The sequence below is a fragment of the Paenibacillus phytorum genome, assembly GCF_013141715.1.
Classification (GTDB): domain Bacteria; phylum Bacillota; class Bacilli; order Paenibacillales; family NBRC-103111; genus Paenibacillus_E; species Paenibacillus_E phytorum.
Genome location: NZ_WHOA01000247.1, coordinates 1 through 102,646, shown reverse-complemented (window position 1 = coordinate 102,646; position 102,646 = coordinate 1). Strand labels below are relative to the sequence as shown.

91 protein-coding genes are annotated in these 102,646 nt (G+C 44.8%); 76 read left to right on the top strand and 15 right to left on the bottom strand.

Features of this window, described 5'->3' with window-relative positions:
- Positions 1-7: 7 nt before the first annotated feature.
- Positions 8-154 (bottom strand): lmo0937 family membrane protein, encoded by a 147-nt coding sequence (locus GC098_RS37180; protein WP_171649344.1) that lies wholly within the window; start codon positions 152-154, stop codon positions 8-10.
- 200 nt (positions 155-354) lie between these two features.
- Here GC098_RS37180 and leuC point away from each other — a divergent pair, with 200 nt between their 5' ends.
- From leuC to gyrA, 15 genes are all read left to right on the top strand, one after another.
- A complete protein-coding gene (leuC, locus tag GC098_RS37175) occupies positions 355-1,776 on the top strand; it encodes a 3-isopropylmalate dehydratase large subunit (RefSeq protein ID WP_171649343.1) in 1,422 nt (473 codons plus the stop codon).
- A 69-nt stretch (positions 1,777-1,845) separates the two neighbouring features.
- Complete coding sequence (leuD, locus tag GC098_RS37170; protein ID WP_171649342.1) at positions 1,846-2,451, top strand: 3-isopropylmalate dehydratase small subunit; 606 nt, start codon at positions 1,846-1,848, stop codon at positions 2,449-2,451.
- A gap of 319 nt (positions 2,452-2,770) precedes the next feature.
- Positions 2,771-4,183, top strand: coding sequence for an N-acetylmuramoyl-L-alanine amidase family protein (locus GC098_RS37165; RefSeq protein WP_216625564.1), 1,413 nt, complete (start codon positions 2,771-2,773; stop codon positions 4,181-4,183).
- Positions 4,184-4,252: 69 nt separating this feature from the next.
- Positions 4,253-4,837: a GerMN domain-containing protein gene (locus tag GC098_RS37160; protein WP_171649340.1), complete on the top strand. Its 585-nt coding sequence runs from the start codon at positions 4,253-4,255 to the stop codon at positions 4,835-4,837.
- Between the two features lie 29 nt (positions 4,838-4,866).
- Positions 4,867-7,581: an S-layer homology domain-containing protein gene (locus GC098_RS37155; RefSeq protein WP_171649339.1), complete on the top strand. Its 2,715-nt coding sequence runs from the start codon at positions 4,867-4,869 to the stop codon at positions 7,579-7,581.
- Between the two features lie 193 nt (positions 7,582-7,774).
- Entirely contained in the window at positions 7,775-8,446 is a 672-nt protein-coding gene (gene nth / locus GC098_RS37150) for an endonuclease III (protein WP_057301741.1), read from the top strand.
- A gap of 26 nt (positions 8,447-8,472) precedes the next feature.
- Positions 8,473-8,748, top strand: coding sequence for an NAD/NADP transhydrogenase alpha subunit (locus tag GC098_RS37145; protein WP_171649338.1), 276 nt, complete (start codon positions 8,473-8,475; stop codon positions 8,746-8,748).
- Positions 8,749-8,879: 131 nt separating this feature from the next.
- Positions 8,880-12,620: a dynamin family protein gene (locus tag GC098_RS37140; RefSeq protein ID WP_246359182.1), complete on the top strand. Its 3,741-nt coding sequence runs from the start codon at positions 8,880-8,882 to the stop codon at positions 12,618-12,620.
- Positions 12,621-12,890: 270 nt separating this feature from the next.
- Positions 12,891-14,720 (top strand): ABC transporter ATP-binding protein, encoded by a 1,830-nt coding sequence (locus GC098_RS37135; RefSeq protein WP_171649337.1) that lies wholly within the window; start codon positions 12,891-12,893, stop codon positions 14,718-14,720.
- Entirely contained in the window at positions 14,717-16,564 is a 1,848-nt protein-coding gene (locus GC098_RS37130) for an ABC transporter ATP-binding protein (RefSeq protein WP_246321182.1), read from the top strand. The genes GC098_RS37135 and GC098_RS37130 overlap by 4 nt, the downstream gene beginning before the upstream one ends.
- A gap of 556 nt (positions 16,565-17,120) precedes the next feature.
- Positions 17,121-17,936, top strand: coding sequence for a GDSL-type esterase/lipase family protein (locus tag GC098_RS37125; protein WP_171649336.1), 816 nt, complete (start codon positions 17,121-17,123; stop codon positions 17,934-17,936).
- 14 nt (positions 17,937-17,950) lie between these two features.
- The gene (locus GC098_RS37120) at positions 17,951-18,913 is read left to right on the top strand and encodes an ABC transporter ATP-binding protein (RefSeq protein ID WP_171649335.1); all 963 of its coding nucleotides are present in this window, start codon (positions 17,951-17,953) and stop codon (positions 18,911-18,913) included.
- Between the two features lie 15 nt (positions 18,914-18,928).
- A complete protein-coding gene (locus GC098_RS37115) occupies positions 18,929-19,921 on the top strand; it encodes a DUF2705 family protein (protein ID WP_029193094.1) in 993 nt (330 codons plus the stop codon).
- Positions 19,922-19,949: 28 nt separating this feature from the next.
- Positions 19,950-21,917, top strand: coding sequence for a DNA topoisomerase IV subunit B (gene parE / locus GC098_RS37110; RefSeq protein ID WP_171649334.1), 1,968 nt, complete (start codon positions 19,950-19,952; stop codon positions 21,915-21,917).
- Positions 21,918-21,941: 24 nt separating this feature from the next.
- Entirely contained in the window at positions 21,942-24,383 is a 2,442-nt protein-coding gene (gene gyrA, locus GC098_RS37105; protein WP_171649333.1) for a DNA gyrase subunit A, read from the top strand.
- On the opposite strand, the gene GC098_RS37100 is transcribed toward gyrA, so the two are convergent.
- Positions 24,374-24,541 carry a hypothetical protein gene (locus tag GC098_RS37100; protein WP_154669521.1) on the bottom strand — a complete coding sequence of 56 codons (168 nt, stop codon included), beginning with the start codon at positions 24,539-24,541 and terminating at the stop codon, positions 24,374-24,376. The genes gyrA and GC098_RS37100 overlap by 10 nt on opposite strands.
- A 271-nt stretch (positions 24,542-24,812) precedes the next feature.
- On the opposite strand from GC098_RS37100, the gene GC098_RS37095 reads away from it, so the two are divergent.
- The gene (locus GC098_RS37095) at positions 24,813-25,217 is read left to right on the top strand and encodes a MarR family winged helix-turn-helix transcriptional regulator (RefSeq protein WP_057301854.1); all 405 of its coding nucleotides are present in this window, start codon (positions 24,813-24,815) and stop codon (positions 25,215-25,217) included.
- 25 nt (positions 25,218-25,242) lie between these two features.
- On the opposite strand, the gene GC098_RS37090 is transcribed toward GC098_RS37095, so the two are convergent.
- Genes GC098_RS37090 through GC098_RS37080 form a run of 3 tightly spaced genes read right to left on the bottom strand, consistent with a single transcriptional unit; the run spans position 25,243 to position 28,010 of the window.
- On the bottom strand, positions 25,243-25,956 hold the full coding sequence (locus GC098_RS37090) for an RluA family pseudouridine synthase (RefSeq protein ID WP_312880582.1): 714 nt from the start codon (positions 25,954-25,956) through the stop codon (positions 25,243-25,245).
- A 2-nt stretch (positions 25,957-25,958) separates the two neighbouring features.
- Positions 25,959-26,825 carry a class I SAM-dependent methyltransferase gene (locus GC098_RS37085; RefSeq protein WP_171649332.1) on the bottom strand — a complete coding sequence of 289 codons (867 nt, stop codon included), beginning with the start codon at positions 26,823-26,825 and terminating at the stop codon, positions 25,959-25,961.
- Between the two features lie 54 nt (positions 26,826-26,879).
- Positions 26,880-28,010 carry a peptidylprolyl isomerase gene (locus GC098_RS37080; RefSeq protein WP_171649331.1) on the bottom strand — a complete coding sequence of 377 codons (1,131 nt, stop codon included), beginning with the start codon at positions 28,008-28,010 and terminating at the stop codon, positions 26,880-26,882.
- A 182-nt stretch (positions 28,011-28,192) separates the two neighbouring features.
- Between GC098_RS37080 and glgB the strand changes: the two genes are divergently transcribed.
- The 5 genes from glgB (at position 28,193) to cls (ending at position 35,529) form a co-directional block, all read left to right on the top strand.
- Positions 28,193-30,199: a 1,4-alpha-glucan branching protein GlgB gene (glgB, locus tag GC098_RS37075; protein WP_171649330.1), complete on the top strand. Its 2,007-nt coding sequence runs from the start codon at positions 28,193-28,195 to the stop codon at positions 30,197-30,199.
- Positions 30,142-31,290, top strand: coding sequence for a glucose-1-phosphate adenylyltransferase (locus tag GC098_RS37070; protein WP_171649329.1), 1,149 nt, complete (start codon positions 30,142-30,144; stop codon positions 31,288-31,290). The genes glgB and GC098_RS37070 overlap by 58 nt, the downstream gene beginning before the upstream one ends.
- Before the next feature lie 6 nt (positions 31,291-31,296).
- A complete protein-coding gene (gene glgD / locus GC098_RS37065; protein WP_171649328.1) occupies positions 31,297-32,406 on the top strand; it encodes a glucose-1-phosphate adenylyltransferase subunit GlgD in 1,110 nt (369 codons plus the stop codon).
- Between the two features lie 22 nt (positions 32,407-32,428).
- Positions 32,429-33,868: a glycogen synthase GlgA gene (glgA, locus tag GC098_RS37060; RefSeq protein WP_171649327.1), complete on the top strand. Its 1,440-nt coding sequence runs from the start codon at positions 32,429-32,431 to the stop codon at positions 33,866-33,868.
- 203 nt (positions 33,869-34,071) lie between these two features.
- Positions 34,072-35,529: a cardiolipin synthase gene (gene cls, locus GC098_RS37055; RefSeq protein WP_171649326.1), complete on the top strand. Its 1,458-nt coding sequence runs from the start codon at positions 34,072-34,074 to the stop codon at positions 35,527-35,529.
- Between the two features lie 90 nt (positions 35,530-35,619).
- Here cls and GC098_RS37050 read toward each other — a convergent pair whose 3' ends face one another.
- Positions 35,620-36,048 carry a VOC family protein gene (locus GC098_RS37050; protein ID WP_171649325.1) on the bottom strand — a complete coding sequence of 143 codons (429 nt, stop codon included), beginning with the start codon at positions 36,046-36,048 and terminating at the stop codon, positions 35,620-35,622.
- A gap of 276 nt (positions 36,049-36,324) precedes the next feature.
- On the opposite strand from GC098_RS37050, the gene GC098_RS37045 reads away from it, so the two are divergent.
- The 11 genes from GC098_RS37045 to GC098_RS36995 all read left to right on the top strand — a co-directional run bounded on the left by GC098_RS37045 (position 36,325) and on the right by GC098_RS36995 (position 45,911).
- Positions 36,325-36,822, top strand: a complete 498-nt coding sequence (locus tag GC098_RS37045) for a DinB family protein (protein ID WP_171649353.1) — start codon at positions 36,325-36,327, stop codon at positions 36,820-36,822.
- Positions 36,823-37,158: 336 nt separating this feature from the next.
- Positions 37,159-37,638 (top strand): DUF6530 family protein, encoded by a 480-nt coding sequence (locus GC098_RS37040; RefSeq protein ID WP_171649324.1) that lies wholly within the window; start codon positions 37,159-37,161, stop codon positions 37,636-37,638.
- A 24-nt stretch (positions 37,639-37,662) separates the two neighbouring features.
- On the top strand, positions 37,663-38,655 hold the full coding sequence (locus GC098_RS37035; RefSeq protein ID WP_171649323.1) for an AAA family ATPase: 993 nt from the start codon (positions 37,663-37,665) through the stop codon (positions 38,653-38,655).
- Positions 38,656-38,789: 134 nt separating this feature from the next.
- Complete coding sequence (locus GC098_RS37030) at positions 38,790-39,749, top strand: vWA domain-containing protein (RefSeq protein ID WP_171649322.1); 960 nt, start codon at positions 38,790-38,792, stop codon at positions 39,747-39,749.
- Positions 39,750-39,789: 40 nt separating this feature from the next.
- Positions 39,790-40,149 carry a GIY-YIG nuclease family protein gene (locus tag GC098_RS37025; protein WP_171649321.1) on the top strand — a complete coding sequence of 120 codons (360 nt, stop codon included), beginning with the start codon at positions 39,790-39,792 and terminating at the stop codon, positions 40,147-40,149.
- 157 nt (positions 40,150-40,306) lie between these two features.
- Positions 40,307-42,070, top strand: a complete 1,764-nt coding sequence (locus tag GC098_RS37020; protein WP_171649320.1) for a 5'-nucleotidase C-terminal domain-containing protein — start codon at positions 40,307-40,309, stop codon at positions 42,068-42,070.
- 170 nt (positions 42,071-42,240) lie between these two features.
- Positions 42,241-42,894, top strand: a complete 654-nt coding sequence (locus GC098_RS37015; RefSeq protein WP_171649319.1) for a TetR/AcrR family transcriptional regulator — start codon at positions 42,241-42,243, stop codon at positions 42,892-42,894.
- 20 nt (positions 42,895-42,914) lie between these two features.
- Positions 42,915-43,280 carry a DUF4180 domain-containing protein gene (locus GC098_RS37010; RefSeq protein ID WP_171649318.1) on the top strand — a complete coding sequence of 122 codons (366 nt, stop codon included), beginning with the start codon at positions 42,915-42,917 and terminating at the stop codon, positions 43,278-43,280.
- A gap of 63 nt (positions 43,281-43,343) precedes the next feature.
- Positions 43,344-43,988, top strand: coding sequence for a formylglycine-generating enzyme family protein (locus GC098_RS37005; RefSeq protein WP_171649352.1), 645 nt, complete (start codon positions 43,344-43,346; stop codon positions 43,986-43,988).
- Positions 43,989-44,301: 313 nt separating this feature from the next.
- Entirely contained in the window at positions 44,302-44,937 is a 636-nt protein-coding gene (locus tag GC098_RS37000; RefSeq protein ID WP_246359181.1) for a TetR/AcrR family transcriptional regulator, read from the top strand.
- Complete coding sequence (locus GC098_RS36995; RefSeq protein ID WP_171649316.1) at positions 44,934-45,911, top strand: alpha/beta hydrolase; 978 nt, start codon at positions 44,934-44,936, stop codon at positions 45,909-45,911. The genes GC098_RS37000 and GC098_RS36995 overlap by 4 nt, the downstream gene beginning before the upstream one ends.
- Before the next feature lie 150 nt (positions 45,912-46,061).
- Here the strand turns inward: GC098_RS36995 and GC098_RS36990 are convergent, their stop codons facing one another.
- Positions 46,062-46,607 (bottom strand): helix-turn-helix domain-containing protein, encoded by a 546-nt coding sequence (locus GC098_RS36990; RefSeq protein ID WP_171649351.1) that lies wholly within the window; start codon positions 46,605-46,607, stop codon positions 46,062-46,064.
- 191 nt (positions 46,608-46,798) lie between these two features.
- Here GC098_RS36990 and GC098_RS36985 point away from each other — a divergent pair, with 191 nt between their 5' ends.
- The 4 genes from GC098_RS36985 (at position 46,799) to GC098_RS36970 (ending at position 50,985) form a co-directional block, all read left to right on the top strand.
- On the top strand, positions 46,799-47,038 hold the full coding sequence (locus tag GC098_RS36985; protein ID WP_171649315.1) for a PLD nuclease N-terminal domain-containing protein: 240 nt from the start codon (positions 46,799-46,801) through the stop codon (positions 47,036-47,038).
- Positions 47,035-47,940 (top strand): ABC transporter ATP-binding protein, encoded by a 906-nt coding sequence (locus GC098_RS36980; protein ID WP_171649314.1) that lies wholly within the window; start codon positions 47,035-47,037, stop codon positions 47,938-47,940. Before GC098_RS36985 ends, GC098_RS36980 begins: the two co-directional genes overlap by 4 nt.
- Positions 47,937-48,725, top strand: a complete 789-nt coding sequence (locus tag GC098_RS36975; protein ID WP_171649313.1) for an ABC transporter permease — start codon at positions 47,937-47,939, stop codon at positions 48,723-48,725. Before GC098_RS36980 ends, GC098_RS36975 begins: the two co-directional genes overlap by 4 nt.
- 181 nt (positions 48,726-48,906) lie before the next feature.
- Positions 48,907-50,985, top strand: a complete 2,079-nt coding sequence (locus GC098_RS36970; protein WP_171649312.1) for a thioredoxin domain-containing protein — start codon at positions 48,907-48,909, stop codon at positions 50,983-50,985.
- Between the two features lie 199 nt (positions 50,986-51,184).
- On the opposite strand, the gene GC098_RS36965 is transcribed toward GC098_RS36970, so the two are convergent.
- Positions 51,185-51,343, bottom strand: a complete 159-nt coding sequence (locus GC098_RS36965; RefSeq protein ID WP_084159967.1) for a DUF1540 domain-containing protein — start codon at positions 51,341-51,343, stop codon at positions 51,185-51,187.
- 178 nt (positions 51,344-51,521) lie between these two features.
- On the opposite strand from GC098_RS36965, the gene GC098_RS36960 reads away from it, so the two are divergent.
- On the top strand, positions 51,522-51,737 hold the full coding sequence (locus tag GC098_RS36960; protein ID WP_029193210.1) for a hypothetical protein: 216 nt from the start codon (positions 51,522-51,524) through the stop codon (positions 51,735-51,737).
- 94 nt (positions 51,738-51,831) lie between these two features.
- Here the strand turns inward: GC098_RS36960 and GC098_RS40600 are convergent, their stop codons facing one another.
- A complete protein-coding gene (locus tag GC098_RS40600) occupies positions 51,832-52,923 on the bottom strand; it encodes a glycosyl hydrolase family 18 protein (protein WP_246359180.1) in 1,092 nt (363 codons plus the stop codon).
- Positions 52,875-53,753: a pterin-binding domain-containing protein gene (locus tag GC098_RS40595; RefSeq protein ID WP_246359179.1), complete on the bottom strand. Its 879-nt coding sequence runs from the start codon at positions 53,751-53,753 to the stop codon at positions 52,875-52,877. The genes GC098_RS40600 and GC098_RS40595 overlap by 49 nt, the downstream gene beginning before the upstream one ends.
- Before the next feature lie 180 nt (positions 53,754-53,933).
- On the opposite strand from GC098_RS40595, the gene GC098_RS36950 reads away from it, so the two are divergent.
- From GC098_RS36950 to GC098_RS36915, 8 genes are all read left to right on the top strand, one after another.
- A complete protein-coding gene (locus GC098_RS36950; RefSeq protein ID WP_171649311.1) occupies positions 53,934-54,467 on the top strand; it encodes a DUF309 domain-containing protein in 534 nt (177 codons plus the stop codon).
- Positions 54,464-55,192, top strand: a complete 729-nt coding sequence (locus GC098_RS36945; protein WP_171649310.1) for a response regulator transcription factor — start codon at positions 54,464-54,466, stop codon at positions 55,190-55,192. The genes GC098_RS36950 and GC098_RS36945 overlap by 4 nt, the downstream gene beginning before the upstream one ends.
- Positions 55,185-56,639, top strand: a complete 1,455-nt coding sequence (locus GC098_RS36940) for a sensor histidine kinase (protein WP_171649309.1) — start codon at positions 55,185-55,187, stop codon at positions 56,637-56,639. The genes GC098_RS36945 and GC098_RS36940 overlap by 8 nt, the downstream gene beginning before the upstream one ends.
- Before the next feature lie 101 nt (positions 56,640-56,740).
- Positions 56,741-57,349 (top strand): hypothetical protein, encoded by a 609-nt coding sequence (locus GC098_RS36935; RefSeq protein ID WP_171649308.1) that lies wholly within the window; start codon positions 56,741-56,743, stop codon positions 57,347-57,349.
- Between the two features lie 126 nt (positions 57,350-57,475).
- Entirely contained in the window at positions 57,476-59,224 is a 1,749-nt protein-coding gene (locus GC098_RS36930; protein ID WP_171649307.1) for an efflux RND transporter periplasmic adaptor subunit, read from the top strand.
- A 27-nt stretch (positions 59,225-59,251) separates the two neighbouring features.
- Positions 59,252-59,968 (top strand): ABC transporter ATP-binding protein, encoded by a 717-nt coding sequence (locus GC098_RS36925; RefSeq protein WP_216625563.1) that lies wholly within the window; start codon positions 59,252-59,254, stop codon positions 59,966-59,968.
- The gene (locus GC098_RS36920; RefSeq protein WP_171649306.1) at positions 59,965-61,143 is read left to right on the top strand and encodes an ABC transporter permease; all 1,179 of its coding nucleotides are present in this window, start codon (positions 59,965-59,967) and stop codon (positions 61,141-61,143) included. Before GC098_RS36925 ends, GC098_RS36920 begins: the two co-directional genes overlap by 4 nt.
- Before the next feature lie 94 nt (positions 61,144-61,237).
- Complete coding sequence (locus GC098_RS36915) at positions 61,238-63,355, top strand: hypothetical protein (RefSeq protein WP_171649305.1); 2,118 nt, start codon at positions 61,238-61,240, stop codon at positions 63,353-63,355.
- 417 nt (positions 63,356-63,772) lie between these two features.
- Here GC098_RS36915 and GC098_RS36910 read toward each other — a convergent pair whose 3' ends face one another.
- Both GC098_RS36910 and GC098_RS36905 read right to left on the bottom strand, forming a co-directional pair.
- The gene (locus GC098_RS36910) at positions 63,773-64,351 is read right to left on the bottom strand and encodes a beta-class carbonic anhydrase (protein ID WP_171649304.1); all 579 of its coding nucleotides are present in this window, start codon (positions 64,349-64,351) and stop codon (positions 63,773-63,775) included.
- Positions 64,352-64,402: 51 nt separating this feature from the next.
- Positions 64,403-64,729, bottom strand: coding sequence for an iron-sulfur cluster biosynthesis family protein (locus GC098_RS36905; protein ID WP_171649303.1), 327 nt, complete (start codon positions 64,727-64,729; stop codon positions 64,403-64,405).
- A gap of 142 nt (positions 64,730-64,871) precedes the next feature.
- Between GC098_RS36905 and GC098_RS36900 the strand changes: the two genes are divergently transcribed.
- The 17 genes from GC098_RS36900 to GC098_RS36820 all read left to right on the top strand — a co-directional run bounded on the left by GC098_RS36900 (position 64,872) and on the right by GC098_RS36820 (position 86,306).
- Entirely contained in the window at positions 64,872-66,392 is a 1,521-nt protein-coding gene (locus tag GC098_RS36900) for a carboxypeptidase M32 (protein ID WP_171649302.1), read from the top strand.
- A gap of 208 nt (positions 66,393-66,600) precedes the next feature.
- On the top strand, positions 66,601-67,614 hold the full coding sequence (locus GC098_RS36895) for an ABC transporter substrate-binding protein (RefSeq protein ID WP_171649301.1): 1,014 nt from the start codon (positions 66,601-66,603) through the stop codon (positions 67,612-67,614).
- Positions 67,615-67,663: 49 nt separating this feature from the next.
- The gene (locus GC098_RS36890) at positions 67,664-68,437 is read left to right on the top strand and encodes an ABC transporter ATP-binding protein (protein WP_171649300.1); all 774 of its coding nucleotides are present in this window, start codon (positions 67,664-67,666) and stop codon (positions 68,435-68,437) included.
- Positions 68,430-69,272 (top strand): ABC transporter permease, encoded by an 843-nt coding sequence (locus GC098_RS36885; protein ID WP_171649299.1) that lies wholly within the window; start codon positions 68,430-68,432, stop codon positions 69,270-69,272. Before GC098_RS36890 ends, GC098_RS36885 begins: the two co-directional genes overlap by 8 nt.
- 70 nt (positions 69,273-69,342) lie before the next feature.
- Positions 69,343-70,302, top strand: coding sequence for an aromatic acid exporter family protein (locus GC098_RS36880; protein ID WP_171649298.1), 960 nt, complete (start codon positions 69,343-69,345; stop codon positions 70,300-70,302).
- A gap of 114 nt (positions 70,303-70,416) precedes the next feature.
- Complete coding sequence (cotE, locus tag GC098_RS36875; protein WP_171649297.1) at positions 70,417-70,983, top strand: outer spore coat protein CotE; 567 nt, start codon at positions 70,417-70,419, stop codon at positions 70,981-70,983.
- A gap of 145 nt (positions 70,984-71,128) precedes the next feature.
- Positions 71,129-72,595, top strand: a complete 1,467-nt coding sequence (locus tag GC098_RS36870) for a putative amidoligase domain-containing protein (RefSeq protein ID WP_171649296.1) — start codon at positions 71,129-71,131, stop codon at positions 72,593-72,595.
- A 482-nt stretch (positions 72,596-73,077) separates the two neighbouring features.
- Positions 73,078-75,705: a DNA mismatch repair protein MutS gene (mutS, locus tag GC098_RS36865; protein ID WP_171649295.1), complete on the top strand. Its 2,628-nt coding sequence runs from the start codon at positions 73,078-73,080 to the stop codon at positions 75,703-75,705.
- 38 nt (positions 75,706-75,743) lie between these two features.
- The gene (locus GC098_RS36860; protein ID WP_171649294.1) at positions 75,744-77,177 is read left to right on the top strand and encodes a S41 family peptidase; all 1,434 of its coding nucleotides are present in this window, start codon (positions 75,744-75,746) and stop codon (positions 77,175-77,177) included.
- Between the two features lie 5 nt (positions 77,178-77,182).
- Complete coding sequence (gene mutL, locus GC098_RS36855; RefSeq protein WP_171649293.1) at positions 77,183-79,228, top strand: DNA mismatch repair endonuclease MutL; 2,046 nt, start codon at positions 77,183-77,185, stop codon at positions 79,226-79,228.
- A gap of 10 nt (positions 79,229-79,238) precedes the next feature.
- On the top strand, positions 79,239-80,009 hold the full coding sequence (locus GC098_RS36850) for a class I SAM-dependent methyltransferase (RefSeq protein WP_312880579.1): 771 nt from the start codon (positions 79,239-79,241) through the stop codon (positions 80,007-80,009).
- On the top strand, positions 80,003-80,971 hold the full coding sequence (gene miaA, locus GC098_RS36845) for a tRNA (adenosine(37)-N6)-dimethylallyltransferase MiaA (RefSeq protein WP_171649291.1): 969 nt from the start codon (positions 80,003-80,005) through the stop codon (positions 80,969-80,971). The genes GC098_RS36850 and miaA overlap by 7 nt, the downstream gene beginning before the upstream one ends.
- 64 nt (positions 80,972-81,035) lie before the next feature.
- Positions 81,036-81,275 carry an RNA chaperone Hfq gene (hfq, locus tag GC098_RS36840; protein ID WP_029193229.1) on the top strand — a complete coding sequence of 80 codons (240 nt, stop codon included), beginning with the start codon at positions 81,036-81,038 and terminating at the stop codon, positions 81,273-81,275.
- A gap of 144 nt (positions 81,276-81,419) precedes the next feature.
- Positions 81,420-83,969 carry a transglycosylase domain-containing protein gene (locus tag GC098_RS36835; protein WP_171649290.1) on the top strand — a complete coding sequence of 850 codons (2,550 nt, stop codon included), beginning with the start codon at positions 81,420-81,422 and terminating at the stop codon, positions 83,967-83,969.
- Positions 83,970-84,171: 202 nt separating this feature from the next.
- On the top strand, positions 84,172-84,900 hold the full coding sequence (locus GC098_RS36830) for a peptidylprolyl isomerase (protein ID WP_246359178.1): 729 nt from the start codon (positions 84,172-84,174) through the stop codon (positions 84,898-84,900).
- A 45-nt stretch (positions 84,901-84,945) separates the two neighbouring features.
- Positions 84,946-85,605, top strand: a complete 660-nt coding sequence (locus tag GC098_RS36825) for an alpha/beta hydrolase (RefSeq protein ID WP_171649289.1) — start codon at positions 84,946-84,948, stop codon at positions 85,603-85,605.
- A 5-nt stretch (positions 85,606-85,610) separates the two neighbouring features.
- Positions 85,611-86,306 carry a YdcF family protein gene (locus GC098_RS36820; RefSeq protein WP_246359177.1) on the top strand — a complete coding sequence of 232 codons (696 nt, stop codon included), beginning with the start codon at positions 85,611-85,613 and terminating at the stop codon, positions 86,304-86,306.
- 186 nt (positions 86,307-86,492) lie between these two features.
- On the opposite strand, the gene GC098_RS36815 is transcribed toward GC098_RS36820, so the two are convergent.
- The 3 genes from GC098_RS36815 to GC098_RS36805 form a co-directional block, all read right to left on the bottom strand.
- Positions 86,493-87,362, bottom strand: a complete 870-nt coding sequence (locus tag GC098_RS36815; protein WP_171649288.1) for an SDR family oxidoreductase — start codon at positions 87,360-87,362, stop codon at positions 86,493-86,495.
- 36 nt (positions 87,363-87,398) lie between these two features.
- A complete protein-coding gene (locus tag GC098_RS36810) occupies positions 87,399-88,196 on the bottom strand; it encodes a GNAT family N-acetyltransferase (protein ID WP_171649287.1) in 798 nt (265 codons plus the stop codon).
- Between the two features lie 180 nt (positions 88,197-88,376).
- Positions 88,377-88,520: a hypothetical protein gene (locus GC098_RS36805; protein WP_171649286.1), complete on the bottom strand. Its 144-nt coding sequence runs from the start codon at positions 88,518-88,520 to the stop codon at positions 88,377-88,379.
- Between the two features lie 176 nt (positions 88,521-88,696).
- Here GC098_RS36805 and GC098_RS36800 point away from each other — a divergent pair, with 176 nt between their 5' ends.
- From GC098_RS36800 to GC098_RS36735, 14 genes are all read left to right on the top strand, one after another.
- Positions 88,697-88,972, top strand: a complete 276-nt coding sequence (locus tag GC098_RS36800; protein WP_171649285.1) for a GNAT family N-acetyltransferase — start codon at positions 88,697-88,699, stop codon at positions 88,970-88,972.
- Positions 88,973-88,977: 5 nt separating this feature from the next.
- On the top strand, positions 88,978-89,169 hold the full coding sequence (locus GC098_RS41895) for a GNAT family N-acetyltransferase (RefSeq protein WP_171649347.1): 192 nt from the start codon (positions 88,978-88,980) through the stop codon (positions 89,167-89,169).
- A 22-nt stretch (positions 89,170-89,191) separates the two neighbouring features.
- Complete coding sequence (gene lplA / locus GC098_RS36790; protein WP_171649284.1) at positions 89,192-90,193, top strand: lipoate--protein ligase; 1,002 nt, start codon at positions 89,192-89,194, stop codon at positions 90,191-90,193.
- Between the two features lie 25 nt (positions 90,194-90,218).
- Positions 90,219-90,845 carry a histidine phosphatase family protein gene (locus tag GC098_RS36785; RefSeq protein ID WP_246359176.1) on the top strand — a complete coding sequence of 209 codons (627 nt, stop codon included), beginning with the start codon at positions 90,219-90,221 and terminating at the stop codon, positions 90,843-90,845.
- Positions 90,846-90,873: 28 nt separating this feature from the next.
- Entirely contained in the window at positions 90,874-91,173 is a 300-nt protein-coding gene (locus GC098_RS36780; RefSeq protein WP_171649283.1) for an antibiotic biosynthesis monooxygenase family protein, read from the top strand.
- A gap of 86 nt (positions 91,174-91,259) precedes the next feature.
- On the top strand, positions 91,260-92,237 hold the full coding sequence (locus tag GC098_RS36775; RefSeq protein WP_171649282.1) for an AAA family ATPase: 978 nt from the start codon (positions 91,260-91,262) through the stop codon (positions 92,235-92,237).
- Positions 92,238-92,411: 174 nt separating this feature from the next.
- Complete coding sequence (locus GC098_RS36770) at positions 92,412-93,896, top strand: FTR1 family iron permease (RefSeq protein ID WP_171649281.1); 1,485 nt, start codon at positions 92,412-92,414, stop codon at positions 93,894-93,896.
- 28 nt (positions 93,897-93,924) lie between these two features.
- Positions 93,925-95,091, top strand: a complete 1,167-nt coding sequence (locus tag GC098_RS36765; RefSeq protein WP_171649280.1) for an EfeM/EfeO family lipoprotein — start codon at positions 93,925-93,927, stop codon at positions 95,089-95,091.
- Between the two features lie 24 nt (positions 95,092-95,115).
- On the top strand, positions 95,116-96,393 hold the full coding sequence (gene efeB / locus GC098_RS36760; RefSeq protein WP_171649279.1) for an iron uptake transporter deferrochelatase/peroxidase subunit: 1,278 nt from the start codon (positions 95,116-95,118) through the stop codon (positions 96,391-96,393).
- 192 nt (positions 96,394-96,585) lie between these two features.
- Positions 96,586-97,911 (top strand): GTPase HflX, encoded by a 1,326-nt coding sequence (hflX, locus tag GC098_RS36755; RefSeq protein WP_171649278.1) that lies wholly within the window; start codon positions 96,586-96,588, stop codon positions 97,909-97,911.
- A 2-nt stretch (positions 97,912-97,913) separates the two neighbouring features.
- Entirely contained in the window at positions 97,914-99,164 is a 1,251-nt protein-coding gene (locus GC098_RS36750; protein ID WP_171649277.1) for a methionine gamma-lyase family protein, read from the top strand.
- Between the two features lie 96 nt (positions 99,165-99,260).
- Complete coding sequence (locus GC098_RS36745; protein WP_047676992.1) at positions 99,261-99,671, top strand: MerR family transcriptional regulator; 411 nt, start codon at positions 99,261-99,263, stop codon at positions 99,669-99,671.
- 40 nt (positions 99,672-99,711) lie between these two features.
- Positions 99,712-101,052: a type I glutamate--ammonia ligase gene (gene glnA, locus GC098_RS36740; protein WP_171649276.1), complete on the top strand. Its 1,341-nt coding sequence runs from the start codon at positions 99,712-99,714 to the stop codon at positions 101,050-101,052.
- 115 nt (positions 101,053-101,167) lie between these two features.
- Entirely contained in the window at positions 101,168-102,406 is a 1,239-nt protein-coding gene (locus GC098_RS36735; RefSeq protein WP_171649345.1) for an aminopeptidase, read from the top strand.
- Positions 102,407-102,646 lie beyond the last annotated feature (240 nt).

The window sequence follows — 102,646 nt, the reverse complement described above, 5'->3', positions numbered from 1 at the left end:
AGTAATGTTAACTGCCTCTTCTACCTGTAACCAAGTTGAATACCAATGATATGACGGCCAAAACGAGAAGAAGATGGATTAAATTCCCTCCGATATCAAACCCAATTCCTAAAGCCCACATGACGAGAAATACAACGAAAATTGTCCAAAGCATAGTAACACATCCTTTTCAAAATGTCATAATTGCTTATGCAAGTTACTAACCGCCTTTTTTAAAATCGAATCATCCTATAGGAATAATCTATGAAGCTTATAGTTATTATATCTTGGAGCTATGACGTTATCCGTGCTAAACTACGTTATGAGGGTAAGACATTAACAATTAGAGCGGATAATGACAAGAGGTGACTGGATATGAGTAAAAAGACAATGTTTCAGAAGATTTGGGATAATCACGTTATTAACCAGGAAGAAGGCAAGCCCAGCGTAATCTATATTGATTTGCAGCTGGTACATGAAGTAACTTCACCGCAAGCATTTGAAGGCCTTCGTTTATCAGGTCGCAAAGTTCGTAGACCGGATCTTACGTTTGCAACGATGGATCATAACGTTCCGACGAAGGATCGTTTCAACATCACAGATCCTATTTCCAAACAACAAATTGATACACTTTCGCAAAACTGCCGTGATTTCGGCGTTACGTTGTTCGACCTAGACAGCCTTGATCAAGGTGTTGTACACGTTATGGGACCTGAGCTAGGACTTACACATCCAGGTAAAACAATTGTTTGCGGCGATAGCCACACTTCGACACATGGCGCATTCGGCGCACTTGCTTTCGGTATTGGAACGAGTGAAGTGGAGCACGTTCTTGCTACACAAACGCTGCAACAATCCAGAGCGAAATCATTGGAAGTACGCATTACAGGCAATCTGAAACCAGGCGTAACTGCGAAAGATTTAATTCTTGGCGTTATTGCTAAATACGGTACAGACTTTGCAACGGGTTATGTTATTGAATATACCGGCGAAGCGATTCGTGGTCTTTCCATGGAAGAGCGAATGACGGTTTGTAACATGTCCATTGAAGGTGGAGCTAGAGCTGGTCTTATCGCTCCTGACGAAACAACATTTAACTACCTGCGTGGTCGTGAATACGTTCCACAAGGTGCTGACTTTGACGCTGCAGTGGCAGAATGGTCTAACCTTGTTACTGACGAAGGCGCTACGTATGACTGGGTGCTGGAGTTTGATGCTGATTCTTTGATTCCGCAAGTGACCTGGGGAACTAGCCCGGGAATGGGGACGAGTATTACATCACTAGTTCCGGATCCGCAAAGCTTTGAAACAGAAAATGAACGTAAAGCTGCTGAAAAAGCGCTTGAATATATGGATTTAACACCAGGAACGCCAATGACTGAACTGAAAGTTGATTATGTTTTCATCGGTTCTTGTACAAATGGTCGTATCGAGGATCTTCGTGCAGCTGCTAAGATTGCACAAGGCTACACGGTAGATCCGAGTGTTACAGCTATCGTAGTTCCAGGTTCAGGACGTGTTAAAATTCAAGCTGAGAAAGAAGGCTTGGACAAAATTTTTGAGGGTGCAGGCTTCGAATGGCGCGATGCAGGCTGCAGTATGTGTTTGGCTATGAACCCAGACGTTCTGCAACCAGGTCAACGCTGTGCATCAACATCCAACCGTAACTTCGAAGGTCGTCAAGGCCGCGGTGGACGTACGCATCTCGTATCTCCAGCAATGGCTGTTGCTGCAGCAATCAAAGGTCATTTCTACGACGTTCGTGATTGGGAAATCAAAGAATACCAACAAGCTTAATTTGGGCTGATTAAAGCAATGCTTACGATGCTAGTTTTGCTAAAGCAAAACTTTAAGGAGAATGAAAACATGGAAGCTTTTAAACAACATACAGGCCTAGTCGGTCCTGTAGATCGCGTGAATGTAGATACAGATGCCATTATTCCTAAGCAATTTCTTAAAAGAATTGAGCGTTCCGGTTTCGGTCAATTCCTCTTCTTCGAATGGAGATGGGATGAGGCGGGCAAGGTTATCGAGAACTTCCCATTAAACCAAGATCGTTATCAAGGAGCTTCCGTCCTGCTCTCCAGAGCGAACTTCGGCTGCGGATCTTCCCGTGAGCATGCACCTTGGGCTATTCAAGATTTCGGCTTCCGCGTCATTATCGCGCCGTCTTATGCGGATATCTTCTACAACAACTGCTTCAAAAACAGCATTCTGCCAATCAAGCTATCGGAAGAGCAAGTAGATGATTTGTTCGCTCGTACAGCGAAGCATGAAGGCTACAAGCTGAATGTCGATCTTGAGAACAAAACTCTCACTGATGAATACGGCTTGAAAATTCAGTTTGATTTGGATGAGCACCGTCGTCAGTTCCTGCTGCAAGGCTTGGATGACATCGGCTTAACACTTCAACATGAAGAGAAAATCACAGCCTATGAGCAAGCTCACCAAAAACGTTTGGCTTATAAATAAAATGTGATCATAGAAGACGCAATCCAATGAGCTCTTGCATTGGTTGCGTCTTTTTTTATTCTAGTTGCATGAACTCAGACCTAGCTTTTAGCTAGGTTTTTTTATTCTTCTTTTTTTGCAACTTTTGGCAGTTTTCCGCGTCTAATAGATTACTAGAATGTCGATTGAACGGAGGTTTTGCTGTCGGGCATATGATTATTTTGATACAATGGACACGTTGCTGCTAGTTTTTAAAAGATAGATTTTAAGAGTACGAATTTACGACCCCAATTCCGACATTACATAGAGGTGAATGATGAAATTTCCTGCATTTTGTTTAATGCTGCTAGTTTGCATGCTGCTTCTCCCTACTTATGCGATGGGAGCTGAGTCTCCCAGTGGAATTATGCTTTATATGAATGAAAAAAAGCTGGTGTCTAACGAAGTTCAGCCCCGTATAGTAAGTGGCAATACGATTGTACCTGTAAGGATTATCGTTGAAGAAATTGGTGCCAAGGTGACTTGGGATGAATCCACACGCAAGGTAACCATCGTCAAAGGCGATATGAACATTCAATTGGTTATCGACAGTAAAACGGCCCTGATTAAAGGCAAAAAGGAAAGTTTGGAAGTAGCGCCAATCATCGAAAAAGGCAACACGATGCTCCCACTTCGTTTCATTGGTCAATTTATGGGTATTGAATTTAAATGGGACTCTTTAACCTCTTCTGTTCATATGTTCAAAAAAGATGATTCGGATTCCAAACCTGTTACAGGACCTATCGATGTTGTAGATGGCCATAATCCTGGCGAAGTAACACCTCCAAAACCGCCGGTGCCAGGTACAGGCACAGATCCAGGAACGATTAAACCCGATCCTAATGCCCATTTGTTGACTTCGATTGTCCTATCTGAGAAGGAGTTATCCGTAGCCGCGAAAGACGGCTCTTTAGTTCCGACTATGATGAAATTATCGAACCCGAATCGCATTGTGTTTGACTTCCCTAACACAACTTTAGATCCTTCTCTCCAGAAATTACTTGTAAATAATGCGGGGGAGCTGCCATCTAAGCATCCTCTGGTTGAGAAAGTGCGCTTTTCTAACTTTGCTGATAACCCTGCTACGGTAAGAATTATTTTGGATTTGAAAGGTCCAGCTGACTATCGCGTTCAGCCTTCTAAGCTTACGAATCAATGGACAGCTTCGATAGTAGAGCATCAGTTAACCGTGGTGATTGATGCAGGACACGGGGATAATGATCCTGGTGCATTATCTATAACTGGCAAGCATGAGAAGGATTTTACACTCGCTACAGCGAAGAAGGTAGAGAAGCTTCTTGTTCAGGACAAGCGTGTAAATGTCCTTATGTCTCGTTCGGATGATACGTTCATTCCACTGGATGACCGTGTTTCTTTCGGGAACGACAATCAAACAGATCTTTTCCTATCGATTCACGGGAATAGCGCCAAAGCTTCGGTATCGGGAACAGAAACGTATTATAACAGACCGGAAAGCTTAGCTTTTGCTAATGTCATCCACAAAAATGTGGTTGCCGCTGCTGGATTTCCTGATCGTAAGGTACGACAAGCTGATTTCAGGGTCATCACGAAAACGACAATGCCGGCTGTTCTGGTCGAGGTGGGGTATTTGTCTAATAAGAACGATGAATCTGCCATGTACAAGGATGCTTTTCAAGACAAAATAGCGGCTTCTATCGTTGCTGCCATCAAAGAATACCTGAACCTCAAATAAGAGACGAAAGCTTAAACCGTATGCTTTCGAAGTTCGTTTTGCTATGCAAAACGCTAAGGAGTGAGTGAGATGACCAAAACAAGTCGCCTATTCCATGGGGTGCTTCTTGTAAGTGCCATCACGTTGTCTGTAACCGCCTGCGGTCAGAAAGGTCAACTCGTAGGTGGAGCAACACCGCAAGCTACGATTGCGCCGACCCCTACAACGGTGGTACAAAGTCCTGCACCAACCCCAACAGCAACACCAGAACCTTTAAAGCAAAAAAAGGTCAAAGCCTTTTACAGTGATCAGGACGAAATGAAACTTATAGAAAAAGAAGTCACAATCAGCTACAAACAGGACGCTGACGTGTATGAAGTCGCACTAAACGCACTCAAAAAGAGTGATGATCCTAAAGCGATTCCTTTATTTGATGATCTTACATTCACAAGCACTTCGTTTGATAAAGCTAAGGGTGAATTGAAGCTTGATCTCAAATTTGGTCCCAAAACGCAATTAGGCGCTCCGGGTGAGGAGTTGTTTTTACAAGCTTTGAAGAAAACCGTGTTTCAATTTCCAGAAGTGAAGGCTTTATATGTGCTGAAAAACGGCAAACAAGTGGATAGCTTAATGGGGCATTTAGAGCTTCCGTATCCAATTAAACGACCTAATTAAATGTAGTAGCAGAGGAGTCTAAATCAACGATGAGAAACAAGAAATTAGCAAGTGCAATTGTTAGCTCTTTAATTATTACAAGCCTGGCGGGGACGCCAGTTTTGGCAGCAGAGTCAGTAAATACGACATCAACAAGTAATGTAAAGCTTTCTTTCCCTGATGTAAAATCGGACTATTGGGGTATTCGACATATATCCAAACTTGCTTTGGAAGGCATTATTGAAGGCTACGAGGATGGGGCTTATCGAGCAGAGAACTCGGTTTCACAACAAGATGTCCTTATTATGGCTACTCGGATGATGGGCTTGCAAGGCGAAGTAGATGCAATGACGACAGCAACGGTGTTTCCAGATTTCATGCTGGTTGATAACTATGCGCGTAATTATGTAGCTATTGCTCTCCAGAAAGGCTTAATCTCCAACGAAGAAGAGAAAGTTAGAAGCCAAAGTGATAAGTCCAAAGATAAATGGGGTGGGCGGAAGGCAACGAGAGAATGGGTAGCTGAAGTAGTGATTCGCGCTATCGGTAAGGCAACTACCGCACAAAGCTTATCGTCTACACCAACGGCTTTCAAAGATAATAATGACATTAGCAGCTCAACATTGGGCTTTGTTAATGCAGCTGTGGCTTTAAAGGTTGTTGATGGCTTTGAAGATGGCACGTTCCAACCTAAAGGGGCTGTAACGCGTTCTCAAATGGCAGCTTTTTTAAGTCGCTCGCAAAAGGAGCTAGCTACATTGCCTTCACGTGTTGTGAAAGGCTACATGACTAGCTTAACGAGCGGCACAATTGGTCTTATGGATAAAGACGGGAATACGAGTACATATAAACTTTCACCGAACACGGTGTTTTACGGTAATAAAAGTGATACGGCGATAGCTGCGAAAACACTGCAAGAAACGTTTGAAGTTTCGCTCGTTCAAGTGAATGGAACAGCCTATTATGTTGAAATCATTAGTGATGAGCTTCAGCTTGATATCCATGAGGGCAAACTGTTGAAATTGAATATGACTAACCTAAAGGCCACTTTAGATGATTTTGAGAGCTATGATTTAGCGCCGGATGTTGCTGTCACTGATACGGAAGGACGTGGCCTGAGCCTAGCTTCTATCGTAAATGGCAGTACAATTCAATTGCGCAAAAGCAAGATCGTCAAAACCGATAAATATACGTCCATCATAGTTAAGCAGGTGCCCGTTAATAAAACAGTAGATGGCGCGATTCAGACGATTAATAAAGATGCCATGCAAATTACGCTTCTTGACACTGTATCAGGGCAGCCTGAAACTTATGGTTTTTCAAGTAATTTGATTGCGACTTTACCAGATAACAGCCTCGTAGATATCAATTCTCTTCACGTTGGAGATTCGGTCGAGTATACGGTTAAGAACAGTGAAATTGTGAAAATCGTAATTAAAAAGCAAGCGGATGTTGGTGTAAGTGTTGAGGGGACTTTGAAAGCACTTGGCGATGATAAAACATTTTTAACGATAACCAAGACAGCTGGCGGGGCATTAGCATCTTATACTCTTAGCGATAATGTGCAAGTCAGAATTAATGGTTTAGCCACGGCTAGTATTTATGATATTGCTCCAGGAGATCAACTTAAGCTGGATGTTTTGAACAATAAAGTAACTTTAATTACTGTAACCAACCGTTCTATTGAGAACTTATACTTTGCAAAAATTATTTCTTACGATCAAGCATCGAAATTATTAACCGTTATAGATAATACAGGTAAACCGCATGCTTATATTTTAAAAGATACTGTTTCCATTTCATATGCAGGAGTGAAGCTTCCTTTTGCAAACTTTAGCAGCACATTTACGGCCGGCAAATATGTAGATTTACTTGTATCAAAAGATAATGTCACTCAAATTCAAATGTCCTCCCAACTGGATGGCGCATTAACACAATTAAATTTACAAACGAATGATATTACATTGAAAACGGACAGCGGTCAAAGCTTGACATTCAAGCTTAATTTCGCTCCACAGGTTGAGCTTGCTAATAAACCGAACAGTGCGCTTTCTGACTTAAAAGTTGGGGATAATGTTAGTTTATTATTAAGCTTCGATCAGGGGATTGTCACGAAAATTGTGACAAGTAAAACGGCACTTTATAAAACGATTTTATCTAATGTGAACAGCAAGCAAATTACCGTGACGGATCAGTCAAACACTTCGTTTGCTGTTTCCCTAGAAGGTGTTCCAATCGTCAAAGCGGATCAAAGTGTAGGTTCTATTACAGACTTTGCAATCGATGACTATGTGAAGCTGACATTCAAAGGTCTGGCTGTTGTAAAAGCAGAGCTGATCAGTCCTGTGCGCGGTAAGGTTACAGCTGTGAATGCGGCTAGCTCAAGCTTAACCATTCAAGATTATTCAGGTAAAAGTCAAGTGATAAACGCTGGCAGCAATTATGACGTTAAACTTAATGGCGGCGTAGCATGGAGTTTCACTTCCATCAAAGTGGGCGACCGTGTTCAAGTGATGAAAGACGCCAATGACAAACTTCTTATTCAAGTAGCAGTAGGATCTAAACGGGAAGTGGATAACTACAATAACGTCGTGAACCAATTTTACTTCAAAGCTACAAGCACCGGAGAAAAAACGGCTTATAGTATTTTCCCAAGAGCCTATTTCCATAAAGGAACTGACGTTGTGTCGGCATCATCCTTTACAGCTGGAGATCAAGTAACTCTTTATGTGTTAGACGATAAAATTGTTGAAATTGAGAAATAAATTTGAACGAAAATTACGTTCATCCGTCTGTATATTAGGAGCTTGACTTCTAAGGCAGGCGGTTTTTTTCTAATTTATAAAATAAATATGGCAATTATTTAGAAAATGTTCGCATTTTGACGCTTTCAAGCATTGATTCTAACGCCACAATTCGCTACACTGGAGATTATTACGACCCTAAGGAAGTAAAGACATGACACAGAAGTTAGTAAGGCATATTTTGGATACAATCGGTGAGCTCTTTCCGGATGCACATTGCGAGCTGCGCCACAGTAATCCGTTTGAATTAACGATTGCTGTATTATTATCGGCTCAATGCACCGATGAAACCGTGAATAAGGTGACATTGGATTTATTTCAGAAATATAAGCGTCCTGAAGATTACTTGGCCGTTCCACTTACGGAACTGGAGCAAGACATTCGACGGATTGGATTATTTCGAAATAAGGCAAGCAATATTCAAAAGTTGTGTCAATTGCTGCTGGACAAGTTTGAAGGCGAAATTCCAGAGAAGCACGAACACTTGGTCGAACTGCCCGGCGTAGGCCGCAAAACGGCAAATGTCGTCGTATCGAACGCTTTTGGAGTACCTGCTATTGCGGTAGACACCCATGTGGAGCGAGTCTCCAAAAGACTAGGATTAGTTGGCTGGGACGATTCGGTACTTGAAGTTGAAAAGAAGCTGATGAAGAAGGTTCCGCGTGAAGAGTGGACACAAACGCATCATCGTCTTATATTCTTCGGTCGGTATCACTGCAAAGCTCAGAACCCGCAGTGTACGATATGTCCATTGTTGGACAATTGTCGTGAGGGTAAGAAACGTATGAAACCAAGTGCAACTAGGAAAACTATTACAAACAAATGATATGCAGACAAAGGATGGGATTTGAAATGAAATGCATCGCCGTATACACGAATAGCTTTGAACTGTTCTCCGATATTTATGAGCAAGTAATTAACACGCCCCTAGCCGATAATGAGGAAAAAGTCATTGAAGGTGTAACAGTCAGTGAATCCGGTGAAGTTCCTCAGAATTACATAGACAAGATGAAAACGAAATCCGAGGTCGTGGTTATGAAAGTAAAAGACTCCGACATTACGATTTTGCAGCATCGCGATGTCTTTGAGATTTTCTTGCCGGAAAAAGAAAATGCAGTAATGTCCTAAAACCTAAATCTCCCTTTGGGAGATTTTTTTCTGTAGATAAGAAAGTATAAGTCTTATACTTTTGCTTCGCATCTACCTTGACAAACGCTCTCGTCCTGAAGGACGACGGAGTCGTTTATCCTTGGTTATGTTTGGATAGAAGAACGGATCATAAGGAGCGGAATGGACGAATGACGCAAATGGTGGATATAAGCATCTCGGTCATGCCGGATGCGATCAGAAACATGCAGGTTAATCTGCAAACAAAAGGGGATTACGACAACGCAAGCAAGCTAGGTCAGCTGCTTGATAAAATAGACGCTGGACGGATGAATATAGCGTTCTGCGGTCATTTCTCAGCGGGGAAATCGACCCTGATTAATCAGCTTTGTGGGCACGCCTTGCTGCCATCCAGCCCGATTCCAACAAGTGCAAACATCGTGAGTATTCGTAATGGATCACCAGGTGCTCATGTTACGCATCGCATGAAGGATGGCACAGCAAACAATCTGGGAAAACCGAAGACGATTGCGCTTGAAGAATTAGAAGCATATTGCGTAAATGGTACGGATATTGAAACGGTAGAGATTACGTATCCCATTCCATTTCTAGGCAGTCATACGGCGCTGCTAGATACTCCTGGGATTGATTCTACGGATGACGCTCATCATCAATCTACGGAGTCGGCTTTACATCTTGCCGATGTAGTTTTCTATGTCATGGATTACAACCATGTTCAATCCGAAGTCAATCTCGCGTTCACGAAGAAGATGAAGGAGTGGGGTAAGCCGCTCTACTTGGTTGTAAATATGATTGATAAACACAAAGAATGGGAGCTTCCTTTTGCCCAGTATCAGGAGGGGACGAAGCAAGCTTTCTTGAGCTGGGGCATCGAGCCGGATGATTTGCTGTTCGTGACCATGAAGGAGCCGAGTCATCCGCATAATGAGTATGCGAAGCTGCAATGGCTCCTAAGTCGCTTGATTGAGCGCGGTGATGATCTGCGAAGCTTCAGCATCGACGCTTCCGCGCGTTATCTTGCAGCAGAGCACGGCAAGTGGTTGGCTGATCAGCATGAGCCGCAGAAGGCGGAACTCATGGAACAAATCAGCCAAGAAGGTGACGTGCAGGAGGTTCAGGCGCAAGCTGCTGCGAAGCAGGAAGAGCTTGCGGCAGTGAAGGGACGCCCGGAAGCGTTAACGGCGGCCCTCCGTAAGGAAGTTGGCATGATTATCGAGAATGCCAATATAACACCAGCCTTGACCAGGGATCAGGCTCATGCGTATTTGGAGAGCCGTAAGCCCGGGTTCAAGGTAGGCTTTTTCTCGCGAGCTGCGCAAACAGCTCTGGAGACGGAGAAACGCTTGGGAACATTTCAGGCGGATTTGGCTGAGCAGGTAGAAGCCCAGCTGGATTGGCATCTGAGGGATGCTTTGAAGAAGGCCGCGCAGGAGCAAGGGCAGCATGATCCTGCTCTTACCGCGCAGATCGAAGCGCTGAAGGTTGATGTGACGACGCAGTGGCTTGCAGCACAAGTGAATGCTGGCGCAACCTTCGGCGGCGAATATACGCTCAACTACATGAAGCAGGTGTCCTCTGATATTAAACAGCAGTATCGCAAACAGGCGTTTGCGGTAATTGATCTGATCGCGGCTGCAGTCCGCGAAGGGTCTGCGCAAGCAGCTGACGCGCTTGCGGCAGAGCTCGAGGCGCTGGGCGTCCGCCTTAGCGCCTGCCAGGAACTGCAGCGCCTCGAGGAAACCGAGGCGGAGGCAGAGGCCCAGCTGCTGCGCATGGCCAGCTGGCCTAGACCGTCTGCGCCGGCGCTGCCGGCTGCGCAGCAGTACACGGCCATGGAGGAGACGGCAGCCGCCCCGCTGAGCGGGGGGCTTCACGTGACCTCCATGGGCACGATCCTGCAGGCCGCTGCCACGGCATCGGCGGCCGCAGGCGCTGATGACGCTGCCCCTGCCGAGGCAGCGTCATCAGCGCCTACCGCGTTCACCTCGGGTGAACACGGTAAGCGCATGGAGCGCAAGGCCGCCGACTTACAGGCGGCTTCAAACCTCATCGAGGGCCTGCCGTCGATGAGGTCGATCGCGCGCTCCATGCGCGAGAAATCGGAACGTCTGCGGCAGCGGACGTTCACGATCGCCCTGTTCGGCGCCTTCAGCGCCGGCAAATCCTCTTTCGCCAATGCGTTGATTGGTGAAAGAGTGCTGCCGGTCTCGCCGAACCCAACGACGGCGGCGATCAACAAGATCCTGCCGCCGCAGGAAGGTTGGCCGCATGGCACAGCCAAGGTTAAGATGAAGAAGACGGACGCGATTCTGCAGGACGTTCTCTATTCTTTGGACATACTGGGCGTGCAGGCGACAGACATGCTATCTGCCCTCAAACGCATAAGCGCACTTTCTCCAGCGGACGTGACGGCCAAAGGGAAGCCGCACTATTCCTTCCTGAAGGCAGTGGAGAAAGGCTGGGCTCTCGCCCAAGATCATTTAGGCACTGAACTGAAAATCACCAAAGACGAGTTCCCAAGCTATGTTGCAGATGAATCTAAGTCCTGTTTTGTTGAATTTATCGAATTATATTATTCCAATCCATTGACGGAACAAGGCATTATATTCGTTGATACGCCAGGGGCCGATTCCATTAATGCCCGACATACTGGGGTAGCTTTTAACTATATTAAAAATGCGGATGCTATTCTTTTCGTTACTTATTACAATCACGCCTTCTCGCAAGCAGATCGCGAGTTTCTTTTACAGCTCGGACGTGTGAAAGACAGCTTTGAGATGGATAAAATGTTTTTCATCGTCAATGCAGCTGATCTTGCCGCTAGTTCGGAAGAATTAAATGGCGTAATTAAACATGTGGAAACGAATTTGCTGCAGCACGGCATCCGAAATCCACGTATTTATCCAATATCCAGTTATTTGGCTGCAGAGGGCAAAATAACAGGGAACGAAGATCTGGTTACCCAATCTGGCATTCAGCCATTTGAGCAAGAATTCGTGAAGTTTACTTTCAATGAACTTAGCGACGTTGCTATCCATGCTGCTAATTTGGAGCTGAATCGCGCGATTGCTACCATGCAGCAGTGGCTGGAGCGTGCGCAGTCTGGGGAGGAAGAACGGAAGCTTCAGTTGACCAAGCTCGGACAAGCGGAGAAAGCCGGAACAGAGCTTTTGGAAAATACCCTTTATGACGCGGAGCTCAAAGAACTAAAGAAAGAAATTCAGGAGCTTTTGTACTACGTCAAGCAGCGCACGATGTACCGCTTCGGTGAATTATACAATTATGCCTTTAATCCTTCGACCTTCAGGGATGATGCTAGAGATCCGAAGCAAGCTCTGCAATCCGCATGGGGTGAGCTGCTGCGAATGATTGGCTACGATTTATCCCAAGAGGTGTTGGCCACAACGCTTCGGGTTGAAAATCGCATGAATCTGATTAGCAGTAGCCGTGTAAAACGCTGGGAAGAGCAGCTTGGTGAGTTGATGGAAGGATTCGAAAGTGGAACGTATGAATCAAGTAAGTTCGTAACACCTGAAATTACGTCCAAACTAGAAGTTCCAGATGTAAGCTTGAAGCTGCTCCATAGTCATTTCAAGAATGCGAAGCAATTTTTCGAAGGCGATGGCAAAAGCAAGCTCAGAGCAGATTTGGAAAATCGGATGAACACGCCTGTGGCAGAATTTATCGAGCAGCAAACAAAGGAGCTTGAACAAGCTTATGCAAATCAGTTGGAAAACTGGCTTGCAACTCAGAAAAATCTGATGCTGCAACAGCTGAATGAGCATGCTGAAGGGCTTCGTGATGCTCTCGAAATGAAGATTGATTTGAACGAACTTATATCCAAACAGCATCAATTAAAGGCTTTTGTTTAATGATTAAACAAAAGGGTTGGTCGGGTTCTATTGAACTTGGCCAACCCTTTATTGCGTATTGCCATGTAAGGGCTTACATCGTTGGTTATCGGGATGATTTTAAAGAATAGGGGGGATTCCTGCAAGTTTTTGTGAAGTTATGGGCATTTAAGCGTTTAAATCCTCGTATCCTCTGATTGCTCGCTAATAGGGATGGTGTTAAGATTCATTAGGTAATAAAACGCTTTCTAAGCTTTTCCAATTTATCCTTCTTGAGGAGGGGGCCCCAAAGTGGAAGTGTTCAGGCAACTGAAGCCGTATTTTTGGCCAGAGAAAAAATTATTTTTTGGAGCAATTGCATGTTTAGCGGTGGCCACCGCGCTCGGTCTCGTTTATCCGAATTTACTACGGTATTTAATCGACGACGTAATCACGCAGAAACAATTTCAGCTTGTTCCCAGATTAGCACTTGTAGTCGTAGTGGTCGTTTCAATGAAAGGGATGTTTCAATTTCTTCATGGCTTATGCGGAGGTCGTCTAGGTAACCGCGTCGCGTATCATTTGCGTAATGCGCTGTACAACAAGCTTCAGTACTTATCCTTTCAATACTATGATCAGGCAAGAACTGGAGACTTAATGTCTAGATTGACTGCTGATTTGGAGGCCATTCGACAGTTTATCGGCTTCGGCTTTGCTCAGCTCCTGAACGTGATGCTGATGCTGGTTTTCGGCATGGGGATGATGTTCTCGATTAACTGGAAATTGGCTCTACTTACGATGATTACGATGCCTTTTCTAGCGTTTACCGCCATTCGTTTTGAAGGTAAAATTCATCCGGCTTTTCGGATGGTACGTCAATCCCTCAGTACGATGACCACAGCGGTACAAGAAAACATTACAGGGGTTCGAACAGTGAAATCGTTTGCACGCGAACCGCATGAAGTAACGAAGTTTTCAGCACGCAATGAAGATTATAAGGCCATGAATATCGAAACCTCAGGGATCTGGGCGAAGTATTTTCCAATCATGGAGATTTTGGCGAATTTAAGTGTCGTCACTTTGCTCGGAGTTGGCGGATACATGGTGATCGAGAATACCATTACACTAGGAGAACTCGTTGCTTGCTTCAGTCTCATCTGGTACATCATTGGACCGATGTGGGGTCTGGGCTTTCATATCAATAACTTCACACAAACTAAAGCTTCGGGCGAGAAAATTTTGGAAGTTTTGAATCATTACATGCATGTGAAAGATCAACAAGAAGCGATTGCTTTGAAGAGTGAACATGTAAAAGGTCATGTACGTTTTGATCATGTCACATTTTCATATCCGGAAAAACAGCCTGCACTTTATGATTTCTCAGTTGATGCTCCTCCTGGTTCTGTTATAGGTCTCCTAGGCAGCACAGGCTCGGGTAAAACAACAGTAATTTCATTGCTAATGAGGGCTTATAACGTTAAAGAAGGCAAGGTTATGTTAGATGGTCAAGATATTCGCTCTTTACAAGTTGAAAGCTATCGCAATCAGATTGCTACTGTTTTCCAAGAAACATTCTTGTTTTCATCTACAATACGCAACAATATTTCCTATGGACGTAAAGATGTGACGATGGATGACATTATTCGAGCAGCTAAGCTGTCCAAAGCGCATGATTTCATTATGGAGCTTCCGGAAGGGTATGACACGGTTGTTGGCGAGCGCGGTCTAGGCTTGTCTGGTGGTCAAAAGCAGCGGATTGCCATCGCTCGGGCACTTATAAAGGATCCTAAAATTCTCGTTCTAGACGACGCGACAAGCGCGGTTGATATGGAAACGGAACATGAGATTCAAGCAGGCTTCGGCGAGGTTATGAAAGGGCGTACAACATTCATTATTGCTCACCGGATTTCTTCCTTGAAGCATGCCGATGAAATTATTGTTCTGGATAAAGGACGGATTGTACAAAGAGGCACACATCAGGATCTGCTGCAGCAAGAAGGTCTTTACCGTCAAACCTATGACATTCAGTATGCGGATGGTCCTCAGAAATCGGCTGCAAGCAGCCAGGCTGCGGCAACAAAGGATACGGATGTGGATGCGTTAAACCATTCTCCATTGCAAGAAAGAAGGTTAGCACATTGAGTACTAATTCGACGCAAGCCGAGGCATCTGCCAAAAAAGAAGATTCCCAAGCGGGGCAACGATTCGTATATCAAGATGATGAACTGATTGAAAAGCCTTTTGATTGGGGTCAGTTAAAACGTTTATTTAGTTATATGAAGCCTTATAAGAAACAGATGCTGCCTATTATTATTATTATGATGCTGGTAGGAGCAATCACCAAGCTAACCATTCCACTGCTTATTCGTGAAGCCATTGATAATTCCATCATTCCTAAGGATAAGAATCTACTTTTCCTAATCGTTGGGATCATGCTTACGGTATATGTCATTCAATGGCTAGCCAATACATTCCGTATTAAATATACGAATATGATTGGTCAGCGCGTCATCTACGATCTGCGTCATGATTTATTCAGTCATATTCAGAAGCTGTCGTTTCGTTTTTTCGATACACGCCCAGCAGGCTCTGTGCTCGTTCGAGTAACAAACTATGTGAATTCTTTGCAAGATTTGTTCACGAACGGTGTTGTTAACTTATTAATTGATGTTGTGCAGCTCTGCGGCATTATTATTATTTTGTTGACGTTTAATTTCAAATTAGGCGCGTCGATCATCGTGACGGTTCCGATTATGTTCCTCATATCGACTCAGCTGCGGAAAAAGATTCGTCGTGCTTGGCAAGACGTGACGATGAAGCAATCCCGTCTGAATGCTCATTTAAATGAATGCATACAAGGCATCAAAGTTACACAAGCCTATACGCAAGAAAAAGAAAATATCCAATTCTTCAACAAAATGAATATGGTCAATCGGTTGTCTTGGAACCGTGCTTCCATGCTCAATCAATCGTTTGGTCCTCTTATTGAAATTACGGGAGCCGTTGGCTATTGCATTCTGTTCTGGCTAGGCGCGCATTTAATTCAAACGGAAGAAATATCTGTCGGTTTGTTGGTTGCATTCGCTACTTACATAGGCTATTTCTGGGAACCTATTACGCGGTTAGGACAAATGTATTCCCAACTGCTCATTGCAATGGCTTCAGCGGAGCGGATCTTCGAGTTTATTGATGAGGAACCTACTGTGGCTGAAATCGAGGGTGCTAAAGATCTATCAAGTATCCAAGGGAATGTGAAATTTGAGAATCTCGTATTTGAGTATGAGCCTGGCAGACCTGCACTCAAGGGCATTAATCTGGATGTACAGGCTGGTCAATCCATCGCTCTGGTTGGTCATACAGGTTCGGGTAAAAGTACGATTATGAATTTATTATGCCGTTTCTATGATCCAAATGAAGGCAAAATACTTATCGATGGCCAAGATATTCGTCATGTAACCATCCAAAGCTTACGTTCACAGATCGGAGTCGTGCTTCAAGATACGTTTATTTTCTCTGGCACTATTCGGGATAATATCCGCTTCGGTCGTCTTGATGCAACGAATGAAGAAATTGAGCTTGTAGCTAAGGCTGTTCATGCACATGATTTTATCATGAGTTTGCCAGCTGGCTATGATACAGAGGTCCAAGAGCGCGGTAACGTACTCTCGATGGGTCAGCGTCAGTTGATTTCCTTCGCTCGCGCACTGCTTGCGAATCCTCGTGTACTTATCTTGGATGAAGCAACGGCTAGTATTGATACGGATACTGAGCTCAAAATTCAGGAAGCTCTCAAAACGCTGCTTGCTGGTCGAACCTCCTTCATCGTCGCGCACAGACTTTCTACGATTCGGAATGCTGATAAAATCGTAGTGCTCGATCATGGGCGTATGATGGAGATCGGTAATCATGATGAGCTCATGAAGGAACAAAAGATTTATTTTGGACTTATTCAAGCCCAATATAAATTTTTGCAGGATGCGGTTTAACGTTCTGAGAAAAAGCTGTTTAACTGCTAAGGCGGTTAAACGGCTTTTTTCGGTGAATGCAGTAAGTTTAGTGCGGATGTGCGTTGCTGGCGTTGATGAAAAGCCTTCTCAGTCTACGTGAACAAGTCTCACCATGCTATTTGCTCACAATAGGCGCGGTTTTCAACCTTATCTTGGTCAACATCGGGCGAAAGCGCGGAAACCGAGCCTATTTCGTATCATCACCAAGCGAAAGCTCGAAAAACGACTTCTCAGCCTACCTAAACCAACCAATCCACGGTATAGCGTAAAATAGACCGTCTGAGGAGCGTATTCGCTGTGAAACTGCCAAGAGACATCCCAAATGGACGTCTTAAGCAGCACTGACCTTCCCAAAGCCGCAAATTTGCTGGAATACGGCCAGCTATTCTGAATCCAGCACAAATTTTCAAAATAAATGAAAGTAGCAACTCACGATCCCTTGTGGGCCTGTTCCGTATTGTAATGTTTGCAAAATTATTCAAGAAGCTATACTCTTAGAGTGAATTATGCCATTTATTCGCAGGAGGGGACTTCCTTGAGATCATCTCGTTTTATGTGGGGAGCAATTGGCCTTACAGCTTCGATATCTACGATTGTTTTCGCAGTAGGCTTTGCTTACGCGGCGAATCAAATATTATTTCCCAAAGCATCCGGAGACCTCAATCTTGTAACGACTGCACCTAAGAAAGAAACAATGATTGAGAGTAAAAGTAAGCTGCAAATTGTTGCGCTTGGTGATTCATTAACTGCAGGAACAGGTGATAACACTGGCAAAGGATACGTTGGACGTGTCCGCGAAAAGCTGGAGAAGGAAAGCGGTAAGCCGGTATTCGTGCTTAATAATCTGGCGATTCCAGGCTATAAGAGTGACCAACTTCTCTCTGATTTAGCTCTGAAAAAGACGCAGGACGCACTCGCTCAGGCGGATATCATTTTACTCACGATTGGTGGCAATGATATTTTTGCTGGTGGGGAAGGGCTTTTTAAAGGAGATAATCAGACGGAGTTTAACCCAGAGGGTGCGCTGAAACGCGTAGAACCCGCGCTGGCCAAGATGGAGAAGGTTATACAAGCGATTAATATGGCCAATCCGAATGCAACTGTGTTGTATGTTGGTTTATATCATCCTTTTCTTGATTTAGATCCCAAAAAAGAAGGTTCGCTTATTGTACAGCGATGGAATAACAGTGTCTTTGAGATGATGAATCGTTATCCTCGAATGGCCATTGTCCCGACCTATGATTTGTTTGAACAAAATTTGATCAAATATTTGTCCTCAGCCGATCATTTTCATCCTAACGGGGACGGCTATGAGCGCATTGCCGATCGGATTGTACAAATTCTGAAGTAGGGGAGGCCAAGCAGATGGCTGTAGCAGCAGTTCCAACAACGGTTTTATCTGTGAAAAATTTAAAAAAACGAATTAAAAATAAAGAGATTATTAAAGGGATTTCATTTGATGTATACGCGGGTGAGATCTTTGGTTTCCTAGGACCCAATGGATCGGGCAAAACAACGACGATTCGGATGCTCGTTGATTTAATACGTCCGACTGAAGGGTCTATTCAGATTTGTGGGCACGATGTTCACAAGGAGCATAATCAAGCGATGCGGCATGTCGGTTGCATTGTCGAGAATCCCGAGTTATATTCCTATTTAACAGGTTGGGAAAATCTCGAGCATTTTGCAAGAATGCTGCCGAATGTCGATGAGAAACGAATCCAAGAGGTTGTTGAGATCGTCTCCATGGATCAACGTATTCACGATAAGGTACGTACTTATTCCCTTGGTATGCGTCAACGGCTTGGTATTGCACAGGCACTGCTTGGGCGACCTAGTTTATTGATATTGGACGAGCCGACGAATGGTCTCGATCCACAAGGGATTAAGGAAATGAGGGAGTTCATTCAACGTTTGGCAGCGGGTGGACTTAGCTTGTTCGTGTCCAGCCACTTGCTTAGCGAGATTCAGCAAATGTGCCATCGTGTAGCCATCATTAGTCATGGTGAAGTCATCAAAGTGGGAGCCGTCGATGATTTGGTCGCTCAAGGCGGCAAAGTCGTGTGGTCCGTGTCTCCGGCCGACAAGGCCGAGGGGCTTTTAAAGGCGTCGCCACTCGTGCAAGCCATTGAGGAAGTTTCTCTAGAAAGTCCATTAGGCTTACCACTGGCGGTGAAGCAAATCGTTACACAAATGGACAAGGAAAACGTTCCGCAGGTAAGTCAGCATTTGATGGAAGCAGGAATTAGCCTCTTTGCTGTAGAAATCAAAAATCCAACACTGGAAGATTTGTTCTTGAGCCTAACCGAGGGTGAAAGAATTGAGTAGGGGAAGGTGAAAGAATTGCTTAGTTTATATGCCCTTGTTAAGAATGAATGTATTAAAATGATTAAGAAAAAACGCTTTTATGTTATCCTACTTATACTTCTTGCATTAATCCCTATGTTCACTTATGCTCAAATGCGAGTTGCCCAAAATACACAAAAGCAGTTTGGTACAACAGACTGGAAGGCGGACCAACGGCAGAAAATTGCCGACTGGGAAAAGCGTTTAAGCTCAGCTCGAACGCCGGATGAGTGGAAACAACAGCTTAGAGTGCAAATTCAAATCGCTAACTATTATCTTGAAAAGGATGTAGATCCGAGTACACCGAATGCGGTTACTTTTACACGCGAGTTTGTGAAAAATGCGGTTGGTTTATTCATTCCACTCATTATCATGGTCATTTCCGCTGACATCGTATCATCTGAGCATTCTACGGGGACTATTAAATTATTGTTGACAAGACCGGTCCGGCGATGGAAAATCCTATTGAGTAAATTAATTACGGTAGTCTTCTTTACTTCGCTAACCGTATTGTCCACTGGTGTCTTATGTTATTTGATTTCTGGTGTTGTTTTCGGCTATAACGGATGGACGATGCCTGTTTTTACAGGTATTCAGCTGACAGGCACAGAAGTGGATTTCAGCCTTGTACGTGCAGTTGATCAATGGTTCTTTCTTATCATGGAGTTTGGATTAGTTTGGTTCTCAGCATTAGTTGTAGCACTTATGTCACTGATGCTATCTGTTCTCATTCGTTCCACAGCAGCAGGTATGGGGGTCATGCTTGCCGTATTAATATCAGGAACCATTCTTTCGAACATGGTGTCATCTTGGGAAACTGCGAAATATTTGTTTATGGTCAATTTGGACTTAACCAAATATTTAACTGGAGGCCTTCCGCCAATTAAAGGGATGGACTTGACCTTCTCACTTAGCGTTTTAAGTGTGTGGGCGATCGCTTCACTCATCGTTTCATTTACGGTATTTTCACGAAAAGATGTTTTGAATTAACGGTTAACTTAGATAAAGGAGGGCTTCAATGTCCGAGCAGCTAGAATTTGCGAAAGGAATAGCCCCAACATCGAATTATGAGGCTGATGATATACAAGTCCTGGAAGGTCTTGTAGCGGTTCGTAAAAGACCAGGGATGTATATTGGTAGTACAAGTGCATCGGGTCTACATCACTTGATTTGGGAGATCGTGGACAATGCGGTTGACGAGCATCTTGCCAAACATTGTTCCAAGATTAATGTGACGATACATAAAGATCAGTCCATTACGGTTCAGGATAATGGTAGGGGGATTCCAACCGGTATGCATAAGACCGGCGTGCCCACTCCTCAAGTTGTATTTACGATCTTACATGCCGGCGGTAAATTTGGTGGAACAGGCTACAAGAAGTCTGGCGGACTTCATGGTGTTGGCGCATCGGTAACAAATGCTCTATCCGAATGGCTGGAAGTAGAAATTTACCGAGATAGCAAGGTGCACAAAATGCGCTTTGAATATTGGGTTGACAATGCAGGAATCGAGCATGTTGGTGAACCAGTTACTGGACTTGAAGTCGTAGGAAATACCAATCGCACAGGAACGAAAGTAACTTTCAAGCCTGACAAACGCGTATTTCAAGGCGGAACAACCATAAACTACGATACTTTAGCTGAACGTCTGCAAGAAATTGCTTTCCTCAACTCAGGACTTCTCGTAAACTTGAAAGACGAACGGTCGGATAAGCTAGATACTTTTCAATATGAGGGTGGCGCAAGTCAATTTGTTGAATTCCTGAATGAGGAAAAAACAGTTCTTCATCCTGTGATTCACTTTGCTTCAGAAAAGGATGAAATCGAAGTAGAGGTGGCCCTGCAATACAATGATGGCTACACGGAAACGATCGCTTCCTTTGTAAACTCAATCCCTACTCGCGGCGGCGGTACCCATGAGACTGGGTTCAAAACAGCTTATACACGCGTCATGAATGAATATGCCCGTAAAGGGGGCATTATCAAAGAAAAAGAAAAAAATCTTGATGGTACCGACCTTCGTGAAGGAATGATGGTTGTTATCAATATCAAGATGGGCGATGTTGAATTCGTTGGGCAAACGAAAGATCAGCTTGGAAGCGCTAATGCAAGAAGTGCAGTGGATGCGGTTGTTTCTGATAAAATGACTGTTTTCTTGGAGGAAAATCCGCAAATCGCGCAAATGATGCTGAAGAAGGCTGTACAAGCTTCCAAAGCACGGGAAGCTGCTCGTAAAGCGCGGGAAGAAATTCGCAGCGGTAAAAAAGGGAAGAGTGAGAGCTCGAACCTGAATGGTAAGCTAACCCCTGCACAATCGAAGGATTTGCAGCGTAATGAGCTGTTCATTGTCGAAGGAGATTCCGCAGGCGGTTCAGCGAAGCAAGGACGTGACTCCAAGCACCAGGCTATTTTACCGCTCAAAGGAAAACCGATGAATCCCGAGAAATCCAAGCTTCTCGATATCATGAAAAATGATGAATACAAAGCGATCATCGCCGCCATTGGGGCTGGAGTTGGCTCTGAATTCGAAGCAGAAGAAATGAATTACGGTAAAATTATTATTATGACAGATGCAGACACGGATGGTGCTCACATTCAGGTTCTGCTTTTGACCTTCTTTTACCGCTATATGAAGCCATTGATTGATCAGGGTAAAGTGTTCATCGCACAACCACCGCTTTATAAAGTGACAAGAAAAGGCAAGAATGGCGGATACAAGTACGCCTGGACCGACGATCAACTACAGGTTGTTGTCAAAGAACTTGGTAAGAACACCGAGCTGCAGCGTTATAAAGGTCTTGGTGAGATGAATCCGGAGCAGTTGTGGGAAACGACGATGAATCCGGAAAGCCGTACCTTGCTGCAGGTACAGATTGAAGATCCTGCTAAAGCGGAACGACGTGTAACAACATTAATGGGCGATAAGGTAGATCCACGCAAGCGGTGGATTATCGAGAACGTCGATTTTACCGAATATGTAGAGTAGACCAAAAAGAGTGGTGACTGAAAGTTGAACATATTAGAAGAGTTTTTACCTGCCTTTCTGGAGGAGATCGTTGGCGATCGTTTCGGGCGTTATTCTAAATATATTATTCAGGATCGCGCGATTCCAGATGTAAGGGATGGTTTGAAGCCAGTACAACGACGTGTATTGTACGCAATGTACGACTCTGGCAATACCCCTGATAAACCTTATCGCAAATCGGCCAAAACCGTCGGTGATGTCATGGGGAATTACCATCCGCACGGAGATGCCTCCATTTATGATGGTATGGTTCGTATGGCGCAGCCGTGGAAGATGGGCCACACACTCGTGGATGGCCATGGTAACTGGGGTTCACTGGATGATGATCCGCCGGCAGCAATGCGTTACACAGAGGCTAGACTTTCTGAGATCGCGATGGAACTTCTGCGTGATATTGAGAAACGTACAGTCATGTTCAAGGATAACTTCGATAATTCCACGAAGGAGCCCGTTGTGCTCCCTGCACGGTATCCGAACTTACTCGTGAATGGTGTCAGCGGGATTTCAGCTGGGTTCGCAACAGAAATTCCACCGCATAATTTACGTGAAATCATTGATGCCTGCACAGCCATGATTGACAAGCCTGAGATCACAGTCGATGAGTTGATGACGATCGTCAAAGGACCGGATTTCCCGACTTCCGGCATTATCATGGGTGAAGAAGGCATTCGCGAAGCTTATCGCACGGGAAAAGGCCGTATTTACATACGTTCCAAAACAGCGATAGAAGATATGCGCGGCGGCAGACAACAAATTGTAATCACGGAGATCCCTTATCAAGTTGTCAAATCTCGTCTGGTTACAGCTATGGAGAATATTCGCCTTGAGAAGAAAATCGAAGGAATTGCCGAAGTACGCGATGAAAGCGGTCGTAATGGGTTGCGAATTGTCGTGGAGCTTAAGAAAGAAGCCGATGCCAAGGGTATTTTGGCTTACTTACTGAAGAAGACGGACTTGCAAATAACCTACAATTTCAATATGGTTGCGATTGTGAATAAAGCACCACGTCAATTGGGTATTCGTGAAATTCTTGAAGCTTACATTGGACATCAGAAGGAAGTTGTTACGTTCCGTTCCCAATATGAGCTCGAGAAAGCCGAAGACCGCGCACATGTGTTAGAGGGACTTGTCAAAGCCCTTAACATTTTGGACGAAGTTATCGCAACGATTAAGGCTTCCAAGAATCGTCAGGATGCGCAAAACAACCTTGTTGAGAAGTTTGGATTCTCAGAGCGTCAAGCAGATGCTATTCTTGTTTTGCAATTATACCGATTAACGAATTTAGAAATCACAACGCTTGAAAAAGAGTTGAAAGATGTAGAGAAAACGATTGCTTATTTACGTGGAATTCTTGGCAGCTTGAAGAAGCTGTTAGGTGTAATTAAAGATGAAATGGGCGAAATCCGTAAGAAGTATGGCATCGACCGCCGCTCGGATATCCAAGGTGAAGTAGAGGAACTGAAGGTTAATCTTGAGGTACTCGTGAACGCGGAAGACGTCCTTGTTACGTTGTCCAATGAAGGTTACTTGAAACGGACGAGCAAGCTTTCGTTCACACGATCAGGTGGAGAGCTAGAGAATACAGGACTGAAGGATGGCGATTACTTGCGCTTCCTGCTCGACGTGAATACGATCGAAAGCTTGTTGATCTTCACGAAGAAGGGGCAATATTACTTATTGCCTGTCCATCAAGTGCCGGAGTATAAGTGGAAAGAGAACGGAACCGCGATTGTGAATGTCATTCCTATTGCCAAGGAAGATCGCATTGTAAACGTTATTCCGGTGAAGGGCTTTGAGGATCCGACTAAGTCGCTTGTGTTCGTCACACGCAAAGGACAAGTGAAACGTACAGAGCTGAAAGAATATATGACGAACCGCTCAAACGGAATCGTTGCTTGTAAGCTCGGTGAGAATGACGAAGTCCTTCATGTACACCTAAGTGACAATACAAAAGAAATATTGCTTGTCACGAAGCAGGGCATGAGTATCCGTTTCCGTGAGGAGGAAGTAAACCCGATGGGCCGTGGGGCCGCGGGTGTGCGCGGCATCCAGCTCAAGGAAGACGATGAAGTCGTCTCGGCCGAGTGGATTTATGGGGATGAGGGAGAAGTGTTGGTCATCTCGGACCTCGGGTATGCGAAGCGTTCCCTAGTTGTGGATTATCCCATCCAAGGACGCGGCGGGAAGGGCATACTTACCTTCGAATTTAAAGAAGGCAAGCGTGTGAGACCTAATGGTTCAGCGTTAATACGCACATTTATCGTGAAAATGGATTATCTCATTACGGCTGTCATGAGTAATGGGGAGAAGCTGCGTTTCTCAACAGAGACAGCACCTCTGGAGGATCGAAAAGCACAAGGTAAACAACTTATACCTGTTTCCAAAACAGAAGCGATTGTAGAGATCTTGAGATTTCCTCAATCATAGCTGATTGTAGGTGGATCCAGCTTCTCAATGAGCATAAAAGCTAACTCCAATAGGACCCACAGGGGCATCGGTTCGTCTAATCGATCCAGCCACTGTGGGTCTTTCATTATGCCAGCCTCTAGTGCCTTTTTACCAAGCTCTATTTTCCAAGCTTCCACCTTAAACCACTCCTTTGAGTTTTCTTTTGAAAAAAAACGGTACATACCTGCATCACAGTATATGTAAGTAGTGGGCGAGGTGTTAAAAGAAGTCGAGAAGCTTGGGCGATTTCTTGCTAATCGGACAAAGTAATGGAGGGATCGACAGCAAGCCACAGCATGTCTCAAACGGTGCAGCTTTTGTCTGAAAATATTAATGGCATTAACCTTTAAACCAAAGAAAAGGCGTGCTATACTTGCCTTAGGAGATGTTGGAAGCGAGTTGATGAGGTTGTATTCCGATGAATTTGGGAAGCTATGGTTGAAATTGTCTAAGGAATTGAAAAACCAGATGGAGGTAGGATTAGCACCTACCATTACAGAAGGACAGCTTAACGTGTTGGAGCTGCTTATGACGAATGAACGGATGAAGCCTTCTGATTTAATCGAATATTTATCCACAACGCCTGCAGCTGTGACAACACTGTTAGATCGGATGGAGAAAAGTGAATTGATCGCAAGGGAGCGGGATGAGAAGGACCGCCGTATCGTTTGGGTCAACGTCACGGAAAAAGGAAAGGCGGAATGCGAGAGAGGTATGAGAATCCGGGAACAACTTTTGGATTCGTACCTGAGCCGCGTTTCCGCCCATAATCAGAAATTGCTTATTTATTTGCTTGGGAAGGTCGCCAATTAATAGCGACCCAGTTGTGTGCAAGAATTTACAACTCTGGGAGTGTAAATTCGCTCCAGGGCCGCTGCATCGGCGGCAGCGACCGAAAGCGCAGCGTCTCTTTGAGCGTTGGATGCTCAAAGGCAAGAGCCGTGGCCCACAGCGCAAGCTGCTGGCCGGGCTTGTTGACCGCGCTGCCGTAGCGCTGGTCGCCATAGAGCGTGCAGCCGATGGCTGCCAGCTGCACGCGGATTTGATGCGGCCGCCCGGTGTGCAGCTTGATCTGGATCAAGCTGAGCCCGTCTTGGCTGCCAAGCAGCTTATAGTCCAGCACAGCCTCCTTGGCGTCCTGCTGGCCTTCTCTGACCACACTGACGGTATTCGTCCGTGTGTCCTTCCAAAGAAAGTGGCGCAGCGTAGCGGACGGCTGTGGCGGCTTGCCATGCACGACGGCAACGTACGTCTTGTCGAGCTGCCTCGTTCTTACCGCGTCAGATAGCCTGGACGCGGCTTTTGACGTTTTGGCGAATACCATCACGCCGCCAACGGGACGGTCAAGCCGGTGTACAAGCCCGAGGTACACATTGCCGGGCTTGTTATGACGGTACTTCAGATCTGCCTTCAGCACATTCAGCAGATCAGGATCACGTGAATCGTCTTCCTGCGTAGGCATGTTGACGGGCTTCTCAACCACAAGAATGTGGTTGTCTTCGAACAGTATCGGAACTTGTGATGCTCCCGAGCCATCTCTAGATGCTGCCACCGTTACGCCTCCCAGCGTCCCAGAATGCCGCAAGGGAGCATCAAGCCGGAATGGGTGATCGGCAGGCCGATTTCGCCACTGGAGATCGTGCCGCCATGCTTGGATTTCATCGCCATGCTTAAGACGTTCTGGAGCACAGTTGCCGAGATCCCCGTTGTATAAGAGTTGATCAACAGGAACAACGGATTGTCCGTGAGAATCGATTGGCAGGTTTCAATGAAAGGGAAGAGGTCATCTTCTAATTTCCAAGTCTCACCATTAGGTCCGCGTCCGTAGGAAGGAGGATCCATGATAATCGCATCGTATTTGCTTCCGCGGCGCTGTTCTCTTTGTACGAATTTGAAAACATCATCCGTGATAAATCGAACAGGACGGCTGCCTAGGCCACTCAGATGCAGATTTTCCTTTGCCCATTGAACGACTCCTTTGGAGGCATCCACATGGCAAACTTCGGCACCTGCGTAAGCGCAAGCCAGTGAGGCTCCACCTGTATAAGCAAACAGGTTTAGTACCTTGATCGGACGTCCGGCTCCTTGGATCTTGTCCATCATCCATTTCCAGTTGACTGCTTGCTCAGGGAATAAGCCCGTATGCTTGAAGCTGGTTGGCTTAATATAGAAGGACAACTTCTGGTCATAGTTAATCGTCCAGCGTTCTGGAAGCTCAGCGTGCTGCTCCCATTGTCCGCCGCCACTTGCGCTGCGGTGATAATGGGCGTCAGCTTGACGCCATGCCGGTGTTTCTTTTTGTAACGGCCAAATGATTTGTGGGTCTGGTCTTCTTAGGACGATCGTGCCCCAACGTTCGAGCTTTTCGCCGCCGCCGGTATCGAGGAGCTCATAATCAACCCAGTCTTTTGCATAAAACATGCTGCATTCCATCCTTCAACTTGTATACTTTAACAAACATTCATTGTACACCATTTATTGACCTAAATCGATCTTTTCAATCAAACCATTCAGTTCTTTTTCTACAAATTGTTGAAATTGCTCTTGTTCAAGCGAAGCTTTCAGCTGCTCTTTCACAGAATCAAAGGATTTAACGGATCTAGCTTCTACTTTGATAACGTGATAGCCGAAATCTGTCGCGATGGGATCACCAATCGTTCCAATCGTCTGCTCGATAGCTGCTTTCTTAAACTCAGGTACCCATTGACTTACATCGGCATCCGCATAAAGACCGCCTGCATCTTTGGAGCCTGGGTCATCTGAGAATTCTTTGGCCAGCTTGGCGAAATCTTCACCGTTCTTAAGCTTTTGTTGTACTTCTTTTGCTCGTTTGAGTGCTTCCTCTTTCGTACGAAGAGGTTTGTCCGCTGAGCTTGTAGGGTCGTTTAACCCAATCAAAATGTGGCGCACAGAGGCAATGGTATAAGCATCTTTATCGACTTTGAGAGTTTCATCATATTTGGCTTTTAATTGGGCATCGGAAATGCTGGACTTGATATAATTTTGTGCGCCGATGCTGCCCACTAGAAAGTACTGAAGATCAGTAACTGTCGTGTTTACCTTTTTCAAATCGTCGAGGAATTTCGCCTCGCCAAATTGGCTTTTCCAAGCAGTGATTTGTTTAACAGCACCGTCTTTGGCAGCGTTCTGGTCGGCCTCAGATGCTTTACCGAAAAGAATACGGTTTTGAATGAGCTGTGTGATCATCTTTTTTTGATACTCAGGGTCATCTTTAGAAGCAGCATGGCCTGCATTGAAGAGCGCTTGCAAAGCAAAGAAGGTATCAAATTCACCCTTGGTCACTGTTCCACCCTTGTAAGTTGCAACCACTTGTTTAGGATTGTTACCGATCCAAATGGTTTCATTTTCTTCGTCCCACTCGACCTTTTTCCCAAGCGCTTCACTTACAAATCTAAGTGGTACATAGGTTGAGCCTTCGTAGATAAAGCCTTTAGCTTCGGAAGGTGCTTTCTCAACACCGTCAAACATATACTTAAGACTTCGGAATGCGACTTCAATCTGACTGTTTGCTGCAAATGCTACAGTCCCGCTTAATACGGAACCGATCGTTAAACCAACTATAAGTCCCTTTACTTTATCTTTCATTATTTGTGTTCCACCTCTCGATATAATGTCCTTAAAATAATTCACCAAGGGTTGAGTAATTTCCTTTTTTTTTTTAATGTAAAAATGAAGGATTCTTTGCCTGGTTGTTGTATTTGTAACGTAAGGCGATTATAAGTAAAATCCAGTTTTGACGAATTCAGGTTGATTTAAGGAGGGATAACGTGGGGGCAAATGTTGGTATACCTAGCTCAGAAGACTTGTTTCTGCTTCATGAAGGATCCCTTTACCACAGTTATCGCATCTTAGGGGCGCATGTAAGCAAAACAAAAGGGCAAGAGGGTGTTCGTTTTGCCGTATGGGCACCTCATGCCAAACAGGTTTACTTGCTTGGTGATTTCAACAGTTGGCAATCTGGGACACATCGTTTGGAGAAGTTTAGTACGCTTGGCTTATGGGTATTGTTCGTTCCAGAAGCAAGTGAAGGCGATTATTACAAATTTGAAATTCATAGCGAAACGGGTCAGATTTTGTTGAAAGCAGACCCGTATGCCTTTTATTCGGAATTACGTCCGGGTACCGCGTCGCGTGTTGTTGATCTAGATGGTTATGAATGGAAGGATCAGGCATGGCAGCAGCAGAAAAAGGAAAACCCTGCTTATAATAAGCCACTATCTATTTATGAGGTTCATCTGGGTACGTGGCGCAAAAAGGATCGACATAGTGAAGACTTGTATACCTATGATCAGCTTGCTGAAGAGCTAGTCGATTACGCAGTTGAAATGGGATATACGCACATTGAATTAATGCCGCTCGCAGAGCATCCGTTTGACCGTTCTTGGGGCTACCAAGCAACAGGCTATTTCTCCGTTACTAGCCGCCATGGTACTCCGAAGGAATTCATGCATTTCGTTGACCGGTGTCACCAGAAGGGGATTGGGGTCATTATGGATTGGGTCCCTGGCCATTTCTGTAAGGACAGTCATGGACTCAGGCAGTTTGATGGGAAGCCTCTGTATGAATACGAAGACCCACGCAAAGCCGAGAAGCTGGAATGGGGCACACTTACTTTTGATTTTGGTCGACCTGAGGTTCAAAGTTTCTTAATCTCAAATGCTGTATTTTGGATGGACATGTATCATATTGATGGGATTAGAGTGGATGCTGTGGCTTCTATGCTGCATTTGAATTTTGGAAGATGGAGCGAGGAACCGATCAAGAATCAATGGGGTGGGGATGATAATCCCGAAGCGATCGCATTCCTGCGCAAGCTGAATCAGGCTGTCTTCTCCTTCTACCCTGATGCGCTGATGATGGCTGAGGATTCTACCGATTGGCCGCTCGTTACTGCGCCTGTCCACGATGGAGGACTCGGATTTAATTATAAGTGGAACATGGGTTGGATGAACGATATGCTACGTTATATGAAATTAGATCCTATTAACCGCAAGTATCATCACAAGCTGATCACGTTCTCATTCATGTATGCCTTTAGTGAAAATTATGTACTGCCGCTTTCACACGACGAAGTGGTGCATGGCAAACGTTCACTTCTTCATAAGATGCCAGGCGATTATTGGCAGAAATTTGCTAACCTTCGCGTTCTATATGGATATATGACGGGTCACCCTGGTAAAAAGCTGCTGTTTATGGGCAGTGAATTCGGGCAATTCGACGAATGGAAAGATCTTGAAGAACTTGATTGGTTTCTACTTGAAGGCTATGAAAAACATAGTCAAATGCATCATTATGTCAAGGCACTTAATCAATTTTATTTGGACCAACCGGCATTGTGGCAGCTGGATCATCATCAGGATGGGTTCGAGTGGATCAACCCTCATGATGAGAGCCAGAGCGTTGTGACCTTTATGCGCAAAGGGAAAATGCCTGAGGATGACTTGATTCTCGTTTGTAATTTCACCCCTGTGGTACATCCGGATTACCGAATTGGCGTTCCACGGCACGGTGTGTACGAAGTCGTATTTAACAGCGATGCACCCGAGTTTGGTGGTTCTGGTCAAGGTAACTCAGAGCCAATATCCAGTGAAAAGCGTTCATGGCACGGGCTGCCGAATAGTTTAGCGTTGTGTATTCCGCCGCTTGCGGCTGTTTATATAAAATGTGTGAGTGAATTCCAAACTGTGATTGACGAAGTTGAAGGGGGAAATCAGATATGCGCAGTAAAGAATGTGTTGCCATGCTCCTCGCTGGAGGAGAAGGACGAAGATTAGGCGTTCTGACGAACAATTTAGCCAAGCCAGCCGTTCATTTTGGCGGGAAGTATCGTATCATTGATTTTACCCTCAGCAATTGCACGAATTCAGGGATCGACACAGTTGGTGTCCTAACCCAGTATCAACCTCTCGTACTCAATACTTACATTGGGATTGGAAGTTCATGGGACCTTGACCGCAAATATGGTGGTGTGACGGTCTTGCCGCCGTTCATGGAGCAAAAAGGCGGGGATTGGTATAAAGGAACCGCGAATGCCATTTATCGGAATATCGGCTTTATTGAGCAATATGATCCCGAATATGTTTTGGTCATCTCGGGTGATCACATCTATAAAATGGACTATGATCTGATGCTGTCTTACCACAAAGAGAAGAAAGCCGACGCAACGATTGCTGTCATTGAAGTTAAATGGGAGGAAACGAACCGATTCGGTATCATGAGCGTCAATGACAAACAAGAAATAATTGAATTTGCAGAAAAACCGAAAGAAGCGAATAGTAATTTGGCTTCGATGGGTATTTATATTTTTAATTGGAGCGTATTGAAATCTTATCTGATCGAGGATGAGGAAAATCCTAACTCCAGCAAAGATTTTGGGAAAGATATTATTCCAATGATGCTGAAAGATGAGGCGAGAATGTTCGCTTATCCTTTTGAAGGCTACTGGAAAGATGTAGGTACGATCGATAGTCTATGGGAAGCAAACATGGACCTGCTGGACGACAATAATGAGCTTAATTTAAATGATAAGGACTGGCGGGTATACTCCCAGAATCCTTACCAGCCGGCTCAATATGTGGCACCAACTGCGAATATTAAGCGTTCACTCGTTAATGAAGGCTGCGCGATATTCGGAGATGTCGATCACTCGGTATTGTTCTTCGGTGTACAGGTTGGCGAAGGAAGCCAGATTCGTGACTCCGTCATTATGCCTAATGCCAAAATTGGTAATAACGTTACGATTAACAAAGCGATTATCGGCGAAAACACGGTCGTTGAAGACGGTGCTGTGGTAGATGGCAAAGGGGAAATTGTACTTATTGGTGGCAATGAACGGATATCAGCGAATGCCAATCAGAAGGGATGATGTCGAGTGAAACATGTGATGGGTGTCATTAATTTAGTGAATGAACCGGATGATTTGGAGGAACTGACTTACTTTCGTTGCCCTGCATCCGTGCCGTTCGGTGGTCGTTATCGTTTAATTGATTTTACATTGTCCAATATGGTGAATTCCGACATTGATAATGTGGCTGTATTCACGCAACATAAATATCGTTCGCTCATGGATCATTTGGGTTCTGGGAAAGAGTGGGATTTGGATCGGAAGCGTGGCGGCTTGTTCGTGCTCCCGTCTGTGCTGAATGAACCAACAGGCATTTCACGTGGTGATTTATACCAGTTCTATAGCCATAGAGATTATTTCTATCGTGGTAAAGAAGAGCTTGTCATTATTTCACGAAGCCATATGGTATGCAACCTCGATTTGCGTGACGCTGTGCGTTACCATGAGGATACACAAGCAGACATTACGGTTATCTATAAGCAAACAGATGAGGATATTCAAGGGAAATTCCGTCGTCTAGCCGTCAAGGATAGCGGACAAGTGACTCTCATGGAGGATCACACAGGCAGATTGCGCACAAACAACATTTCAATGGAAATGTACATCATGAGCAAAGCGCTCCTGTTGGATATGGTTGAATCTTGCTTAGCGCAAGGTTACGATCATTTGGTTCGCGATGGCATTATGAAAAACATTGATAGGCTCAGTGTGTATGGCTACAAATTTGAAGGCCATGTAGGGATTGTGAATTCGATTCAAGGCTATTACAAGCACAGTATGCAGCTGCTTAACCCGGCGATCTGGAGAGAGCTATTCTTCCAGAAAAACCTGATTTACACGAAGGTTAAGGATGAACCGCCAGCGAAGTACTTGGATACCGCAGCAGCTAAAAACGCACTCATCGCCAACGGCTGTGTCATCGAAGGTAAAGTGGAAAATAGTATCCTGTTCCGTGGTGTTAAAATCCGGAAAGGCGCGTACGTGAAGAACAGCATCATTCTCCAAAACTGTGAGATTGAGGAGAATGTTATCATTGAGAACGCAATCCTGGATAAGGATGTCTTCATTAGTCGTGGACGTGTCTTAACAGGAGATAACAAAGCACCATTCATTGCTGCGAAAACGAAAGTGATCTAGATCAAATAAAAGGAGTAGGAAGATGAAAGTACTATTTGCTGCATCTGAGGCTGTACCTTTTATTAAAACAGGCGGTCTAGCTGACGTAATTGGCTCCTTACCGAAAGAGCTTACTCGTCAAGGACTGGATGTGCGGGTTATTTTACCTAAGTATGGCGATATCCCTGCTGTTTATCGGGAAGCAATGACGAAGGTAGCCACATTTGATGTGTACATCGGTTGGAGAAAGCAATACATCGGAATTGAGATGCTTCAGCATGAGGGAGTCACCTTTTATTTCGTGGATAATGAGTTTTATTTCAAGCGTCCAGGCATTTATGGTTACGGAGACGAGGCGGAGCGTTTTGGGTTCTTCTGCAGAGGGATTATTGAGGCGCTCCCGTTACTTGATTTCCAGCCGGATGTGATTCATTGCCATGATTGGCAAACGGGTATGATTCCTGTGCTGCTGAAGGCACATTATCAACACCTCCCTTTCTATAGCGAGATGAAGACAATGTCTACCGTTCATAACTTGAAATACCAAGGTGTGTTTGATCAATCTCTATTAAAAGATTTGTTCGGTTTATCAGACGATCATTTCACAGGAACTGCACTTGAATTGCATGGTGGCGCAAGCTTTCTCAAAGGCGGGCTTCTCTATTCGGATCGGATAACAACGGTAAGTCAGACCTATGCGGAGGAAATACAAACTCCCTTTTATGGTGAATTTTTGGACAGCCTGCTGCGTCATCGCAAAGATCAGTTAACGGGCATTGTGAATGGCATTGATTACGACGTGTTCGATCCAATGACTGATCCACATCTGGCTGTGAATTATCGAGATTCCTTACCGAAGAAACAGCAGAATAAGCTAGCTCTTCAGGAGCGCTTGGGTCTGCCTGTGAATGGTGATGTACCGATGATTGCGTTGGTCACTCGCTTGGTGCAGCAAAAAGGACTTGATCTCATCCAGCATGTCATATCAGAGCTTCTCGCTTTGGACATTCAACTTGTCGTTCTCGGTACAGGCGACTATGGGTTTGAACAAATGTTCCGATATGCGGCTCAAACGCATCCCGATAAGGTATCTGCTCAAATCTACTTCGATGAATCTCTTGCACATCAAATCTATGCCGCTTCTGACTTATTCTTGATGCCGTCACAGTTCGAGCCTTGTGGGATTGGGCAGTTGATAGCACTACGTTATCGATCTGTACCCATTGTTAGAGAAACTGGCGGACTGAAAGATACCGTGCAGCCTTATAATGAGTTCACGGGTGAGGGTACCGGATTCACATTTAGCAACTATAATGCGCATGACATGCTGCATATCATTCGCCGTGCTGTGTTTTTCTACAAGAATGATAGAGAGTCATGGTTGAAAATTCAGCAAAATATGAAAAAAGGCGATTTCAGCTGGAAAAAGTCAGCCCAGCAGTATATCGCACTTTATAAAGTAATGGTTACTAACAACGCTTAAAAAAAGGAGACTGGAGGCATTTTGCTTCCAGTCTCTTCTGTCTAATTCCTCTTCATTTTATCCCTGATCGTGTCGGTATAGCATAAAGGGTAGCTTGTCAAATGACCTCTTATTCACTTTGTGAATAGGGGGTCTTTTCCTAATCTGTCGAAATTCAGGTATAATAGCGATGAGTTGATATATAAATGGTTTGGAGTGGTGTTATGGACTGGATATCGCATGTACTAACTGTCGTCTTTGTGATCAATATTTTACTCGCCATAACGGTTGTGTTCTTAGAACGTCGAAACGTGGCGGCAACATGGTCATGGCTCATGGTGCTCTTATTCATTCCGATTCTCGGCTTCTTGCTCTATGTGATGCTTGGACAAAATTTGAGCCGCAGAAAGCTGTATAAATGGAACCGCCGTATGCTGGAAAGAGTGCAGACCGTCATTTCAGAGCAGCGGGAACAGCTGATCGACGGGACGCTGCCCTATATTGATCCGATGGTAAGTCAATATCGAGATTTGATTTATTTGAATGTCGCAACGAATGATGCGTTCCTCACGCAAGATAATGGTGTTCATATTTTCACAGACGGTGTGGCTAAATTCAGTGATTTACTAATGAAAATTGAAGCCGCTGAGTCCCATATACATATGCAGTATTATATCGTTAAGAATGATTCGTTGGGTCACAAGGTCATGGAAGCTCTCACGAGGAAAGCAGAGCAGGGTGTCCAAGTTAAATTCTTATATGACGATATTGGCTCAAGGTCCTTGAAGGAGTCCTTTTTTCGAAATTTCCTAAAGGCTGGCGGACAAAAAGCAGCATTTTTCCCATCGCGAATTCCATTTCTGAACTATCGGGTAAATTATCGCAATCATCGTAAATTGGTTATCATTGATGGTCAGATAGGGTACATGGGGGGATTCAACGTCGGTAATGAATATCTAGGTTTAGATCCGCGATTTGGTTACTGGCGAGATACGCACCTTCGTTTGACCGGAAGCGTTGTTCGCGCTTTGCAGTCGAGATTTATTCTGGACTGGAACTTAGCATCCGTGCAGCAGATGGAAGTTACGCCTGAGTATTTTCCCGATACTATGGTGGAGGCCAACAGCCTGGAACACGTACCTATGCAGATTGTGGCAAGTGGACCTAATGAAGCATGGCCGCATTTCGTGTTTACATTCCTTAAAATGATTCACATGGCCAAGAGCAGAATCCTCCTGCAGACTCCTTATTTTATCCCTGAAGAGAGTATGTTGAATGCGCTGCGCATTGCCGCTCTATCGGGCATTGACGTTAGAATCATGATCCCTGAGAAAGCAGATCATATGTTTGTTCATTGGGCTTCCTTGTATTATGTAGGTGAATTGCTGCGAGCTGGAGTGAAATGCTACTTATATGATCAAGGCTTTCTTCATGCGAAAACGATCATCGTCGATGGGCAGGTTGCCTCTGTTGGGACGGCCAACTTCGATATTCGCAGTCTTCGGCTTAATTTCGAGACAAACGCCTTGATGTATCATGCGGAGACGGCGAAGAAGTTGGAAAACACGTTCTGGAAGGATATGGAGGGCAGTATGGAGTTGACGTTGGAGGAATATGATAAACGTTCCTTACGGATTCGGTTTCTGGAGTCCATATCGAAATTGGTTTCTCCCATATTGTAAACGAAGGTATAATCTATGAAAAAAAAGGATATCCAATCATTTCTTGAGAAAGAAAGATTGAATATCCTTTTTGTATTGTGAAAAGATTAATTAATAAACCGTTTCACCATTGTCATAATTAAACTGCCATTGAATACCGAATTTATCTTCTAAGTTGCCGTAGCATTTGCTCCAGAAAGTTTCTTGAAGCTCCATGCCTACTTTGCCGCCTTCTTTCAACTTATGAAAGGCTGACTTCACTTCATCGATATCTTTGCTGACTAAGGAAAGGCTAATGTTGTTCCCGGCAACGTAAGGCATTCCTGGGAAAACATCGGAGAACATTACAGTACTTCCAGAAATGCTAAGACGTGCATGCATAACTAAATTTTTGGCTTCCTCAGGAAGAGGGAAGGTTGGGTCGGGTGGTGTATCTCCAAAGGTCATGATTTGGGGCTTGTCCAGTCCAAATACGTCTGCGTAAAACTCAATGACTTCACGAGTGTTTCCATTAAAATTAAGATATACATCAATAGCCATTAATTTCACTCCTTAGGTTTGATTGTCTATCATTTCCATATTGTATCATTTAACTGTTCTAAAACCAATATACCTGCTTCTGAACAAATATAAAAATTATATGAATTTCGGCGGTAGGAACAACATGTCCACTGAAAATTGACCGATTTGACATTTTGAATAAATTTAGGATAATATAGTTTATGCAATTATATTTTGAACAATTAAATTTGAGATTAGCAAATTACAAGCATAATAATAAATGAATGGAGGAGGTTGGAGATGACAGCCATGTCTATGAATGAATCCAATCGAGCATTTGGTGAAGCTCTTGTGAAATCATTAGTTGGAGAGCGCGGACATATTCCGATAACCAGAGCATTGCTCGATATTAATGCTGAGCTTGCAGGGACTCGTACCGCGAGTGCGCCATATACCATTTATCAGCTATTGAAGCATATGAGCTACTGGCAGGAATTTTTGTTGACTTACCTTGAGGGAGGCAAGCCTGAATTGCCTTCGCACGTCATGGACAGTTGGCCTAGCGTAGAACGTCCGGAGAGTGAAGAGGATTGGGAGTCAATTGTTCAATCTTTTTTGCAAGGAGTCGAGAGAGCTTGTGAAATTGCTCGAACGTCACAACTGGATGAAATTCTTGAAAAGTTTCCGACGGAGACGAAAGCGGGGATTTTGCGCAACATTGCCTCACACAATTCCTATCACTTGGGAGAAATCGTTTTGCTCCGCCGATTGAACGGAGCTTGGCCGCCGCCTGGCGGAGGTTACCCTTTATAGCATGTAGAAGCGGGATCTAACGAAGAACTTGGCGGAAGCAACAACAAGTAAGTTTAGTTTGAAGTAAGGGAAGGCAAATGTGCCTTCTCTTTTTTTTGAGCGATTTCTAATACCCAAGCACCGAAGCAGGACACACCAGACACTTCAACGTTCATAATTGCATTGGGCAAAGCTAGTAGTGGGTGATAGAAAATATCTCTTCGCAAGAACAACTTGTGGTCAATTAACCGGATTGACAGATGATGAAATGTAGGGTAAGATGATCTTGCATTTAGTAATTTAGTAAATTAGTAATTTAGTAATTAAGCGAAAATTAAAATGGAGAGTGTGGAAATAATGAAAATACCAACTACTTTAAAACATAAGCCTGTTATCGTTTCAGAAAATTATGAGCAGGTTGACGGCAGGTATGCCCGAAATACGGATGCAAAAGGTCTATCCTTGGGATTGGCCCAGTGGAATGATAGGGGAAAGGTCGATATCTCGGCCAAAGTATGGAGATACACCGGGGAAAAATGGTCCCGTCAATCAGAAGAGCTTCCCATGCACCGCGTAATTGACCTTGCCATTTTAATTTGCAGAAGCAGCTTGCATTTTCAGGATGCCTATCGTTTCCCGAAACTGTATGACCCTGATAACACGACGATTGACCGAATTGGGCTGCAAGGGGATGCTATGAGTGTATCCGTTTGTGCAGAAAATCCTATGATTGATAATGATATTAAGCTGTTCGCTCAGGCTCTTAGTGATGATGGCGAAATGATTGGAGAACGCCTTCGTGTCTTATCCAATCTACTGAAAGAAATGGGGTACTAACCAAGTTTGGAAAGGTGAAAAGGTATGAAAAATCAGGACGAATATAAATTGTCGCCTACAAGACAACTGACAGATACAGAAAAAGGACTTATTTGGAAAAAACCGTTATCTCATAAGGTTAGTAAAGAAGAACAACGTATTTGCAAAGAAATAAAGCGCAACTGGCATCGTGGTGAAATGAAAATCGCCAATATTTTGTTAGAAGGTGACGCTGGTTCCGGTAAAACACAACTTGCCAAAGCATTGTCGGCGGAATTCGGGCTGCCCTATACAAAAGTGACCTGTTTTGCCGATATGGATAAATCAGATATTATTGGCGCTATTTTGCCGGTAATTTCAACTGATCGATTAGAACAGATGGAGTCTGCGGAGCAAACCGTTTTGAAAGAGGACGAAGTGGTGGAGTATCGATTTTACCCCTCCGAAATCGTCAGAGCCTATCAAAATGGCTATCTTCTGGAAATCCAAGAACCAACCGTTATCCGGGATGCCGCGGTGCTAATGGCACTCAACTCTGCCTTAGAGCTGGATGGCAGCATTAACCTTCCCACAGAAATCATCCGCAGACACCCGGATTTCATAGCGGTCATCACAACAAACCGCAGTTATGCAGGGACCAGACCCCTAAATGAAGCACTACGTGACAGGGTTCAGCATACGGAAAAGATGGACCTGCCAACCAAAGAAATCATGATTGAACGGGCAATGGCCAAAACCGGTTATAGGGATCAACAGGTGTTAGATATTTTAGCGGATATCATTATTATCTTGGACAAAACAGCCCGTGTTAATGCAATTAAAGGCGTGGCGGGTATGCGTTCATTTTTCTATTGGGCGGATGCAGTTGCCGGAGGTACTTCAGGAAAAGAATCCCTTTATCATAAAGTCATCTATAAGATAACTACTGATTCTGAGGAGATCAAATTGTTGGAAGATGCACTAAAAAGTCAAGGTTTGTTAATCGGCTTAGATCAGGTTGAGATTGAATTAAAAAAAAAAGAATTTTTGATGGAGTAGAGATAAGAACATGGGGAGATATCGACGACACTGATTTTGACCACAACAAGAAGGAAGAGGAACAGGGGATCGCATTAAAAAAATCTGCGGATAGTGACGAAAGTACATCCGATGTTTCTGATGATGCTACCGATATGGAAAGTTCAGATATGGGAGAGGATGGTACTCCCCAATATCATCAGGCAAATCCTGAAACAATGTCAGACGAAGCGAAGCAGAAAGATCGAGATTTCCGTAAAAAGCTGAGTCGGAACGCAAGGGAGGTTGTGTCCGATTCTATTCATAAAAGGGTTAAACTCATCATTCACCGTCCGGATTACGGTATTGAATCTGAGCAGGAATATCTCAGTCTAAGTAAAGAACTCATGCCTGTCGTACGGGAGATTGCCAGAAAGACACTTCCGCTGTTGGAACATGAGACTTCTTCTGAATTTGCTAAGAATCAGTATTATGGCAGCAAATTTCAAGCGGATAGTATTGCTTATCAGGATTTTAGGTATTTTGCCAAGAAACGTCCCCCAACAGAATCCCCCTCCCTTGTGGTCGGGCTAAGGGTTGATGAGTCAGCATCCATGTCAGCTTTTGGTAGATTAGAAGCGGCAAAGCGAGCGGTGATAGCCGTATATGAATTTTGTCAAATTTGTCATATTCCTATACTGATATACGGGGATACAGCGGATGCTTCCAAACTGGAGCAAATGTCGATTTATGCTTATACCGATTTTGATAAAACGGATTCCAATGATCGATTTAGACTAATGGGGATTCGTGCAAGAAGTAATAACCGCGATGGGATGGCTCTTAGAATTATGGCTGACCGATTAACTGTTGCACCTGGGCAGACAAAATTATTGATCAGCATAAGTGATGGGCAACCCAAAGCCATGGATGATTATACCGGAAACTATGCAATTAAAGACATGCAGCAGACTATAGACGAATATGAACGGAAAGGAATTACATTTCTTGCAGCCGCAATAGGCCAGGACAAGGATGTAATTAATCAAATCTATGGGAATGAGAGATTTTTGGATATAACAAGTCTAACAGAGTTGCCTGCAAAGTTGGTTCGGATTATCGCTCGGTATTTGTGACTATTGTAATCTTTTATAAGACCCGAAAGGAGAAAAAGGCATGGATAAGAACAAGCGCAAGGAGCTTCAGGAAGAATACAAGCAGATTAAGACCTACATGGGTGCCATACAAATAACAAACAAGGCCAATGGCAAAATTTACGTAGATAGCTTTCCCAACCTGAAAAACAAATGGATGACTATACAGATGCAATTGGACATGGGAAGATTCGCAAATGCCCAATTGCAAAAAGATTGGAAGGAACTAGGGGCTGAAACTTTCACCTATGAGGTGCTAGAGGAGAAGGAAGCTGACGGGGTTAACGATGTGCGCTGGGAGCTTAAGCAATTGGAAAAGCGGTGGCTGGAAAAATTGCAGCCATACGGAGACAGAGGATATAATAGGGCGCCATTATCATAGATTCTAATTTGATAATCTGACATCCGGCAGCTAAATGATTAGGATTACATCGATTTTTAAAATTTACAAAACCTTTACCTGCAGCAAAATCGCCACGAATATAAATTCCATATAATGTAGTTGGACAAGATCAACTATTATGGAGGCGAAACCGTACATGAGAAAAACAAAGCTATGGATGGCAAGTGCACTCGCCATGTTTGTGACCGTTTCCTCGGCTTACACAGTAGTTGCAGCTGAGCCGAGTACTCCGTCTGTACCTGCAAATGGAACAACGAATGCAGCAGCAACCAGCAGTACGAAAAAAATTACTCTCTTTCACACCAATGACACGCATTCCCGGATTGAAGCTACGGCAGAAGGAATTGGTTTTGCAAAAATGAGCGCGTTGATTAAGAATTACAAGGAATTGACTCCAAATTCTCTCATTCTTGATGCGGGAGATACGTTCCATGGGCAGCCGATCGCTAATCTGGTGCGCGGGGAAAGCATTGTGGATATTATGAACGCGGTAGGCTATAACGCTATGGCGGCTGGGAATCATGATTTCAACTACGGTTATCAGCGTCTAATCGAGCTATCCAAGCGGGCAAAATTCCCCGTTCTAAGCGCTAATACGAAAAAAAACGACGGATCACGAATCCTAGAGCCTTATGTCATTAAAGAAGTGGATGGCATTAAACTTGGTATATTCGGTTTGACTACGCCGGAGACTGCCTATAAAACACATCCGAACAATGTCGAGGGGCTTACTTTCACTGATCCAGCTGAAGAAGCTAAGAAAATTGTTTCCGAGCTCAAAGGTAAAGTAGATGTCATCATTGCCTTAACCCATCTCGGCATCGACGAGTCCAGCATTGATACAAGCAAAAAGGTAGCAGCAGCGGTTCCAGAAATTGATGTCATCATCGACGGACACAGCCATACGACGCTTAACACAGGTCTGCTGGTTGGGAATGTGCTAATTGCGCAAACGGGAGAGTATCTCAAAAACCTGGGCCGCGTAGATTTGACATTTGAGAACGGCAAATTGACTGGTAAAACTTCGAGCCTGATTACTAAGAAAACAGCCGATGAAGATAAAACCCCAGGAGACCAAGCCGTAATCGACATTATTGCTAATGTGAAAAAAGAACAAGATAAGGTGCTGCAGGAAATTGTCGGTTCTTCTAAGGTTGATTTAGTTGGTGAACGGGAAGTTGTCCGTAAAGGTGAGTCCAATTTGGGCAATTTAATTGCGGACGCCATGCTCAGCGAAACAGGCGCCGATGTATCCATCACGAACGGAGGCGGTATCCGCGCTTCGATCAAAGCGGGTTCAATTACGAAGGGTCAGATAGTAACCGTATTGCCATTCGGTAACTATATTCAAACGAAGAAAGTAAAGGGCTCCGACATTAAAGCGGCGTTAGAACTAGGTCTCTCTGCTTATCCGGAGTCATTGGGAGGCTTCCCGCATGTTGGCGGTATGACCGTCTCGTTTGATCCATCTCAGCCAAAAGGAAGCCGTGTGACGTCTATTCACGTAAAAGGTTATCCGATTGATCTAGGAGCATCCTATTTACTTGCAACGAACGACTTTATGGCCGCAGGCGGAGACCAATACACCATGTTTAAGGCTTATCCTCTTGACAATGATTTCGCATCCTTGGAAGAAGCATTAATCACATATATGCGTAAAAGCGGAGTGGTAGAGGCTAAAGTCGAAGGTCGCATCAACGCTACGGCGGTACAGACGACTCGTACTCCTTCACAGGAACCGGCTCCTGGAGCAGCTAGCAATATCTATGTTGTCAAACCCGGTGATTCACTATGGAAAATCAGCAGGTCTTATCAAACAACATGGCAAATTCTTCAGCAGTTGAACAATTTTAAAAACCCTAATCTCATTTACCCAGGTCAAGAGATTAAGGTACCTTAGAGCAGGGGAGTTCAAGATTCCCTCATCATAAGAAAGCATTATCTTAGAAAGTCACCTTCGGGTGGCTTTTTTTATTTTGTGCAGTGTTTGACATAAATAAAAATAATGTATATATTTTATTTATTCCGACTGTACGGTATAAAAAAACTTAAATGAACGAGGAGGAAAAAATGCCTAAAGTAGGAATGGAACCAAAGCGTCGAGCAGACGTCATTAACGCCACACTAATTTGTATCAGTAGACACGGGATTGATGGCATGACTCTGGATAAGGTTGCTGAGTATGCGGACTGCTCAAAGGGCGTTGTCACTTATTATTTTAAGAATAAAGATAACTTGATCATAGAAGCATTTAAGTCGTTCTTAGCCTATTATGGTTTAAAGATCCAATCAGAAATCCAGAAAACAATGACAGCAGAGGAAATGATCGATGTCACGCTGAAGCACATCCTCCCGCCATATAGCGATGATAGGCAGAAGACGATCAATGTTTCGGAACTTGATGGGATTGAAAGGATGTTTATCCCGCATGAAGATCAAGCGAAGCTTTTTCTTCAGTTCTTCTCCAAAGCTGTATTGGATCGCAATTTGCAAGAGGTAGTATCCAAGAGCTATACGGAAGATCTACACGGCATCGCGAGGATCTTTGATTACGGTAACATGTCGGGGCAAATGAGGGTGGACGATTCCAAAAGCGCCGCTTACGGCCTTCTGGCGATGGTGGTTGGACTAAGCTTCTTTAGAGTAGCGAATATTCCTCCATTGAATAATGAGGATAATCGATATATCTGTGAGGATTATGTCGGAAGATTAATTAAAGGTTGAACGACGAATGGAGGACGAATATGAAATTAGTGACAATCAAAAAGAATGATGTAGAAATGGCCGTCGTTGAAAGCAACGAAATATTGATAACTGATGTTCAGTCGGCTTTAGATCTGATGGCAACTGTACAATACGAAACAGGATCTGATCGTATAATTTTAAATCGATCGGCATTAAGTGAGGACTTTTTCGATTTAAAAACACGGCTTGCAGGAGAAATATTACAAAAATTCATAAATTATCGAAAGAAAGTTGCAATCGTTGGTGATTTTACTGTCTTTTCAAGTGAAAGCTTGAAGGATTTCATCTATGAATGTAACAAGGGAAAGGATATCTTTTTCTTGTCAAATGAAAAAGAAGCTATTGATAAATTGAGCAGCAGTTAACACTAGTGAGATTTGGAGGAAGATGGAGTGTCAAATGTATTACAGAGTCTTACTGATTATCCGATGGTAAAAGTTCCTGGTGGAGAAATAGATTTAAGGGACGATCGAACAAGCTCTGAATGGAAGGTTATCATACAACCGTTTCTTCTTGCCCGGTATCCTGTCACAAAGGAACTTTATTTTGCCATTTCACAAAAATCATCTATTTCTTATGACGGAGATCAAAATCCGGTTGTGAATATATCATGGAATGATGCCATTTCTTTTTGCAATCTACTTTCTCAGAAAGTTGGTTTGAAGGAGTGTTATTCGATAAGTGATGATGGTGAAAATATCATCTGTGATTGGGAATCAAATGGCTATCGCCTCCCTTCCGAAGCGGAATGGCAGTACGCATGTAAAGCAGGAACTACAGGATATAGATACGGAGAGCTTGATAAGATTGCCTGGTATAATGAAAATTCAGCTGGCACGACCCATGAAGTAGGAAGAAAGGAACCGAATGCCTGGGGGCTGTATGATATGTTAGGGAATGTTTGGGAGTGGTGTTGGGATTTATACGATCAGAACGTATATGGCACCTACCGAATTTTTCGCGGTGGTAGTTGGGCTGAAGAGGCCAGAGGTTGCGGGGCAACGTGTCGTCGTCGCAGTCACCCGACATTTACCATCGATGACCTTGGATTCCGACTTGCTAAGTCTATGTAAGTTGTGACAAATGCAGGAGAGCGCAGCGAAGGCAGCGATGAAGTCAGGAAATTGCGTACTTTATACATTCATACCTTTTGGGAAATCTGCTGAAATACTTAAAGAAGTCGAAGCGTGTACTCGTACAAAGTAATGTAAAAAAACAAGCCGGAGTGCATGTTGGGCAGCGCTCTGGCTTGTTTTTATTTGTGAAGTTTCATCCTACTCATGAGTAAGATGAATACACTCTTGCTATTATTAGTAATTAGAGATATATTATTAATTAAATGATTGATCATTTAATTAATAATAATTAAATCTACAGAGAGTGGGAATGAATTTGGCAAGACCAATCAATGAAGAAAAAAGACAGGAGCGGCGTAGTTGTATCCTAAAAGAAGCCGTTGTCCTGTTCGCAGAAAATGGATATTCTAATACCACAACGGCTCTCATTGCTCAGAGTGTGGGAGTGACTGCTGGAACCATTTTTCAATATTTCCCAAGCAAAGAAGCCTTATTCTACGCCGCTGTCCTTGAGCCGCTTGCTGATATTCAGGAGAAGTCGCTTGCTTGTCTAAAACAAGAGGGGACGCCGGGCGTATTAATTAAGAACATGGTAGAAGAACAATTCAATCATATCTATTGCTATACAAATGAATTGCGGCTTGTTCAATATGTCTTAGGACAACGGATAAGATTTCCTGAACTTACACAGAAGGTCCTTGAAAGTACAAAAGTAATGACAGATACAATTGAATGCGTCTATGCAAAGGGACAGTTAATGGGAGAATTCAACAAAAACTTTTCACCAGCTATGATCTCTCGCGCCTATATCTCTTTCTTAAATGGGGTAGGCTTAACTCTTGGAGAAAGTATTATCCATCACCCCGAGTGGGGAAATTTGAAGGAGCATGCCTTATATTTGTTCGCACCCACACAACCTAAAGAAAAAGCGAGGGAATCTGAATGAGTGAAACATCATTACAACCAAATTTGATACTAAACGTTCGTTCGAAAAAACGAAGGAAAATTTTATTGAGCCTAGGGATCGTGCTTTTGCTTGTGATGGCTCTTGTATTTTTTATATCTTATAAAGTAATAGACACCTTGTTGCACCATCCTAGAGACACAAATGTCAGCTACGAATTGAATATCGATAAAACTCCCTACGAAGAGGTCGAGTTCAAGAGTTTGAAAAATGATAATACGATTAGAGGTTCCTTCTTTCCTGCAAGTGGTCTTTCTGGTAAAGCAAGTAATAAGACGATTATTGTCGTCCATGGATATACAAGCAATCGTTTAGTCAAAGGGCGGACCCCAAAGTTAGTAGAGCATTTCGTTCCGAAAGGATACAATGTATTGGCATTTGACCTCAGCTCGCAAGGTAAATCCGATGGTGATTTGATTACACTGGGCCTCAATGAAAAATACGATTTGCTAGGAGCTGTAAGCTATTTAAAATCCAGAGACCATACGGGTGATAACATTGGAGTTATCGGCTTTTCAATGGGTGCTGCTACTTCTTTGCTAGCCGCAAGTGAAAGTGATGACATCGAAGCCGTAATTGCGGATAGTCCTTTTCGTAATGCTGGTCTATTTCTGAGAGAGGGTTTGCCCTTCTTTTCAGGTTTACCTGCGATTCCATTCAGTTATACATCGACATGGATGGCAAATTGGGTCTTTAAGGTTGATCTTGATTCCATATCTCCTATGGATGCGGTAAAAAAGATGCAAGACAAGCCAGTTCTGCTTATTCATGGAACTGGAGATCAGCAAATTAGTTATAAAAATACAGAAGCAATTTTTGAGTCATTAAAAGATGACCCATATGCAGAAGCATGGTACCCGCATAATACGGAGCATATCGATGCCATCAATCATTACCCCACTGAATATTTCCAAAGAGTAGATCGCTTTATGGATAAGTATATAGGAAAAGAGTAGAAACGACATGAAAGCCGGTGTTCCTTATAGTAGGGAAAACCGGCTTTTCTGCTGTCACTTGACAAAATGATTCATTAATTCGCTTAGCGTAATGGAATGATGCCATTTCTTTTTGTTGTAAGGTATGCTAATCGCTTTGATTTTTCTGTTTTAGGATTCTGGAATAATAGTAAAGGCAATAGTTCGAATTGGTGCATCCAGATCATTAACGTTGTTAGAAGTGTTGTAGTATTTTATCATTAGGTCGTTTAATTCATTTTGAAACTTTATAAAATTTTCATCATCAAGCTTTAATTCTACAAGTGAAAAAGTAGCACCATCATCTGAGCAACCTTGTTCTTCTAATTTGGTAAGATAGTTTTGATATTGAGTCATTAGCGATAATTGGTAATGCGAAATATAATTGAGCTTTTCCTTAATAGAAGACTTTTTCCACTCATCTGCACTAAGTCGGGCTTCTTCTTCATTTAAGGTGTAGTATTTTTCGGAAATGGATCTCACTTTTTTTTCTTTCATAATGCGGATAACTCCAGCATCTAACAAAACTTGTATATGTCTATATAGAGTAGCCTGAGGCACATCTTTAATGATTTTTACCATTTCAAGTGAAGACAGTCCATTTTCTTTGTTTCTCATTAAAGCTTGAGAAATCTTCATTCTTACTGGGTGCAGGATAATTTCAGCTTTATTAACCATTTTTTTCTCCCCAATCATAAAAGATCTCGTCATTATCTATAATGATAATATTATCATTGTAAATAACAATAAGAATTAAAACAATATTCTTTAAAGAAAAAAAATAAGTGTTACATTTTACCTTCTTATGTTATCATTATTGATAATGATAACATTATACAATTAATAATGACTTTAGAGGAGTGGTTGATTTGCAAATGCATTACGGGTGGAACGAATTAAAAGATTTTGATTTCATGTCTGTGTTGCCGGTTATTTTACCGGTCTTAGCTGTAGGAATGATTTTGATCCTAATAGCATTAATGGATTTATACAAGCACAGAAAAACGAGGAAAAATGTGTTGCTGTGGAGTCTCATTATTATTTTTCTAAACACGTTTGGTCCGATTCTATACTTTGTTATTGGCAGAAAGGACCGTGAAAGAACATGAAATTAGAAGTCAAAAATATTACTAAAACATATAAAGAAAAAACGGCTGTAAATAACTTTTCAATGGTTCTGCAATCTGGAGAATGTGTGGGATTAATAGGGCCGAATGGGGCTGGTAAATCGACACTCATCAAAGTTATTTCAGATATTATTAATCCTACAATGGGAGAAGTTTTGCTTAACGGAAAGAAAATTTCGCAAATGAAAAAGGAAATTGGCTACTTACCACAGTACCCTAACTTTTATCATTGGATGACTGCACAAGAAACTCTTGCTTTCATGGGGGAACTATCAGGATTAAGAAAAGAAGAATTAACAAAGGCGATCCCAGAAATATTATCGAAAGTAGGGTTAAGTGGAGAAGAGAATTCAAAAGTTGGAACATTTTCAGGTGGCATGAAACAGAGACTTGGCATTGCACAGGCGTTGTTACACAAACCATCATTGATTGTAATGGACGAGCCCGTATCGGCATTAGACCCAATTGGTCGAAGAGAAGTACTGAATCTAATCGAAGAAATCAAGAGAGAGACGACGATTTTATTGTCGACGCATATATTAAGTGATGCAGAAGAAATTTGTGAAAGATTTATTATCATCAAAAATGGGCAAAAAATTGAAGATACAACCATCTCCGACTTGTTAAACAGCAATAGCCAAAATAAATTGATTTTTGAAGTTACATCTATCGATCAAGAATGGATGGAAGTTTTGAAAAATTTGAACTATGTAAAGGATGTAGAGGCAGTAGGAAATAAAATAAAAATACAAGTTGAACATATAGGCTTGAACAAGAATTTGTTACTAAGAAGTGCTCTGGAACATCAGGTTGACCTCGTAAAGTTTGAAATCAATAACGATACATTAGAAGAGATATTCATGAAATTGGTGGTGGAAAAATGAATAATTTTAATGTGCTAATGAAAAAAGAATTTGTTCAAATGGTACGTGAATTTAAAGTTATTTGGCTGCCTCTAGTATTTATATTTTTAGGAATAACTCAACCAGTTGTTAGTTATTATTTACCCTCTATATTAAAATCACTCGGTGGAGCACAAGGCATCACAATTGATCCTAGTATGGCTGCTCAGCAAGGTGGGGAAGTACTTGCAAGTACTTTAGCTGCTCAATTTGATCAGTTAGGGGTTATCATTATTGCAATTTCGATGATGGGGGTCTTACAGACAGATAAAGTAAATGGTATGTTGGCTTTTATTCTTACAAGACCGGTCACTGTAGCATCGTACATAGGTGGGAAAATAATTGCCAATTACATATTTGTTGCTTGTTCTGTAGCGTTAGGTTACTTGATTTCGTATGTATATGTTAATTTGTTGTTTACAAACGTTAATTTTGTGGATGCGATAATAGCTTCGTTGTTCTATTTGTTATGGGTTCTGTTTATGGTATCCTACACTACGATGATAAGTACTATTTTTAATAGCCAAGGTATTATTGCATTAATTTCAATCGTATTCCTGCTAGGCTGTAGAATTGTACTTGGTTTGAGTGCTCTTACAGATTTTATGAATCCAGCGAGTATGAGTAAACAAGCCATGGAAGTTTTAATTACAGGAGCAGTTAACCCCAGTGTAATATGGAACGTTTTAGTGGTACTTATATGGATTGTACTGACAATTGTTGTAACGGTCTTTTGGATTTCTGGTAAAAGATTTAATAATGAATAATTGTGTTAGTGAATACATAGATTTAAATCTTTTCGTTTGGATTCTGCCTCCGAGTACGGATAACCAAAGCAGCACTATTAGAAACTCGTGTCAACAGACATGGGTTTTTCTTTTTATTCTAAGGTATGCTAATCTCGTTATATCGATAAAAATATCCTAAAATCTAAGGAGGTGATGTTTCATGACAACGAAAAATAAACCCAATAGATTATTCACTGAGAAATCGCCATACTTACTTCAACATGCTCACAATCCAGTGGAATGGTTTCCTTGGGGTGAAGAAGCATTTGACAAAGCGAAACGAGAAAATAAGCCTATCTTCTTATCTGTGGGGTATAGCACGTGTCACTGGTGTCATGTCATGGCACACGAATCATTCGAAGACCAAACCGTTGCAAACATGCTGAATAAAGATTTCATTTCGATTAAAGTGGACCGCGAAGAGCGTCCGGATGTCGACCATATATATATGGCTGTTTGTCAGGCGATGACAGGTCAGGGTGGATGGCCTCTTACGGTATTCTTGACGCCTGAGAAGAAGCCGTTCTTCGCTGGGACGTATTTCCCACGCAGTCGGAAGTATAATCGAGCAGGGATGGTTGAGATCATCGCTCAGCTAGCAGGGAAGTGGAAGGAAGATCCAGATCGAATTCGCGAGGCTGCTGATCAGGTGATCACGGAAACGACCAGTCGATTGCTGGAGAATCACTCAGTCGGAGTAATGTCAGAGGAAACGATTCATGAGGCTTTTCGTATGTATGAGAGTAATTTTGATGCTGAAAATGGTGGATTTGGCAGTTCTCCGAAGTTTCCGACATCACACAATCTATCTTTCCTTCTGAGATACTATCAAAAAACGGGCAATGCACGTGCGCTTGAGATTGTGGAAAAAACGCTAGATTCCATGCATCGTGGAGGTATGTTTGACCACATTGGGTTCGGATTTTCTCGTTATTCCGTAGATGAAAAATGGTTGGTGCCGCATTTCGAGAAAATGCTTTACGACAATGCGCTGTTAATTATGACATACATAGAAGCTTTTCAAGTGACTGGTAAAGCCAAGTATGCAGAGGTCGCTGAGCAAATTATTAATTACGTTCTTCGGGATATGACAGATGAGGGTGGAGCCTTCTATTCCGCTGAGGATGCGGATTCAGAAGGTGTTGAAGGCAAGTTCTATGTCTGGACGCCGGATGAAGTGGAGGACGTATTAGGGATTGACGAAGGCGATCTATATTCCGAGCTGTATGATGTTACGGAGTCGGGCAATTTTGAGGGGCATAATATCCCGAATTTAATTGGAACGACGATGGAATCTGTTGCGAGGCGTAAGCAAATCCCATTGGATGAGCTGAAGCAGCGGATTGAGGCTGCCCGCGTCAAGCTGTTCGCGCATCGCGAGCAACGCATCCATCCGGGCAAGGATGATAAGATTCTGACCGCGTGGAACGGTCTGATGATTGCTGCGCTGTCCAAGGCGGCACGAGCCTTGGACAAGCCTGCTTACGCGGAGGCAGCCGCGAAAGCCGCGGAGTTCCTCCTGCGCGAGCTGCGCCGCGAGGACGGGCGGTTGCTCGCCCGCTATCGCGATGGCGAAGCGGCTTTTCTCGGCTACGTGGACGACTACGCGTTCCTCGTTTGGGGCCTCATCGAGCTGTACGAAGCCACGTTCGAGCTGCGCTATCTTCGTGAAGCTGTCCAGCTGAACGCAGAGATGCTTCGTCTCTTCGGCGACGAAGAGAAAGGCGGGCTCTTCTTCTACGGCAGCGATGCCGAGCAGCTGCTCACCCGCCCTAAAGAGATCTACGACGGCGCGATGCCGTCGGGCAACGGTGCAGCCGCGCTGAACCTGCTGCGGCTGTCCAGGCTGACCTACGACGCGAAGCTGTCGCAGGCAGCAGAAGTGCAGCTCCAGGCATTCGCCGGAGCTGTTGCGTCCTACCCGCCGGGCCATGCGCTCACGCTGGCCGCGCTCGACTTCGCTTATGGCGAAGCCAGCGAAATCGTCATCGCCGGCGACCCGGCGAAACCAGAGACGCAGCACATGCTGCGCACGGTGCAGCGGCAGTATCTGCCGAATGCGCTGCTGATTCTTCATCCGCCGGGACCGGCGGGCGAAGAAGTGCGTAAGCTCATTCCGCTTGTGCAAGACAAGCTGCCGCTTGGAGGGCAGGCAACGGCCTACGTGTGCCAGAACTTTGCCTGTCAAGCGCCAACGCAGAATCTAGAGGAGCTCGAAAATCTCTCCTCGAAACACTGATAATAATTATCATTATTGGTTAAAATGAGAATAAGGGCAAGGAAAAAGAGAAGAGGCCCCCGACAGGGCCTCTTTTTACGCTCCGATATTTCGCACTAACTCTAACGCACTAAAAGTACGCTCTAGCTCAACGCTCAAAATGTTACGCTCTAGCTCTTACGCACAAAAAGTTACCTTCTAGCTCACACGCTCTAACGCTCTAAATCTTAGACTCAAACGTCTTACAATCCGTTTCCTCGGAATTACGAGCTTGATTACTGCCGCGGTGACTCACGACATAAATCGAGCTTGCATTGCATTTGTTTTCGGTTGCCCAATATTTGCAGGAATTCACTTCACAAAGAACATCTTTAGCCATGCCTCTTCACCTCCTCTATGAGATATAGGGATCTTTGTTCGGAGAACAAAGTCTCTCTTATTTAGGGTGGGCGAAAGAGGCCTATTTTTATACATAGGCTGGAATGGTTTATTATTCACCTTAGCAATGATTACCCACATATAAATGGAGTAGCTACAAACTTCAAGGGGTTGAACCTATGGCTAAGGATGAGCTGCAACAATGTGTCAGGTGTAAATATGTCGCTGATAAAGAAGATAACTACTGCATTCGTTGTGGAGCGCCGCTTAAGAATAAATGTACCAAAGAGAAAACCTTATTGCACAAAGGGTGCTATAAAGTTAACAAGCCGGACGCCAAATATTGTTCGGGCTGCGGCACGGAAACCATTTTTAGCGAATGGGGTCTTATATGATCTGCATAAAAAAAGACCACAGCAGGTTTAAACCGCTTGTGGTCTAATTTTTTTGTCTAATTCTTATTTTTTATTTATTTATTTATTTATTTATTTATTTATTCTGCAAAATCAATTTCCATAACTCCGCTTGATCATAACCAAGCCGCCATGCTGCGACACCAGCGATGTCGTACTTTTTCGCCATGTCCAGACGTGCTTTGACCGTAGCCTCATCTTCCAACCAGAATACATAGGTGAAGCCATCCTCTTGGTACTCGATCCGATACTGTTCGAAGGTTTTGTCCCAAGTTTGTTTGGTTGATTTGGAAGCCAATAAAGCAGGGATATCTTTCATCAGCAAGGTTCGATTACTCTGCAAGGCTCCGGCTGCATCCAGCTTCCATTCACGCACATAGTAGGGGATACCTAGAATGATTTTGTCCCGTGGAATGCCATAGGAGAGAAATTCCTGAATACCGCCATCTGTCCAAGGAAGTCCGGCTACAGACCCCGCAGAAGTACTGCCCCGCCAGAACTGATCGTAGGCCATGATGACGACGTAATCAACCAGACTCCCCAGTTTCTCATGATCAAATGCAGAAAGATGGTTCCATTTGACACTCCCACGCGGCAGATCAATGGATACAGCTAGGCTGTTCAAGTGAGCGTATGAGGTTAATTTGGCAATGAAGGCTGTAAAAGCGTTACGATCCGAACCAGCCAGGCTTTCGAAATCCACATTGATTCCCGGAACTCCAAGCTGCACAGAGCGGTCTACCAAGGCCTTAACGAATTTGTCTTGGGCAGCGCTATCTGCAAGGAATTGAGTTGTCAAGGTCGAGTTAAATTGGTTGCTGACTAGCGGATATACGGTGTATCCATTCTTTTGGAGCCATGTGACGGTATCGGCATTGGATTGATCCTTCAAATTACCTGCTGCATCCGCAAGCTCGAAATAGCTTGGAGAATCAACATCAAGTCCGACTGTATTATTCACATGCGCTTTAATCGCATCACCACCGGCCATGCCATTCCAGCCCCAAACCTGGAGCTTTTTGAAGTTATCCCAAAGGAAGCGATGATCGAGCGTTTGTACAGAAGAATTGCTATACTGCACACTGTAACTTAATGCTTCGGGAATCGTCTTAAATTCGCCTATGAGAGCTGTATTCTGAAACACTTGATAAGAGCGTAGTTGTTCCAAATTTTGCGGCCATCTAGGAAGATAGAGCTGTGTCCCCATAGGCGTGCGTAATCTTGTGCTTCATTCAAGGAAGCAAAGTCCTGCAAAAACGTGTCATTCTGAAATACTTTATAAATTTTAAGATTGCTATACACCGTTTTTTTCGTATTTTTATTGACTACGGTTGAATTTCCCCATTTGAGAGCTTCATTAATGGCGTCCTCTAAGGATGCAAAGGCCCAGTTGTCTGCTGAAAATGTACCTTGATACACCTTGTAAATAAGCTCACCAGTGCGGAGTGATTTCTTTTCCTCATTTGAGATATTGTCCCAAACCCAGTGATTGCTGTTTAAATCAATAATATGGGCGCCGCCCCATTTCTTCGCTTCGGCAACGGCTTCGTTCAACGTTAGAAACTTCCATGAATCCTGCGTGATTTCATTTTGGTAGATTTGGAAATTAGGATAATTGTTCCACACCCAACCTGAGGATTGCAGGTCCCGAACACTTGCGTTGGTCCATTTTTTTGCTTCAGCGATGGCTGCGTCCAGTGAGGCAAATTGCCACTCTTGCAATGATACATCCAACTGAAAAACTTGATAGCGTGGGAAATTGTTCCACAACCATTTGCGAGTGCTTATTTCTTCTACATGACTATTTGTAAAACCTTTTGCAAATGCTTCTGCTTGCCCATAAGCCGCAAATTCCATGAGTACATGATTGTACTGATAGACGCGGTATTTCGTTGTTTTGTCCGGACTTGATTGAACCGTACCTGCAGCATGAACAGCAGTTGGTACGCTCATCGATAGTATCAGGGTGCTTGTAAGCATCCATTTCCCAATTTTCATCCATCACGCCTCTTTCTACTAAACTACTTAATTGGACGTAAGATATGATAGTTTGGTTGCGTTGGAAAATGTATGAAAGTTAGTGATCCCTCGTTGATGTTGGACGATGGCACAACTTTCGAGTAACATGAGAAGTAATTAGGCATTACCGTGATCACAACAAGGTGAGGGGAACGAATCATGAAGCCGTATCCGGAGGCATATATCGATTATTTACTTTATTTCCATGCACAACGGGATTATTTTGAATGCCATGAAGTGATGGAGGAGTTCTGGAAGGAGCATCCCGGGGATGCACGCAGCAGAACCTATGTCGCTCTTATTCAAATAGCAGTAGGTATGTATCATATTCGTAGAGGTAACCGCACTGGTGCTGTGAAAATGCTGCAAAGCGCGGGAAGGAATGCGGAAGCTCCTCATGTCCTTTCTTTGGGACTTAACCCTGATAAGCTTCAAGAGCTTCTTAACCAGGTTTGGTCTTCTATAGAGCAAGATGAATTTCTATATGAGGATATTAATTTGCCTATTACTGACCCGGAACTTATAGATTTCTGCTTAAAAGAGTGCGACAGAAGAGGGCTGATATGGCAGTCGCCAAGCCTGATGGAAGATGAGCATCTCATCCAAAAACATACGCGGAGAGATCGTTCAGAGGTAATTAATGAAAGAGCAAGGCAGCAGCAGATTCGCAAGGAAAAGGGTGGAGCTAGATGAGTTCGGAAGGCAAAGTTCTAGTTGTTGATGATGAACCGAATATTGCTGAAGTCGTCAGACTGTATTTGGAGCATTCCAACTATGAGGCGATTTTATTGGCGCGAGGGCAGGAAGTGCTTCGTACGATAATAAACGAGAAACCAAACTTGGTTCTACTGGATATCATGCTCCCTGATATATCCGGCTACGAGTTATGTGAGCAAATTCGCAAAATGGAGGCCCCCTTTCATCAAACGCCAATCATTTTCCTCACGGCAAAAGGAGAGTCCATCGATAAGCTGAGAGGGTTTAATCTGGGGGTTGACGATTATTTGGTCAAGCCTTTCGATCCGAATGAGCTTATTGCCCGTATTAAGGCCGTGCTGCGCCGCACGATTCAAGTCCCTATGGAACTGTCTCAAACCCAGAATTCATCCCGTAAATGGCTGGAGATCGGCAATATTGTTATCGATCTTGAGCAGTATCGGGTCACAGTCGGTGGGAAACGGGTTGAGCTTACGCCGAAGGAGATTGAGCTGTTGTATTTCCTGACCAGCCATCCAAGCCGTGTATTTACACGAGAGGATCTTCTTGGATATGTGTGGAATTTTGATTTTACAGGCGGTACACGCACGGTTGATGCCCACGTGAAAAATTTGCGTAAAAAATTAGGACAGCATGACATGTGGTGCATCCAGACTCTGTGGGGAATTGGCTACTCCTTTGAGGTGGTTCAGCATGTTTAAGCGATGGTTGACGGGAAAGAGCAACAGCTTATATTTGAAAATTTTCCTGTCTTTTCTTGCGACTTGTGTGCTTTTTTTTGTTGGTCTTTTTCTGTTCTGGAACTACTATTTTACGGATTTATTTTATAAAGATAAGATCGAACTGATGGAGAAGCGTAATGTGGAAGTCACGCGCTTAATGAATTCTTTACAGGATGGGACGATCTCAACTCGAGAGCTGAAATATACGGTACGTATTTTGGCTAGAAGCATTAATGGACAAGTTTGGCTTGTTGACGACAAGGGCAACATTCTGAATGGCTCCTCGGATAGTGAAGGGAGAGCTATTCCTAAACAGATGGATACGCTCTTTATCGATGGTCTTCACGGTCATACCGGCTATGGCATGGTTGGCTTAACGACACCGGATGGACGAACCATAAATCTGTTTACGTATCACGCCCCGTATCAACTAAACGGACAGCCTATGGTCATCATTCTTCATTTTCCGGCTGGAGATATCAGTGAAGCCATTTCCGCAGTTCGCGTTAACATTCTGGTTCCTCTCTTATTTTCACTGGTAGCTGTTGGTTTCATTCTGTTTTTCATTTCTCGCAAACTCGCAGGTCCGCTTCAACAGATGAATCGAGCCGCACTTGAGCTCGCGCATGGTGATTTCACTACACGGGTTCCGGTAACTTCACAAGATGAGGTAGGGCAGCTTGCTGCTAGCTTCAACTTCATGGTCGAACAGCTGGAGGAATGGGAAGGAACAAGGCAGGAGTTTTTGACGAATGTATCGCATGAGCTTCGTTCTCCATTAACGACACTTCGCGGTTTTATTGTGGCAATGAATGATAAGGTCATTCCGGAAGAGAAATATTCGCATTACTTACGTATCTGTGATCAGGAAGTTCAACGGCTGCAGCGTCTTGTGACCGATCTATTAGATTTGGCACAGATTCAAAATGGGGTTGATGTGTTCCGACTTAGGCCTGTATCCATCGCAGAAACACTTGAAGAATCGTTGGAACTGCTGAAGGCACCGATAGCAGCGAAGGAAATAAGCTTTCACCTCATTCTTCCTGAGCCAGATAAGGTGTCCTCCCAGGTTCACTTAGACCCTGATCGATTTGCTCAAATTGTACAGAATTTAATCTATAATTCGTTGAAATTCACACCAAAGGGCGGAACGCTAACGGTAGCTCTAGAAGAGCAGGAACGCGAGGTCCATATGTATGTTCGAGACACAGGGGAAGGGATGACAGATGCCGAGTTAGAACGCATTTGGGATCGTTTCTACAAAGCAGACGAAGCAAGAACTTCGCGGTCCGACGTTAAGACAGGAACGGGTCTTGGACTTACGATTGTGAAGCATTTGGTTACTGGTATGAATGGAACGATACATGTTCGCAGTCGGGTAGGCGAAGGCACCGAATTTCGTGTTACTTTTCCTCGTATTTCGTAGATAATTCACAATAATTTTACATCTAAAGCAAACTTAATTCATCATTATTTCGTATCCTGTTGCTGTTGGACAGGATTTTTTGTTTTGGAGGTGTATGTAAGGTGAAATACACACGGAAAATGGTGCTGCGTTTAACGCTCATTTCCTTCCTGCTAAGTGGTTGCAGTGGGCACATGCCTTTGCTTGACAGCACTTCGGCATTGACATCGCCTTCTCCATCATCTGGGAAAACTCCGCAGGAAGCCCCCCTCGCTGAAGATGTCCAAAACCTTAGAGAGATGCAGCTTGTTATGCTGTTTCAGGGGTTAATTCGAATGGATCGGCTTGACTCCCTAACCATTACGGCCAAGCAGGCTGAGGCTATTCTGCCTTATGTTCGCAAAAGCATGGATGAAGGAAGCATTACCGAGTCCGAACAAAAACAAGTCATTAATGGCTTAACGCTTTCGCAGCGAACATTTCTGGATGAACAATCCAAGCAAATGAAGAAACGTATGGCGGAGCGGATGGACAATCTGGGTGAAGAGGTATCCTCAGAAGAACGGGAAAAGCGAATCAATGCATTTATTCAAAAAAGAAAGGCGGAGCGCCAGGTTGAAGCAGGCATGACGGACCGTGGAAACGGTGAATTTCAGCTTTTTGACCAAAGAAGTATGGGAATCAGTGTAGAACAGCAGCTAATGGAGCTGCTTACATCCAAACATGATTAAATTTAAGTGGCAAGCGATGTAGAACACTTTTAAGCTTACGTTGCAAGTTTTGTTTGAGCAAAAAAGTTAAGCATATGCTTTCGAAGCCAGTTTTCTGGCGAAAATTCTAAGGGGGTTAGTCACTTCATGAAATGGTATCGCAGTAAGTGGTTCATTGTGATTGTCGCAGTAAGCGTTTGTGCAGGTGGTTCGTATGCTTACTTCGGTGGGAAAGGGAAGAAAGCAAAAGCTGCTGCTGTTAAAGAGGTGACTGTCGATGCCAAAAAAGGGAATATCCGCTTCTCCGTCTCCGGCACGGCACAGTTCGAGCCCAAAGATACTCAAACGATTTCATCTACAGAAAATGCGAATATTAAATCTATTAATTTAACGCGAAACCAAGCGGTTAAAGCTGGAGATGTGCTTATTGAACTAACGAGTACAAGCTTGGAAAGCGATTTGCAAGATGCCCAGCTGACATATGAACAGCTTGAGAAAGATCTGAATGCCTTACAGCAGCAGGAAGGATTAATGGGTGTTAAAGCACCTATTTCCGGTAAACTTACATACGCGAATAACATCGATTTAGGGTCGACAATCAATAAATCGACCAAAATTGCCACGATTGGTGATTTAAGTACTTTAACCGTAACGCTTCCTTTCTTTGTGGAAGATGCTTCGCAGCTTCATAAGGGAGATCCGGTGGATATTACGTTAGATGGATTTATGATCACGAAAACAGGATCGATTCAAAGTATCTCCAAAGATCCAAAATCGGATGGAAAAGGAGGTAAACTGATCGACATCGAAGTTGCTGTCCCGAATGACAACTCCATGGATGCAGGAACGAATGTGTCGGGTTCCGTTACCATTGGTGGGCGAACCGTCGATTCACAAGGCAAGAGTGCCTTGCAGTATCTGAAGGTGACGACGATTTTGGCTGGGACGACGGGGAGTATATCCGTATTACCTTTCAAAACGGGGAACATGGTACATCAAGGCGATACGATCGCAACCTTCGTGAATGATACGCTGGCCGATGATATTCTGACGAAACAGTCTGCTCTTGAACGGCAGAAGCTTAAAGTGGACTCGGCTAAGGACAAGGTGGATTCCCTCAAAATTGTTGCTCCATTTGACGGCGTATTTTCAACCGACTTTGTGAATAAGAAAAATGATATTTTGAGTAATTTCAGGGTCGGCAGTAAGGTAACCAACGGTACGCAGTTCGGAGCTGTTGCTAGCTTAGCGAAAATGCAGCTGCCGGTGCAAGTGGATGAGCTGGATTTACCTAATATTAAGACGGGGATGAAGGCTGAAATCAAGGTTGATTCATACCCAGGACGTATTTTCCCGGCTGAAGTGACGCAAATCTCTTCTGTGGGAACGACAACGAATGGCGTAACCTTCTATGATGTTGTCCTAGCTGCTGAAAATAAAGACAATATGTTGAAATATGGGATGACGGCAACAGGTGAAATTTTAATTCAAGATAAAAAAGACGTTATTTATTTACCGCCAGAAGCGCTGCAATCACAAAAAGGGAAGCGTGTTGTTTCTCTGAAGAAAGCCGATGGTACGGTGGATAATGAACACGAGGTTAAAATTGGAATTCGCTCCAAAACGCAAATCGAAATTACCGAAGGTCTTAAAGAAGGCGATAAAGTTGTTCTGCCTGTCGTGAAGAGACAGCAGAATTTAAGCCAAGATGAAATTAATCGTTTGAGACAGCAGTTCCAGCAAAACGGTGGCGCTGGAGGCGCTGGTGGCTTTGGTGGCGGTGCAGGTGGTGCTGGATTCCAAGGCGGAGCTGGTGGAGCAGGTGCAGGCGGTAACGGAGGTGCTGGGGGCAATACGGGGGCTACTCGGACTAACGGCGGTGGCGGTACCAGATAATACGGCCGGGAAAGGAGTTATTGCGGTATGAATATCATTGAACTGAAAGAGATTACCAAAACATATAAACGCGGGGAAGAAGATCTTCATGTTCTGCGCAGCATATCGCTTTCCGTTGCCGAGGGTGATTTTGTCGCCATTATCGGACCGAGTGGATCAGGGAAATCGACACTCATGAACACGATTGGCTTATTGGATGTGCCTACGACAGGCAGTTATACGCTGGATGGCGTTGTGACCGAGAATATGGGTGATAATGCCCTTGCTGAACTGCGAAACCAGAAGATCGGCTTCATTTTCCAACAATTTAATTTATTGCCTCGTTTGTCAGCTATGGAAAATGTGGAGCTTCCGATGATCTATGCTGGCATACCAAGGAAGGAACGGCGGGAGCGGGCTAACAACATGTTGAAGATGCTCGGGATGGGGGAGCGTGGTCATCATAAGCCGAGTGAACTATCAGGCGGTCAGCAGCAGCGTGTAGCCATTGCGCGGGCGCTTGCGATATCACCATCGCTCATCTTAGCGGATGAACCAACCGGTGCGCTGGACTCCAGAACGGGTGAAGAAGTATTGGAGCTAATCCTGCAGCTGAATGCTCAAGGAAATACCATCGTATTGATTACGCATGATCATCACATTGCTGACAATGCCAAGCGTGTCGTTTCCCTTAAGGATGGCGTCATTATTGATGACTACAGGAATAACATTCAGATGAGCGCACAGCATGAGGTGAGCGTATGAAGCTAAGTGAACTCATTCGAATGTCGCTTCGTACGATCATATCGAGTCCGCTGCGAACATTTTTAACCATGTTAGGTGTCATTATTGGAGTAAGCTCAGTTGTGACCCTGGTATCGATTGGTCAAGGCACTTCCGAGCAAATCGCCAAGCAATACGAGAACATGGGGACGAATCTGCTTGTTGTCACCGCGACCGGAAACGGGCGTGCAACGCAATTGAATTATGATGAGCTGATGAATTTCGAGAATTTTCCGGAGTTCCAGTCGATTGCGCCAACGATGACGAAGAACGGATCCAACATTAAATATGATCGAACGCAGGAGAAGTACAACGTTATTGGAACGAACGATCGCTATTTTAACATAATTAAAGCAAGTATTGACAAGGGGCGCAATCTCGCTCCAGCTGATCTTGAGTTTCGCTCGAATGTCGTAATATTGGGTAGTGAAGTGGCTAAAACGTTCTTTGGTCAGTTAAACCCTGTAGGTGAAGATATCAATATCGACGGAGTCGTGTTCAATGTTATTGGAACTCTGAAAGAGAAGGGCTCTAACATCGGCGGGGCTTCTGTTGACAGTGCAGTGATTATGCCTTTGGAAACAGCAAGACGACAATTCAAGCTGGGGCAAATTCGCACAACCTACGTTGAAGCGCCGACGAAGGATGATATCTATACCGCTCAAGAGACAATGAAGCAGTATTTGACGTACAAGTTCAAAAGCGATACAGGCTTCATTTTAACGAACCAAGATGAACTGCTTAAAGCACGGACTGAAGCAACGAATACACTTACGAATCAATTAGTGGCTGTTGCGTTAATCTCTCTACTCGTCGGCGGCATCGGAATCATGAATATTATGTTGGTTACGGTGAGTGAACGAACGCGTGAAATTGGGATTCGCAAATCGATTGGCGCCAAGCGCAGAAATATTTTGCTGCAATTTCTCGTGGAAGCCGTCGTCATCAGCGGGATGGGCGGATTAATCGGACTTGCGCTTGGAATCGGATTATCCTATGCGCTGCCTTATTTTAGCCCCAAGCAAACAACCAGTTTGTCTTTTGATATTAGTTTATATGCCTTTTTATTTTCGGTGCTTGTCGGCGTTATTTTTGGCTTGTATCCGGCAAATAAAGCGTCCAAATTGCGTCCAATTGACGCATTGCGGTCTGATTGAATTGAGACATGCAAGATTATGCTAACGAACGAAAACTCAAGACTATGCTTACGATGCAAGTTTTGCTAAAGCAAAACTCTAAGGAGGACTACCTGTGAACCAACAACGAAAGATGAAACGCTTGCTCAGTCGTTCGGCTATAATGCTAACCGCAGCAAGCTTCCTAACATTCCCCTTTGCAACATCGGCTTTTGCTGGGAAGGAAGGCGTGTTTCTCAGTGATTCCGTCTACTTTACATTGGACAAAGTTACCTTGTCTGCGGGGGCTGAGGATGGCTCGCTACGCTTCTCATTAGGCCTAAACAATAACAGCAGCTCACCGGTTGATTTCAATAACTATGGGGTCAAAGTTATAGACACTAACGGTGTGTCTTACACGGCGAAGCTGAGTGAGAAAGTAACGGCGCGTGTGAAAGCGGGAGAAACCGGCACGTTCAAATTTACTTCTGAAATTCCCGCGAATTTGAATCCGTCCCAGTTAAAGGTCGATATTTTCGAATGGAACTATAACGCGATGGAAGATATTGGTGCTTTGTCCGTAGAGGCTGTTTTGGCGGAGTCGGGACAATCGGTGCTTCAACAAGCGGTTCTTAATTTGAAGGAACTGGACTCCACACTTGCTGATGATGCGTTAGTAACGGCCCAATTAGGCAAAAGCTATAAAGTATATAAAGACGGGGCATGGATGGTGTATACCGACTTGCTACTTGAAAATCTAAGTAGTTCAACTCTCAAGCTGCCAGATGGACTTGAATACAATTTCCAGGACAGTAAAGGGCTGACATACAGTGCCCAGTTTGCCAAAGTAGAAGGGCAATCCTTGCTTCCTCAGCAGCCTGTTAAAGCCACCTTACAAGCTGCGGTTCCAGCAGCACTTGAGACCAAAGATTTGTCATTGCTATTCTCTCCAAAAGGCAAAGTGAAGACAACCGTTTTGGGTTCACTGAATGTTGCGAAGTCTTTTTCCATTGGAAAAATCGGTGACAAGACGGAGTACCCAAACTTGGATGTTAACGGCCTAGCGATCTCAACCTCATGGGCAGCGGCAAGTAAGCAATCGGACGGATTGCATTTGCAAGCCAACGTGACCTTAACGAATCAAAGCGATGGAATTGTGACCATACCAACTTTATCGGCGGAGTTCCAAGCACTTCGTGGCAGTGTAGCTGTTACCTCTAGTGATAACGCCGTACGCACGTCGTATTTATCTCCGAATGAGTCTACGACATTCCGTTTCTCTGGCATTTTGCCCGCAGGGCTGAACACAGATGCACTGCAGTTGGTTGTGCTTGAGAAACAGGCGGTTGCTTCTACGACGACTCAGCCGAGTACAGGAACCGGGAATGCGGATACAAACAACAGTAAGCAAGCGGCAACTTTGCCGGTTTCGGTTACGACACTTGCCGGTGCAGGAAACGGTGGAGAGGTTTCCTCTTACGCTGCTGCTCAAGCATACACCTTAGGCACACCATTCAAGTTTACGGCAAGTAATCTCATTGATTCGAATGTCGATGTATCCCTTGTGGAGTTTGGGATGAGTGAGAATTCGGACTTCGGGTTTAAGACGGTTGTTGCGAAGTATAAGCTGACGAATAAAGGAACAACGTCATTGACAATGCCGGATTTCCAAACGGATTTGACAAGCGCTGAAGGATACACATACTCTGGCGTTCGACAGTCAGCTATAGCGAAGACCATCGCGCCTAACACAAGCTATGTGATGAGTTATTCTTACATGCTGCCTGCCGGTGAGAAAGCCGACCAGCTTGCACTTAATGTGTATGATGCCAATCGCCTAGCGGTAGGGTCATACAAAACAGCCATTCAACCAATACCAAGTACAGGCGCTATTTCCTTGTACCCGTACACCATCGACTTGAAGGATTACTCTGTGAGCGCTACATATAGCAAAGATTCATCCTATGCTTACAGGTTACGTTTGGATTTGGACGTGAAAAGGCAGGAGCAAGTGATCACGGATGCGAACTTCTCAACACTGGCATTTGAAGTTGTTGACTCGGAAGGGCGACTGTTAAGCTCCAAAACAATGACCTTCACAGGGCAGCAGAAGATCATGTCCGGCGTTCAATTCATTGATTTCGGCAGTATCAAATCCGAACAATTGAGTTCCGATGTCAGTATCAACGTGTACGAAGTGGTTGCAACACCTAACGGTGATGCTAAACGCTTAGTGAAAACGATAAAAATGTAACAAATTAAGAGCAATGGCGCTTACCCCTCTAAGGGGTGAGTGCCTTTTTTGACATTGATATGCGTAGAGGTTGGCACCATGCTGCTGTGATTCAAAGTATAAGGAGAAGAAGATGGGGAGCGAAGGTGAATAAGCGCTAAAATCGCGCTTTCAGCGAGAGGTGATGGAAATAAGCACGAAAACCGCGCTTTCAGCGAGAGGTGACGGAAATAAGCGCGAAAATCGCGTTTCGGCGAGTGGTGATGGAGTTAGCTCGGAAAATGAGCTTAAATTGGACAAGAGCCGCGGTGGGAGAAGCATTAATACGAACCACTTCGAGTGCTAAAACCATAGAAAAAGAAGCCCCTCAACTCCACATTCACAGTGGATTGAAAGGCTTCTTTATATGGATTTTTTTGGGCTAGCTCATTCCATTTTTTAAGATACGGTGCCGTCTGACTCATAACCGGCTTCCACCAAATCGAGTCGACCTGATTGGGGATCCATGATGAGGCCGTGGACAGGTAAGTTTTTTGGAAGCAAGGGGTGATTTCGAATGATGTTAACGCTTTTCTCGATGCCTTCACGCACATGATTAAAGCCTGTTAACCAACGAGACAAGTCGATGCCTGAATGTCCAAGTGTCTCAATGACATCATCGGAGATACCTCTGTTTTTCGCTTTCGCAATCACACTCTCAGAGTTTAATCCCGTCATACCGCAATCGTAATGTCCGATAACGAATATTTCATCCGCTTCTAACTGGTAAACAGCGACGATAATACTCCGCATAACACTTCCGAAAGGATGAGAGACAATTGCTCCGGCATTCTTAATAATTTTGGCGTCACCATTTTGAAGATTCATGGCTTTGGGCAGCAGTTCGACCAGCCGCGTATCCATACAGGTAAGTACTACCATCCGTTTATCTGGAAATTTCGTGGTCAGAAACTCTTGATACTGCTTCGTTTCTACGAATTCCTTATTATAGTTCAAGATTTCACTAATTAAATTCATGGTTTCCCTCCAGGTAAGTTGTTGTGCTGCTTGTCTATATTCTTCGCAGCTTTATCTTTTGTCGACTAAGCTCATACCCGCGTTATAGATTTGATTATTACTCTTAAGTATATAGGATTTATTTCCTTCATGGTAGTCGATTTTCATGTTATCTTCAAAAAAGATCTCATCCTTGGCTTTATAAATAAGCTTAAAGGTCTCGGTTTCAGCGGTAAGATCATCATGATTAGCATGGGAAACTAGCCAAAGGGTAGGCACTCCATTCACGGAGCAGCCGCAGTCTTCTGTATCAAAAACTAGCTTTAAGATAGCTTCATTCTGATCAGAAGTAAATGGTGTCAATCTATGAATTGCTGTATCGGTAAACGTGATTTTCATAAAAGTCATCTCCTTCAAATGTTTGCACAGTTAGGTTTCTAGCCAAAGCTTGTCATTATTCTATCATACCCCAGCATAAATTTGATTCTGAGTAGGGGACGAAGTATGATAAAATAAGAAACTTTTGGGAGGAGATTAGAGCATGAGTGTGCAAGCAGCCCCAGCAAAGCTGGAATCTTTCAAGGCCTATGTCCGCAAAATGAAGCAGTACGAGGAGGCCATCGCCTTAATTTATTGGGATATGCGTACCGGCGCTCCAAAAAAAGGAATTGAAACTCGTTCTGAAGTCGTCGGAGAGCTATCGACCGAAGTTTTCCGTATGTCTACATCCGATGAGATGGGAAGTTATTTGGACTTCTTCATGCAGCCTTCTGAACTAGAGAAGCTAGATGCCATTTCCAAAAAAATGGTCGTAGAATGCAAAAAAGAATATGATCGCAGTAAAAAAATACCGGCCGAGAAATATCAGGCCTATGTCGTCCTTACCTCGCAAGCAGAATCCGCATGGGAAGATGCAAAGCATAACTCCGATTGGGCTTCGTTCCAGCCTTATTTGGAGAAAATCGTAGCTACTACTCAAGAATTTATCGAGCTGTGGGGCTATGAAGGCAATAAATACAACACCTTGTTGGACATGTATGAACCGGGAATGACAGTTGAGAAATTAGATGAAGTATTCGGTGCGCTGCGTGAAAAAGCGGTTCCCTTACTTCAGCGTATTCAAGCTTCAGCCAATCAGCCTAATCGATCTTTTTTGGATCAACAATTTGAAATTAGCAAGCAGAAGAAATTCTCTCTTTCCATTTTGAAGCAAATGCAGTATGACTTTGAAGCGGGCCGACTCGATGAAACGGTTCATCCTTTCGCAACGGCGCTGAACCCAGGTGATGTTCGGATCACAACACGCTATTTGCCGAATGACATCACATCTGCTTTGTTCGGAACGATTCATGAGGGTGGACATGCGCTGTATGAGCAAAACATTTCCAAAGACTTAGTTGGCACAAATCTGTGCACAGGCACATCGATGGGGATCCACGAGTCACAGTCCCGCTTCTGGGAAAATGTGATCGGCCGCAGCAAACAGTTCTGGGATCGCTACTATGGCGAGCTGCAAACAACGTTTAGTGGACAAATTGATGATGTGGACGTAGATTCCTTCTATCGCGCCATAAACCATATTGAGCCTTCATTAATCCGTATTGAAGCCGATGAATTGACTTACAACTTACATATTATGATTCGATATGAGCTGGAAAAAGGGCTGTTCAACGGTACGATTGCCGTAGCTGATCTGCCTAAAGCCTGGAATGCCAAATACGAAGAGTATTTGGGCGTGGTTCCTGCGAATGACGGCGAGGGTGTACTGCAAGATGTGCACTGGTCTGGTGGCGCATTTGGATATTTCCCATCCTATGCACTCGGTAACATGTACGCGGCGCAATTCACGCATACCCTTCGCAAAGAGCTTCCGAATTTCGATAGCTTGATTGCAGAAGGCAATCTAGTTCCGATCAAGGAATGGCTAACGGATAAAGTGTACCAACACGGCAAGCTTTTGACGCCGAATGAAATCATTCGCGAAGTGACGGGGGAAGAGTTGAATCCCGACTATCTGGTTCAATACTTGGAAGAAAAGTACCAAACAGTTTACGGTATTTAAATGAATCAAAGCAGCATCTTGAGGCAGGAATATTGCCTTAGGGTGCTGTTTTTTATATGCTGCACAATTTGCAGGTTATGCTCTCCAAAGCACGTTCGCACATAATTTTGAAATACAAAATGAATATAGTGTGGAATCAGAAAAACATATTAACCGACTTCTGGGCTCCTGCATAGGATACAGTACTACTTTTATCGGAGGGGCGTCTATGAACAATCGGAAAAGATGGGGAATCACATTATCCGCCGTCCTACTGCTCAGTGTAATCGTTTCGGCGTGCGGTACGAAAAGCCAAGAAACAACAAAGGTTCGTATTGGTGAGGTCACGCGATCAATCTTTTATGCACCGCAGTATGTGGCTTTATCGCAAGGTTTTTTCAAGGATGAAGGGCTTGATGTTGAATTGACCACCACGCCAGGTGGCGACAAGACGATGACAGCCTTACTGTCAAACGCTATTGATGTAGCTTTAGTTGGATCGGAAACTTCGATCTACGTATCTCAACAAGGCTCGGATGATCCGGTTATTAATTTTGCTCAACTAACACAAACGGATGGTACATTCCTAGTCGCTCGGAAGAAAGTGGATAAGTTCGACTGGAACTCGCTCAAAGGCTCTGTTTTCCTCGGCCAACGAAAAGGCGGTATGCCTCAGATGGCAGGCGAATTCACATTGAAAAAGCACAACATCAACCCGCAAAAAGATCTCCAGCTCATTCAAAATATCGAGTTTGCTAATATCGCATCCGCGTATGCGTCGGGAACAGGGGAATATGTACAGCTCTTCGAACCGCAAGCTTCCATTATTGAGAAAGAAGGCAAAGGCTTCGTTTTGGCTTCCTTCGGTGTGGAAAGCGGACACCTGCCTTACACGGTATTTATGACCAAACAAAGCTTCATAAAATCAAACGCAAGTACAGTGCAGAAGTTTACTAATGCGGTACAACGTGCGCAGCTTTGGGTTGCCGCGAAAAGTGTGGATGAAATCACGAATGCGGTTCTGCCTTATTTTAAAGATATCGATGTAGAAATTGTAAAAAGTGTTGTCAAGCGCTATAAGGATCAAGGATCATTCGCGACGGATGGCATTGTTGATGAACAAGAATGGAACAATTTGCTAGATGTGATGACTTCTGCGGGTGAGTTGAAAGAAAAGGTAGCTTGGAAAAAGCTAGTGAACAATACCTTTGCAGAGAAAGCGAAATCGAACGTAAAACCGTAGTAATCAGCATTAGGCATGTCGATGAATCGAACAAGAGGGGAGTACGAACATGGATACAGCTGTGACTGTAAAAGACGTGACGCAAGTTTATGTGACCGAGGAACGAGCTACACTTGCTGTAGAGCAGATTGATTTTGCTATCCAGCGGGGTGAATTCGTTAGTCTAATCGGTCCAAGTGGCTGTGGGAAGACAACTCTCTTGTCGATCATTGCCGGGCTCATTCGTCCGACAGTGGGTACTGTGACTGTTGCGGGAGGGATCGTGAACGGTCCATCGACAAGGGTGGGATATATGCTTCAGCAGGATTATTTATTCCCATGGCGGACGATCGAAGATAATGCTTGTATGGGCTTAGAAATTACAGAAGCTTTAACCAAAGAGAAGAAACAGGGTGTGCTTCATTTATTGGATGAAATGGGGCTGCTCGGCTTCAAAGATTATTATCCCGCTCAGCTATCCGGGGGGATGCGCCAGCGAGTCGCGTTAGTACGAACATTAGCCACAGAGCCTGAACTGCTTCTGCTGGATGAACCGTTCTCCGCGCTCGATTATCAGACCAAGCTTCAATTGGAGGATTTGGTTGTAGAGACTCTTCGTGCGAAGAAGAAGACTGCTCTCCTCGTGACACATGATATCTCTGAGGCCATAGCGATGAGTGATCGTATTATTGTGCTGGATCCTAATCCGGGACGAATTCGCAAAGAATTTATAATTCCGCAGGAAATTCGGTCTTCTGTGCCTTTCGCAGCGCGGGAACTGCCCGATTTCCATGTACTCTTTCGATTGATTTGGCAGGAGTTTGGGGGCGTGCATCATGAGTGATGGTCAGCAGCAGGCGCGTCTCAACGAAAATGCGGACGATACGCTTACACAGCAAGTTCATCAGCAATTTTTGGCTGCAAGGAAAAAGAAAACGAACTATGTAAGGCTTGTTCAACTAGCCATCCTGCTGTTGTTTTTTTCTTGCTGGGAAATGGCGGCCCGTTTAAAGTGGATCGATGTGCTGCTTTTTAGTTATCCAACGAAAGTTTTTAAGCTGCTCTGGGATAAACTCCTTGATGGCAGCCTCCTTCCGCATGTGGGCGTAACGGTCGTTGAAACCATTATCGGCTTTGTGTTAGGCACTTTGTTCGGTACGGCGTTAGCTGTTGTGATTTGGTGGTCGCCGTTTCTCTCCCGCGTGCTTGATCCTTATATTGTCGTGCTGAATAGTATGCCTAAAGTAGCGCTTGGACCGTTATTTATCGTAGGTCTAGGTCCAGGCTTGCTTTCGATTATTGCAACTACACTTTCAATAACAGTTATAATCACAACCCTAGTCGTGTACGGGAGCTTCAAAGAGGTGGATAACAATTATGTGAAAGTTGTCACTTTATTTGGGGGTAATCAGCGAAAAGTGTTCTTAAAAGCTATTCTACCCGCTTCATTCCCCGCCATCGTCTCGACTTTGAAAGTGAATGTAGGTCTGGCGTGGATCGGTGTGATCGTAGGCGAATTTCTCGTATCGCAAATGGGTCTTGGTTATTTGATTATATACGGTTTTCAAGTGTTTAATTTTACGCTGGTTATCTCTACATTGTTCGTCATTGCGATTGTGGCTACAGTTATGTATCAAATTGTGTCCAATTTGGAAAAAAGAATGACAAAGCATAGATAAGACTTGCCACATTTTGCCCAAAATGAAATAATGAGCCCATAGTTAAAACCAACAACGAGGTGAAAAAGCTATGGGCTTTCGTGTGCTCAAAACAGCGCTAGCGGTCGTGATAGCGATGTATCTAGCGCACGTATTCGGGATAAAAACGCCTGCGGCAGCGGGACTTCTTGCTATTCTAGGTATAGAAGTAACGAAGAAAAAAGGGATTCAAAGCGCATTGCATCGGATATTAGCTTCCATGCTCGCGCTTCTCACAGGCTCTCTTCTTTTTATGGTATTGGGATTCCATGTGTGGGTTGTCAGTATATTCATCCTCGTCGTGTTTCCCGTCCTGCATAGGTTGCGGATTACAGAGGGTGCGGTGACCGGGGCAGTTGTCATGCTGCATCTCTTCGCCTATGAATCTGCCGGATGGATGGCGGTTCTGAATGAAATGTATCTTCTGCTTATTGGATTGGGTACAGCGACACTCATCAATATCGCCTATATGCCAAAGACGGATAAAGCGATTGAGGGGCATAAGCAAAGAATCGAGGCGCTATTCTCGGATATTTTCGTAAACATGGCTAAGCATTTGAGAGACAATACAGTTGTGTGGGATGGCAAGGAGCTTTTGGAAGTCAGTGAAGAGATTGATCAAGGGGCAGGGCTGGCTAAACGTACGATGGAGAATACACTCATTTTCGGAGGAGATCCCTACTTGCAGGTCTATTTTTTTATGAGGGGTGAGCAGTTGGAGTCAATCCACCGGATGATTGATCTGGTTGCCCAAGTGTATCAAACTTTGCCGCAGGGGGAGTGGGTGGCAGCGATTCTTGAAGATATTAGTCAATCCGTCAAGGAAGACTACTATACTGGTGCTGCTGAGAAAGAATTGCAAGTTCTGGATGCTCGTTATAAACAGCTGCCTTTGCCGGAAAGCCGAGAAGAATTCGAGGTGCGATCGGCCATTTTACAGCTTAACAGGGAGCTTATGCAATATTTATCTATAGCCAAAAAGCAAAAAAAACAGCGACCAGAGGCGGGTTGACTCTTAAAGATATGAGTATTTTTATATCGTAAAAATAATATAAAATAATTGTCACTCTAGACTGCTGTCCTGCATACACTTGTAATGAATGATTGTATGGAGGAGGTTGAAAGGATGTCATTAGATAAAGATTTGCAAAGCAGAGAGATCATTACAAAAGCTGTCTGCGGTAAAGGTCGCAAATTTTCGCATGTAAGTCATACCGTGACTCCGCCCTTTTCTCCGACCAGTATATTGGGCGCTTGGATTATTAATAACCAATTCGAGGCGATCCAATCCGGAGATGGCGTAGAGGTAGTTGGTACTTATGATATCAACATCTGGTATTCTTACGATCGTAACACCAAAACAGATGTAGCAAAAGAAACCGTTTCTTATGTAGAAATTGTTGGGCTAAGTTATCTGGACAAAAAACATAGGCCAACAACTGCTGAAGTATCTGCTGTCGCAACGCAAGAGCCGAACTGTGTGGAAGCAAGTGTTTCTTCTAGCGGCGACAGCGTAGTCATTCGGGTGGAACGGGAGTTCCAAGTTGAGTTGGTCGCTGAAACGAAAGTCTTCGTCATTGTTAGCCCCTACGGCCCCAATGACTTCGACGACAAGCATGTAGATTTCGATGACAACGGCGATGGAGATTTCGAGGATCTCGACGCCGATTTGCTTGAGGACGAATTGGATTAAGGAATCTTATACGCCAGTGTATGCGGGTGAAAGAGGTTCGGCAGAGGGCATTTGCCCTCTTTTTTGTTTTATTTCAATAAATGGGCTGTTCGTTCAGATATAGGGACTGTGAGGCTGGAATGAGAACGGAGAAGGGGCAAAATGGATGGAAACATTCTTACTGCACGCACAGGAAAAAGAGGCGCTGGAGCTGGCGAATCTCATTCGCATACCCAGTGGATCAAGGCTGCCTGTCGATTGGCGAGGCCAGGTCGTCATTCATTGGGGAGCTGCTCATGATGAGTGGCCGGAGAAGCAGGCGCTGCAGCCCATCAGGGCGATTCTTAGGGCACAGATGCGTTCGAAGCGGGAAGAACTGCTTCATTTGCACGGCATCAAGACTGTAGCTTGGCTTAATGACCGAAGTACCAAGGAAGAGCGTTTGGCATTTACACATAAATATAAAGTAGCTGTATTTCATCTACAGACATTGGTTGTTTATGAGAAAAAGGAGACGCTTCTATTGTCGGAGAAAGCTCTCTATAATCAAAGACAATTAAATGCCAGTTCGGCCTACATAGAAATTACACCAGATCGTGCGAATTTTCATGTCCGTAGGGCTAGCCGTGAGTCTGTAAAAGCTGTCTATGCGCTCGGTCTAGACTATGGCCTTGTCACTATAGGTGTATTGCCTAGCGGGCACACCTTGGTATTGGATGTGGATCCCGTTCCTAAGCTGAACGTGAAGCTGGCGCAATTGTTCGCGCAGGCGATCGATCGCTATGAGATCGCCATCGCGAAGGAGCTGCGGCGCAAGGAGCGGGCGATGCTCGGCAGCGACCCGGAGTTCCTGCTGCTCAGCCCGCAGGGCAAGGTCGTCTTCGCCGACCGCTTCCTGACGCGGGACGGCGAAGTCGGCTGCGATGCCGTAGTGCTCAGCGGGCATCGCTTGATCTTGCCGCTGGCGGAGCTGCGCCCACAGCCAAGCACAGACCCGCGCGAGCTGGCGAGGAACCTGCGATCTACGATGCAGCTCGCCGCGCGGAAGATCGACGACGAGAGCCTCTCGTGGCTCTCGGGCGGCATGCCGGTGGGGGGCTACCCCCTCGGCGGACATATCCACTTCAGCCGCTGCTGGCTGAATGGGCATTTACTGCGCGCGCTCGATAACTACCTCGCGCTGCCCTTGATCTTGATCGAGGGCGACACGACGCGAGAGCGCCGCCCTCGGTACGGCTTCCTTGGCGACTTCCGCAAGAAGTCGCATGGGGGCTTCGAGTACCGCACCCTGCCGAGCTGGATGCAGTCGCCTGATATCACGCGCGGTGTGTTCGCGCTATCCTCGCTCATTGCTGACAACTATTGGCTGCTACCTCGGCAGCCCTTGCAGGATCCGGATATTCAAACGGCCTACTATCGTGGGGATAAGCAGCGGCTTCAAGCCACGGTTGCGAAGCTTTGGCAGGATCTTGAGCAGCTGAAGGGCTATGACCTATTCGCTGCCGTTTTGGAACGTCTCCGAGAAAGAATCATGTCAATGGAGCCGTGGAACGAAAGAGCTGATTTTCGCAAAGCTTGGAAAATTGCACCCTACCATCGTAAAGAAGCTTTTGAAGAACAAATCATGTTATAATAGTGTATCTATAAGAGATTTGAAATGGTTTTAATCTGTGCATCGGGATTCACATTTTGATGCTGCATTTACAGTTGGATAAGAGCCTCCAGAAGCTGCTATTTTACATATAAGTGATGCAAGTTGATGGATAGCAGTCTTTAGAGGCTCTTATTTCCGGCATTCATTGGAAAATGTAAGCATATCTGATTAGATAAGAGCCTTCAGAAGCTTCTATTTTGGCTAAAAGCGCTAAAAATGGATAAATAGCAGTCTTTAGGGACTCTTAACCGAATCAGGACAAACATACTTAAATATTCAAAACTCAGAGATCTCTTCAGCCCTATTAGAGAAATCATCAGGATCTAATCTTGACGCTTTTCTCATAAGAAGGTTAGGCGATTAAAGTCTCTGACATTCTTTTTGCACACATATGAAAATGAAGTTTGGTAGTTTCATAGATTTTTGACAATGAATATAGTGATTGGTTGGAGGAACGCAAGGTGGCCCAATATACGCCGATGATTCAGCAATACTTGGCCGTGAAGGCGCAAGTCCCGGATGCTTTTTTGTTTTTTCGTCTGGGTGATTTCTATGAAATGTTTTTTGATGATGCGATCAATGCTTCACGAGAGTTGGAGATTACGTTAACAGGTAGAGAAGGCGGCGGAGACGAGAAAATCCCGATGTGCGGTGTCCCTCATCACGCGGCGGACAATTACATGTCTCGGTTAATCGAGAAAGGGTATAAAGTCGCCATCTGCGAGCAAGTTGAGGACCCTGCTGAAGCCAAAGGTGTGGTGCGACGTGAGATTGTTCGCATCGTTACGCCAGGGACCGTTATGGATAGCAAGCTGCTAGGCGAATCGAGCAACAATTACATCGTTTCCTTAGTGAGTCAGGAACATGGTTATGCCTTTACGGCATGCGATATTTCAACGGGGGAGTTATATACAACACGGCTTTCTAACTCATGGGAACTCGTCGTTGATGAACTCAATGTATACAACCCATCGGAGATTATTACGGATAATGGCTTATTAACGACAATTCGGGAAACAGGCCTCACTTGGGGACGAAGTACGGTGCTAACGGAATGGACGCAAGTGGATGAAAAACTGCTGGATGAGCATTTTGCTGAGGATGCCGCACTGCCTGGTTTATCCGCTTTGAACCGTCAAGGTGTTGCCTTGCTGCTTGCTTATTTAAAAGAAACGCAAAAACGAGCATTGACCCATGTGAAGCATATCCGGGTATATGAGCCCGATCAATTCATGACGATGGATCCTTTTACTCGAAGAAATCTTGAACTTGTAGAAACAGTACGTGAACGAGCGAAAAAAGGTTCTTTACTTTGGCTGCTCGACAAAACAGTAACAGCGATGGGCGCTCGGATGCTGCGCCGTTGGATCGAAAAACCGCTCATGAGCGTTTCCCGAATCGAAGAGCGTCTGGAAGCTGTCAATCTGCTCTACAATCAGCTCATTATCAGAGAAGATGTGAAGCAAGCGTTGAAGGAAGTCTACGATTTGGAGCGTTTAGTTGCTCGTATTTCCTACGGGAATGCCAATGCTCGCGATATGATCGCACTCAAGCACTCCTTGCAGCAGGTTCCGCTGCTTCAAGAAGTCTGTGCAGCTTCCGGTTCCGAAACGCTTCGCAAACTCGTCGAAAATATGGATGCCTGTGAAGATGTTATGTCGTGGATTGCTAGCGCCATTGAGGACGAGCCACCTGTATCCATTCGGGATGGCGGCATGATCCGCGAAGGCTACCAGCCATACTTAGATCAACTCCGGGAAGCAAGTAAGAACGGAAAGCAATGGATCGCAGAGCTTGAGCGTCAGGAGCGGGAGGCGACGGGCATCAAGTCGCTCAAAATCGGCTACAACAAAGTGTTCGGCTACTTTATTGAGGTCACCAAAGCGAACATGTCCGCGCTGCAGGAAGGCCGCTACGAGCGCAAGCAGACGCTTGCTAATGCCGAGCGTTACGTAACGCCGGAGCTCAAAGAGAAAGAAGCGCTCATTCTGGAGGCGCAGGATAAAATGGTCGATCTGGAGTATGAGCTGTTCACGGAGCTTCGCGACCGGATCTCCGAGCATATCTCCAGACTACAGAAGCTGGCGGAAGTGATCGCTACCGCCGACGTTTATCAGTCGCTAGCTACGGTCAGCGCGGCGCACCACTACCGCAAGCCGGAGATCGGCGAAGGCTTCGATCTCGAGATTGAAGAAGGCCGCCACCCTGTGGTGGAGGCGGTCATTCAAGACGGCTCGTTCATCGCGAACGAAACAAGCCTGCTGCTAGATGAGGGCCGCATTCTACTTATTACCGGACCGAACATGGCCGGTAAAAGTACCTATATGCGACAGGTTGCCGTGATCTGCCTGATGGCGCAGATCGGCTGTTTCGTACCTGCCAGATCTGCGCGCATACCGGTCACTGACCGTATCTTCACGCGGATCGGCGCTGCCGATGATCTGATCGGCGGTCAAAGTACGTTCATGGTCGAGATGATGGACATCCAAGTGATGACCGAAAAGGCGACGAGCAAGAGTCTCGTCATCATCGATGAGCTTGGCCGCGGCACCTCGACCGGGGAAGGGATGGCGATTGCGCAAGCGGTCATCGAGTTCCTGCATGACCGGATCGGCTGTAAGACGCTCGTTTCGACGCATTTCCACGAGCTTGCGCATCTGGAAGAAAGCCTCGGGCATCTGCGCAATCACTGCATGGCCGTGAAAGAAAGTGGCAGGCAGGTGACCTTCCTGCGCAAGCTCATCCCCGGGGCAGCGAGTACGAGTTACGGCATCTACTGTGCCGAAATCGCTGGGCTGCCCGATGCCATCATTCAGCGCTCCTATGAGCTGCTGAATGGGTTTGAAGAGCGGGCGGCGGGCGCTGCGCAGATCGCCGCAACGACGGCTGCCGCCCCTCCAGAGGCAGCTCCTATACAGCAGCTGTCTCTCTTCGCGGAGGACAGCACAGCAAACACGGCTGTCAAGAAGAAGCAGCCGGACAGCAAATCTCAGCTGGTGCTCGACCAGCTGAAAGGGATCGATTTAATCAATATGACGCCTCTGCAGGCGCTCAATTTAGTATACGAATGGAAGCAAAAGCTGCAATAAGCTTGTTTCCGTAATTATATATTCGAGGAGAGACGCACATGAAACAACCAAGAATGAGAACAATGAAGGTTACCCTAGCACTGGCGTCGGCTCTTATGACGGTTCTACCCTTGAATGCGTTGGCACAAGAAGATTTACAAACACAGCAAGTCAGAGAAATCATTGGCAAGCTGCATGTGAGTGGTGTAACGGAAGAAGCATTAGCTAATCAAAGCATTAAGCAAATGATAGAAGGTCTGAAAGATCCATATACCGTCTTTTTCAGCCAAGAAGAGTACGGTCAGTTCTCCAGCTCCTTAGAAAATAATTACGTGGGCATGGGCGCTCGAATCGGGATTGATGACAAAGGCGTGTATTTATCCGAGGTTTTTGCAGGCTCATCCGCCGAATCAGCGGGCTTGCAGCGTGATGACTATGTCCGTGCCGTGGATGGCGCTCCTGCTTCTACGACTTCTATTGATGAAGTCAGAAACAAAATCGTTGGCGTAGCGGGGACGAAAGTAAAAGTTACCGTTCAACGCGGTGACAAAGAATTAACCGTCGAGATTACTCGTAAAGGGATCAATGTACCTGAAGTGTATAGCAAGAGCTTCACGAATGGTGTTGGTTACATTCAAATAACGGATTTCTCAAGCGATGCGGACGAGGATTTTGGTAAACAGCTTACGGATCTGCAGGCAAAAGGTTTGAAATCTTTGATTCTAGATGTTCGTAATAATCCAGGAGGTCTTGTGGATACGGCTCAGAACATTGCCAAGCATTTTGTCAAAGAAGGCGTTCTGATTCATACAAGAGACCGCAATGGTGTGGATGATCCAGTGTTGATCACGGGCGGAACGGAATTGTCTATTCCTGTTTACATTTTAGCCAATGAAAATAGCGCAAGCGCTTCGGAAGTGCTGTCAGGCGCTCTGCAGGACTACAATGTTGCCAAAGTGATCGGTATGCAAACGTATGGCAAGGGCAGCGTACAACAGCTTTATCAATTGGATAAAGACAGTGCGCTGAAAGTAACGGTTGAAGAGTATTTGACGCCGAATAAGCGTAAAGTGAACAAAGTCGGGATCACACCGGACATCAAAGTGGACGGGGCTTCTGCTCAATTGATTACCGCATTACAGACAGTGGGGATCACAGATATTAACGTCGAGATTTCCAAGCACAGAGTAACTTATAACGGCGTGGAAATAGGAAGTGGATTCGGTAATTTCCATGAAAATGGAAAATTATATGCATCAACACGCGGCCTAGCTGCACTTGTTGGAGCTACGATTACATGGAACGAGGCGACACGCACGGTCGATATTTCCGATAGTAAAGGAACGCATGCCATCCCTGCCCAGACAGACAAGCTAATCATTGAAAATGGGACTAGCTACGTCAATGTTGATCTTTTCGATGATTATTTTCCACAGCTGCAAGTGAAGGATCAAGGGGAGAATGTTTCCATCCGTGCTGTAAAGGGGAACTAAGAATTATGGGTAAAATCCAGCTCTTAAGCGAACATATTGCGAACCAAATCGCCGCAGGGGAAGTAGTTGAACGACCCTCTTCTGTGGTGAAAGAACTCGTCGAGAACTCGGTGGATGCCGGCAGTACTCGGATTGATGTGACCATTGAAGAGGGTGGTCTTCAGCTGATTCGGGTGTCCGATAACGGCTCTGGTATGGCTTTGGAAGATTGCGAATTAGCTTTTCAACGTCATGCCACAAGTAAAATCGCGACAAGCAAAGACTTATTCTCGATACGAACATTAGGTTTCCGTGGCGAGGCTTTGCCGAGTATAGCTTCCGTGTCCAGATTAGAGTGTGTCACTAGCTCTACGAATGATGGACTGGGGCGGAAAATCTCCATTGAAGGCGGCACGATTCGAAGTGTCGAAGAGACGGCTGCCTCACGCGGGACTGAAGTGTCAGTGAGGGAATTATTTTATAACACGCCGGCACGATTAAAATATATGAAAACGATTCAAACCGAGCTTGGCCATATCTCTGACTATTTGTACAGATTAGCGCTGGCTCACCCTGGTATCGCCTTCTCATTGAAACATAATAGCAATCTCCTGCTTCAAACGTTGGGCAACGGAGATTTGCTACAGGTCATCGCCGGCATTTACGGCACGGCAGTCGGCAAGCAAATGCTTCCTCTCCAAGTGGAAAACTTGGATTATACGATCACGGGCTACGTGGCGAAGCCCGAAATGACCCGCGCGAACCGTGGCGGCATCTCGACCATTGTGAATGGTCGTTACGTGCGCAATTTCGCGCTGAATCAAGCGCTGCTGCAAGGATATCATACCCTGCTGCCGATCAACCGCTATCCCGTGGCCGTTCTGCACATCGGGATGGATCCTGCCTTAGTGGATGTGAATGTGCATCCATCTAAGCTTGAGGTCCGCTTCAGTAAAGAAGCGGAGCTAACCGCGTTAATCGAAGCCGAAGTGAAGCGGCTATTTGGAAGGCAGGTGCTAATCCCGCAAGGGATGAAGCCAGCAGCACCTAAGGGCGCATACGTGCAGGAACAGCTGGACCTCACTAGAACGGTTGAGCCAGCAACTGGATCAAGCGTATCTACTCCGGCAGCTTCATCTGCGATACCTACACCGCTTCCTGATTCTACGATACAGCGTGTATCCGTGGATTCAGATAGCATGGTTTTGCCGCAAGTGAAGGAGGTCGGTACATCGTATCGACCAGAATCGGTATCAACATCCCGGCCACCTATCGTAGAGCCGCAGAGAAGCTCCACAGCTTCCACAGCTTCTGGAGCTTCCGGAGCTTCGTATTCGAGCCGTCCGACATCACCATCAAACAACAGCTACGCGTCCCATGCTGGAAGCAATCCCAGAAGTACGTCCATTCAGCAGCAGCGCCGGACAAATGAAGCATTCATGGACCTACTGCCCTCCAAACAGGAAGGCGAGGCGCCGATGCTTCCCGCTTTTCCAAGATTGGACCCGATCGGTCAAATGCATGGCACTTATTTGGTCGCCCAAAACGAAGAAGGCCTGTTCCTGATTGATCAGCATGCTGCGCATGAGCGAATTAATTATGAATATTATTACGAGCGTTTTGGCAATCCTGCTGAGGCGAGCCAAGAATTGCTCGTTCCCATTACATTAGAATTTACACCGTCTGAAGCAGGCATTATTGCCGAGAAGCTGTCGCTTTTTGAGCAGGCCGGCGTGTATATGGAGGCTTTCGGAGGGAATACGTTTCTGGTCCGTGCGCATCCACACTGGTTTCCTTCAGGAGAAGAAAAGGGGATCGTCGAAGAAATGTGTGAGTGGGTCCTCAGCGAGAGAAAGGCTGTAGACATCGCGAAACTAAGAGAAAAGGCGGCAATTATGTGCTCTTGCAAAGCATCGATCAAAGCGAATCAAGGATTAAGCGTTCTTGAGATGGAAACGCTGATCGACCGGCTATCAGGCTGCCGTAATCCCTACACATGCCCGCACGGAAGGCCAATTGTCGTCAGCTTTACGACTTATGAACTGGAAAAAATGTTTAAGAGAGTGATGTAAACCCGTGTTAGTGACAACATCGTATAATCCGTCCAGTGGTTTATTGGACAAAGCAGTGCGACTGGCTGCTGCATATGGCGGCCAAGTCGTGCCCCGAAGGAAGTATTCTTTGGAACATCTTAGGAATAATTATAAGGATGATTCCCTTTTGCTTGTGACCAGAGATGAGATCAGGTACTATGGAGAAGACCAACCTGCGTACTTTTTTCATCCCAGTATGGCCCTCGTTCGAGTCAAACGTATGCAGCGAGGCGAAGCGGATTTATTAATTGAGGCTTCTGGTACAGCTTTTGGCGATGATATCTTGGATTGTACAGCAGGTTTAGCGTCTGATTCTATCGTGTTCTCCTTTGCTGTTGGCCCCCAAGGAAGCGTCACGGCACTCGAAAGCGAAAAGATTCCAGCTATGCTGATACAAGAAGGTTTAGCCGTTTATGAATCGGAAATTCCCGAGCTAAACGAGGCTATGAGGCGCATCATGGTTAGAAAGACACATCACCTCGCGTATTTGCAGCAATTGGCACCGCAAAGCGTAGATGTTGTCTATTTTGATCCGATGTTTCGCAGTCCGATTGAGGAATCTCAAGCGATTTCTCATCTTAGACGCAATGCGAACGATGAAGCTGTCAGTATGGCATCTATCGAAGAAGCTAAAAGAGTTGCACGCAAGAGCATTGTGCTCAAAGAAAACAGAGATAGTAAAGAATTTGCCCGGCTCGGGTTCGAGCATGTATTGCGATCGACGACCAAAACAACGTATGGAGTGATTCGACTGTGTTAGCCCCATCAGCCAAGCCGAAATTACTCGTGCTACTAGGTCCCACGGCAGTTGGTAAGACCAAGCTAAGTTTAGAAATTGCTCAGAAGTTTGGCTGCGAAATTATTTCCGGAGATTCCATGCAGGTCTATCGAGGTATGGATATTGGAACAGCCAAAGCGAGTGAAGCTGAGCAGGAGCTTGTCCCGCATCATTTGATTGATATTCATGATCCTTCCTATCCCTTTTCGGCGGCGGAGTTTCAAGAGCGTGTAAAGGCTTTGATTCTGGACATTCATTCACGTGGGAAGCTTCCATTTATTGTTGGAGGTACAGGCCTTTATATCGAGTCTGTGTGTTACGATTATCAATTCACGGAAGTCAGTATGGATGAAGCGTTCCGCCAAGAGCAGGAAGCGTTCGCCACTGAGCATGGGGACGAGGCGCTGCATCAGAAGCTGCGTGATATTGATCCTGAGAGCGCTAATCGACTTCATGCCAATGATCGTAGACGTGTAATACGAGCTCTTGAGATTTATTATATCTCTGGTGAAACGATGACAACCCATTTGGCGTCCCAGAAAAAAGAGTCTCCCTACGAACTATGTATCATTGGATTGACGATGGATCGGGCACTGCTGTACAAGCGTATTGAGGAACGTATCGACGCGATGATGCAGGAGGGGCTTATCGAGGAAGTTCAATCGATTCTAGCCGCAGGTTGTCCAAATCAGGCGATTTCCATGCAAGCACTTGGTTATAAAGAAATCGTCAGCTATCTGGAAGGTGAATTGAGTTTAGAGGAAGCGATAACGCTGCTCAAGCGAGATACGCGCCGATTTGCCAAGCGCCAATTGTCATGGTTTCGGCATATGAAAGACATTCATTGGGTGGATGTGACGGAATCAGCAAATTTTTCTGCCCATTTCCAAATTATTAATGATATACTAGCAGGAAAGTTTGTACATAAAATTGAATATAATTAACAAATACACCAATAGAAAATAGCGCCTTCTGGCGATAGTTTCATTCCATTAAGGGGGACCACTGATGAACAGATCCATTAATATCCAGGACAATTTTCTTAATCAACTGCGTAAAGAAAGCATTCCCGTTACCGTATATTTAACTAATGGGTTTCAAATCAGAGGACTAATTCGCGCATTTGACAACTTCACGATCATCATTGACAGTGAAGGCCGCCAACAAATGGTTTACAAACATGCCATCTCTACCTTCACGCCGCAACGAGCTGTTTCTTTAATGGCTGCTGCTGAAGCTTCGGAATAATCCGTACTCGTACGTTTTGTTTTGCAACTTTTTTATGGACTGAATCGTCTAACCGAATAGATACTTGTGGGAGCAACCTTGTTTAAGGTTGTTCTTTTGTTGGTTACTACAATAGAGAAATGAACAGCGAGGGAGTCGATGGATTTGGAGAAACCTACAAATAAGCAAACAACTGCGAATACAAAGACGAAACCACAAGGAAGCAACAAAGGCTCAAAGAAAAAGGGATTTAATGTTCGTCAATTTATTATGGGTTCGATTATTGCCGCCATTCTGGCTATTATCTGTGCAATGGGTATTTATATCGTCGTTATTATGAACGGCTTTAAGATTCTCGATAACAATATTGATAAGATTGATACGGCAAGTGAATCGACGCTCATTTATGCGCAAGAAGAAGGAAAAGATAAGGAAATTGGTAAAATCTATAAAGGTGAAAATCGAGAAAGTGTGAACATCAAAGATGTTCCGGAACGATTAAAGCAAGCTTTCATTGCAACGGAAGATCGCCGGTTTAACGAGCATGCAGGCGTTGATTTAAGATCCATTGGACGTGCGCTTGTCAAAGATATTATTCATATGAGCGCTGTTGAGGGTGGAAGTACAATTACCCAGCAGCTTGCTAAAAATGTGTTTCTTAGTTCCGAGAAAACAGCTTTTCGTAAAGGGACGGAAATGTCGATCGCTTTTGCTTTGGATGAACGGTTTAGTAAGGATGAAATTCTTGAAAAGTATTTAAATCGTATTTTCTTCGGCAGTAACGCTTATGGTATCAAAGCGGCAGCCAAGGTGTATTTCGGTAAATCCAACCTGAATGAATTAGAGGTATGGGAAATGGCAACGCTAGCTGCTTTGCCAAAAGCGCCATCGAGATATTCGCCACTGCAGCATCCGGACTTATCAAAGGAACGCCGTGCTGTTGTTCTTAAGCTGATGACCGATCAAGGCTATATTACAGAGGCTGAGCGTGCGAAAGCAGCAGCTGTGGATTACGTTCCGCCAGCAGCGGCTAGTCAAAGCACGAAAGATAACGCGACTTTCTTGGATTATGTTGTAGATGAAGCAGAGAGTATGTATGGCATCGAAGAAGATGAATTGCTGACTAAAGGCTACCGCATCTATACGACAATGGATCCGAAAGCGCAAAAAGTGATGGAGCAGACCTATGCGAATCCAAGCTTTTTCCAGAAGGACGCTTCTGACGGTCAAAAGATTCAGAGTGCCATGGTTATTTTGGATAACAAAACAGGCGGTGTGATGGGGCTAATAGGCGGACGGGATTACCAACAAAGAGGATTCAGTCGCGTGTATTCCAAAAGACAACCAGGATCTTCGTTCAAGCCGATAGCGGCTTATGGTCCTGCACTTGAGAGCGGGAATTATACGCCGTATTCTATTATCGATGATACTCAGACGTCATTCGGTAATGGGACATATTCTCCTCGTAATTATGACCGTGTGACGCATGGCCAAGTAACGATGTTTGAGGCAGTCAAAAAGTCCTATAATTTGGCTCCTGTTTGGCTTTTAGATCAAATTAAAGTGTCTAAAGCGATTGAATTTGCGAATAAGATCGGGACTCCCCTCAACAAACAAAAGGATCAAAACTTGTCCATTGCGTTGGGCGGACTTACGGATGGCGTTTCTCCATTACAAATGGCGACGGCGTATACAGCTTTCGCTAATCAAGGTTTGCAAAATAAAACGCATGCGATTCTACGCATTACGGATGTGCAAGGCAAAGAAATCGCCGTTTATAAGCCAGAGAAGAAACAGGTTATTCAACCTAAAACAGCTTATTATATGACGCTGCTGCTTCAGGGCGTTGTAGAACCAGGCGGTACGGGGACCAAAGCGAAGTTCAATCGTCCTGTAGCCGGAAAAACGGGTACAACTGGATTAGATATTAAGGGAATTGAACAATATGACCGTGATGTTTGGTTTGTCGGCTATACACCGGAGTGGACAGCAGCCGTCTGGGAAGGCTTCGATAAAGTAGATGCGAAGCACTATGTCACAATCGGCAGCGGTAGCCCGTCGGCTATTTTTAAAGAAGTGATGTCGAAGTCGCTAGAAGGCCGACCTGTGACGAACTTCGTGAAGCCTGATAGTGTACCTAATCTAACTGAACCGCCAAAAGGGATTACGGATTTAACGGCTGTGTATGCACCTGCAACGAAGGAGGTTAAAATAGCCTGGACCTCACTAGGAGAGAAGATCGCCTATCAGCTTTTCCGGAAAGGTACGAAAGACACAGAGCCGAAGATGCTGATTCAATCGGCAACACCTGAGGTGAATGATACGACTGTTAGCAGCGAAGAGACGTATCAATATTACGTTGTACCGATTAATTTGGACTCAAATTTGGGAGGTGCCAAATCGAATATAGTATCCGTCGAAATACCGAAGGATGGAGCACTACCTGACGGTACCAAGCCGTCACCTTCACCAACGGTCTCGCCGTCTACATCACCTGGGAAGGATCCTCTAGAGCCAACGCTGTCACCGGGTACGAAGCCTACGCCATCGCCCGGAAGCACCATTAAGCCTGGCGCTAGTCCGACACCAAGTTCCAGCATCAGTCCAAGTCCTACTCCTACACCGTCACCGGCTAACAAGCCGGTTGATGGTTCCGGGGAAAAGCCGAAGGATGGCAAGCAAGACGGTGGACAGATTATTGTGCCGAAGTTATAGTACACATTTTAACCTTATGGAACAGGGTTTGATCTTAAGTAGAGATGAACATGCTAGTTAGGGATGAATTTCATCCTTAAAGTCCATAGGTCTAACCTATAATCTTATTTTAACGATGAAAAACAGCTTTATGAGGGAACAGCAGACCCGCATTCCGCGGGTCCCACACCAAACCTACATACTATTGACGGAGGAATTTTCAATGAACTTGCCTTTCAACATGCTTAAACCTACTAAGCTTCTCCCACTCACGTTGATCGCGTTAACTTTAATCGCATCGGCCTGCGGCAACAAACCTACTGAATCTGCCGGCGGCACAGCAACGCCTAAGAGCGGCGCAACGGCACCTGCTGCTTCTTCTGCAGCATCCCCAGCGGCATCGCCAACTGCAGCTCCTAAGCAATGGAGCAAAGCGCCAGATTTGACGATCGATCCGAACAAAACGTATCAAGCTGAAGTAACAACGTCCAAGGGAACGTTTACCATAGATCTTTTCGCTAAGGAAGCTCCGAAGACCGTTAACAATTTTGTGTTCTTATCCAAAGAAGGCTTTTATGACAATGTGACGTTTCACCGCATTATCAAAACGTTCATGATTCAAACAGGAGATCCGCTTGGGACAGGCAGAGGCGGTCCTGGCTACAAGTTTGCAGATGAGCTGAAAACATCGCATACATATGAACCCGGCATTGTCGCAATGGCGAATTCTGGACCCAATACGAATGGCAGTCAGTTTTTCATTTGTTCGGGAGAAGATTGTGCAAATCTCAATAAAAAACCGGACTATTCAATTTTTGGCAAAGTGACGCCAGAGGGCATGGCAACAATAGCTAAAATTGCTGAAACACCTGTTGAGATGGGTGGCGAATCCTCACCAAGCAAGCCAAAAGAAAAAGTAACGATTAACAAGATCGCCATTAAAGAAAAATAGAATATCATATTCTAAACAGTGAAGGATGGATAGGAGAGAAACCGCGTGAAACAACCATGTTTATTGTTCCATGGATTCACCGGTGGACCTTATGAGGTTGAGCCATTAGCACGTCATTTACGTGAACGCGGGCATCTTTGTGAGGTTCCGAGACTACCATGGAACGGAGAATCCAGTCATCAATTAAAAGTCTCACATTGGGAAGATTGGGTACGCGAAGCTGAAAAGTATGCGGAGAGAATGACGATCCAATATGGATCATTTGATATGGTAGGCTTCTCGATGGGGGGGCTGCTGGCCGCTTATTTATCCGTTCGATATCCGGTTCGTAGGCTGATCCTTTTGAACACGGCTGTCATTTATGTCAGTCCAAGAAGAATGCTGGATGTCATTCGTGATGAGTGGAAGTACCAAAGGAAAATCAGCTTTGTTAAAGCGAAATCCACGCCGCTACGAGCTACTTGGCAGTTTACACGACTTGTTCGGCATTTGAAACCAGAACTAAGTCAGGTAAGCATACCAACACTAATCGCTCAGTCTGAAAAGGATCAGGTTATTCATCCACAAAGTGCGCGGTACATCTATAGTAAGCTAAAAGGACAGCGCGAGCTACATTGGCATTCCAGATCCAATCATTTGATATGTCTGAGTGAGGATGCAGGCACGTTGTTTCGTCAAGTTAGTGCATTTTTGGATAAGGAGTAGCAAGAATGACTGTACAGCCAAACATGAATAAGAAACAACGAGCCATCACTCCAACACCGAAAAAACGCCGAAGAACTGGGCAAAAATCTACGTTCAACCGTATGCTTGTGAGAGTGTTCCGAATCGTAGTTACTGTGTTCCTATTGCTTGTCGCTTGGATCGTCTACATCCAGTGGAAGGTTCAAATCGCTCCTGATCAAACGTTGCCTAAGCAAGTTGACGTGGGTATCGTTCTTGGTGCTTCCTTGCGCCAAGATATCCCGAGCCCTGGTCTCCAGGAGCGTCTAGATTTGGCGGTTAATCTCTATAAAGAGGGTCGGTTCAAACAACTGATCGTCTCCGGAGGTCTGGATCATAACGGCTCCAAACTAACGGAGGCGGAGGGAATGCGTAATTATTTGGTTAAAAAAGGGCTTCCGGTCAAAAGCATCTTGATAGAACCTCGGGCGACAAGTACGTATGAGAATTTGCTTTACAGCAAGCAAATTATGGACGAGCAAGGTTTTGTGAGTTCGATTATTATGACCCATCAATTTCATGGTTCTCGTTCACTCGATATCGCGGAAACGATTGGTTTGAAGCAACCTCTCATTTCATCAACGAAGTCAGAGGTGCTCTTCATGCCTTATCATGAAGTGCGAGAAACGCTAGCTTACACGAAGTGGTATTTGACAAAGCTGTTGTTGATGATAGGTATATGAGATAACAAAGAAGCATGACCTGTAAGCGGGGATTACCCACTTGCTGGTCATGCTTTTGTTACCACATAAGAAAGTATAAGTTTTCGGTTTCCGAAAACCGCTTTCTTATTGGCGATAAAACCTACATCTAAACGCGGTCGCTCATCTTTGAATGGCCTCGATAGAGGTTTTCTCATTGTGTCTTGGTTATCCGTTTACAATGGCTCCACCGTTCACATGTAAGATTTGGCCAGCCATATAGGATGAATCCTCACTTGCGAGGAAAACATAGCTGGCAGCAAGTTCACCTGGCTGACCGGCACGTTTCATTGGTGTAGTTGAGCCGAACGTGGCAACTTCCTCTGCGGTGAACGTAGAAGGAATGAGGGGCGTCCAGATCGGACCTGGAGCTACGCCATTTACGCGTATGCCTTTTGCGTTCAGCTGAAGAGATAGGGAGCGCGTGAAGGTGACAATGGCCCCTTTCGTAGCGGAATAATCGAGCAACTGCTCATGACCGTGATAAGCGGTAATAGAAGCTGTGTTGATAATTGCGCTTCCGGATTTCAGGTGAGGTAGTGCAGCCTTGGTCAAATAAAAGAAAGAGAAGATATTGGTTCGAAACGTCCGCTCCAACTGCTCAGAAGTGATATTCTCGATGCTGGGCTGAGGATGCTGTTCTGCTACATTGTTCACTAAGATATCGAGTTTGCCGAACTTCCCGACAGTTTGCTCAATGATTTGCTTGCAGAAATTCTCATCGCCAATGTCTCCCGCGACATGCAGACATTTGCGTCCTGCCTTTTCCACATGACGCTGTGTCTCCTCCGCATCCGTATGTTCGTTCAAATATACCAATACAACATCAGCACCCTCTTTGGCATATGCAATCGCGACTGCGCGTCCAATTCCGCTATCGCCTCCTGTAATCAGGGCGACTTTATCCTTAAGCTTGCCGGCTGCTTTGTACCCAGAATGCTCAAAGACAGGAGGAGGATTCATCTGTGACTCAATGCCTGGCTGCTGGTTTTGATGCTGGGGTGGGAATGCTGGTTTCTTTTCTGTTGCTGTTGCCATGTGTTATTGCTCCTTTCATCCTAGACAAATTCTTTGTTAGGATGATACAAGGGGCTGCAAATCATACTTAATTCGGTAATGATAGCCATATCTGGCTTGGTAACCAAGCTTTTCATACAAAGTTACCGCAGGTATATTGGAAGTAACAACCTGTAAATATTGTTTGGTTGCACCGTGCTCCAAACTCCATTCCGTCAGTGCGTGCATGAGGACGTACCCAAGTCCTTGGCCTCGATGGCCTTCATGAATAACGACATTTACAAAACCTGCCCATTCGTCTTCTACAATAGCAGTACCTAATGCGATGATTTGATCATTCAGTTTCAGCTTGAGGAACCCTTTCGGAGAAGGCATTCGTTCAAATAGTCCGCTATAGAACCCTCTGCGCTCCTCGGGAAACTGTTCAAGCATGAGGAAAGCGTCAAGCCACTCCGTATCCGCTGCTTCTGCCCATTCTATTTGAAAGGATGACTTCTTTTGCATCATCTTATTGCTTGCGTTATCGGAAACTTGCCGACTGGTTGCAGTCATCATCAGACATGGCGTATCAATCGCATATCCTTTTGTTTGAAGAAATTCATCCAGACCTTCATGGGAAGCATTGCTAATATGAAAAATTGCGGGTAAACCAAGTTCTTGATAGAATTGCTCTATTTTCGCAAGCCAATTAGGATCGTTTGGATATTCGCCAATGGCAAGCACACTGTTTGCACGTTTAGTGACACCTCGGGAGGCTCGCAGGAGCCAATTGTCAATGGAAGTGGATGACTCGGCAGGCCACGTGTTTGATGCAACCGTATCGATGGCGATATAAAAGTCCGTTTTTTCGTTCATTTCCAGCGTTCCCCTCCTCAGGTAAGTTTCCAATATTATAAATAAAATTATAGAGTTATGTATATAAAATAATCTTTGGGGCTTTACCGCTGAAAACATCCCTATGGATGCTCAATAACCGCTCGAACCACTTAATCAGCTACTTTAACGATGAAAAACATCCTTAAAGTTGCTCATTCCTCACTCGCACCCGCAATCAGCTACTTTAACGATGAAAAACGTCGCTAACCCGCCAGGCAGCCCATATATTCCGACTTTAACGATGAAAAACATCGCTAACCCGCCAGGCAGCTCATATATACCGACTTTAACGATGAAAAACATCCTTACAGTTGCTCATTCCTCACTCGGACCGATACTACAGCTCAACAATAACGGTTTCCTCAAACATTAAAATCACCAAACAAAAACAAACACAACTACCCACCAACGCGCTCCGCCAAAGTGGAAAAATATCATCCTTTGATGTAAGCTATGAAACAACAGGAGGAGGATTTTTCTTGGAACATATCATTCGTACCGCACATTTAGAAGATTACGAGGCCGTGAATGCCATCATTCGAGTAGGGCAAGAAGAACATGCGGATGCGTTGCCGGAGCGTTTTGCCAGGTTAGATCACGTTGTTGCTATGGGTTGGTACCGAAGCTTTTCAGACCAACAGAACAAAGTGATTTTAGTCGCGGAGAAAGAGGGCTTGGTCGTTGGAGTAGCTATGCTGGAGATGAAGAAATCTCCTACCTATGAAGCGCTTGTTCCTCGGACCTATGCGTATTAAATGAACTGGCCGTCTCACCGCACTTTCTGCGTCAGGGCATTGGTACAAAATTATATGAAGCTTCTGTTGCCTGGGCAAGGGAGCGTTCTGCTGCTTCACTAGAATTAAACGTATGGGAATTTAATGAGCGTGCTATAGCCTTTTATAAATCATTAGGGATGTTTACCTTAAATCGCACCATGACGACAGAGATATGATCATAAATGAAGGAGCATGACTATGCTATTTATCGATAACGAAGGATTCACAGATCCTCGGATTAATTTAGCCATTGAGGAATATGCCCTAAGGCAGCTCCCTAATGATGAGAGTTTCTTACTTTTTTACATCAACGAACCGTCCATTATTATTGGCAAAAATCAAAATACACTCGAAGAAATTAATCCCGAATATGTCAAAGAGAATAACCTTCATGTGGTTCGGAGATTATCGGGCGGCGGAGCCGTTTATCATGATTTGGGCAATCTGAATTTCAGCTTCATTACCCGGGATGACGGGAACTCTTTTCACAATTTTCAAAAGTTTACTGAACCCGTTGTTGAAGCACTGCGTAAGCTTGGTGTTGAAGCGGCATTAACGGGCCGCAATGATATCCAAGTCGGTGAGCGTAAAATTTCGGGCAATGCACAATTTGCAACCAAGGGCAGGATGTTCAGTCACGGAACACTACTCTTCGATTCAGAGATCGAAAATGTTGTATCTGCTCTTAAGGTTAATCTTGATAAGATTCAGTCCAAGGGCATTAAATCGATTCGCAGCCGGGTCGCTAATATCGTAGAGTTCCTGAGCGAGCCTATTACGATGGAGGAATTCCGAATTAAGCTGCTTGCATCTATTTTCAATGCCGAGGAGTCGGATGTTCCCATGTACAAGCTTTCTGAGGAGGACTGGGTCCGTATTCACGAACTATCTGAGGAACGCTATCAGAACTGGGACTGGAACTACGGGAAATCGCCCAAAAGTACCGTGCAAAACTCCAAACGCTTCGAAGGCGTCGGTACAATAGATGTGCGTTTAGATATTGAAGAAGGTCATATTCATGATTTAAAAATATATGGAGACTTTTTTGGAGCTAGAGATGTAGCAGAACTAGAGGAAACGCTGCGTGGTTCGCGTTATGAGGAGTCTGCTGTACGAGAACAGCTGTCAGGTATGGAATTGCAGCGTTTTTTTGGTGCACTGGATTTGGAGTCTTTTGTGGCTTTAATGATGTTAAATTAAGGCAAGGATTGGGGGGGGACTGCTGATGACTAAGCTTTATTTAATCCGACATGGGGAAACGATGTGGAATGTGGAGCGCCGAATGCAAGGTCACTTGGATTCACCACTTTCAACTTTAGGGGAGCAGCAAGCCTCCTGGTTGTCAAATGCTTTGAAGGATGTTCACTTTGATGTTCTATATGCGAGCAGCAGTGGTCGTACTTTGCAAACGGCGAATATCGTGAAAGGCTCGCGTGAATTGGCGATACATACCTCGGATGAGTGGAAAGAAATGAATTTGGGTGCTTGGGAGGGGAGGATTTCGGCAGAAATTGCAGATTTGGATCCTGACAACTTCCATGCATTCTGGCATGCACCTGATCTGTATAGACCAACGAAAGGTGAGTCCTATGCTGATTTACAGGCTCGTGTCATACCTGCAATTGTGCAGCTGTTAGAGGAACATGAAGGAAAAACAATTGGTTTGATTTCACATACAGTCACATTGAAAATCATCATGGCTTTCTTCGAGCGAAGAGCTTTAGCAGACTTGTGGAACCCGCCGTATTTTCACCCTACATGCTTAAGTCTTGTCGAAATGATTGATAACGAACCACATATCCGACTTCATGGAGATACATCCCATTTTCAAGAGGAAGCATTCGGTTTCTAAAATACGATATCAATTGGAGGAATTATCCATGATTCTAGAAGTAGCCATACTTCCTGTAATTGCAGGAAAAAATGCGGAGTTCGAAGCGGCGTTTCGTCAAGCATCATCCATTATTTCATCGATGAAAGGATACATTTCTCATGAGCTGCAAACGTGTATAGAGGATAGCAACAAATACTTGCTGCTCGTTCACTGGGAAACACTGGAGGATCACACCGTAGGCTTCCGCGGCTCTGAAGAGTATCAAGAATGGCGGAAGCTGCTGCACCATTTCTATGACCCATTCCCAGTGGTTGAGCATTATTCGCTGTCACAAAAGTATCATTAACAGCTGCCGCGGTCTAAAATGCATCAAACGAGCGTAGGATGGATTGATACGAACCATCAAACCATCCTGTAAACGAGGTGATCCTCATGAGTGGTCGAAGCTTGCCATCCAGACAGATCAACATCGTCTTACGGCAGCCAGAGCCTGGCATGCATAGGCGAGCCGTTGATGGAGTAGGCAGCCAGACTCACGCTTCGCCGCTAGCCGATGCCGAGCCGCAGCTCACAGGAAAGAAGACGCCTCTCGAGGGTCCGCTTTCGGATGTTTTCAAAGAGCTGAATCAACTGATTGGCCTTGATAATGTCAAAGAGCTGGTGCATGAAATCTATGCGCTTTTACAAATTTCGCAATTTCGCGCTGAAGCCGGTCTGCTCAGCAATGCGCACGTCTACCATATGATTTTCAAAGGAAGCCCCGGAACGGGTAAAACGACAGTGGCTAGACTGATGGGCCGCATGTTCCATGCCATGGGTGTTCTGAGCAAGGGTCATTTTATTGAGGTGGAACGTGCAGATCTGGTAGGAGAATACATTGGACATACGGCTCTTAAGACCCGTGAGTTGATGAAAAAGGCGATGGGCGGCATCCTTTTTATTGATGAAGCTTATAGTCTGGCACGTGGAGGAGATAAGGATTTCGGCAAAGAATCCATTGATGCGCTGGTCAAAGGTATGGAGGATAAGAAGAATGAGTTCATTCTTATTCTAGCAGGGTATAGCGACGAAATGGAGCAATTTCTGGCTACGAATCCGGGACTTCCTTCAAGATTTCCCATTCAAATTGATTTCGAGGACTATCCGATTGAACAATTGATTCAGATTACAGAGCTCATGGCTAAGGACCGAGAGTATGTTCTTCTTCCTCAAACAATCGTGAAGCTAAAGCAGCATTTAACCGATGAGAAAGCCGCCACATGGCGTGCATTTAGTAATGCGAGGTATGTTCGCAACATTCTGGAGAAAGCAATGCGGCATCAAGCGGTGAGGCTGCTCAGTCAATATGTAAACGCACCTTCCAAATTAGAATTAATGTCAATAAGACCAGAAGATATGAAATTTAAATGAAATTTATAAAGCTATTTAACTTATTTAAGTTAAATGGCTTTTTTTCTTGAATAAAACAATTGACAGATTGCTTGAACCGAGTAAAATAGACAGAGTAATAAATTAACTGATAATGATTATCAATATTAACTTGGTTGAATTTGGGTTTTATTTTTCTATAGGGAGTCGTGATTCATGCGTAGATTCATTTTAGTGAGTTGGATAGCACTGCTAATGCTGCTATCTGTACCTTTAACAGTAGGTGCTAAGGCGGAGGATGATCTGGCCAAGGCTGATGAAGGTATCGTTCGCGCCATTCAAGCTGCAGAAAGCGGAAAGTTGGAGGATGCCTCCCAATTATTCGAAACGTTTCAAATAAATTGGTTGTCCTATGAAAGTGGCATTAAAGAGCGCTCATTGGCAGCTTACCAGAAGATTGAGCAAGCAATGGGTGAAGTCTCCTTCCAAACGCTCAAGCAGCCAATTGATTCGCAGAAATTGGTTGCGGGATTGAATAGTCTTCACAATTTGAACAAGAGTTTTATAGATGGCAACCTGGATACTTTCGGTAAAGTGGTTCAGGGCAGTGGGGATATTACTGTGAGTTCATTGGTTGAGTTGCTGGAGAAAGCGGCGGATCAAATGAAGCAGAATGATATCGAAGGTGCTTCCGCAAGTGTCCAAAAGCTTAGAAATTCCTGGTTGCAAATCGAAGGTATTGTGCTTACACAATCCTCAACTGTCTACACTTCGATGGAAAGAGACATGGTTACTGCTTACGCACAACTGTCTGCTGTTCCTGTTCAAGCTAGTGAGGCTTCCGCAACAATTGCGCGAATGCACGCTGATTTGCAGCCGTTAGCGGCCAAAACAAGCTACACCATGCTGGATGCGACGACTATTTTGCTCCGCGAAGGTCTGGAAGCTTTGTTAGTCGTCATTGCCTTACTAGGTTTCCTGAATAAATCAGGGCATGGTGATAAGAAACAATGGATTTGGTATGGCGTTCTCGGGGGCTTGCTTGTTAGTACGGCGCTTGGCATTGTCGTTCAACAGTTGTTTTCCGCAAGTGCATTTGGGAAAAACAACTTCCTGATTGCTGGATGTACAGGGATTTTTGCAGCTGTCATGCTGCTATATATGAGCTACTGGTTACACAGCAAATCAAGTGTCTCTAATTGGCAGAAGTACATACGGGATCAGAGCGTAAAAGCTTTGGCTACCGGAAGTCTAGTTTCTCTCAGTTTGCTTGCTTTTCTTGCAGTTTTCCGTGAAGGTACAGAAACAGCCCTTTTCATGATCGGTATGGCATCCTCTATCTCCTTAAGCTCACTGCTTGGAGGCATAGGGATTGGAGTGGCTGTCCTACTTATTGTGGCATTCTTAATCCTTAAAATTGGCCTACGTATTCCAATGCGTCCATTCTTTCTAGTTTCAAGCTTCTTCGTATTTTATCTTTGCTTTAAATTTGCGGGGATGGGTGTGCACGGGCTTCAATTGGCAGGTTATTTGCCAGCAACGACAGCTTCTTGGCTGCCAAGCTGGGACTTTATCGCACTGTATCCAACGTTAGAGAGTGCTATACCGCAATTTATTCTCCTGATATCCGCGTTGTTCGCAGTCATCTGGGACCGCCGTAAAACGATTCAAATGAAAAATATAGCATTATCTAAATCATAAATTAGAGAAAAGTGGAGGGAACTATCCCATGAAAAAACGTCAACAACTTATCATTTTAGCAGCTGCAACAACACTTGTACTCGCAGGCTGCGGTAAAACAGAAACAACGGAAGTAACCAAAGTACCCGTCAAAGAAGGCTCAGCAGCGCTTCTTACAAGTCTTGATCAGTTGAAGGGTCAACTGGACATAAATAAGGTTAAAGATCCGCAGAAGCAATCCACCCTACTTGAGAATCAGTGGGCTAGCTTCGAAGATGAAGTAAAACCGAAATTTCCAGAGCTGTATTTTAAAGTAGAGAAATTTCTGACTCCATTAGAAGCAGGATTGAAACAAGACAAGCTGGATTATGCGACATTAACTGCACTCAATAATAATTTGAAAGCAGCAATTACGGAGCTCAGCACCTCCCTCGCTGATAATAAAGGTGCAGTTAATAAAGATGTCATCACGGCATCCAAAGAGCTGCAAGAGGCTGCTATAGCTTATAATAAATATGTTCAAGAACAAGGGAAACAGTTAGTCGCTGGACTCGAACAGCTGGATGCTGCTATAAAGAGTGGCGATCTGAAAAAGGCACAAGAATCCTATGGACAATCACGGATGCCTTATGAGAGAATTGAGCCTATTATTGAGGCTTTTAGCGAGCTGGATGGTGTCATGGATGCTCGTGTGGATGATTTTAAGAATGAAAAGGATCCTGAGTTCACGGGATACCATCGTATAGAGTATTTGTTGTTCGTTAAAAAGAATGTGAAAGAAGCTGAAGAATTTTCTTCACGTTTACTAGAAGACGGCAAGAAAATGCAGCAAGCAATTGCATCCACTACCATTGAGCCTTCTGATTTTATCGCTGGTGTTGGGGAATTGATGGAAGAAGCGCAATCAAAGAAAATCACTGGTGAAGAAGAGCGCTGGAGTGGCGCCACTATACCTGTTATTCGTGCTAACGTTGAAGGCGCGCAAGCTATCTATGATCTCGTTAAAGGTGAGCTGAAGAAGAAAGACGCGGCGCTAGATGAGAAAATAAGCAAAAGCTTAGCTACGGTTATCGAAACTATGAACACACTTTCACCAGTTGGTGCTGCTTGGAATGATTTCAGCAAAATAGAACAAGCCAAACAAATCGATTTGAAAAATAAACTGGAGGCATTCGCTGAGCCGTTAGTGAAAATGCCAGGAACGTTAAGTAAATAAGGGAATGGAAAGGAGAACAACGGTATGGGGGATAAAATGAATCGCCGTGCTTTCTTAGGAATGACTGCGGCAGGTGCTGCAGGCGTTGTCATCGGGGATCTGCTTGGGAAGGCACAGAAAGTGATACCTACCGCTTCGAACAAACAACTAGGTACTGCAACCGCAAGCGCAGCGAATGAGACCATCTCATTTTATGGTGCTCATCAAACCGGTGTTGTGACTCCTGCCCAGAACTTTGCGAATGTGGCTGCATTTGATGTGACCACGCAGGATGTGAAGGAGCTAAAGGAGCTTTTGCAGCTATGGACCGAGATGGCAGCGACTCTTATGGAAGGCAAGCCTCTTGCGGCTGAGCCTCAGGAGGGTAAATTCCCGCCGTTGGATACAGGGGAGCAAATGGGCCTCGATACGGGTAAATTAACGATTACCTTCGCTGTTGGTGCGTCTTTGTTCGAAAAAGATGGTGTTGATCGATTCGGCCTTCGTTCTCGTAAACCTGCTGGTCTCACGGAAATGCCAATCTTCCATAAAGATTCGCTGCAGGATCAATTAACACATGGAGATATTGTCATTCAGGCTTGTGCAGATGATCCGATCGTTTGTTTCCATGCGATTCGTAACTTTTCCAAAGCAGCTCGTGGTGTCGCTCATTTGCGCTGGCAGCAGAACGGACAGTTGGGCGTGAAGTCCCAAGGGACGAAGCGGAACTTGTTCGGCTTCAAGGACGGTACGGCTAATCCAGACTTGCAAGATGAACAATTTATGAAGAATAATGTTTGGGTAGATGCGGGAGACGGTGCATCTTGGTTTGCTGGAGGCACCTACATGGTTGTTCGCCGTATTCATATGCGAATTGAAACATGGGATCAACAACCTTTTTCCGACCAAGAAGAGATTATTGGACGTCAGAAGGTTTCCGGAGCACCGATGGATGGACATGGAGAATTCGACAAGCCTAATTTTGCTGACGATAGCAAAGGGGAGGTTACAGCACTCGATTCTCATATCCGCCTTTCAAATCCGCGAACGGGAGAGAATTCAGAGCGTGAACGCATTTTGCGCCGCGGGTATAATTTCATGGATAACCTCGATAACGTTGGCCGAATCAATGCTGGTCTGTTATTCGTTTGTTTCAATCGGAATATCCAAACGCAGTTTGAATCCATCCAGAAAAGATTGACGAATCCGAAACTACCTGACAAAATGCTTTCCTATACGGATACAACAGGTGGAGGATATTTCGCTGTACTTCCGGGTGTTCCATCTAAAGGTTCGTTTTTGGGACAAAGTTTATTTACTTAAAATAGGTGGAAAGCTACCGAGAGGCCTATGGTCTTTCGGTATTTTTGTGTCTTCAGATGTGAACACCGTTATAATCGAATTTTCCGCTCCTGCAAATTGACTTTCCCAAGCATTTCCTACACAATGATGAAGGAATACGCCCACATGGGGGCTATTTCGCTCGTTTGAATGCAGCGTAAAGGAGACAAACTTATGAAAACAACTTCACATATGGTTGAGAAAGAAATCGATGACCGCGCGGTGCTCGTTAGTCTAGTCACTCAGAAGCAGAAGAAAAATGAATTATTAGCGGAATACTCGCTGCAAGAGCTGGTCAAGTTAGCGGAAACAGCAGGTGTACTTGTTTTGGAGACGATGACACAGAACAAAGAAACAAAGGATTCCAAATGGTTTATTGGTAAAGGGAAAGTTGAAGAGTTAAAAGTTCGTTTAGAGGAACTTGGCGGGAATACGGCTATTTTCGATCAAGAGCTATCGGGTGCTCAAGTCCGTAATCTGGAAGCTGCCTTAGATGTGAAAATTATCGACCGCACCCAGTTGATTCTGGATATTTTTGCTCAGCGTGCCAAAACACGTGAAGGTATTATTCAGGTTGAGCTGGCGCAGCTTAGCTACCTGCTACCAAGGCTATCGGGACAAGGTAAGAACTTGTCGCGTCTTGGTGGCGGTATCGGGACGAGAGGCCCCGGGGAATCGAAGCTGGAGACCGATCGCCGGCACATTCGCGGCCGTATTGACGAGCTGAAGGCGCAGTTAGAAGAAGTTGTTCGTCATCGGACTTTGCATCGTGAACGCCGTAAGAAGACCGGTGTGTTTCAAGTTGCCCTTGTTGGTTACACGAATGCAGGGAAATCAACATTATTGAAACAATTGACACAAGCGGACGTCTATATTGAGAATCAGTTGTTTGCAACGCTGGATCCAACATCGCGGACGATGGAATTGCCAAGCGGCAAAGAGATCGTTCTAACAGACACCGTAGGCTTCATTCAGAATCTGCCGCATGATCTTGTCGCATCGTTCCGTGCTACGCTGGAAGAGGCCAATGAGGCCGATTTGATCCTTCATGTCGTAGATAGTTCAACAGATATGAGAAATGAGCAAATGCGCGTTGTCGCTGAGGTTTTAGAAGAGCTAGGCGCACATCAAAAAGAACAGCTGACCGTTTTCAATAAAATAGATCTTTGCTCGCAAGAAGATATGGAAATGCTTTCGACCGAAGGTGAGTTTCTGAAAATCAGTGCGTACAACCCTGATGATCTGGAACGACTGCGAATTGCCATTCAAGAGAAGCTGATGGGTGAGAGCAAAGAGTTTCGTATTCCAGCTGACAAGGGAGACATCATTTCCCTGATGTACCGAATTGGCGATGTCCTAGAGACGGATGTGGACGGAGAAGATATGCTGTTCAAGGTCCGTGTGAACAAGGATGATTACGTCAAATTGGCCTATCAATTGGTGGCATATGATCAACATGCTCAGCAAGAGGCTCAAGATAGTGAGGGAGAGATTTACTAATTATGCAATTCGGGGATAAAGTTATGGCATTAATGGAGAGCGCTGAACGCCAAATAGAGAGCGCTTTTCGCCAGATTGAGAAAACGATTGATCTTAATCAGTGGAAAGTGATTAGCGCTTTCCAAAAACATAAGGTAAGCGATTATCACTTTGCTTCTTCGACAGGCTATGGCTACAATGATCGTGGCAGAGAGGTGCTTGATCTTGTCTATGCGGATGCGATGGGAGCTGAAGCAGCACTTGTACGCCCGCACTTTGTCTCAGGTACGCACACGATAGGCACAGCTTTGTTCGGTGTTCTGCGACCAGGCGAACATCTACTTTACATAACGGGTAAGCCTTATGATACGTTGCATAAGGTCATTGGTAAGCCTGGCGATGGTATGGGATCGCTGCAGGACTTTGGCATCGCGTACAGCGAGGTTGCGCTGACTGAGGATGGCGCGCCAGACTGGTCGGCCATCGCGGCTGCCATTCAGCCGAACACGAAGGTGATAGGCATACAGCGTTCGCGCGGCTACTCGTGGCGACCTTCGTTCACGGTGGAGCAAATCGGAGAAATGGTCCGATTCGTCAAAGAAGTGAACCCGGCACTGATCGTCTTCGTTGATAATTGCTACGGCGAGTTCACCGAGCTGCAGGAGCCGACGCAGGTTGGCGTCGATCTCATGGCAGGCTCACTCATCAAGAACCCCGGCGGCGGTATTGCCCCATCCGGAGGCTACATTGCCGGGCGGCGCGACCTTGTGGAGCTCGCCGCTTACAGACTGACCGCCCCCGGTATTGGGGGCGAGGTCGGTGCTATGCTCGGCGCTACGCGAGCGATGTTTCAAGGGCTTTTCCTTGCCCCTCACTTGGTGGGGCAAGCCGTCAAGGGCTCGGTCTTCGCAGCCGCGGTGTTCGAAGAGCTAGGCTTCGAGAGCCATCCGCGCTGGCAAACGCCGCGAACGGATCTGATCCAAGCGATCCGCTTCACGTCGGCGGATCACTTGATCACGTTCGTGCAGGGCATCCAGAAGGCGGCTGCCGTGGATTCGCACGTTGTGCCGGAGCCGTGGGATATGCCCGGCTATGAGCATCCCGTCATTATGGCGGCCGGGACGTTCATCCAAGGCGGCAGTCTGGAGCTGTCCGCAGATGCGCCTATTCGTGAGCCTTACATCGCTTATTTGCAAGGCGGTCTCACCTACTCACACTGTAAGTTAGGGGTACTAACAGCAATCCAACATATGGAAGACAAGGGATTGTTGTGAAAAATTGAGACTGTGAACAAACCTGACACTCCTTGACACATTCTTGTTACAAAGGTACAATAAGACTGAGGTATTTACTGACCAGGAGTGATTAGCATGAGTGATGAGATACGTAGAAATATGGCGTTATTCCCGATCGGGATCGTCATGAAGCTGACCGATTTAACCGCAAGACAAATTCGTTATTATGAGCAGCATGAACTTATTATTCCAGCTAGAACGGCTGGTAATCAACGTCTGTATTCGTTTAATGATGTAGAACGACTTCTTGAAATTAAAGATTTAATTGAAAAAGGTGTGAACATCGCTGGGATCAAGCAGGTACTTATCCCTGTCGATAAAGATTCAGAAGATGCAACGATTTTGAACGAACACACAGAAGTTAAGCGTAAAGAATTAACCGATTCCCAACTGCACAAAATGCTTAAGCAGCAGTTGATTGGCGGAGGTAAACGCCCTGATCAGGTTTCTCTGATTCAAGGTCAGCTTTCCAGATTTTATAAATAGCATTTCTTAATCGCTTGTAAATTGAGAGGAGAATGCACACGTGAGTTACAATAACAACTATTCCAAAGAAGATATCATACGCATTGCCAAAGAAGAAAATGTTCGGTTCATTCGTTTGCAATTTACGGACTTGATGGGAAGCATCAAGAACGTAGAAATTCCTTATAGCCAACTAGAAAAAGCGCTCGACAATAAGATGATGTTCGATGGTTCTTCCATTGAGGGTTATGTACGTATTGAAGAGTCTGATATGTATCTGTATCCTGATTTGGATACATGGGTTATTTTCCCTTGGGTAACTGAAAGCAAAGTAGCACGTTTAATCTGCGATATTTATATGCCAGATGGCAAACCATTCGCAGGAGATCCGCGTGCTATTTTGAAAAATGCGTTGAAACAAGCCGAAGAGATGGGCTTTACGGCCATGAACGTAGGTCCGGAACCAGAATTTTTCTTGTTCAAAACGGATGAAAAAGGCAATCCAACAACTGAACTGAATGACCAAGGTGGTTATTTCGATTTGGCTCCGATGGATTTGGGCGAAAACTGTCGCCGCGATATCGTGTTGACGCTTGAAGAGATGGGCTTCGAAATTGAAGCATCCCACCACGAAGTAGCGCCAGGTCAACATGAAATCGACTTTAAATACGCAGATGCGATTAAAGCGGCTGACCAAATTCAAACTTTCAAGCTAGTTGTCAAAACCGTTGCTAGACAGCATGGTCTGCATGCGACTTTTATGCCTAAGCCTTTGTTTGGCATGAACGGTTCTGGTATGCACTGTCACCAATCGTTATTCAAAGGTGATGTAAATGCTTTTTATGAAGAGAACGATAAATTAGGTTTAAGCAATGTGGCTAGACAATATATGGCGGGTGTACTTCGTCATGCACGTTCTTTTGCTGCGATTACGAACCCTACTGTTAACTCTTACAAACGTCTAGTGCCTGGTTATGAAGCACCTGTATATGTAGCATGGTCGGCAAGTAACCGTAGTCCAATGATCCGTATTCCAGCATCCCGCGGTTTAAGCACTCGCGTTGAAGTTCGTAACCCGGATCCGGCTGCTAATCCTTACTTGGCTCTTGCTGTTATGCTTGCTGCCGGACTGGATGGCATTAAGAACAAAATGCAGCTTCCTCCTCCTACTGATCGTAACATCTATGTGATGACTGAAGAGGAAAGAGAGAGCGATGGTATCCCTACATTGCCATTGAACTTGAAACAAGCGTTGGACGAGCTGCTTCGCAATGATGTGATTTGCGATACACTTGGCGAACATGCTTTGGCACATTTCTATGAACTTAAAGAAATCGAGTGGGATATGTACCGCACACAAGTTCACCAATGGGAAAGAGATCAGTATCTATCCCTTTACTAATCACTTAGCAAGTTGAATTTGATTTTGATGCAACAATTAGATACGAAAAGCCCGTCAACCTTCAGGATGTTTCTGAACTGATGGGCTTTTTCACGCGAAGGAGATCATAAGTATGATGGACAACTTTCAAATGAATTTGGAAAAGTATGCTGAACTTGTAGTCAAAGTAGGGGTTAACCTCCACAAAGGCCAGGATCTGATGATAGAGTCGCCGATAGAATCCCTTGAATTGACTAGACTAATTGTAAAGAAAGCCTATGAGGCAGGGGCGAATTTTGTTCAAGTGCATTGGCAGGATGATGTGATTACTCGCAGTAGATTCGAACATGCCCATGATGAAGCTCTAGATTATTACCCAGAGTGGTATACGAATATGTTAGAACGCTTTGTAGAAAACGGTGGAGCTTTGCTGAATATCAAAGTCCCGGATCCTGATTTGTACGCGGGTATTGATGCGAGCATGATTTCTAGGGCAACCAAAGCCATGGCTACAGCTAGAGCAAAGTATCAGCAATATGTGAGAACAAGTAAGTTCAGTTGGTGCTTAATCAAAGCGCCTACGGTGGCGTGGGCATCCAAAGTGTACGCTGATTTGCCTGAAGAACAGAGGATCGATGCGATGTGGGAGGCAATTTTCCGGATAAATCGCGTTTATGAAGAGGATCCGGTAGCTGCTTGGCGAGTTCATATGGATCAATTGAAGCGTGTTCGCAGCGTTTTGAATGAGAAGCAATACGAGGCGCTTCAATATCGAGCGGCAGGCACAGATTTACGAGTCGAATTGCCGGAGGGTCACATTTGGCTTGGCGGTGATACGGAGAACGCAAGTGGAATACGATTCGTAGCGAATATGCCGACTGAGGAAGTTTTCACGATGCCTAAGCGAACAGGTGTTCATGGGATTGTGTCGAGCACCAAGCCATTAAATGTGAATGGAGCGCTCGTGGATCGGTTTTCGTTCAAGTTCGAGGACGGGAAAGTTGTGGATTATCAGGCAGAAGTCGGCTATGAGCACCTAGCTAGATTACTAGATATGGATGAGGGCGCACGGTATTTGGGAGAAGTTGCTCTTGTACCTTTTGATTCGCCGATCTCTAATCTTGACCGCATTTTCTACAATACGGGCATCGATGAAAATGCATCCTGCCATCTGGCTTTAGGCAGCTGTTACCCGATCAATTTGCAGGATGGCGTATCTTTTTCAAGTGAAGAGCTGAAAGCTCGAGGTGGGAACACCAGTTTGATTCATGTGGATTTCATGATCGGGACAGCTGATCTTGAGATCGATGGTGTCCTTGGTGATGGTACCGTTGAACCTATTTTCCGTCGTGGAAATTGGGCACTTGCATTTTAGTTGATCATTTAGCTGGTATTTTAGCTTAATTTCTAAGGTGGAAGTACTTTTTGGGTTGTTAAAGGGGATAAAGAGCAGATAGAAGATGGAAGATGGAAGACGGAAGATAGGAATCTCTAGAGACCGCTAATTTGTCTAATAGTGTGATGAATATAGGAAGGGGTTTTCCCAAAAGCCATATTTGGAAAATTTAACTCCCACTAAATGAATTTCGCAGTCTGCCTGCTACTTCCATTGGAA

Coding starts and splice junctions, on each gene's coding strand:
- GC098_RS37180 (WP_171649344.1), bottom strand. CDS start 154: ATGCTTTGGACAATTTTCGTTGTATTTCTCGTCATGTGGGCTTTAGGA.
- leuC (WP_171649343.1), top strand. CDS start 355: ATGAGTAAAAAGACAATGTTTCAGAAGATTTGGGATAATCACGTTATT.
- leuD (WP_171649342.1), top strand. CDS start 1,846: ATGGAAGCTTTTAAACAACATACAGGCCTAGTCGGTCCTGTAGATCGC.
- GC098_RS37165 (WP_216625564.1), top strand. CDS start 2,771: ATGCTGCTAGTTTGCATGCTGCTTCTCCCTACTTATGCGATGGGAGCT.
- GC098_RS37160 (WP_171649340.1), top strand. CDS start 4,253: ATGACCAAAACAAGTCGCCTATTCCATGGGGTGCTTCTTGTAAGTGCC.
- GC098_RS37155 (WP_171649339.1), top strand. CDS start 4,867: ATGAGAAACAAGAAATTAGCAAGTGCAATTGTTAGCTCTTTAATTATT.
- nth (WP_057301741.1), top strand. CDS start 7,775: ATGACACAGAAGTTAGTAAGGCATATTTTGGATACAATCGGTGAGCTC.
- GC098_RS37145 (WP_171649338.1), top strand. CDS start 8,473: ATGAAATGCATCGCCGTATACACGAATAGCTTTGAACTGTTCTCCGAT.
- GC098_RS37120 (WP_171649335.1), top strand. CDS start 17,951: ATGGCTGTAGCAGCAGTTCCAACAACGGTTTTATCTGTGAAAAATTTA.
- parE (WP_171649334.1), top strand. CDS start 19,950: ATGTCCGAGCAGCTAGAATTTGCGAAAGGAATAGCCCCAACATCGAAT.
- GC098_RS37085 (WP_171649332.1), bottom strand. CDS start 26,825: ATGTTTTATGCAAAAGACTGGGTTGATTATGAGCTCCTCGATACCGGC.
- GC098_RS37080 (WP_171649331.1), bottom strand. CDS start 28,010: ATGAAAGATAAAGTAAAGGGACTTATAGTTGGTTTAACGATCGGTTCC.
- GC098_RS37070 (WP_171649329.1), top strand. CDS start 30,142: ATGCGCAGTAAAGAATGTGTTGCCATGCTCCTCGCTGGAGGAGAAGGA.
- glgA (WP_171649327.1), top strand. CDS start 32,429: ATGAAAGTACTATTTGCTGCATCTGAGGCTGTACCTTTTATTAAAACA.
- cls (WP_171649326.1), top strand. CDS start 34,072: ATGGACTGGATATCGCATGTACTAACTGTCGTCTTTGTGATCAATATT.
- GC098_RS37050 (WP_171649325.1), bottom strand. CDS start 36,048: ATGGCTATTGATGTATATCTTAATTTTAATGGAAACACTCGTGAAGTC.
- GC098_RS37045 (WP_171649353.1), top strand. CDS start 36,325: ATGAATGAATCCAATCGAGCATTTGGTGAAGCTCTTGTGAAATCATTA.
- GC098_RS37040 (WP_171649324.1), top strand. CDS start 37,159: ATGAAAATACCAACTACTTTAAAACATAAGCCTGTTATCGTTTCAGAA.
- GC098_RS37035 (WP_171649323.1), top strand. CDS start 37,663: ATGAAAAATCAGGACGAATATAAATTGTCGCCTACAAGACAACTGACA.
- GC098_RS37030 (WP_171649322.1), top strand. CDS start 38,790: ATGGAAAGTTCAGATATGGGAGAGGATGGTACTCCCCAATATCATCAG.
- GC098_RS37025 (WP_171649321.1), top strand. CDS start 39,790: ATGGATAAGAACAAGCGCAAGGAGCTTCAGGAAGAATACAAGCAGATT.
- GC098_RS37020 (WP_171649320.1), top strand. CDS start 40,307: ATGAGAAAAACAAAGCTATGGATGGCAAGTGCACTCGCCATGTTTGTG.
- GC098_RS37015 (WP_171649319.1), top strand. CDS start 42,241: ATGCCTAAAGTAGGAATGGAACCAAAGCGTCGAGCAGACGTCATTAAC.
- GC098_RS37010 (WP_171649318.1), top strand. CDS start 42,915: ATGAAATTAGTGACAATCAAAAAGAATGATGTAGAAATGGCCGTCGTT.
- GC098_RS37005 (WP_171649352.1), top strand. CDS start 43,344: ATGGTAAAAGTTCCTGGTGGAGAAATAGATTTAAGGGACGATCGAACA.
- GC098_RS37000 (WP_246359181.1), top strand. CDS start 44,302: ATGAATTTGGCAAGACCAATCAATGAAGAAAAAAGACAGGAGCGGCGT.
- GC098_RS36995 (WP_171649316.1), top strand. CDS start 44,934: ATGAGTGAAACATCATTACAACCAAATTTGATACTAAACGTTCGTTCG.
- GC098_RS36990 (WP_171649351.1), bottom strand. CDS start 46,607: ATGGTTAATAAAGCTGAAATTATCCTGCACCCAGTAAGAATGAAGATT.
- GC098_RS36980 (WP_171649314.1), top strand. CDS start 47,035: ATGAAATTAGAAGTCAAAAATATTACTAAAACATATAAAGAAAAAACG.
- GC098_RS36975 (WP_171649313.1), top strand. CDS start 47,937: ATGAATAATTTTAATGTGCTAATGAAAAAAGAATTTGTTCAAATGGTA.
- GC098_RS36970 (WP_171649312.1), top strand. CDS start 48,907: ATGACAACGAAAAATAAACCCAATAGATTATTCACTGAGAAATCGCCA.
- GC098_RS36965 (WP_084159967.1), bottom strand. CDS start 51,343: ATGGCTAAAGATGTTCTTTGTGAAGTGAATTCCTGCAAATATTGGGCA.
- GC098_RS36960 (WP_029193210.1), top strand. CDS start 51,522: ATGGCTAAGGATGAGCTGCAACAATGTGTCAGGTGTAAATATGTCGCT.
- GC098_RS40595 (WP_246359179.1), bottom strand. CDS start 53,753: ATGAAAATTGGGAAATGGATGCTTACAAGCACCCTGATACTATCGATG.
- GC098_RS36950 (WP_171649311.1), top strand. CDS start 53,934: ATGAAGCCGTATCCGGAGGCATATATCGATTATTTACTTTATTTCCAT.
- GC098_RS36945 (WP_171649310.1), top strand. CDS start 54,464: ATGAGTTCGGAAGGCAAAGTTCTAGTTGTTGATGATGAACCGAATATT.
- GC098_RS36940 (WP_171649309.1), top strand. CDS start 55,185: ATGTTTAAGCGATGGTTGACGGGAAAGAGCAACAGCTTATATTTGAAA.
- GC098_RS36930 (WP_171649307.1), top strand. CDS start 57,476: ATGAAATGGTATCGCAGTAAGTGGTTCATTGTGATTGTCGCAGTAAGC.
- GC098_RS36925 (WP_216625563.1), top strand. CDS start 59,252: ATGAATATCATTGAACTGAAAGAGATTACCAAAACATATAAACGCGGG.
- GC098_RS36920 (WP_171649306.1), top strand. CDS start 59,965: ATGAAGCTAAGTGAACTCATTCGAATGTCGCTTCGTACGATCATATCG.
- GC098_RS36910 (WP_171649304.1), bottom strand. CDS start 64,351: ATGAATTTAATTAGTGAAATCTTGAACTATAATAAGGAATTCGTAGAA.
- GC098_RS36905 (WP_171649303.1), bottom strand. CDS start 64,729: ATGAAAATCACGTTTACCGATACAGCAATTCATAGATTGACACCATTT.
- GC098_RS36900 (WP_171649302.1), top strand. CDS start 64,872: ATGAGTGTGCAAGCAGCCCCAGCAAAGCTGGAATCTTTCAAGGCCTAT.
- GC098_RS36895 (WP_171649301.1), top strand. CDS start 66,601: ATGAACAATCGGAAAAGATGGGGAATCACATTATCCGCCGTCCTACTG.
- GC098_RS36890 (WP_171649300.1), top strand. CDS start 67,664: ATGGATACAGCTGTGACTGTAAAAGACGTGACGCAAGTTTATGTGACC.
- GC098_RS36885 (WP_171649299.1), top strand. CDS start 68,430: ATGAGTGATGGTCAGCAGCAGGCGCGTCTCAACGAAAATGCGGACGAT.
- GC098_RS36880 (WP_171649298.1), top strand. CDS start 69,343: ATGGGCTTTCGTGTGCTCAAAACAGCGCTAGCGGTCGTGATAGCGATG.
- cotE (WP_171649297.1), top strand. CDS start 70,417: ATGTCATTAGATAAAGATTTGCAAAGCAGAGAGATCATTACAAAAGCT.
- GC098_RS36870 (WP_171649296.1), top strand. CDS start 71,129: ATGGAAACATTCTTACTGCACGCACAGGAAAAAGAGGCGCTGGAGCTG.
- GC098_RS36860 (WP_171649294.1), top strand. CDS start 75,744: ATGAAACAACCAAGAATGAGAACAATGAAGGTTACCCTAGCACTGGCG.
- mutL (WP_171649293.1), top strand. CDS start 77,183: ATGGGTAAAATCCAGCTCTTAAGCGAACATATTGCGAACCAAATCGCC.
- hfq (WP_029193229.1), top strand. CDS start 81,036: ATGAACAGATCCATTAATATCCAGGACAATTTTCTTAATCAACTGCGT.
- GC098_RS36830 (WP_246359178.1), top strand. CDS start 84,172: ATGAACTTGCCTTTCAACATGCTTAAACCTACTAAGCTTCTCCCACTC.
- GC098_RS36820 (WP_246359177.1), top strand. CDS start 85,611: ATGACTGTACAGCCAAACATGAATAAGAAACAACGAGCCATCACTCCA.
- GC098_RS36815 (WP_171649288.1), bottom strand. CDS start 87,362: ATGGCAACAGCAACAGAAAAGAAACCAGCATTCCCACCCCAGCATCAA.
- GC098_RS36810 (WP_171649287.1), bottom strand. CDS start 88,196: ATGAACGAAAAAACGGACTTTTATATCGCCATCGATACGGTTGCATCA.
- GC098_RS36805 (WP_171649286.1), bottom strand. CDS start 88,520: ATGTTTTTCATCGTTAAAGTCGGTATATATGAGCTGCCTGGCGGGTTA.
- lplA (WP_171649284.1), top strand. CDS start 89,192: ATGCTATTTATCGATAACGAAGGATTCACAGATCCTCGGATTAATTTA.
- GC098_RS36785 (WP_246359176.1), top strand. CDS start 90,219: ATGACTAAGCTTTATTTAATCCGACATGGGGAAACGATGTGGAATGTG.
- GC098_RS36780 (WP_171649283.1), top strand. CDS start 90,874: ATGATTCTAGAAGTAGCCATACTTCCTGTAATTGCAGGAAAAAATGCG.
- GC098_RS36775 (WP_171649282.1), top strand. CDS start 91,260: ATGAGTGGTCGAAGCTTGCCATCCAGACAGATCAACATCGTCTTACGG.
- GC098_RS36770 (WP_171649281.1), top strand. CDS start 92,412: ATGCGTAGATTCATTTTAGTGAGTTGGATAGCACTGCTAATGCTGCTA.
- GC098_RS36765 (WP_171649280.1), top strand. CDS start 93,925: ATGAAAAAACGTCAACAACTTATCATTTTAGCAGCTGCAACAACACTT.
- efeB (WP_171649279.1), top strand. CDS start 95,116: ATGGGGGATAAAATGAATCGCCGTGCTTTCTTAGGAATGACTGCGGCA.
- hflX (WP_171649278.1), top strand. CDS start 96,586: ATGAAAACAACTTCACATATGGTTGAGAAAGAAATCGATGACCGCGCG.
- GC098_RS36750 (WP_171649277.1), top strand. CDS start 97,914: ATGCAATTCGGGGATAAAGTTATGGCATTAATGGAGAGCGCTGAACGC.
- GC098_RS36745 (WP_047676992.1), top strand. CDS start 99,261: ATGAGTGATGAGATACGTAGAAATATGGCGTTATTCCCGATCGGGATC.
- GC098_RS36735 (WP_171649345.1), top strand. CDS start 101,168: ATGGACAACTTTCAAATGAATTTGGAAAAGTATGCTGAACTTGTAGTC.